Source organism: Elusimicrobiota bacterium, from assembly GCA_026388095.1.
GTDB lineage: Bacteria > Elusimicrobiota > Elusimicrobia > UBA1565 > UBA9628 > UBA9628.
In genome coordinates this window covers 1-100130 of the sequence record JAPLKL010000017.1, presented here as the reverse complement: position 1 = coordinate 100130, position 100130 = coordinate 1, and the positions used below count along the sequence as shown (strand labels likewise).

Sequence of the window (100130 nt, the reverse complement as noted above, 5' to 3'; positions counted from 1 at the left end):
TCAGCAGACCAATAATGGCAATGTAACCGTGAAGGTAAAATCGGTGCTCACCGCATGCGAATCTTCCGATAGGGTTGAGGCGTACCTCGACATGGGAAGGCAGAGAATTGCCAGATCGAGCGATGTCTCGATTTTTGTGCCCCAATCCCAGACCTCTATCAAGAAGAAATGGAATATTATGAGCTGCCAAGCAGCTTTTCCCGGTTTGGGCCATAGTTGGTGTAGAGCCGATGAGTATGAGATATCATTCGCTCCGATCGGCGGCATGGATTTGACCGGCCTCAATTTGAGTGAAGACTTGACCGTCAACAAGCCCCTTGTGTTTGGAGGGACTCTGCAGCCTCGATGCTCGCACGCGCCGAGTCCCTATGGCTATCACGTTGGCCCAAGAGTGCTTGATTCTCCCACAGGGAAATGGCCCGATGATCAGGGGTATGGCGATCCCGCCCTACAAGCAAAGTGCGGCGAGACAGAGGAACAGATTATAAATGTCGAGGCATGCAAATTCCATAGAATCTTTACGAAACGCCTCGACAGCAATGGCACAATTATTACCGAAACAACCAATCCTGCCCTCCTCCAAAAATAGCGATGCCTATGACTTGGCGACATGGAAGTGATAATACCCTTGAATCGTCAAGGCTAATTCGCAGGAGAATCTAAAGATGAACTCTATCTGGGTCGCCATGGTTTTTGTTTTTCAGCCATTGGCTTGGTCCTATACTAAGTCAGACCAAGCTGCCCTCGACAAGCGACTTCCTGAATTCGTGTTTTCTAAGGACGAAGGCGTCGAATTCGGATTCAATAAACTTTGCAGACAAGCTGACATCCCTTGTGGAATCGAATACTCTTTCGAGACGGCAGAGCACCCGGTTTCATTGAAGAAGCGAGGGCATTATGTCGGTGCTGAAGCAAAGACACTGCTTGACGCGCTGATTGCGCAAAATCCTCGGTACCGCTGGACCATTAATGCAGGCGTCATCAATCTGGTTCCGAAAGCCAGGGAGGGCGACAAAAAACGGCATGACAGTCCTCTCGACCGCGTCGTTGAGTCTATGGAATTGACTGAGGTGGCCCTTGATATTGCAGCAACCCGAATTTGTCAAAGTGCTGGTATTTTAATCCATTCTGCAGCGATAGATAGTATCGGAGGATCCCCTATCGTCTACCGCAAAGTCACGGTGGATCTCCGGAAAGTCACTCTTAGGGAAGCTCTGAATAGGCTGGTGAAAACAGATGGCCATTCCTCCTGGCTTTTTTCTCAACAGAGGAAACACATGAGCCATGAATACCCGGATAGCCTGACAATCTTGCAATGGAGTGGCATGTCCGCCGATGCCGGCAAACCCTGATGGAGTCCTCCCCATGGCTGTGATTTGGAGATGGAGGATATCCGGATGAGTTATCCCGGCATTGGATATGAGGGGGCGCAGCTTGTGAAAACTGTGCGTCCTTTTCGCTGTTACCTCGTAGCCGTTTTTTTGGTCGGCGTATTGCCTCTTTGCGCCATTGCCTCTTTGACCCCAGGATCGCGGGGAGTCATCACGGTTCCCATCGAAAACCTGGGCGCTAATGGGCAGCCGCTTGCGAATGTCAGAGTCTCGGTGACCAGCGCGCCGTCTTGGATGCATATCCTCAACAATTTCTCTCTCTTGGGGCCACAGACAATCCCCTCCGGGGGGACGTACGAATTTCAAGTAAAATATCAGGTCACCACTGGTTTCGACCCAGCCAATCCCCAGGTGGAGATGGATTTCGCGGTCTCGAGCGAGGGTGGGGGAATCGACGTCCCATCGTGCCACCTCAGTTCTCCTGATGGCATGCAAACCACAAGAATCGTCTGGAAAGACGCCGCAGGCGAGTCGGTAGAGGAAACCTACTTCCCGGACAAGACTCCGCCCGTGACAATCGAGTCCTTCTCGGGCGTCTCATACGCCGGACAAGATGGCAGACTCTACATCAGCACCAATGTGTTGGTAAGCTTGGCCGCCGATGATGTCTCCGTGGCCGGTGCCACGACAAGTGGAGTCGCCTTTACCGGACTCTCTATCGACAATCCTGTTTCAAGCACGACGCAATTGGGCGCTTATCAGGGGCCCTTCCCCTTGCCCCAAGGTGCCCATGCTATTTACTACGGAAGCATCGACAGTGCGGGCAATTCCGAAGTGCTCGTTTCGACGGCCATCTATTCTGACGGAACCCCGCCCGTCACCAGTATTACCTTCACCGGCTCGGCCAGTTCAGATACCATCGGCCACTCTCTGCTCTCTACCTCGACTCTGTTGAGTCTCGGCGGCGACGATCCCGTAGTCGCGTCAGTCGCCTCTGGAATGTCGCGAATTCTGGTCACCATTGATAATGGGGATTTCTTCCAGTACGCTCTGCCTTTCAGTCTCACCCAGGGTTACCATAGAATCGAGTTCTTGGGCGTGGACAATACCGAGAACGTGGAAACCCCGCACATCATAGACGCTTTCGTTGATGTTGCGGTTGATACCCAAGCGCCAGTGACCCAGGCTGTCATCGTCGGCACCTCAGCCCTCGTCGCCGGCAATCTTGCTGCCATCGCTGGTTCCAGCATCAGCTTCACCGCTACCGACTTCCCTGCCGATATTTCTTCCTCCAGCGTAGACAAGACCTTCTATCTCTTCGACACCTTGCCAGAGAACTGCCCTGGCGGCGCCCCGGCAAGCCTTCCCGATTCCAATTATCCGTTCGGGTCCTGTCAAAATGCCCTCTTCTGGATGCCGGTATCCCTGCCTTCGGGACATCACACCCTCTACTACTTTAGCGTGGACCGGGCTGGCAACAAGGAGTCCACCAAATCCATCCAAATCAATGTAGTCCAGAACTCGGCCATGTTACCCGGCGCTACCACCGTGGCAAGCCGCACCGACACAAGTTTCAACATCTCTTGGGACCCCCACGGGAACCCCTCCGGCACCCTCTACGAAGTCCGCCTCGGCACTGGTCCCTCTGGCACCCTGTGCGACCCCTCGCGCGATTCCTTCAGCCCCTCCAGCTTCACCACAACCAATCCAGTCCAGCTAACCGGTCTCCAGCCCAACACCAACTACGTCATCCAAGTCTGCAACCCCCTGCTGATCCTCACAACCACCTCCACCTGCAACATCCCCATCGTAGTCGCCACCAGAAACAGCGGCACAGAACCCAACCCCCAGTTCTTCACCTGCGGCGGTCCCACTCCCGGCAACCTCGCCGCCGCCCTCGACCCCTCGGGCAAACTCTGGCAGGTTTCAAACTTCTCGAATTCATTCAGCCTCACCCGCAACTCCAGCAACGGCAGCACGGATTTCTCAGTCCCCCTGGCCGGGGCCGCCATGACCACAGGCTGGAACCTCGGCTTTGACGGCTCAGGCAACGCCTACACGATTGCAACCAGTTCTTCCGGCGCGACCATCTATAAGGTCTCTCCCCAAGGCTCGCCCCTCTCGACCACAAACCACCCGCCCCTCGACGGCCAAGCCACGGCCGTAGACTCTGACGGCACGAATCTGTGGATTGCGGGCGCCTCCAACGGCTCAGCCGCCCTCTGGCAGGCGAGCCCCTCCGGCCTGCCCCGCATCGGCCTCTTCCCCGGCGCCACAGCCCAAGCCATCCTCGCCGACGGCTCAGGGCCCATATGGCTGGCCGGAGCCACAAGAGACGTTGCGCTGTGGCGCTACGACCCCTCCAACGGCAACATGGTCCGCTTCGATTGGACCAATTCCTTGGGCGGCACCGGCAGCTCAGCCCAGGCCCTGCTCGAAGATACCGCAGGCAACATCTGGCTCAGCGGCTGGGCCCACACCCAGACCGGCACCGTAGCCGCCCTTTGGCAGTGGGACGGCTCAGCCATCTCCCTGGTCGCCACCTCAACTGGCACCTATTCCGACCAAGCCCAAGGCCTCGACCTCGACTCCGCAGGCCGCTTCTGGCTCACCGGCCGCACCCAACTGGATTCTTCCGGCAATACCGGCCTGGCAGTCTGGCAGTACCCGGCAGAAGGCGGCTCGACCTTGAATTTGGTCTCTTCCTATCCTTCATATCCGTCCGCCGCGCCCACCAACACGGGCAATATCCTCACCATTTTCGGGACCAACCTCAACATCCTCGGCACAGACAGCGACGGCACCTACAAGGTCTGGAGCCAAATCCTCGCCCTGGCCGACATCTCCGGCGTCTTGAACTACGCGGACGCCTTCACCGGCGGCAGCGTATATTTCCTGGCCAGCAACACCCCCGATTTTCAGAACCCCCAAAGCCTGGGCTTCTTGCCCGCCCCCAACAGCGGCACCGTGTTCAACTACACTTTGACCGGCCTGCCCTCTCCGGCCACCTATTACATCGCCGCGGCTTACGACCGCACCGGCTACATCGCAGCCGGCGGCCAGGGCCTTGGCCCCGGCAACCCCCTGGGCGGCAACCTCTCCGCGCCCGTTTTCCTGGGAGCAACCCCCGCCACCGCTCCCGCCATCAGCTTGGCTGTAGACCAGCAAGCCCCCAGCCTCGCGATCCTTGCGCCCGTAAACGGCTCCACCATCCCCGCAGCCATGCTGGCGCTCTCCGGCACAGCCTCTGACAACATAGGCATAAGCGACCTCACCTTGGCAGTGGCCAATCTCACGGACGGAACCTGGCTCGATCCGTATTCAGGCGTATTCATCTCCACGCCAGGCGCCCTTTGGAACCACGCCGCCAGATCCGGGCCCATGAACAACATCACCTGGAGCGGGGCAACGCCGCCGGTGCTGGGCGGCGAGAAGTACGCCATCTACGCTCAGGCCATGGACCCATCCGGCAATGTCTCTACAGCGGCCGTGAGCGTGATCATCAAGAGCACCAACACCGCCGAGGCCGGCTACGCCGTGGCTCTGGGCCGAGACGGCTCGGGCAACATCTGGACCGTGACCCAGGATTACGACGGCCAGACCCCGACCACCATGAGCGTGCGCAAGCACGACTCGGCAGGCAACTACTTGGCCGGGACCGTCCTGCCTGACGCCGTGGATTCGGGGAACTTCGGCATCGGCTTCGGCCCATCGGGTAACTGGGTGGGTGGGACCAATTCTTCAGGCCTCGCGGTCTGGAAGGTCGCGGGAACGGGACAGGTCGTTCAGGCTTCAGTAGCCTACGCCGGCGCCAACGGCTTCATCTATAGCGGCGGCGTGGTTGTAGACGGCTCGGGCAACGCCTGGCTCGCGGGCGCAGAGCAGACTTCTCAGAACCCCACCTTCCGCTTCGGGCTCTGGAAATACAACGCCAACGGCTCCTTGGCGCCGGGCTTCCCCAAGAACTACCAGCGCTCCGGCGGCAGTTTCGACGGGGGCTTGGCCACGAACAAGGACTCATCGGGCAACACCTGGTCCGCCGGCATAAGCTCGGACCCGGTGACCGGACACCTGGACCTGGCCCTGTGGAAGTACGCTTCCAACGGTTCTTTGGCCGCTGGGTTCCCGGTCTTCTGGCCGCAGGCTTTCGCCAACGTCCAGGATAATCTGGTCATGGGTTTGCGCGTCTCTCAGACCGGGACCGTCTGGGTGGCGGCTTCCAAGGCCTATCCCAACTGCGCGGCCACCGACCTCGCTTTGCTGAGATTCGACTCCAACGGGGTGCTGGTGTCCACGAGCCTGTGGCATAACGCGGCCGGAACCTCGGCCGCGGCCAAGGCTTTGGCCTTGGACCCGGCCGGCAATCCTTGGGTCGTGGGCAATTCCTCGACGACCTCCGCCGTGTGGAAGTACGACTCCTCGGGCAACCTGGCTGCCGGTTATCCTAAGACCGACCCCGACGGCTTTGATAACGATCTCATCGCGGTAGACGGGGCGGGCACGCCCTGGGTGGTGGATTCCGCCGACCCCGAGGTATTCTTCGGGAACACGGCCGTGGCCGGCGCTCCCGGGCCCAATGCTTGCGCGTTGGGAGCCTCGGCCACCATCTCGGGCACCATCACCAAACCCCTGGGCTTTGCCGAGGGGGCCAATGTCATGGTGGTCTACTCGACTACAGGTTTCAATGAACAGCCGCAGATGGTCGCGCTGACAGCCACAGCCGGGACCATGCTGCCCTACAGTCTCAGCCTGCCCGCGCCTGCTTCTTACTGGATCGCGGCTTTCGAGGGAACGAGCCTGCAATTCTCCTCGGCCACGCCCATGGGCTTCTACAACCACATCGCGGGCATTCCGGTGCTGGCAGGCTCTTCGATCAGCAATGCGGACTTCTCCATAGCTCCCGACACGGTGCCGCCGTCCATCAGCATCACCTCCATAGTCAACGGCTCCACCGTCTCCGCCCTCAACACGATCCAAGGCACGGTCCAGGACGCCGTGGCGTTGAACGGCAGCGTGGATCTTGCGGTGCGGGATCTGGCTACCGGGCTTTGGTGGAGCGGCCAGGCAGGGCACTGGGCCGCAGCTTCTGCCCCGGTCTACCTGAGGTCCAATGGCGGTCCGCTAAAGAATTCCGTGAATTGGAGCGCCTACGTTGGCGCATCTCCTACGTCCGGGGATATTTTGGGCAACCTGGGCGGTTACTTGGCGCAAGGCCGCAATTACGCGGTCTATGCCCGGGGAGTCGACCTGGCTGGCAATGAGACCGTGACGCCCGTGGCCGTCACCTTTACTTGGGAGGGGCCGACCGGCAATGTTGCGCCGCTGGCGCCGGCTTGGATCACGGCCCAGGTGCTCGGGACTTCCTCCATCGTCTGGACCTGGGCCCAGGCTGACAACGCTCTCGGCTATTCGGTCTATAGATCGACGGCAGGGTCGAAGCAGGCCGATGTCATCGCCAGCTCATTCACTTTGCTGGGTCAGCCGCCCAACTCTGCCCGCTCGCGCTGCGTCACCGCGACCAATGCCTCCGGCGAAAGCCCGATAATCTGCTCGTCTCGGGTCTACACCTTGGCCGCGGTGCCGAGCCAGTTACAGGCGGTGTCCGTGAGTTCCTACAGCATCACCTGGGCCTGGGACGCTTCGAGCAACCCGGCCGGGACCGACTACGCTCTCGCGGTCTCAACGGACGGCTCCGTGGCCGACCTTATCACGCTGCAAAGCACGGGCACGACGGTCTTCGGATTGGCGCCCGGCACGTCTTACTTCGCCCGCATCAGAGCGTCCAATGGGGACATGATCGCAAGCAGCTTCTCCGAGGTCGCTTCGACCCAGACCCTGGCGGTCGTCGCGGAGTTGGCTGTAGTGCCCTCTTCCGGGCCCATCGGCATTCCTTTCACCATTGCCGGAACTGGCTTCGGCGCCTACAGCGGATCCAACACCAGGGTCAAGTTCGGCACCGCCTCGGCACCCATCTCCGTGTGGAACGATACGACGATCCAAGGCACAATCCCTGGACTCTCCCCGGGCGCCTACTCGGTCGCTGTCGAACGCCAGACCAGCTCCAGCGTGACCGCCACCTCGGCCGGGCTCTTCACCGTGAACTTGCCCTCGGCCTCGATCATGTCCCCGCTGGCCGGTCCCATCGGCGTGCCCTTCGCCATCACGGGCGAAAGCTTCGGGCCGTACAACGGCTCCAACACGCGGGTCAAGATCGGCGGCGTGGCCGCGCCCATAAGCGTGTGGAACGACCACAACATCCAGGGCACCATCCCCAACGCGCTTGCGGGCATCCGCACCGTGACCATCGAGCGCGCCACATCAGACGGCGGCCTGGCCAGCGTGGAAGCCGCGAGCTTCTTGGTCTCTGTCCCGGCGATCACGGACGTGCAGTCCTCTTCCGGCCCCATCGGCATCAGCCTCACCGTTCTGGGAACCAGCTTCGGCCCCTACAACGGCTCCAACACCCGCCTGCGCGTAGACGGCGCCGCTGCCGCGGTCAGCGTGTGGAACGACACCAGGATCGTGGCCACGGTCCCCGACGCTCCCGCCGGCTTGGCCCCTGTGGTCGTCGAGCGCGCCACCTCGGACGGCGGACTCTCCGCCTCGGACACGGCTTACTTCTTGATCACAACGGCCAGCGTCACCGTCATGACGCCCTCCGCCGGGCCCATCGGCGTGCCCTTCACCATCACAGGGACCAGCTTCGGCACTTACAGGGGCACTAGCACCCGCGTGAAGTTCGGCTCCACAGCAGCCCCCATCAGCGTCTGGAACGACTCCACCATCCAAGGCACGGTGCCCGCTTTGGATGCCGGAGCCTACGGCGTCTTAATCGAACTGCAAGCCGGAACCACGGTGGCGACGAGCGCGGCCGGGACCTTCACGGTCATGGAGCCGGCTGTGGCCACCATCAACCCCTCGACCGGGCCCATCGGCATCCCCTTCACCATCGCGGGCACAGGCTTTGGGCCTTACAACGGCTCCAACACCCGCGTGAAGTTCGGGGCAATCACCGCGCCTGTCAGCGTATGGAACGACACGTTGATCCAAGGCACCATCCCCGGGCTTGCGGCCGGCGGCTACGCGGTCACAGTGGAGCGCCAGGTCGGCACAGGCTTGGCGCAGAGCAATGCAGGCACCTTCACCGTCAGCCTGCCTCAGGTCTCCACCATGACCCCGGTGCTAGGTCCCATCGGCCTGGCCTTCACCTTGAACGGCGCGAGTTTCGGCTCCTACAACGGGGCAAACACCAAAGTTCTCGTCGGCGGCGTGTCCGCGCCCATCAGCGTATGGAACGACGCCTTGATTCAGGGCACCATCCCCGGCGCCGTGCCCTCCGGCGACCAGCCCGTCGTGGTCCAGCGCCAGACCGCGGACGGCGGCCTGGCGCAGAGCGCGACCATCTATTTCACGGTGACCGGACCGGTCATCACCGCCATAAATCCCTCGACCGGACCCATTGGCATCTCCTTCAGCATCACCGGGACCAACTTCGGGACCTACAACGGCCCCAACACCCGGGTCAGGTTCGGCAGCCTGCTTGCTCCCATAGGCGTCTGGAACAACACCTTGATCCAGGGCACCATTCCTGGCCTCTCCTCAGGCACCTACGCGGTCAGCGTGGAGCGCCAAGCCGGCCCGGACGTGGCCTTGAGCAACCCGGTCACCTTCCTGGTCGTCTTGCCGCAGATCTCCACCGTCACGCCCATGCTCGGACCCATCGGAATACCCTTCACCATCACCGGCTCGGGCTTCGGCGCCTACAACGGCGCCAACACCAAGGTGAAGTTCGGGACCATCGCCGCCCCCATCAGCGTGTGGAACGACTCCACCATCCAAGGCACCATACCAGGGCTCACCCCAGGCGATTATGCGGTCTCCGTCGAGCGCCAGGCCGGCACCGGCCTTGCGCAAGGCGACGCCGGAACCTTCTCGGTCATCCTGCCCCAAGTCTCGACCATGACGCCGGTGACAGGCCCCATCGGCGTTCCCTTCACAGTCACCGGCACCGGCTTCGGCGCCTACAACGGCTCCAACACGCGGCTCAAGTTCAACGGCATCGTGGCCCCCATCAGCGTCTGGAACAACACCACCATCCAGGGCCGCGTGCCGGGGCAGGTCTCGACCGGGACCCAGACCGTGCTCATCGAGCGGGCCACAGCCGACGGCGGCCTGGCTGACTCGGCCGCGCAGAGCTTCAACGTGGTCCTGCCGCAGATTTCGCAGGTCATTCCGGCCCAGGGCCAGCCCGGCGGGGCCTTCGAGCTCGACGGCTCAGGCTTCGGCCCCTACAACGGCTCAGCCACCAAGGTCACTTTCAGCGGCACCGCGGCCGGCATCTCCGTATGGAACGACGCCATGATCCGTGGCGTGATCCCCGCCAGCCTCAGCGTGGGCACCTACACCGTAGTCGTCGCCCTCTCGCCCTCCGGCGGCACGGCGCAGAGCAACGTGCTCATCTACGGCGTGGGCACCAGCGGAACGCATTTCGTGAGCATGAGCTTGGCCGCGGCCGCCCCAGCGCCGACCTATATCCCGACATGGTACGGCCAAGCCTCCTTGCCCCTCGATAGCGAGGAAGGCGGCACAGTGGTCACGCCCAGCCGCGTCGCTGTGGTCGTCCCGCCCGGCGCCTTGTCCCAGACCACGGACATCTCCATCGACCGCGCCGAGATTGCGGGGGCGGACAGCGAAGTCCGGCTTAGGACCTTGTCCGCGGTCTCGCTGGCCCCTGCGGGCGACGCGGTCCAGTTCGGCCCGGAAGGCACGAATTTCGCGGTGCCGGTGACCATCGAACTGCCCTATGACCCAGCCGCCATCCTGCTGGGGCAGGCCGGCAAGGTCGCGGTCCACTACTGGAACCCGGCCAGCCATGCCTGGCTCGCTTTGCCCAGCCAAGTGGACGCCTCCCGCCGCGTGGTCAGCGCTCTGACCGACCACTTCTCCCTCTACCAGGCCCTCATACCGGCCTTGGCCGCGGCGCAAGCCACTAGCACGGTGGCGGAGATGCAGATCGCCTGCAACCCCCTGCGCCAGAGCTGTAGTCCCATGCAGTTCAAGAACCTGCCGGTCAGCGCCCGGCTGCGCATCTACACGTTGAGCGGAGCCATGGTCAAGGACCTCAACGCGGACGCGCTAGGCCAAGCGACCTGGGACGGAACCAACCAGTCCGGCGCTTGGGTAGCCAGCGGGGTCTACTTCGTGTTCGCCCAAGGCAACGGTACGCAGAAGACCTTCAAGGTCGGGGTCCAGAGATGAAGACCATGCTGACCACGGCTTTGGCGCTAGGTCTTCTCAGCGGCAGCCTTCAGGCCGGCAGCTTCGGCTCCTCGGCCAAGGGCACCACCGCGGCCGAGTTCCTGCAGTTGGGCGTGGGCGGCCGGGCCATGGGCATGGGCGGGGCTTACAGCGCGGTGGCCGAGGGCGCGGAGGCCCTGTACTGGAACCCGGCCGGCCTGGTCAAGGTGGAGCATCGCGCCGCAACCTTCATGCACGCGGCTTACCTGCAATCGAGCTTCTACGACTACGCGGCCTATGCGCAGAGCCTGGGCAAGGCCGGGGCTTTCGGAGCCGGCCTGCAGTATTTCAACGCGGGCTCCATCAACGAGACGGACAGCAACTTCAACACCGTGGGCACCTTCACGCCTTATGACTTGGCGCTCTCGGCAGGCTACAGCCGCAAGGTGGAAGGCTTCTCCGTCGGAGGCGCGCTCAAGTACATCCAGGCCAAGATACTCAATACAGCGCAGACCGCGGCCGTGGACTTCGGCGTGCTGAGCCCCAGCTATCTCGACAAGCGGCTCGACCTGGCTCTGACCGTGACCAACCTGGGCGGCACGCTCAAGCACGAGCAGACGGCTGAGAACCTGCCCCTGACCTTCAAGGCCGGCGCGGCATTCAAGCTGACCCAGCACTGGCTGGCCAGCTTGGACATGGGCCTGCCCAGGGGCGACGAAGCCTACACCGCGGTCGGGACCGAGTACGTCATCCCAGTAAAGGACAACTGGGGGGTCGCGGGCAGGCTGGGCTTCGACACGCGCACCATGGGTGATGTCACCGGGGTCTCGGGCCTGTCCGTGGGAGCGGGCTTTGCCTGCAAGGCGCTGAGCGTGGACTATGCCTTCGTGCCTTACGGCGGGCTGGGCGTGACGAACCGGATCTCGGTGTCGGCGAGATTCTGATATTGACGTACCCTGCCAGGGATTCGATCACGTCATCCTGACTGACAAGACCTGCCTTAGCTTCCGCGCCGCCAGCCTGCTGGAATAAGCGGCGCTCCCTACCGCCTCCCACAAAGTGGCCTGAAGATTCCTGTACGAGCTCGGTGAGGGGGGACCTTTAAGTTGCGTGCGGCATTTTTGGGTATTTTTAAGTATGCACCATTGTACAAACGTACTTTGTCTGCTATAATTCGTGAGGCCATGTTGACTTCCTGCAAGCTGACAGGCAACCCCGCGTCAATCTCCGCCTACCACACCAAGGAGGAGAACTACTATTTCTCGCAGGGCTCTGACGTTGAGAACCTCTCGGAACCCAACCAGGCCCGCAGTCATGTCCGGGTCCACGGCAAACTCGCCGCCCAGCTCGGCCTGACCCCTGGCGGTGAGATTTCCCAGGCCGCCTTCACGAACCTGCTCTCTGGCAAGGACGCGGCGGGCAACAAGGTGAGCCGCGAGCACAAGGTCATGGGCATAGACCTCGTGTTCTCGGCGCCCAAGTCCGTGAGCGTGGCCGGCCTGGTGACCGAGCGCGACTCGCGCATCATCGAGGCCCACGACCAGGCCGTGCTCGAGACCATGCGGGAGATCGAAGTCCGACACGCCGCGGCCCAGCCCCGGCCCGGCGAATGCGTCAAGACCGGCAACATGGCTTACGTGACCGCGCGCGACGGCTACAACCGGGACCATGACCCGCACCTGCATACCCACGTGGTGGTCATGAACCTGACGTCCATGGACGGCAAGGTCCTGGCCCTGGACGGCCGCCAGATCATGGCCCAGGACTTCAACAAGATGTGGGGGGCCATGTACCGGGCCAAGCTGGCGGCCAAGCTCAAGGAACTCGGGTACTCGGTCTCTTACACCAAGAAAGGAGAACTGCGCCTGGACGCCGTGTCCCTGGCAGTCGAGCGCGAGTTCTCGCGCCGGCATGCGAAGATCGCATCAGCCAAGGCCAACGGCGCCCGGGACATGGACGCCTGGCGCAAGACGCGCAAGGACAAGGACCCTGACGTGGAGAAGTCGGCCGTCCGGTCGGACTGGGAAAGCCGGATAGCCCGGCACCGGGAGAAGACCGCTGAGGAGAACCGGCAAGACGCGGTCCGCGCTCGCGAGGAGTGGTTCAAGGAGGCTAAGTGGTCAGTCGAGGCGCGGCAGGAATTGGCGGGGGAGCGCCAACAGACCGAGATCGCCCGCTGGCAAGCTGCGGCGCGGCGGGCGACCGAGGGCACGGCCTGCGCAAGCAAGGAGGCCATGATAACCGAGTACCTGGCCGAGCTCGGCCGGGCCGAGACCTGGGAGCCGGTGACGTTCGCCCAGGCCAATCACCTGCTGTGGGACCAGGTGCGGGCAGGCAACCTCCTGGTCACGGATGATGGCCGCTACACCACCTGGGAGATGACCCGGGTGGAGCGGGAGTGCCTCCAGGCCCGCAAGGCTGCCGGAGCTCTGGCCATGGAGGGCGGGGCTGCGGAGGCCCGGGTGGCGGAACTCGCCAACGGCATCGGCCGGAGGCTCTCGGAGGCCCAGGCCAAGGCCGCGGCCGCTATCCTGACGGCCGAGCGTGGTACCGTGCTGGTCCAGGGCGACGCCGGCTCGGGCAAGACCACCATGCTCAAGGCCGTAAACAGAGCAGCCCAGGAGGCGCGCTGGGAGGTCGTGGGCGTGACAGTCCAGGGCGTGGCCGCGCGCAAGCTGGAGGATGAGTCCGGCATCATGTCTGAGACCCTGGCCTCGTACTTGGCCCAGGAGCGGCGGGAGGCCCGCGAGGCGCACCGGAAGCCCCGCGGGCCCCGGCTTGTGGTCGTTGACGAAGCGTCCATGCTGGACAGCCGGGGGCTTGCCGAACTGCTGCGCAATGCCGCGGAGCATGACGACAAGGTCGTGCTGGTGGGGGACCGCAACCAGATCCAGGCCGTGGGGGCGGGGCGTCCTTTCGAGAGGCTGGTGGAGGCCGCGGAGAAGTCAGGCGAGTTGGTGAGCCTTACCGAGAACTACCGCCAGCGCGACTCCCAGTTGCGCAAGGCCGTGGACCTGGCCCGTGAGGGCCGCATGCGGGAGAGCCTGGCCGTCCTGGACCAGGCGGGCAAGGTGGCGGAGATATCTGACGCCAGGCTGCGGCGTCTTTTCATCGCCCAGCACTACGACAAGGACGTCTTGATCCTGACCGGCAGCCGGCAGGGCCGCGAGGAACTCAATGTCATCATCCGTGAGGAGCTTGCGCGGCAGGGGAAGATCGGCGCAGCCCGCGAGTACACCCTTTCCTGGTCGGACCATGACGGCGTGAAGCAATCCGCCAAGCGCGAGCTCGCCGTGGGCGAGCGAGTGGTCTTCCTGGAAAACGAGTACGGAGCTTACGATGTCCGCAACGGCGAGATCGGCTATGTCACGCGGACCGGGAAGGATTCAATCTCAGTGCGCCTTGAGGAAGGCCGAGAGGTCTGCATCGACTTGGCGCGGTACAGCGCTTTGGATCATGGCTACGCGCTTACGACCTACAAGAGCCAGGGACAGACCTACGACAAGGTCGTAGTCGAGGCCGACACGTCGGTGCCGCAGCTGCAGGACCAGCGCAACACCTACGTCCAGATCACCCGGGCCCGCGACGACGTGAGGATATTCACGGACGATGCCGCGGAATTGCGGGGCATTGCCGCCGTTTCGAGCGTCAAGCAGGACACGCATGATATCAACGTGACGCTGGATTGCGCCGAGCGGATGGAGCGCAAGGTCAGGCTCCACGCGCTCGGCGAGCTTGCCCATGGGAAGGGGTTGGCGGATGACCCCTGCATCTACAATCGGGCTTACATGGCCGGGGCTGGGGATAGCGAGCTCCTGCAAAGGGGGCGCCTGGAGCACATGGCGGACATGGAAAAGCGCCTCAACGAGCGCAAGGACCTCAATGACGCGGAGAGGCACCGTGCGGCCGAATACCTGAGCTCTGAGCCTGGCGCTAAGGCTCTGTCCACCTATAAGGCGCTGCCTGACTACAGCATCGCCATCGGCCTTATCCGCTCCGGCACCATGGATTTCGAGACCGCGACCAACGGTATGAAGATATACGACAAACACGAAATCCAGCGGTTCCTCGAAATTGACAAGGGGCGGGAAGAGCGGGCGCGAATCCAGGAGCGGGTCGTGATGCGGCACAGCATGGACCCCGCGGTCAAAGAGCGGATCGTAAAGTTCTTCGACAGTCCTGAGGCCAAGGCTGTCCTGGCATGGAAGGGCAAGAGCGCGGAAGCCAAGCTCGCGGTCGCGGAGATCGTCACGAAGACACAGACCCCGGAGGATGCCTGCCGTCATCTCAAAGACGACGAGAAGGGCGCTGTGGCGCTCAAGGCACAGGCCGTGCTAGCCGAGCGCGAGCAGTCGAGGGACCGGGGTCGCTCCCGGGGCCGCGGTTTGGAATTCGGACGTGGTCTCGGCCTCTGACCCGGCTGCGCCTACTCCTACCACCTGATTCATAGCAGGCGGCTGCTGTGCGCCGCCCAGGCTGAAAAGGCCGGAGTCTTCCAGACGCATCATGGCTGAGGCCGCCCCCGCTGGGGGATGTGCGGAATTGCTGCCTTCAAACGCATTAAGGAGTGGAGGGCCATGGTATCTGGCAGCGAAATAGCCGGCTCGCGCGAATAATGTATGCAGGGCCACTGTGCGGATGGCCCGGCAGTCCGGTTGGAATGATCCGGGAATGTGCGAAAATGGCCGGCTCATTCGATTACTAAGTGAGGGGGCACTCTGCTAATGCCTGTAGCCATAGCGAAGGAAACCTGCCCTCTTGGGGCATCACGGGGTGTCCCGGAAATGACCGGCTCAAGCGAATAATGTCTGGAGGGTGACTCTCTATGGATGAGGAGGGGCAGTGCTTATCGAAAAGAGACTCATGAACATCCGGGAGTTGTCGCACTACATCTCGATGCCGGTGCCGACGATCTACACCTATGTCAGTCTGGGCAAGATCCCGCCGGACTGCATCGTGAGGATCGGGCGGGCGTTGAAGTTCGAAAAGGCAGCCGTGGATGGGTGGGTCAGCGGGGAAGCAAAGACAAGTGCTTCTTCAAAGCCTGAATGATCTCCGAATTCAGCGAACGGCCTTCGTCGATGGCCCGTTGCCGCAATTCCTTGTGGAGTGACTTCGGCAGCCGGAGGTCGAGCCGCACCGTGGGCTCGGTGAATTTGCTCTGCCTCATGGTGCCGGTATTTTACTGTTATGAAGAGAGCAAGGCAAGTATTGACATAACGGTATAGACCTGTTAATCTATATCATAACGTGTTACTACTGTTATAAGGCAAGTCCAACATGGCGATATTCAAAAAACGCGGCAAGTGGTGGATCGGCTACCGAGTCAACGGCCAGCGCCGTCGGGAGCCCACCGGCTCGACCAGCTACGCGCTCGCCAAAGAGATTCTGGCGAAGCGGCTGACCGAAGTCGCCGAGCAGCGCCACTTCCCGGGGCGGGTCGCCAACGTCCGGCCCTTCGCGCAAGTCGCGGACAGGTATTGGGAGCTTCACGGCCGATTCCTGCTGTCGCCCACCTGGAAATGGATGTTCCAAAGAATCAAGGCCCGTTTCGCGGGCAAGAAGGTCGGAGCCATCACCACGGCGGACGTGCAGCGCTACTACAACGAAATCGCCGGCGTCCACACGAAGGCCACGGCCAACCGATACCTTGGCCTCTTGCGGTCCATGTTCAACAAGGCCCACGATTGGGAGGACTTCCACGGAGACAACCCCTGCTCGCGGGTCGAGAAGGGCCGGGAATCGCCCCACAGGCTCCGCTACCTGTCCCATGAGGAAATGGAGCGGCTTCAAGCCGCCGCGCATCCCAGGCTGTATCCCGTGTTGCTCTGCGCCTTGCTGACGGGAATGAGGCGGGGGGAAATACTGGGCCTTACCTGGGAGAACGTGAACCTGGAACAGGGCACGATCTACCTGCTCAAGACCAAATCCGGCAAGCCCCGGGAGATTCCCATACCGACCAAGCTCCACGACGTTTTGATGAGCATGGGGCCGCAGCCCGCCGGCTCCGTGTTCAACCTGCCCCTCATTATGCTACAACGCTATTTCAAGAAGGCACTAGAGCGGGCGGGAATCTTCGGCTTTCGGTTTCATGATTTGCGCCACACCTTCGCCTCTCACTTCGTTATGCAGACCCACAACCTGCCCGCGCTGCAAAAGCTCCTAGGCCACTCCACGCCCACCATGACGCAACGCTATGCCCATTTGGGCTCCGGGCACCTAGCCTCCGAAATGGCCGCTTTCGAGTCCGCCATACCCGTCAAACCGCAGACGCCGATGCTGGAAGGGCACCACCTAGGGCACCACCCCGTTTCAAGCCATACCCCCGTTTCCTGAGTTATTGTTGTAAAATCAACGTCTTAGGGCCCGTAGTTCAACGGATAGAGCACGTGGCTTCGAACCACGGGATCCGGGTTCGATTCCTGGCGGGCCCACTTTTTCGCGCCTCCCCGACAGGGGAGGCGTCCGTTTCCCGGAAAAACCCTTGAAATATTTCCGTAAACGTCTAAGGGTATCCTGCCTGTGCATGGTTGTCCTGGCTGCACTCGCAGTCGTCGTGACCGGCGCGCACGCCGCGGCCTCCGCCTCGGCGGCCGCGCTCGACCGCCAAGCCCGCGCTTTTCTGGCCGACCGCTCCGCCGATTCCGACCCGGAAGTCCGCAGCGCCGTGGCCGCGGCTCTGGGCGATATCGGGGAATCCACACCCAAGACCCTGGAGCTGCTCAAGAAGGCCGGACGCGACCCCGACGTGAACGTGCGCTTGGAGGCCGGCTACAGCCTCTTCCGGCTCGGCGACGAGGGGGGGAGCAGGCTGCTCATGGATATCGTGCTCAGCTCGGCCGCGCCAGCCTCCCGCGGCCAGGCCATAATCCGGCTTTCGGATATGGCCACCGAAGAGGCGGCCTCCCTCATGGAGCGGACACTCGCAGACGCCTCGGCTGAGGTCCGCGACGCCACGGCCGTGGCCCTCTGCCGCCTCGACCTGGCCCAGCACCCCGCGGCCGCGGGTTTCCTGCGGCGATCCCTCGAGGCCGCCCGAGACAAGGACGCCGTGGTCCGGGCCGCGGCGGTCAAGGCCCTCGGCCAGACCAACCTCGCCTCCGTGCGCGAGGCCCTGGTCGCCGCCGCCGGCGACGACGACGCCGCGGTGCGCGCCGAGGCCGTCGCGGCCCTGGCCGCCTCCGCCGATGAGGACCTGGCCAAACTCTTCACCGAACGCCTCCATGACCCAGACCCGCGCGTGCGCGCCTTGGCCGCCGCCGGGCTGGCCGCGAGCGGGCAGTCCGTGGACCTCGGACTGGCCGAGCGGCGTCTGCGCGAGGGCGGCGCTGAGGAGCGCCTGCTGGCCCTGAAAGCGGCCGCGGCCGCGCCGGGCGAGCCCGCCCTGAAGCTCCTGGCCCGGGCCATGGCCGAAGACGCCTCCTTGAAGGTGCGGGTGGCCGCCGCCGCGATGCTGGCCAAGCGCCTGCAGCGGAGGGGGCGATGAGAGCCGCCCTCCTGGCCGCGGCTCTGGGCCTATCCGCCCCGGCTCTCGCGAGCGACAACCCCGGGACGACCGGCGCCGCCATCCTGCAGTTGCCCATGAGCGCGCGCGCCATGGGCATGGGCGGCGCCTTCACGGCCGTGGGCACCGACGTCTCCGCCCTCTACTACAACCCCGCGGGCATGAGTCGACTCAACGCCCATGAGGCCGCCTTCTCCATGGTCTCGGGCCAGTCGGATTCGGCTTTCGACCAGACCGTGGAGAACATCGCCTATGCCGGCCCCACGCCCTTCACCGGGTTCTCGGGCAACGGCTACACCAGCGTGGGAGCCAACCTGCTCTTCGCCCAGGACGGGACCATCGAGTACAACCAGCTCAAGTCCGACGGCTCCCCGGCGGGCGCCACCCAGCGCCTGAGCGCGGGCAACGACTTCGTGGGCACGCTCGGCTATTCGGAGCGGGTCGGCAGCACTCCCATCGATGTCGGGGAGGCCAGCTACGGCGTCAATCACTTCATGGGCGTCTCGGGCAAGTACATCCACTCCGCCCTGGCGGGCGGCTACTCCGCCCAGGCCGTGGCGGCCGACGTCGGCTATCTCGCCCACTCGCCCGAGGCGGGCCTGAGCGCCGGGCTCTCCATGCTCAACATGGGCACCAAGATGAAGTTCGTCAGCGAAGGCGACCCCCTGCCCCTGACCGCCCGCTGCGGACTGGCCTACCAGTTCGGCGTGCCCTCCGTGCACAACTTCATCGCGGCCGCGGACGGCGAATACCGCCTCTACGAGAAGCAGCCTCTGGCCGACATCGGCCTGGAGTATTTCTGGCAGAAGTCCTTCGGCGTGCGCATGGGCTACCAGTTCCTGCGCGACTCTTTGGGCCTGACCATGGGCTTCGGCCTGCGCTGGCGCGGCCGCGTCGTGTTCGACTACGCCTGGGGCATGGGCGGCGCGCTGAGCGACACCCAGCGCTTCACCTTCTCCTACCGCTTCGGCGGCGTCACGCCCACGGCCCGCGCCCGCCAGCGCCAGCCCGCCCAGGACACCTCGCCCCTGCAGGAGCAGCTCCGGATCAACGAGGAGACCTATCCCACCATCGAACTGCCGGCTACGCGGCCGGCCCCGCGCGAGCGGCCGCAAGGCGTGCCGGGCTGGATCTACTGACCGTCCTGGACAGCCCTGCCGCCATGTAATACAATCCCGGACACCATGGCGGCCTTGACGCCCGCGCAGCCGAGCCGCCCCCTCCGCAGTCGGCTCGCGGACTACGCCCTGTCCGCGGCCGTCTTGGCCTTCGCCGCTTTCCTGGCCCTGCGCCTGGCGCCCGACGACGTGGCGGTGCTCCCCGACACGATGCGCGAGCTCATTTCGGCGCGCGACTGCGCCGCGTCTTCAGGCTGCTCGGGCCTCGGTCCCCCCTCGTCCTACCTCCTATTCCACGGCTTCATCTGGCAGCGCTGCCTGTCCTGGTGGATGAGCCTCGGGCTGCCGCTGCGCCTGCTGCCGCGCCTGGTCGCGCTCCTCTATGCCCTGAGCTCCTGGCTGCTCTTTCGGATCAGCGCGCGGCTCGCCGGCCGCGGTGTCGCCCTGGCGGCCCTGGCCGCGTACTGGCTGCTAGCCTTCGACCGGTTCATGGCTGACCCGGTCTGGAGCCCGGGGCTCGTGGCGCCGCTCATGGGCCTCTTCGTCTGGTGCGCCGGGACGGCTTTCCTGGCCTCCGGCCGGCGCCGCACCGCTGCCGCCGTGAGCGCGGCCTTCGTCCTCTCTTTGGCGAGCCAGGCCCACACCGAGGCCTTGCTCTTCGTGCCGGGCATGGCCCTGTTCCTCCTATTGCGCGCGCGGCCCGGAAGTCGAGTTCGCGCCGGTCTGGGCCTGCTCGGCCTGGCTTTGGTGATGGCGGCCGGCTGGCAGATCTTCTCGGCCGGATCCCTGCGCATCAACCTAGGCATCGTCTTGTCCTTCCTCGGGCTGGGCCCGCGCATGGGCATGCGCATGCAGCCGCCGCCCAGCCTCTTCCAGCCGGAGGTCGCGGGGCGATTCGCCTTGGTGGCCGCGGCCCTCATGGCTCTGGTCTGGCTGCTCAGGCGCCGGCGCGACCGGGAGCCTTGCGACGGCTTTTTGGCCTGGGCCGCGGGCTCCTATCTTCTGGGGCTGTTCCCCGTGCTCTTCAGCCACGACACGTCATGGGTCTACTACACTCCGGTACTGCCCCTGCTCTGCGTCCTGGGCGCCCGGGCCCTGCAGGAGCCCCTGGGCCGCATGCCCTGGGCGGCCCCCGCTCTGGCGGCTTTCCTGTCTCTGGCCGCCGCCACGCGCGGCTCGCCCGGAGGCAACGACGCCGCCCTGCACCTGGGAGAGGTGGAGTCTTTGACGCGCGCTCTCTCGGAGGAGGGCTACGACTGCAACGCGGCGTTCCGCTATCTCTCCGGCGGGCAGAGAGCCTACGTGGACCTGCTCTACGGCATGTGGCTCTTCGCGCCGTGCCTGCGCGATGTCCCGGTGCTGGGCGCGGCCCCGGCGCGGAGCGAACGGCCCGTGCTCATCGCGGTGCAGCCGGGCCGGCCGTTTTCGCCCGCTCTGGCCCCTCTGCGGCCGGTGCGGGTCGCGGGCCGGGGCCGCGACTTCTTCCTCTTCCGCCTGCCCGCCTACGTGAGGCTCGACGAGTTCTCCGAGGTCGCCGGCAGCGAAGTCCTGCCGGCGCGGGGCTTCGGCGTGCCCAACGGCGGCTTCGGCAGGCGCTGCTGGGACAACGAGTCCCTCATGTCGGGCCTGCGCCGGAGGCTGCCTGCCGCGACCGGGACCTTGCAGTTCCCCATACGCCTGCCCCGGGGGGCCGGGCCCCGCACGCTCTTCCTTCCTGCCTTGGAGGGCCTGCCCGGCTCTGGCCGGCAGTGCGCGGGCCGCGTGGCGGCGGTGCGGGGGGTGGAGGCGGAGGTGTCCGAGGACCGCCGCGTCCTGGAGCTGCGCGGGACCAAAAAGGCCCGGCAGGGCTCGGTGACGGTCTCCTGGCCGCTCGACGACGCGCGGTGCGTCCCGAACCTGCGCGACCTCTACGCGCTGCCCATGCTGGAGCTTCCCAGCGGGCTCTTCGCCGAACTTCGCGATGCGCTGGAATGATGCGGACCAGGCAGAGCTTGCTTTCCGGGTCCGGCTTTCTTAACATAGCTTAATCGGAGGCATCCCAATGTTCGAGACTGCGGAAGTCGGCAATCGCCTGGAGAAGGCGGACTACAAGCGCCAGGAGCCCAAGCTGCGCACCGCCCTTCTGGAGGCCCAGCGGGCCCTGGCCGGATCAGATTTCTCCTTGGTCCTGCTCATCGGGGGGGTGGAAGGCGCGGGCAAGACGGAGTTCACCAACCAGCTCCTGGAATGGCTCGACGCGCGCGGGCTGGCGGTGCACGCCTGGGGCGACCCGACCGACGAGGAGCGCGAGCGGCCGTTCTTCTGGCGCTTCTGGCGCATCCTGCCGCCCAAGCGCAAGGCCGCCGTCCTGCTGAGCTCCTGGTACTCCGGGCCGATCGTGAGCCGGGTCATGAAGGAGACGGGGCAGGCCGAACTGGACCAGCGCCTCGACCAGGTCATGGAGTTCGAGCGCATGCTGGTGGCCGAAGGGGTGCTGCTGGTCAAGCTCTGGTTCCACATCTCCAAGTCCGAGCAGCGCCGGCGCTTCGAGAAGCTGGAGGCGGACCCGGACGCGCGCTGGCGGGTGACCAAGCAGGACTGGAGGTTCCACAAGCGCTACGACAGGTTCCGGGAGGTCTGCGAGCACTCTTTGATGAAGACCTCGACCGGGGAGGCTCCCTGGCACATCGTGGAGGCGACGGACCGGCGCTACCGCAACCTGACGGCGGGGCGTCTCGTGCTCGAAGCTCTGGAGCGCCGCCTGGAGGAGTCGCGCAGCGCGGTCAAGCCGGAGCATAAGCCGGACCATCCCAAGCCCAAGGCCAACAGCGTGATCCGCAAGCTGGACCTGAACCTGAAGCTCGACCCGGCCGCTTTCGACAAGAAGCTGGAACGGCTGCAGAACCGCATCGGGACGCTCACGCGCTGCCTGCGCAAGAAGGGGCGCTCCTTGACCTTGGCCTTCGAGGGGGCGGACGCGGCGGGCAAGGGGGGGGCGATCCGCAGGCTGACCCAGGCCATGGACGCGCGGCTCTTCCGAGTGGACTCGGTGGCGGCGCCCTCCGACGAGGAGAGGGCGCGGCCGTATCTGTGGCGCTTCTGGCGCGACCTGCCGCGGGTGGGGCGGGTGACGCTCTACGACCGGAGCTGGTACGGGCGGGTGCTGGTGGAGCGCGTGGAGGGCTTCGCCCTGCCGCAGGAGTGGCGGCGGGCCTTCGCGGAGATCAACGCCTTCGAGGAGCAGATGGCGGAATCCGGGATCATCGTGCGCAAGTTCTGGCTGGCGCTGACCGCCGACGAGCAGCTCAAGCGCTTCAAGGACCGGCAGGTGACTCCTTATAAGCAGTACAAGATCACGGAGGAGGACTGGCGCAACCGGGCCAAGTGGGACGCTTACGAGGCGGCGGCCTGCGAGATGATCGAGCGCACCAGCACGGAGCACGCGCCGTGGGTGCTGGTCGAGGCCAACGATAAGCGCTGGGCCCGGATCAAGATCCTGCAGGCCGTGGCCGACGCCCTGGAAAGCGAGCTCTAGACCGGCATCACCACCGGTGATAGGCCGGGTGTCCGGGCTTGACCGCCACGAATGCGCCGCGGCAGGTGGCGCAGATTTGGCCGCCGGCTTCGAGGGTGGCCTCGGTGGTGGCGCGGTCCGTTGCGGCCTCGACCACCCGAGCCGAGAGGATGATGGGCCCGCTCGTGGGGATGGGCCGCTTGAACCGGACGTGGTACTCGGCCGTGACGGTGCAGGGCGGGGCGTCGAGCTTTCCCGAGACCATGAGGTGGTGGGTGGCGGCCCAGTTGGAGTGGCAGTCGAGCAGGGCTCCGGCTATGCCGCCGTTGAGAAAGCCCGGGAAGGCTTCGTGCTCGGGCTTGGCGCGCCATTCGGCCACCACGGCGTCGCCGCTGAGGCGGCTCTGGATGCGCAGGCCGTCGGGGTTGGCGGGGCCGCAGCCGAAGCAGGTGCCGTTGGGGGCGTAGCGTTCCTGCAGGCTGGGTCCGCCGCTATCGGGGTTGCTCATGGTCAGCTCCTTCGGCTTTCTTCTGATCCTTCAAGAATGAGGCCAGCGCGATGGAGAGCGCTTTGGTGGAAGGCGGGTCGGTGCGCGAGGGCAGCAGCACCGGCACGGCGGCCCCGGCCACGAAGCCGCCTTGTTTGACGCCTTCGGCGAAGAAGTTGAGGGCCTTGTAGAGAGGGTTGCACGACTCCAGGTTGGGCAGGAGCAGGATGTCCGCCTCGCCCGGGACCTGGCCGCCCTGGACGCCCTTCTGGTCGGCGAGCTTGCGGGAAAGGGCGATGTAGAGGTCGTAGGGCCCTTCCACCACGGCGTTCCGGATGCGGCCGTCCTGGCTCATCTTGGCCAGTTCCGCGGCGTCCACGGTGCTGGGCAGGGCGGGATTGACCTTCTCCACGGGGCAGATGACGGCGACCTTGGGCTTTTCCACGCCGCAGGCGCGCATGATGTCGACGGAGTTCTGGATGATCTTGCGCTTGCGCTCGAGGTTGGGAGCGATGAGGACGGCGGAGTCGGCGATGCCGAAGAGCTTGTGGTAGCGGGCGGTCTCGAAGAGGGCGAAGTGGGAGAGGGTGGTTCCGGGCAGCATGAGCCTGGCTTCCTTGCTCATGATGGCCTTGACGTAGAGGGCCGAGTCGACGTGGCCTTTGACCAGGATGTCTCCCTTGCCCTCCCTGATGAAGCCGACGGCGGCCTTGCACATCTGGGCTTGGTCCGGGCAGTCGCAGAGCTCGAACCTGTTCAGGTCGAGCCGGGCCTCGGCGGCCAAGGCCTTGATCCGGGCGGTGTCGCCGATGAGGACGCCGCCGGAGATGAGGCCGTAGTCGTCGGCGATTTTGATGGCTTCGATGACCTCCGGGGTGCCGGCGCCGGGGGAGACGATGCGGTTGGGCCTGCCCTTGACCAGCCGGACCAGTTCGTCGAAGTTGTTGAATTTCATATCAATCCTCCCGAGAGCTTCGGGCTCGGCTCCTAATGATACATTTTCCGCAAGACCAGCCGCCCCGCGCCTCGCCGTATGTGGCATAATATGACCAAGACTCGCCGCAGGGGGGAAGAATGGGAAAAAAACTCTACGTCGGAAGCCTGCCGACCGGATTCACCGACGTCCAGCTCAACGCGCTGTTCGCGGCCTGCGGCACCGTCGCCAGCGCCGAAGTCATGAAGGAGAAAAGGACCGGCCAATCACGCGGCTTCGGCTTCGTGGAGATGTCCACGCACGAGGAAGCCCAGGAAGCCATCAAGAAGTTCCACAACTCCACCGTCGGAGACAAACAGATCGTCGTCAACGAAGCCAAGCCCATGCCGGAGAAGCCCCAGAGAGGGTTCCGCGGATTCGACGGCGGCGGCGCAAGCGGCTATGGCGGCCGCGGCGGAGGCTACGGCGGCTCCTCCGATAAGAAAGGCGGGTTCGGCGGCGGGATGCATCAGAAAGGCCACGACCGCAGAGGCGGCGGCGGCAAAGGCGGCGACTGACGGCGCAGCCGCATCCTTACAGCGAGCCCAGGATCTGCCGGTAGCTGCGCAAACGCGGCAAGCCGGCCAACGCGCACCCCGGCTCCGCGTCGTGGAGACAGCCCTCGGGACAACCTGCCGCGGCTTTGGCGAGCTCCGGGAAATGCTGGAGCAAGCCGGCCCGGTCGACGTCCACCAAAGCGAAGTTCATGATGCCGGGGGTGTCTATCCAGACCGAGCCGTCGGCGGCGGGCAGCAGCACGGCCCCGCTCGTGGTGTGGCGGCCCATGTTCGAGGTCCCGGAAAGCTCGCCGACCCGGCCGAAACCCTCGTCGCCCAGCAGCCGCCGCAGGAGCGAGGTCTTGCCCACCCCCGAATGCCCGCAGAAGGCCGCGGTCTTGCCGCGCAGGAGCGCGGCTAGTTCCTGCGCCCCCGCCCCGCTGCGCGCGCTGCACTCCACCAGGGCCACGCCCGCCGCCGGATAGTGCGACCAGGCCTTCTTGGCCCCGGGCTTGATCAGGTCCAGCTTATTGACGCAGAGCACCGGAGCGATGCCCTGCGACGAGGCCGCCACCAGGAACCGGTCCACGATCCCGGCCGAGAAGTCCGGCTCGCGCGCCGCCGCCACCACCACCAGGCAGTCGATGTTCGCCGCGATCACGTGCAGCAGAGGGTCGCGCGAATTGGGCGCCGAGCGGATGAGCCGGTTGCGCCGCACGCAGCGCCCCACGATGACGTCGCCGGCGACCCGGACCCGATCTCCCACGCAGACCGGCGAGCGCTCGCGCGTGTTCCCGCCGAAGGCCAGCGCGCTCATCCGGTAGCCGCAGAGCCGGCGCGGCGCGGCGCCGTCTCCACGGCGCGGCCCCGCACGATTCGCTTGGCGTATTTGCGCCGGACCGGGACCTTGAGGCCATCGACCCACTCCTCGTCGGAGTCCTGGGACGAGAAAGACATCTCGGACGTCGGCATGGCCGCGGCTAGTCCGCCGCTCCCTCGCGCCGCTTGTCGTCGCGCTTGCGGAAGCTGGCGTTCATGATCTTCTTGCGCAGCCGGATGCTCTGCGGCGTGGCTTCCACCAGCTCCGTATCGTCGATGAACTCCAGCGACTGCTCCAGGGTCATGATGCGCGGAGGGGTCAGGTCTATGGCCTCGTCGCTGGCCTTGGAGCGCATGTTGCTCATGGCCTTGGCCTTGCACGGGTTGACCACGAAATCGTTGTCCGTGTCCGCCAGGCCCACCACCATCCCCTCGTAGACGTCCACGCCCGGGCCCAGGAACATCTGGGCGTGCTCCTGCAGGCTGGCCAGGGCGTAGCCCGTGGTGCGGCCCGTCTCCTTGGCCACGAAGACCCCCTGCGAGCGCAGCCCCGGGTCCGGCCCCTTGGGGCCGTAGCCATGGAAGGCGTGGTGCATCAGGCCCATGCCCCGGGTGGTGGTCATCAGCTCCGACTTGAAGCCCATCAAGGCCCGGGACGCGATCTCGTACTCCAGGCGGGTGCGGGTCGTGCCTTCCGGAGCCATGTTCACCATCTTGGCGTTGCGCCGGCCCATGGACTCGATGACCGTGCCCTGATAGTCGCTCGGGATGTCGACGACCAGGTATTCCATCGGCTCCAGCAGGCCCTGGGGGGAGTCCTTGAAGATCACCTCGGGCCTGGCCACGGCCAGCTCGTAGCCCTCGCGGCGCATGGTCTCGATGAGGATGGAGAGGTGCAACTCGCCCCGGCCGGAGATCTTGAAATGCCCCTCGCCCTCCAGGGCCTCCACGCGCAGGCCCACGTTGATCTCCTTCTCGCGCAGCAGCCGGTCGCGCAGGTGCCGCCCGGTCACGAACTTGCCCTCGCGGCCCGCGAACGGGCTGTTGTTGACCATGATCTCCATGGACAGGGTCGGCTCGTCGATCTCCAGCGGCGGCAGAGCCTCGGGATGCTCGGCCGAGGTCACCGTGTCGCCCACGTGGATCTCAGGCAGGCCCGCCACGGCCACCACGTCGCCCGCGCTGGCGAAGTCCACCTCGCGCCGTTCCAGCCCGTAGAAGCGCTCCAGGCGGGCCACCTTGCCGGTGAACGACTCTCCGGTCGGCTTGATGAGGCCCACCGGCGTGCCCTTGACGATCCGGCCGTTGACCACCCGGCCGATGCCGATGCGGCCCACGTAGTTGTTGTAGTCCAGCATGGTCACCAGCATCTGCAGGGGCCGGTCCGGGTCCACGGCGGGCGCGGGGACGGCCTTGAGGATGGTGTCCAGCAGAGGAGTCACGTCCCTGCCGGGCGTGGTGGTGAGGCTGGCCCAGCCCTCGCGTCCCGAGGCGTAGACCACCGGGAAGTCCATCTGCGGGTCCGTGGCGCCCAGGTCGATGAACAGGCTGAAGACCCGGTCCAAAGCCTCGTTGGGCTTGGCGTGCTCGCGGTCCATTTTATTGATGACCACGATCGGGTGCAGGCCCAAGGCCAGGGCCTTGCGCAGCACGAAGCGCGTCTGCGGCATGGGCCCCTCGACCGCGTCGACCAGTAGGAGGGCCCCGTCGACCATCTTGAGGATGCGCTCCACCTCGGAGCCGAAATCCGCGTGGCCGGGGGTGTCCACGATGTTGATGGTCACGTCCCCGTACACCACCGAGGTGTTCTTGGCCAGGATGGTGATGCCGCGCTCGCGCTCGAGCTCGTTGGAGTCGAGCACCTGCTCCTGGGCCGCGTCGGCTTTTACCTTGAAGCCCCCGGTCTGCTTGAGCAGGGCGTCGACCAGCGTGGTCTTGCCGTGGTCCACGTGCGCGATGATCGCGATGTTGCGCAGGTCATTCCTGCGGGTCTTGGGGGAGCTCACTGGGCGGGGTCCGGCGCCTTGGAGAGGACGGTGAAGGGGGAGGCCTTGAGGACCGCGTAAGGAACCAAGGTATGACTCATGTCCGCATGCTCGAGGACGACGTAGCTCAGGTTCATATCCGCGACCGTGCCCGACACTGCGCCCACTTCGATCTGGTCGCCGATGGCGAAGGGGTGTGTGGCCAGGATCCAGAAGCCCTGGATGAGGTTGCCGATGAGGTCCGCGGAGGCCCAGCCCACCGCGATGGAGGTCGCGCCCAGGCTCTTGAGCAGGGCCGACCAAGTCATGCCGAAAAAGCGCAAGGCCACGGTTCCGCCCACCAGATAGATCCCTGTCTGGACCGCGAGCTTGAGGATCACCGCGCTCTGCGGCTGCCAGCCCTGGTCCTCGGCCGCGCGGCGGATGAAGCCCACCGCGCCCCTCTCCAGGAAGTGCGCCGCGACCATGGCGGCCGCACCCTTGGCGTAGGGCAGCCAAGCCCAGGCGGTCAGGGCCTGCACGGGCAGCAAGGCAGGGAGCAGGGGCAGGGCCACGGCCAGGCCCAGGCCCAGCGCGGTCCAAAGGGAGGCCTTCAGCAGACTGGGGCGCGGCACGCCGCGGGCCAGGCGCCCCATCGAAGTCCAGAGCGAGCCCAGGCTCGAGGCTCCCGGCTGGCCGCGCTGGGCGTACTCCCGGAAGATGGTCACGGTCTTCTCCGCGAGCTGGGCGTAGGTCATCAGCGTGACGCCGCCGTCAGGCCGGGCCAGCGAGAGGTAGCGCAGGTCCATGTCCTTGACCGTGTACTCCTGGGCGCCGATCTTGACGCGGTCTCCGACGACGAAGGGATGGTTGGCCAGCATCTTCACGCCTTCCAGGAAGTTGCCGATGAAATCCTTGGCCGCCATGCTCATGGCCACGCCGCCGATGCCGAAGGTGGCCAGCAGCGCCGCGGTGGAGACCCCGGCCGCGTGCAGGGCCACGGCCCCGCCTACCGCATAAACCGCCACGCTGGTGCCCAGGCGCGCCGCCGTCACGGTTCCGGGCTTCCAGTCCAGACGCTTGGCCAAGGACCCGACCCCGCGCTGAGCCAGCCCGTTGACCGCGTAGGCGGCCAGCAGGATGCCCGCGCCGCTCATGTAGGGCGCGGCCTTCGCCCAGAAGCCGGGCAGCCGCGAGGGCAAGGTGAAGCGCGCCGCGCCCCAGAGCGCGGCCAAAGACAACGGGGCGGCGAGCTTGCGCAGCCAGCCGCGGGTCTGGGAGCCTTCCTGAGCCGGGCCGGGCACCACGGCTTTCGACGCCGGAGCGGGCTGGGCTGCGGCCAGCGGGACGGGCTTCGAGTCCGCTCCCGGCGTCAGGGCTCCGTCAGAGGGCGCGGCTGAGAAGCGGCTGCGTGACCAGAAGGCGTCCCAGACGCCCTTGGTGTCGGCCGGGTCCTGGGTCCTGCCCTCGCCGACAGTTCCTTTATCCAGCACAGACCGGGCCGCTTCGAGCTGCGCCGTGGCGTGGGGGGCCGCAGCGGTCTGCGGCGCGGTCGTCTGAGGAGCCTCGACTACCGGCGAGACGGCAACCGGGACCAAGGCGGTGGGGACTACGAGGGCAGCCGTCTGGACCACTAGCGGGGTGGGAGAGACCAGCAAGGACGTCCCCCTCAAGCTTCCGGAGAGGGCGCCCAGCTCCAGCCCATGCGAAAGGCCGGCCTGGGCGCGCAGGCCGGCCACGCCGAACGTGCCGCCGGCCGGGACCGGCGCGGCCGCATGCGGGAGCACGGCGGCGACTTGGCCCGCGAAGACCGGGCCTGGGGCCGCCAGGAGGGCGGCGAGGCTTGCGGCCAGAGGTGCGCGCCAAGTCTTGGTCATGGAGAGATTATACTCGCGTATGTCGGCGTCTTGTTGGCCCAAGGGCCTAGAGGGGATGCCGTTTTTGGACCTAGGGCTTTTGGGACTGGGAAAAAAATGAAAGCCACCTCTTGTTGCCGTTCGTGTTGAGGGGCGGTGGCTTCCGAAGACATGGTAGCAAATGGACGGGAGGAGGCGCAACCGCGCGGATTTTCTCCGCATCCTTAATGATATAATCGGCCCATGAAACAGACCCTGCCGGGCTCTCCCTGCCGTGAACACCGCCGCGCCGTCTCCGCCAAGCTCGACGACGGCTTGATCCTGCTCTCCGGCGGCGAGATGGTGGCGCGCAACGCGGACACGGACTATGAGTTCCGCCAGAAATCCGATTTCCTCTATCTCTGCGGCGTGGACGAGCCGGGTTGCTCTTTGCTCATCGATCCCCGCCGCCGGCGGCAGACCCTCTTCATGCCGCGCATCGACAACGAGCACCGCGTCTGGCTCGGCCACGTGCCCGGACCTGCCGAGGCCAAGCGCCTCTACGGAGTGGAGAGCGTCGCCTATGCCGACACTTTGCCCAAAGAGCTGCGCCGCACGCGGCGGGGCTATCGCGCCGTCTACGCTGACAAAGGCGCCTTGAAGCTCCACCGCAAGAGCCTGAGCGGCCTGAAGGCCCGTCCCGCGCAGCTCACCGAGGCCCTCTGCGAACTGCGCGCCTGCAAGACGCCCGGGGAGGTCGCGCTCATCGAGCGCGCCAGCGCGGCGACCGCCCGCGCGCACCGCGCGGTGATGCGCGGCGCGCGCCCGGGCCAGTTCGAGTACGAGGCCCAGGCCCTCTTCGAGGCCGAATGCCGCAAGGCTGGGCTGCCCCTGCTGGCCTTCCCCACCATCGCCGCTTCCGGGACCAACGCCGCGGTCCTGCATTACCACCGCAACGACTCCCGCATGCGGGCCGGTGACCTCCTGCTGCTCGACGCAGGCGCGGAATGCCGGGGCTACGCGGCCGACATCACGCGCACCTTCCCGGTGAGCGGACGCTTCACCGGCCGGCAGAAGGATGTGTACTCCATCGTGCTGCAGGCCCAGAAGGAATGCATCGCCATGGCCCGGCCCGGACTGCCCTCCGCCGACCTGCACCGGCATTCCATGCGGGTCATAGCCGAAGGCCTCAAGTCCTTGCGCATCCTGCGGGGCGAGACCGACGGTCTGGTGGAGAACGGGGCCGTGCGGCTCTTCTACCCCCACGGGCTCTCGCACATGATGGGGCTCGACGTCCACGACGCGGCCGGCGGACGCCGGCGCAAGCTGCGCAACCCCTTCAAGTTCCTGCTGCGCTTCGTGGCCAAGCTCGAGCCCGGCTTCGTGGTCACGGTCGAGCCCGGGCTCTACTTCATCGGCGCGCTGCTGCGCGATCCGGAGAACCGCCGCAAACAGAAGGCCTCGGTGGACTTCAGCCGCGCCGAGCGCTTCCTGGATTTCGGGGGCGTGCGCATCGAGGACGACATCCTCATCATGCCGAGCGGCCCGGCGCGCAATCTGACGGACGTCCCCAAGGATATCCGCGACGTAGAAGAGGCCTGCCGCCGCTAGGCCTTTTCTACTGGCCCGGCACAGCAGGGGCTTCCGGACCGCCCTTGCCCAGGTCTTTTGGGATCATCACGAAATCCCGACGGACCGTCAGCCCTGTCTTCCCCACCCAGGGCCGGGCCCGCGCCGACATGCTCACGAGCTGGCGCCGCTCCTCCAGGGAGACCTCTTTGAAGGGCGGCTTGATCTCGTCGATGTATTTCTCCTGGTAGTCGGCGTGCTTGGCAGACATGACATAAGCCGCCTCGGACAACGGCTCCAAGGAGACTCTGTAGTCCCCGTACTCGTCGGTGGTGGTCTGGCCGAAGACCTTCCCTGAGGAGTCCTTGAAGGCCAAGATCGCCGCGTGGACCGGCCGCAGGGAAATGAGGTCGTAGACGGAGCCCTCAAAGGTCCACCGGGGGCCCTCATCCTCGTCCGGCTCCGGCCTGGGAGCGCGCTTGTGCGCGCGCGGCTTGGCCGCGGGCGGCGCGGCCTTGGCGGGGGCGGCCGGCGCAGGCGGCTTGGGCGCCGCCGCGGGAGCGGCCGGAACCGCCGGCGCCACGGCCGGAGCCGAGGTCGTCCGGACGGGCTCGACCGGGGCCGCCGCGGCGGAGGTGCTCGATGGGGCGACGCTGGGAAGCGGCGCGGCAGCGGCAGGCTCGCCGGCCTCCTTCGCGGGCGGCAACTGCAGCGGCTGGGGCCGCGAGTCCTTGGCGAAGGTCGGCATGCTGCTGCTGCTGCGGCCCACCTTCACGTCGGGTCGCATGACGATCTGCATGACGATGACGAAGAACACGCCGAGGATGACCACGCCGGCGGTCACGCGGTTGAGCAGCGGAGAGCGCCCGCGGCCGGGCTTGGGCTGCACCGTCGTCGACGATCTCTCTCCAGGCTTAGCGGCCGACGGCCGGGGCGGGGAGGCGCTGCCCCAGCCGCCGCCTGACTGCACGGCCGTCAGCGGGGGCGGCTCGGGCTTGGCGGGCCGCGCCCGGGGGACCTGAGGGAGCCCCTGCGACGGCCCGGGGGCCTTCTTCTCCGCGGGAGGAAGGATGGGCTTGGGTGCCGCTTTCGGTCCCGGGGGCGGCGCGGCGGCCGCCGCCTTCGAGGGGGCCTGGTAGTCGCTCACCGGCAGCAGCGGCGGCGGCGATGCGGAGGCGCCGATCGGGCGGCCCGGCGCGAAAGGAGGATCGCCGGGAGTCCTAGACGGGGGCACGGCCGGCAGCATGGGTATCCCGGACGGCCCCTGCGCCCGCGGCGCGGGCTCGCCGATCCTGCCCAGTTGCGGGAGGGACAGACCGCCCGATTCATCGGGCCGAGCCTGGGCGGGAGCCTGGGGCTGCGGCGCGGCCGGCAATGACGGGCCCTGCGTCTGAGCGCCGAAATTGCCGATGGGGGGCAATTGAACCGGCGGCGGCAGCGGCGCCGGCGCAGGAGCGAACGCGGACGCGGGCAACTCAGGCTCAGGCGTGAAATCGTTGGCGGCGCGGGGGGGTGGCGCCTCTTCCTTGGCGGGCGCGGCGCCCGGCGGCGGGACGCGCTTGAACTTCGCGAAGTCCCAATAGCACTTGGGGCACTGCTGGGCCTCGTCGTCGACTTGGATGCCGCAACTGGGGCAACGGGAAATCATGTCGCTATCGGGTTCCGAGACGACATTCTACCTTATTGACGGCGCCGGCGGTATCGGAGGTTCCGCCTGCGTATCGGAAGTTCCGCAGGTGCCGGCCGGACGGATTTCCTTACGGCCGGCGCTTGCGGCGGGAGAGGCCGATCAGGTAGGGAAGGTTGGAGTAGAGCAGCAGATAGCCCACCGCTCCGGCGGCCGAGAGCCTCAGCCCGATGTCCGTCAGAAGCTTGCGGCCCGACTCGTCCGGCCGCTGCGGCGAGCTCTTGGAGAATTCGTAAGAATGCTGGGCTGGAGACAGGTAGGTGTAGGTGAAATCCTCGGGGGCGGCCTTGACGGCGGCCGCCTGGGTGGCAGCTCGGATGGGCGCGGGAGTCCGTGCCGGCCGGCCGCGGGATTGATCGGGGGCGACCTCGGCGGGGTCGGCCGTCTCGGGCTTGCCGGGCGCGGCGCGCTTCGGGCTGAACTGGGGCAGGGCGGCCCACTCCGACCCGGCACCGGTGGACCCGGCGCTGACCGCGCCCAGGATCGGTGTGTCGTCCTTCTTCGCGCCCTCTCTGGGCCGCTCCACGGAGCCGTCGTATTTCTTCGCCAAAGAGACGGCTTCGGTGTGTCCGCCCTCCAAGGTGGGGGCGTCCCGGGTCGTCATCAGGGGCTTGGGTCGCACGACTATCGGGTCCGCGGCGGCCTTGGTGCTCAGTCCGGCCGGGACCGCCGCGCTCACTGCGCCGGCGTCGGCCAGGGCAGGCGTGGCGATATCGCCGCCCGATGAGGATCCACCGCCGCTTCCGCCAGCACCGCCGCCGCCACCGCCGCCGCCACCGCCGCCGCCACCACCGCCGCCACCGAACGGATTACCGGCGTTGATCTTTCCGGTCTTGACCCCGCCTTTATCCTTGTCTCCGCCTGAGTCGGCTTTGGGGGCCTTATCCGGAGAGAAGGACTGGCGCTCCTTGTCGGGGATGCCGTTGGTCCCGGTCTTGGTGTCGCGCGGGGACGGAGTATCGGTCAACTGGCCGGAAGAATCGACCGGGCCGCCGGGACCGGCGGCGTCGATCGACGGCTTGCGGCCCTGCTCCTCCTCTGGAAGAGCCGGCACGCGCTCGTCGTCGGGCTTGGGGCCGTCTTCCACCTTGCGGGGCAGGTCGCCGCCATCGACCGGCTTGGCTGAAGCACCATCGAAGTTTATCTTCGGCGGAGGGGGCGGTCCCTCATATCTGTTGTTGAGCATCGAGAACACGTTCACTCCGTTATAGACTTCCGGGGAGGCGAGCTTGGCGACCACCGATGCCATGAACCCGGGCTTGGGCAGCTGCGCGACCCGAGCCTGGTATTCGCCGACGAAGGCCTTGTTCGGGACCTTGCCTTCGCCCAACATCCCCTTCATGATGGGGTCCTTCTCGGCGAGACTGGCGATCTCCTCAGGGTTCTTGAGCGCCTGCTTCAAAGAGGAAAGCCTCTCCTGCCGGCCCAGAAGCTCGCGCACGCTCTGCATGAAAGAGGGTTTGCCTGTCGGGACCGGGGCGGGCTCGCCCGCGACCGTCGGGACCTCGCCGTCGGGGAGCGCCTTGTCCAGGGCAGCGACCTTGCTGGCCGCGCCGGCCTCCTCCGCGCCTTCGGCGAGGGCGACCGCCTTCGTGCCCGCGGGGGCCTTTCCGCCAGGGAGGGCCTTGTCCAGGGCAGCGACCTTGCTGGCCGCGCCGGCCTCCTCCGCGCCTTCGGCAAGGGCGACCGCCTTCGTGCCCGCGGGAGCCTTTCCGCCAGGAAGGGCCTTTTCGGCGCCTTCGGCCAAGACCGCCGCTTTCGCGGGAGCTCCCGCAGGCTCCGGGGCCGCGGCAGGCTCCTCGCCGCCGCCCAGCTTGGAAGCCCAGCTCGGCAGCTTCGGTGTGAATTTCCCGGCGACGGTGGCGAGCTTGGGTGAATTTCCCGGCGACGGTGGCGAGCTTGGCCTGGAAGGCCTGGACCTTCTGCATCTTCCCGATCTTGGCGCCGATGATGGCCATCACGATCATGATGGCGACGCCCGTGAAGAGCGCCGCCAATTGGCGGATGGCGACATAGCGCTCGACCGACCCTTCTTTCGCATCAAAAAAGGCCTTGAACGCCTTGACGAACGCCGGCACCAGCTTCATCAGCGCCCAGATCCCCATGCCCAGCGCGATGATGATCTTGATGATCAAGCCCACGCCGCCGGTCAGCGCTCCCATGAGCAGGCCGAGCAGCATGAAGCCGATGTTCGTCAGAATCCCTGATACTGTCCCGAACTGCTGGCGGATGGTGTCGAGCACCCCGGCCAGGATCACCGCCCCCGAGCGTCCGACGGCTCCCTTCTTGCATAAACCTGAGAGCGTCCCTGAAAGCAGCGCGCCGTTGAGCGCCTCCTGGCAATTCTGAGCGGCGATTTCGTCCTGGCTGGGAGCCGGCGCAGGCGCGGGCGCGGGAGCAGCCGCCGTCTTGGCCGCCGCGGGGAGCACGACCGCCTCGCGGGATGGCTTCGCTCCGAACTCGGCTTTGACCGCGTCGAGGTCGGCTGCGACCGAAGGATCGGAGCCCAGGCTCGCGCGCAGATTGTCGAAGACCCGGTTGAGGGCCGCAGGGTCGCGCTTGGTCGCGACGCTCTGCAGCTGGCTGATGACGGCGTCGACGGCGGCGGCCGCCGCGCGCCGGTCCTTGCCGGCCGCCGCGGCGAGGACCTTCTCGAGCCGAGGATCCAGCCGCGCCTCGCCGCGCGCCAGCGCCGCGCCGCCCGTCAGCAGCCTTTCGTCGCGCTCCAGGAGCTTCGCCAAAGCGGCGCGCTCGCCGTCGGCGAGCTCCTTCGCCGAGCCGAGGTCCTTCTTGAGGCCTTCCAGCTCCTTCTTGAGTCCGTCGAAGGTGGAGGCGGCCGCGCCGGTGAGGTGGGCGATGATCTTCTTCTCCAGCGCCAGGTGCCGGTTGTTCAAGGCGACCGCGGCAGGATGTGTGAACGGGGACGTCTGGGGAGCAGGGATGGGCTCGCCCTTGAGGTCCGACAGCTTCTTGACCAAGGCGGGGTCCGTGTAGGAGATCGGCTCCGTCTTGCCCGTCACCGCCGCGAGCACGGCATCCCGGCCGGAACCGGAGCCCATCGCCTTGAGCGCCGCCGAAAGCTTGGGATCGCCCAACTGCCGGCTCAGGTTGTCGAAGATCTGTGCCGCGTCCTCGGGCTCGGCCGCCACGCGGCGCAGGCCGGCCATGAGCAAGGCCACGGTCTCGACGCCGCCGCCGTTGGCGGTCCCGGTCACGTTCCTGACCAAAGCCTGGACCTTGGGAGTCATCGCGCCGCCCGAGGTCGCGGCCAAAGTCGCGGTATTGTTGAGCAGAGTCGAGAGCCGCTGCACCTCGACGCGGATGTCGGCCGCCTCGGACTCGAGCATCGCGCCGGTCGCAAGGCGCGCCTCGATGTCGCGCAGGCGCCGGTCCAGGTCAGGCAGGGAGGCGGGCTTCTGCCCGCTCAGATGCTGGACCAGGTCCTGGCCCAGCGCCTTGAGGTCGAAGCGGGCCTGCTGGGACACGTGGGTGGAGAGGGGATCGGCCGTGGAGAGGCTCGGCTCGGCCGCCGCGGGCGGCAGGAAAACGAACAGCGCCAAGGCCCAGGGGATGAGCCATGCCCCCACAGACGGGATTCTGGGCCCTTTGGCACTCGGCATACCTAGATTCTAGCCCCCGCAGTCCTACTTGCTCAGAGTCCTAAGACCCAAGCCAGCAATAGGTCCTTAGGCCTAGGAGGACACCTCTAGTATAGCCGGTTTCTTTGAAAACGCAAGTCAGCCGGCGGCTGGCGCGGCCAGAGCCGCGAGGCGCTCTTCGAACCTGGGGCGCGGCGCGACGCCCTCGTCGCGCAGCAGGAAGTACTTGCTGGCCTTCTGGGAGAGCACCACGAGGAACTTGGCCGGCACCCCGGCGCGGCGGTAGGCCGCCAGCTTGTGATGTCCGTCGAGGACGAAGCCCGCGAAGAAGCTATGCAGGATCTTGCTGCGTCCGCGCCGGACCACCTCGGGGATGCCGCGATGGTAGAGGCCCAGCAGCAGGATCCGCGGCCGGTCGCCGTTGGCGATCATGGACTGGTAGACCTTGACGTTCTCATCCTTGAGCATCCCGCGCGGGACCAGAGGGACGACGAAATCAAACTGGCTCTCCACGACGTTGCAGTCCGCGTGCCGGAAGATGCGGGGCCGCTGCCCCTCGTAATGCTCCCAGCCCGAGAGCAGTCCTTCCTCGCGCGGGTCCGAGATGTCCCAGAGGTCCATGAACTCGCTGTTGAAGAAATAGGAGCCCTCGTCCTCGCTGTCGTAGGGGCCGGTGACGTTGATGGACGTCTCGAACACTTCGAACTCGCCCTTCTCCTGGAGCTCGAGGATAGGGCCCAGGTCCTGGACCATGTTCTCGTCCAGCGGCCGGGGGACCTGGAAGGCCTTAGGCAGATTGACGACCTTGCGGGAGAGGCGTGGCTCATGCAGGCATTTGAACCAGAAGTGGCAGGTGTCGCAGTCGTTGCCGATCTCGAACTTGCGGGCGCCATTGATCTCCAGGAAGAAGGAGTTGGCTTCGCCGGGTTTTTTCTCCACCCCGATCTTGAAGAAGCCCCGGCCCTGGTTGAGCTTCACCTTGAACAGGCCGTCGGCCAGACGCACCACGTCGAACTTCTGCGAAGCCGCTTCTGGTTTCACGGGAGCCTCCCCATCACAGTGAGCTATTTTATGCATTTAGTCCGTTCCAAGGCAACAGGGTAATGATTCCGTAATGCCTCTCGGTTATATTCTACACGCTGGCGGCGGCCGCCGCACGGCAGCTCATGAACCAGTGGGACGAAGAGGCATTGCGCGAGATCAACAGCCTGGAGGCCGCGCGCCTGGCCATCCGAGGTGCCCTGGCCACCATCCGGGACCTGCAGGACGTCAACGCCGGCGCCAAGGCCGAAGTGCAGGACGAGGCTGCCAAGCGCAAGGCCACCGAGGCCAAGGTCGCCGAGCTGAGCGAGCAGGTCGACCGATGGCACAAGCAGGCCGAATCCTGGGACAAAGAACGCCAGGAGCGCACCCAGAGCGAGGCGCGCTGGCGCGAAGCCGTGCGTCTCGAGGTGAGGGCCGAGGAACGGGCCCGCATCGAGGAAAGCCGCGCGCTCATGGAGACCGAGTTGGCGCGCCTGCACGCCGAGCTCCAGCAGATGGCCCGCGCCTACCGGGAGAAGTGCGAGGCCCAGGCCAAGGCCCTGGAGCGGCTCAGAAAGAGCCTGGATGCCCGCGAGGTCGAGTTGCTGGCGGCGCGCCGCGCGAAGGAGGAGATCGCCCGCACCGCGCAGCACGACTGGCAGATGCTGGAGCAGCTGCGCCAGCAGCGCGACCGCGAGATCGACGCCTCCATCAAGAGGCGGGAGCTGGAGATCGCGGACAAGGACCGCGAGATCTCCGCTCTGCGCGAGCAGGTCCAGGAACTCAAGAAGGTCGCCGAGCTCTCGGCGCGAGAGGGGGAGTCGCGCCTGCTGCGCGCCGAGGAGACCCTGCGGCGCGAGTACCAGGCCCGGGAGTCACGCCTGGCCGAGCAGTCCGCCAAGCGCGAGGCCGACCTGCAAGCCCACTGGTCCGAGCTCGAGAACGGGCTCTGGGCCCGGACCAAGGCGGCGCGCGAACGGCTCGACCGGACCATCGACGGCCAGTTCGAGGAGAAGGCCCGGGCCCTGGCGGACCGCACGCAGGAGCTCGAGGCGCAGCTCGCGGCCCGGCGCCAGGAGCTCGAGGCCGAGTTCCAGCGCAAGGGCAGCGAAGCCGAGGCCCGCTACGCCGACGCCGAGAAGCGTCTCCTCCAGAGCTGGGCCGACAAGGAGGGGCGGTTCCTTAAGAAGTTCGACGAGGAGCTGTCCCGCGAGAAAGAAGCCCGGCAGCGGCAGGCTGAGTCCTTGGACCGCCTCAAGGCCGACTACGAGCGCGCCCTAGCCGAGAAGGACAGCCAACTCAGAAAAGCGGCCCCGAGCGACCCCGGCGCGCCTTCCTCTTGACAGCCTCTTGCCAACCTGTTATAACAATGACGGAATATCTGTTAAGCCGCGCGATTTCGGGGAGGAATAGGATATGTCAAGTGAGGACAGAGGCTCGAGCCTGATTTTGTTCATGGTCGGCGCCGCCATCGGCGCGGGCCTGGGCGTCCTTTTTGCGCCCAAATCCGGTAAGGACACCCGCGAGCAGATCGGCGACTGGCTCAAGGAGAAGCGCGAGGAAGGCGGAGATCTGCTGGCCAAGATCAAGGAAGACGGCCTGCACAAGAAGGAAGCCATCGCGGCCGCCCTCAAGGCCGGCAAGCAGGCTTACGCGGAGGCCGACAAGCACAGCTGAGGCCTCTTGGAATCCGCCCAGACGGGCGCGCAGCCTGTCTGGGCGGCTTGTATTCAGCGCGGGCTCAGGCGCAATGACTTGAGCAGGCGCTGGAAAGCGGGGAGATAGAATTCGTACAGCTCCCCCGGGGCGCTGTAGTTCAGGGTGAGGTAGCGTCCGCCGCCGCGGTCCACGTAAGCGCTGCGGCTGGCGCCCGGGACCGTCGCGAACTTGGTCCGCAGTCCCGCCACCCGGCCTTCGTTCTTGTCCAGCGCGGCGTTCTGCCATTCCTTCTCCATAAGGATGGCGAGATCCAGGCTCTGGTAGCCGGCCTGCCCCGGCTCCGCGGCGGTCAGCGTCATGGTCACCTGTTTGCCGCCGCCCGTGTCGTAGACCACGTAGATGGTGGGCGGCTCGTCGGTCCAAGCCTCGGTGAGATGCCAGTCCTTGGGGTAGTCGAAGGAGAGCCCGCCGGAGATGGCGTAGCGGGTGAAGGAACGCTCCGTCAACCCTCGGGGACCTGACAGGCGGCCGCCGGGAGCGCCGCCCCTCTGTGCGGACTCAGGCGGGACCGCCCAGGATCGGGTCCGGCCCGCCGTGTCCAGGTCGGGAGTCATATCAGGCTCAGCGGGGGTCCGGGAGCTCATGACGCAACGATAGGGCTGCAGCGACGTCGGGGTCATCACCGGGCGAGAGCCCGGGGGACAGCGGGGCTTGGCGGTGAACCCCGTCGGGCCCAGAGCCGGCGAAAGACCGCCTTTGCGGCGGTCGCCCTTGTTCACGCATTGGAAGGGATCGTAAGGGTTGTCCGTATGGATGCGCTCGGTGCCCTCCGGGCACTCCACCTCATCGGCCGCGAGGCCCCGGGCGAGCAGGGCCAGCAAAGACGCGGCGACGATCCAGCCAGAGGCCCAGCGCCCCATCTAGCCGCCCAGGCGCTTGGCCGCCAGCGCGTTGAGGTGCTCGCACAGCGGCGGGTTGTTCTGGAGCAGGTACTGCATGTCCTCGAAGGCCAGCCGGAAGATCTGCGCCTCGTCGCCGGCCACGGCCGTGGCCACGCGCACCCCGTCGCGCAACAGCGCGATCTCGCCCAGGATGTCGCCCGGCCCCAGGCGCGCCAAGTCCGCAGCGGCGCAGCCCAGGCTCTGGATGATTTCGACCCAGCCGTTGTAGATGACGTAGATGTCGCGGCCCCGGTCGCCCTGCTCGACGACATGGTAGCCGTCGGGGTAGGCGTAGAGGCCGCTACGCGGGAAGCACTTCTCGACGTGGCTGGCCAGGAACTCGGGGAAGAAGCTCTCCAAGCGCAGCGCTCCGGCCAGGAACTTGGCGAAGTTGTCGTCGCAGACGATGCGCACCGGCGCGTCGGCCATAACCAGCGCGGGCGCTCAGTGCCCGAGGGTCTCGGGATTGCGCATGTGCTCCATGGCCACCTCGCGTGTGATGATCTTCTTGGCGAAAAGGTTCTTGATGGAGGCATCCTTTGACATCATCCCGAGCTGGCTTCCGGATTGGATCGCGTCGTTGATCATGTCCAGCTTGTTCTCGCGGATCATCGAGCGCACGGCGTTCGTGGTGACGAGGATCTCGCAGGAGACGACCAGCCCCTTGCCGTCGGCCCGGGGCAGGAGTTCCTGGGAGATGACGGCCTCGAGCGTCATGGCCAGCTGCTCCCGGACGATGTCCTGATCGGCGGCGGAGACGCCGGTGACGATGCGCTGGGCCGTCTTGGAGGCGTCGCGGGTGTGCAGCGTGGTCAGGACCAGGTGCCCGGTCTCGGCGGCGAGCATGGCCGCGTAGATGGACTTCTGGTCGCGCATCTCGCCGATGCAGATCACGTCCGGGTCCTGCCGCAGGGAGTCGATGATGCCGGCGTCGAAGGAGGGGGTGTCCACCCCCACCTCGCGCTGGACGAAGACGGAGCGGCAGGGCTTGAAGATAGTCTCGATGGGGTCCTCGATGGTGATGATCTTGCCGGGGCGGCCGGTCTGGTTGAACCACTCCAGCATGGCGGCCATGGTCGTGCTCTTGCCGCTGCCCGTGGCGCCGGTGGTGAAGATGATGCCCGACTTCTTATGCACGAAGGTGCCCACCACGGGAGGCAGGCCCAGCGCGGAGAGGGGATAGTTCTTGGTGGGCAGGACCCGGATCGACGCTCCCCAAGTGCCCAGGGCCATGTAGACGCTGAAACGGAAGCGGCCGTCGTTGATGGTATGCGCGCAGTTGACCCGGAACTCCTTCTTGAGCAGGTCGCGCTGATAGTCGTCAAGGTAGGGCTGCAGGATCTCCTGGATTCCCTCGGAAGTCATGACCGTGTAAGGCAGGGCCCCGATGTCGCCGGAGATGCGCGCGATGGGAGGGACGCCGTGGATGAGGTGGAGGTCCGAGCCGCCCCGGGCGGACACGTCCCCCAACAAAGTGGCCAGGTCGAATTCTAATTTTGGCATGACGAAAGGATAGCCCTTAGTGCGTGAAAAATCAAGGGAATTTCCGCGCCGCCGGTGTATAATAGACTCGCATGAAGGTCCTGGTGGCGGGAGGCAGCGGCTTCATCGGCCGCGCTCTCTGCGCTCGGCTGGGCGCGCTCGGGCACGAGGCGGTCATCCTCACCCGGCGGCCAGCGGCGGCCGCCCCGGGTCAGGTGCGCTGGGACGGAGCCGGCATGGCGCCTGAATGGCTGCGGGCCGCGGGGGACTGCTCCGCCTGGATCAACCTCTGCGGCGAAGGCATCGCGGACTCGCGCTGGAGCCGAGCGCGCCGGACCGTGCTGAGGGAGAGCCGGCTGGCGCCGACCCGAGCCTTGGTGGCCGGCCTGGAGAAAGTCGGGGCGAAACCCGCGGTCCTCATCAACGCCTCTGCCGTGGGCTGCTACGGCGAGACCGGAGACCAGGCCGTAGACGAGTCGGCCCCATACGGCGAGGGCTTCCTGGCGGAGTTGTGCCGCGACTGGGAGCTCGAGGCCCTCAAAGCCGCGGCGCTGGGCGTGCGCACGGTCTGCCTGCGCCTGGGCGTGGTGCTCGGCGCAGGCGGTGGGATGCTCTCGCGCCTGGTCCCGCTGTTCCGGCTGGGGCTGGGGGGGCCTCTGGGCGACGGCCGCCAATGGCTGTCCTGGATCTCGCGCGAGGACTTCGCCGGGCTCGTCGCGCATCTGCTGGCTGCGGATGTCTCGGGCGCGGTCAACGCCGTCTCGCCCAAGCCGGTGACCAACGAGGAATTCTGCCGGACCCTGGGCCGGGTCTTGGGCCGGCCGGCGGCGCTGAGGGTCCCGAGCTTCGCCTTGCGCCTGGCCTTCGGCCAGATGGCCGACGCCCTCCTGCTGGGGCAGAGGGCCTCTCCCCGCAAGGCCCTGGACTCGGGCTACGCCTTCAGGCAGCCGGACCTGGAGGCGGTCCTGCGCGCCGAGTTGAGCTGACGGCCTTGGACGCCGGTGCGGATTTCTGCTAGAATTAACGCATCATTCCGGGCTAGCTCAATGGTGGAGCAGGCCGCTGTTAACGGCAAGGTTGTAGGTTCGAGTCCTACGCCCGGAGCATTTTGTCGGTGCTGCAAAAAGCGGCGGCTGAAGTCAGCCGCCGCTCCTTTTTTTCTCCGTCGGGGTTTCCGCACAGAGTTTAGGGGGGGGCGCCACTGAGCCCCTACTTGCGCGCAGCGCGCTCGACTAACAGCTGATCTGCGGCTGCTCCAAAAAGCTCTCCCCAGCCTTCAACGCAGACAGCCGCAGAGGCAACGTAAAGGATGATATCCTGCTCTTGGAAAGGGCCAATAAGTTTTTGTGCGGCCGCGACGATCTTTTCAACCGTGAGGGAGGAGATGTCAGGTTTCTCCGCGAGTCCATCCTTGTTGGGGATGCCGCAGAGGTCAAGGAATTCGCGCATCAACTTCGCCCGCTCATGTATATGAAACGCTCTCAAACCATCTTTCAGAATGTCGGATAGGCTCTCTAGATGTGAGAGGCCGGCCAAATGAGCGGCAAGTTCAGCGTTCGGGAGTCGGTCTACAAATATCCTGCGGAATCCTCGAGCCGCCGCTATGCGCTTGCGCACCTGATCTCGGGTATCCTTATCAGCCCGGTCAAGGACGCTGCTAAAAATGGCGGCACGCATCGGCCCATCGGCCGCGCGCTCAAGAACTCTTGCTGGTGTCCATTCGTTCATGGGCTAGAAGGTCCGCTTTTGTTTCAGTCCTGGTGCTCAAGATGAATAATCGCCTGCTAATGATATCACAACTTGAGGCCCGGCATGAGGGGGAAATACCTATGTCCGTCTCAACTCATTGGACACCGCACGGCATCAGGCGATCCACGACGGAGGTTTTTAAAAGCGCCGCCGGACATCTCGCCGGCCAGGGCGCGCGCGTTTGCCGTCCCGCTTTTTCCGGCCGCCGAAATCCTTGGGCTTGCGAACGGGTCTCGCCTGTTTATGCGTGGGCCTTGGTTTGTCTGCCGGTCCAGGCGCGTCCGCGACGGCGGGCTGCTGGCGCCGACGGTCTTTGGGGCCGGAACGCCTCTCGACGGAATCAGGCCTTATGAGCTCGCCGCCGGGTCTCGCCCCGCGCGCGACCTCAGGGCGCCGCTCCTGCGCTCGGGCCTCGCTGACGGACAGTTGACGTTCGCCCATGGCCGTGCCGTTGAGCTTGGCGACCGCGGCTTGAGCCTCGGCCTCAGTGGACATCTCGACGAAGGCGAAGCCTTTGGAACGGCCGGTGAGCCCGTCCATGATGAGCTTGACCGTGCTGACCTTGCCGCAGGCGGCGAACAATTGCATCAGCTCTTCCTGCGTGGTCTCATAAGGGAGGCCGCCGACAAACAGATTAGCGCTCATGATTTGTTATACCCGATGCGCGCTGAGGCGTCAAGCGAAAGATAACGCCGGGGGCAGGAAGGCGACAGCTTAGAATAACTTCTCGAATTCCAGGAACCGGGTCGGCCTTTGCTTTCCGGCGACGATTTAGTAGCCGCGCTCCACGCGGACGTGATACTCCAGGAGCTTGGCCCGGACCGCGTCAAGCCGGGTGGAAAGGGCCAACGTGAACTTCTGCAGAACCCGGTAGCCAAGCTCGAAGTCCTGCTCGCACTTGCGGCGCAGTTCGCCCGCGTCGAAGACGATGACATGGAGGTGCTCCACGGCCCGGGCATCGAACGTCGACTTATAGGGCGGGACGATCCACGACCAGCCCACGATCTCGCCCGGCCCCACGGTCTGGATAGGCAGGCAGCCGCCCTCCGGGATGGTCATCTCCAGTCGGACCTCGCCTTTGCGGATGATGAAGAAGCGCTCCGCGCCCTGCCCCTGGCGCAGGATCAGCTGGTCGCGGCCGTAGTGGGCATCGCTGACGCAATCCTGGAAAATCTTCAGATGGTGCGGCTTGAAATCCCGGAAGAACTCGTGCCGGGCGATCGTGTATTCCAGCGGTTCCATGGGCGCTCTCGTGCCTTAGACATAATACATCAATTGACATCCGGAAGAGCACATGTCATACTTGGCGAAATGTTCAATTTCCTCTTCAGCCTCTTCTCCAACGATATGGGCATCGACCTGGGCACGTCCAACACTTTGGTGTACGTGAAGAACCAGGGCATCGTGCTCCGGGAGCCGTCGGTGGTGGCCATCGACCGGGAGACCCGGCGCGTGCTGGCCGTGGGAGCGGAGGCCAAGCGCATGTTGGGGCGCACCCCATCATGGATCTCCGCGGTGCGGCCGCTGAAGAACGGCGTCATCGCCGACTTCGAGGTGACGCAGGAGATGATCAAGTACTTCATCCGCAAGGTCCACAACCGGCGCTCCCTGCTGCATCCGCGCATCGTCATAGGCATCCCCTCGGGCATCACCGAGGTCGAGCGTCGCGCGGTTCAGGAGTCGGCGGAGCAGGCCGGGGCCCGGGAGGTCTATCTCATCGAGGAGCCGATGGCCGCGGCCATCGGGGCGGACCTGCCGATCTCCGAGCCGCACGGCAACTTCATCGTGGACATCGGCGGGGGCACCACCGAGGCGGCGGTGATCTCGCTGGGCGGCATGGTCGTCTCGAAATCCATCGACATCGCGGGCGATGAGATGGACGAGGCCGTGATGATGCATCTGCGCAGGAAGTACAGCCTCCTGATCGGGGAAACGACCGCCGAGGACGTCAAGATTCAGATCGGCTCGGTCTTCCCGCTCAAGGAGGAGAAGACCATGGAGGTCAAGGGCCGGGACCAAGCCACCGGCCTGCCCAAGACGGTGCTGATCACGTCGGAAGAGGTGCGCCAGGCCCTGATGGAGCCGGTGCAGCTCATCCTCGACGTGCTCAAGAACACATTGGAGGAGACTCCGGCGGAATTGTCCGCGGATCTGGTGGACCGAGGCATCATGCTGGCGGGCGGCGGGTCGCTCCTGCGGGGGCTGCCCGACCTCGTCCGGCAGGAGACCGAGTTGCCGGTGCATCGCGCCGCCGACCCCTTGAGCTGCGTGGTCATGGGAGCGGGGAAGTTCCTGGAAGAACTCGACAGCATCGCGGATCGGCGCTCGGACTTCGTCGCCTCCTCGTACCGCTACCGCGGGTCATAAGCCGTCCGTAGCGCATAAATAGAACCGCCCGCACCTTCCTGGTGCGGGCGGTCTGTTAGGCCGTCGGAAGCTTAAAGCTTCTTGACGTTGCTGGCGCGAGGCCCCTTATCGGATTGCTCGGTCTCGAACTCAACGGCCTGATTCTCAGCCAAAGTCTTGAATCCGTCACCGGTGATGGACGAGTGATGGACGAAAAGGTCCTTGGCGCCGTCATCCGGCGTGATGAAGCCGAAGCCCTTCTGATCATTGAACCACTTCACTTTCCCTGTAGCCATTATGTTTGTATCCCTCTATTTTGCGTCGTCTGCAGACCTGCGTCTGTGATTAAGGAATGCGTCTTCCTTTCCTCTATTATAGCACGCGGCGGCTCATAATAGTGGAAAAAATCAGAACGGGGCTTCTTCGATGGCAGGGTCGGACTCGGCGGCCTGGCCCGGGGCGCGTTGGCCGGCCGGCCCCTTCCCATCCCCTTCCCGCTTCTCCAGGAACTGGAAGTCGTCGACGTAGACGACCATCTTCGACTGCTTCTTGCCGTCGGTCTTGCCTTCCCACTCCTCCAGGACCAGGTGTCCCTCGAAGTAGACCTGCTGGCCCTTGTGGAGATGCTGCGCGACAAGGTCGGCGAGCTTCCTGCCGGTCTCTCGGTTGAAGGCCTTGAGGTCCACCCAGACCGGGACGTCCTCCCACTGGCCGGACTGCTGGTTCTTGCGGCGGTTGTTGACGGCGAAGCCGATGTTCGCCACCTTGCCGCCGTTGCTGAACGTCTTGATCTCCGGCTCTCTGGTCAACCGGCCGATCAGCATGACTTTATTCAGATTCCCCATGTTGCCTCCGTTGCCCTGCGGCAGCGTCCGCTGGAAAGTGCTTGGGCTATGCAGTGCAGTATACTACAATCAGGCCGTAAGCGATCACATATGGATGAAGCGCCACGGCTTGCGCCGCTGACCCTCCACGGGGTCGTGTTCGACCCGCCGCTGTTCTGCGCCCCGATGGCCGCGATCACGCACAGCGCGTTCCGCCGCCTGCTCTCCGATTTCGGGGGCTACGGAGCGCTGTTCACGGAGATGCTTTCGGCCCGGATGATCCTGCGCGAGGACCGCGAGCTCTCCCCCTGCCTCAAGCGCCGCCCCCGGGAGGGGAAGGTCGTCTATCAGTTGATGGTGACCGACACCGTCCGACTGCCGGAGATCATCGACCGGCTCTCCGCCCTGCGGCCCGACGGCCTCGACCTCAACGCGGCCTGCGCCGCCCACGCCGCGGTCCGCCAAAGATGCGGCTCGGATCTTTTCGAGGACGCGCCCCGCTTGCGGGAAGTCCTGCGGGTGATGCGGCGATGCTTCTCGGGGCCGCTCTTCGCCAAGATCCGGCTGGGCCGGCAGTGCGAAGGCTGGCGCGGCCGGCTGGAAGACCGGCTGCGCCTGATGGCCGACGAAGGGGTCGACGCCTTGACGGTCCATCCGCGCTTCTTCGAGGAGAAGTTCAAGCGCAGCGCCCGCCACGCCCTCTACGGCGAGCTGGCCCGACAGGCGCGCCTGCCCATCATCGCCAGCGGGGACATCGGCGGCCCGGAAGACCTCCGCGAGCACGCCGGGCTGCTGGCGCCGGTTTCCGGGGTGATGATCGGGCGCATGGCGGCGGCCTGCCCCTGGGTCTTCGCGCGCTGGCGCGATCCCGGGCTGCGCGTGGACCACGCCGCAGTCTGGCGCAGGCTCTGCGACTATGTCGCCGAGGACTTCGCGCCGGCCCCGGCCCTGGTCCGGCTCAAGGTCATCGCGCCGTACTTCGCGCGCAATTTCTCCTTCGGGCACACCTTCTTCAAGGCGGTCCATGCCGCGCCCGATCTGGCCTCCGCCCTCCGCCGGGCCGAGGATTTCCTCTCCGCCGGGCCGGCCCTGGTCCGCCAGGTCAGCGTCGGCGGAATCTGACCCGCTCGTCCGCGGACGCGAGATGAGTTCCCTCGACACTCCCCGATAAGGCACAATAGTCTGATGAGGAGGCTCGCGACATGACGCCCCGCAGCGAGATCCGGAAAGTCGCTTTCGTGGGCGACTACCTGCCCCGGCTCTGCGGCATCGCCACCTTCACCACGGACCTGTGCTCCTCCGTGGCAGCCCAGTTCCCCCAGGTGCAGTGCTTCGCCGTGCCCGTCAACGACGTGGCGGGCGGCTACGACTATCCGCCGGAAGTCCGCTTCGAGATCGAGGAGCAGAACCTGGCCTCCTACCGCCGGGCGGCTGATTTCCTGGGCATCAGCGACGTGGACGTGGTCTGCGTCCAGCACGAGTTCGGCATCTATGGGGGGACGGCCGGAGGGCACCTCCTGGCCCTGCTGCGGGAGGTGGACATCCCCATCGTGACCACCTTGCACACCGTGCTCAAGGATCCCAACGCCGATCAGAAGCGGGTGATGCGGGAGCTGGTCCACCTCTCCACCAGGCTGGTGGTGATGTCGCAGAAAGGCGCGGGCTTCCTGAGGGACGTGTACAAGGCCCCTGCGGCCAAGATCGACATGATCCCGCACGGAATCCCGGAAACCTCCCTCGTGGACTCCGGCTCCTATAAGGGCCTTTTCGGCGTGGAGGGCAAGCCTGTGCTCTTGACCTTCGGCCTGCTCTCCCCCAACAAGGGCATCGAGAACGTGCTCAACGCCCTGCCCAAGATCGTGGCCAAGCACCCCGACGTGATCTACATCATCCTGGGGGCCACCCATCCCAACCTCCTGCGGGACCAGGGCGAGTCCTACCGCCTCGGCCTCGAGCTGCTGGCCGAGAAGAACGGCGTCCAGAAGAACGTGATCTTCTACAACCGCTTCGTCGACCTGCCCGAGCTCAAGGAGTTCATCGGCGCCGCGGACATCTACATCACTCCCTATCTCAACGAGACCCAGATCACCTCCGGGACCTTGGCGTACTGCTTCGGCGCGGGCAAGGCCGTGGTGTCCACGCCCTATTGGTATGCTCAGGAGCTGTTGGCCGACGACCGCGGGGTCCTGGTCCCATTCAACGACCCGGACGCCATCGCCCGCGCGGTGACGGGACTGTTGACGGACGATGCCCGTCGCAACGCCATGAGCCAGAGCGCCTATAAGATAGGACGGGATATGGTGTGGGCCAACGTAGCCCGTTGCTACATGCGGTCCTTTGAGAACGCGCGCACTGAGCGGGCCGGCCTGACCCGGAAACTCTTCACGGTGAAGACTCTCGACAAGCAGCTCACCGAACTTCCGGATCTGAAGTTGGAGCACCTCTACCGGATGACCGATTCCACGGGCATCTTCCAGCATGCCATCGTGGCCGTGCCGAACTTCTCCACCGGCTACTGCACGGACGACAACGCGCGGGCCCTGATCCTGACGGTGCTGCTGGAGGAACTGGGGGAAGACTCGCCCCACCTCATCAACGTTGCCACCACCTACGCCGCCTTCCTGCAATACGCCTTCGACCCAAAACTCAACCGGTTCCGGAACTTCATGGAGTTCGACCGGTCCTGGAAAGATGAGACCATATCGGAAGACTGCTGCGGCCGCGCCCTGCTGGCCCTGGGGACCTGCGTGGGCCGGTCCAAGAACCCGGGCTTCCAGACCTTGGCCGGGCAGATCTTCGCCCAAGCGTTGTCTCCGGTCACGGGCTTCAGCTCGCCCCGCGCCTGGGCCCTGGCCTTGATCGGCGCCCAGGAATACCTGCGCCGGTTCAATGGAGACCGGCAGGTGAGCCAGGTGCGGGCCACCCTGACGGACCTTTTGATGGGGCTCCACGAGCGCACCGCCACGCCGGAGTGGCCATGGTTCGAGGATGCGGTCACCTACATGAACGCTCAGCTTTCCCATGCGCTGATCCTGAGCGGCCGGTGGACCGCCCGGCCCGACGTGCTCGAACGGGGCCTGAATACCCTGCGCTGGCTGGCCAAGATCCAGACCGCCGAAGGGGGCTATTTCCGGCCCATCGGCTCCAATGGCTTCTACAAGCGCGGCGGGCAGCGCGCCCTTTTCGACCAACAGCCCATCGAAGCCCAGGCCATGGTGTCGGCCTGTCTGGAGGCCTATCGCTGCACCTCGGACGATTACTGGTTCAGCCAAGCGCGCCGCGCCTTCGACTGGTTCCTGGGGCGCAACGACCTGGGCCTGTTCCTCTATGACGCCAATACCGGCGGATGCCGGGATGGCCTGCACTTGGACCGGGTGAACCAGAACCAGGGCGCCGAGTCCACATTGGCGTTCCTCGTCTCGTTGGCGGAGATGCAGCAGATCCACAACGAGATGGCCGCCTTCAAGAGCCCGGCCTCGCTGCCATCGAGATGAAACGACGTCCCGGTGTTCCCCAGAATATCAGCGTCCGCCGCACCGAGGTCCGGCTCATGCCCGACCAGACCCGGGTGGTCCTGCGGCACCTGGGCTTCGCATCCGACGAGGAATACGTCAGGATCATCCGCCGGGTCCTGGCGCTTCCGGAGCAGGAAGTCCGGAGCGTCCTGGCCCCGGTCCTAGCGGAGTTCTCCTCCCGCCATCGCTGGCTGACCAAGCGCCTCCTGAGGAGATTCCACTACCTGGAGCATTTCCTGCCCCCGGGCCGCGAGCTCTCGCCGGAGCGCAGGCTCTTGATCGGCTCTTATTTCATGCTCGAGTATTCGCCTGAATCCGCGGCGCTCTTCAACCCCTCCATCCTGCCTCATCCGGACCAATCGCGGCTGCCCAAGGGGAGCCTGCGCTTCCTCTTGAGCCTCCGCTCGACTGGAGAGGGGCACATCTCCTCCATCTCTTTCCGCAGCGGAGTCATCGACGCCCACAACGGCATCGCCGTGGACCCGGCCTCGCGGTTCTTGACCGAACCCGAGCTGATCGAGAACTCGACCTACCACAAGGACCTCTTCGGGCGGAAGGCCGCGGAGATGGGCCTGGCCGGGGAGTGGGTGCAGCGCGTGCTGGGCCGGCTGGGGGATTTTTTCACCATCAAAGACCTCAAGAAGGGGCTCAAGGAAGTCCTTCGCGAGACGGCGCCCGGCCAAAAGATCGGAGACCACGAGACCGCCAAGGGACTTTGGCTCTTAGCGCAATCCAACTACGAGATCCGGTTCCCGCCGGAGCAGGAGCTTTCCGAGAGGATCATCTTCCCCGTAACTCCCATGCAGAGCAACGGACTGGAGGACGTGCGTCTGACGGCGCATCAAGACGATGCGGGGAAAACGGCCTATTACGCCACCTACACCGCCTACGACGGGCGCAACGTCCTGCCGCAGTTGTTCGCCACGGAGGACTTCCGGCACTTCAAGTTCTCCACCTTGAACGGCCCCGGCGTGCGCAACAAGGGGATGGCTCTCTTCCCGCGCAAGATCGGCGGACGCTTCGCCATGCTCTCCCGGCAGGACGGGGAGAACATCTATCTGATGTACTCCGACAACGTGCATTTTTGGAACGAAGCCAGCCTTCTCCTCTCTCCCCGCCATCCCTGGGAGTTCATCAAGACGGGGAACTGCGGCTGTCCCGTCGAGACGGAGGCGGGTTGGCTGGTCTTGAGCCACGGCGTGGGCCCCATGCGGAAGTATTGCCTCGGCGCGTTCCTTCTGGACCGCAAGGACCCCTCCAAGGTGATCGGCCGCCTGCGCCAACCCCTGATGCGCCCCGAAGGCATCGAGCGGGAAGGCTACGTGCCCAACGTCCTCTACACCTGCGGCGCGCTCGTGCACGGCGGCCAACTGGTCCTGCCCTATGGGATGTCGGACCGCGTCACCGGCTTCGCCCTGATCCCGCTGGCGGAGATCCTCGCCGCCCTGTCCTAGTGGCCATACTACTGAGCTGCCAGGACCTCTCCAAGAGTTTCGGCTCCCGTCCGCTCTTCACGGGCCTGTCCTTCGGCCTCATCGATGGAGAACGCACCGGCCTTATCGGCCCGAACGGCGCGGGGAAATCCACGCTGCTCAGGATCCTCGCAGGCCTGGAAAGCCCGGACCAGGGGACCCTGTCCGCCCGGCGCGGCCTGCGCTCGGGCTACCTGGACCAGCAGGACCGTTTCGCGCCGGCGCGCGCGGGCTGGAGCGTACGCGATGAGCTGGTCCAGGCCCTGCAGGGGCTCGGGCTGCAGGACTACGAGATCGACATGCGCGCAGAGGCCGGGCTCGCCGAATCGGGATTCCAGGATCCCGGCCAGCAGGTCGCGGGGCTCTCCGGCGGCTGGCGCAAGCGTCTGGCCATACTCGCCCAGGTCGTGCGCGCGCCGGACCTGATGCTCCTCGACGAGCCCACCAACCACCTCGACCTCGAAGGCGTGCTCTGGCTGGAGCGCTTCCTCTGCGGCCTGAAGTTCTCTTTTTTGGTGGTCACCCATGACCGCCGCTTCCTGGAGCGAGTCTGCAACCGCGTCATCGAGCTCGACTCGCGCTACGCGCAGGGGCATTTCAGCAGCCCGGGCAACTACAGCCGCTTCCTGGAGAACCGCGAGGCGCTTTTCAGCGCCCAGTCCGCGCGGGAGGATTCGATGCGCAACATCGTCCGCGGCGAGATCGCCTGGCTGCGCCGCGGCCCCAAGGCCCGCACCACGAAGCAGCAGGCCCGCATCGACCGGGCCGGAGAGTTGATCGACGAGCTCTCCGACCTGGAATACCGCAACGCCCAGGGCCGCGCCGCGGACATCGATTTCTCGAGCAGCGAGCGCCGGACCAAGCGCCTGGTCGAGGCCCGGGGCCTTGCGAAGGCCATGGGGGGCCGCAAGCTCTTCGGCCCGCTGGACCTCACGTTGCGGCCCGGGGACAAGCTGGGCTTGATCGGAGCCAACGGCAGCGGCAAGACCACCTTGCTCAGGCTGCTGGCCGCTCAACTGGCGCCGGACTCGGGCGCGCTCTTTCAGGCCGAAGCGCTGCAGGTCGTGACCTTCGACCAGCATCGCGATCAGCTCGACCTGAGCCTCAGCCTGCACCGGGCGCTCTGCGAGAACGGAGAGCACGTGTTGTACAAGGGCAGCCGCATCCATGTGCGGGGCTGGGCCTCCCGCTTCCTGTTCCGCCAGGAGCAGCTCGATATGCCGCTGAGCCGGCTCTCCGGCGGCGAGCAGGCGCGCGTGCTGATCGCCCGGCTCATGCTCAGGCCCGCCGACCTGCTCCTGCTCGACGAGCCCACCAATGACCTCGATCTCCGATCGCTGGAGGTCCTGGAGTCCAGCATGCAGGAATTCGCGGGGGCCCTGGTGCTGGTGACCCACGACCGCTACCTATTGGACCGGGTCAGCCGGCGCATCCTGGCGCTCGACGGCCGGGGCCAAGCCCGTTTTTTCGCCGAACTCTCGCAATGGGAGGACTGGAAGGCGGCGCAGGAAGAAGCGCCTGCGCCGCGCGGCCGGGCCGCGGCCGCCCTGACCGAGCGCCGGCCAGGACTCTCCGCGAGGGAAGCCAAAGAGCTTCGGGGCATGGAGTCCGCCATCGCCGCGGCGGAGGCGCGGACTGCGGCGGCGCGCGCGGCCCTGGACGACCCCGCCGTGGCCAGCGACGCGGCCGAGCTCATGAAGCGGCAGGAGGACCTCGAGGCGGCCAACGCCAAGGTCGACGCCCTGTTCAGGCGCTGGGAGGAGCTGGAAGCCCGGCGCGCGGGCCCCGGGCCTTAGCGGCGCGCGAGGCTTATCTGCGGCCCGCCCGTGACGGGAAAGCCAAAATGGTAGAATGGGATCGATGAGGATAAGCCTTGCGGTCCTATCCGCTCTCTGCGCCGGCCTGCTGGCGGCCTGCGCCCGCTCCGGGGAGGGTGACCGGCTCCCCGACCTCAGGCTGCCCACCTACGCGGCCCAGCAGAGCCCTTCGCTCTCGGCCTGCGGGGCCCGGAAATGCCTGACGGTCTACGTCGCGCCGTGGTGCCATTATTGCCGGGAAAGCACACCGATGCTCATCGCCCTGCGGAGCTACCTCGGGACGCGCGGCGTGGAGACTCGCTTCGTGGTGGGGAAGGACGCTCTGGCGGCCCTGCGCGATTATGCCCGGGTCTTCGGCCCGGACACTTTGCTCGACGTTCACGACGCCTTGGCGGTCGGAGGCGTCCCGCATTTCTTCGTCAGCGACGACAAGGGGCTCATCCTCAACGAGGTCTCCGGCGTCCCCGCAGGAGCGACGGAGCTCCCGCTCGCGGAGGTCGCCGCCGCCTTCGGCCTGCCCTAGCACATGCCCTCGCGCGGCGCGACCTGGCTCAGGCTCGGCGCGCTCTGGCTGCTGGCGGCGGCCCCGCGCACGGCCGCCGCCGCGCCGCGCTCCGACGGGCAGCGCCGGGTCTACGATCCGGAGATCGCCCTGCTGGTGCTCAACATCCAAAAGGAGAGCCTGCCGCTCCTGGCCAGCGAACTCAAGCGCCAATGCGAATGGCTGGGCCTGCCGGGCGTCAAGGTCCTGCTCGACCATACCGCCGACGAAGCCATCCGGGACGTGGAAGCCGACCTTAACCCGGATTCGGATATCCTGGCGGGCTTCCGCAGCGTTCTGGTGCGCTACCATCCTTCGCAGTCCCGCGAGATCGACCGGCTCATCGGCGAGGTGCGCCGATATCACAGCCTGCGCCCGGGGCCGCCGCTGGCAAAGCTGCGCGTGGGCCGGCCGGCGGCCCGCTCCGCGGGCTTCATCGCCGAGGCCGGGGTCGGCGCGGACGTGGAGGGAAACCTGCTCGGCACCCAGACCATCCGTGAGCCGCTCGCCGCCGCGCAGCGCCGATTCGGCTCCACCGGGCCGCTGCTGACCCGGCGCCGCTGGAGCATCGATTTCTACCTCGGCGATTTCCGGGACCTCCTGCCTCTCTACTGGCGGATGGGCTACCGCGTCTTCTATCGCCTGCGGGCTCCCTACATCAGCTACTCCAAGCAAGCCTATGTCCTGGCTCCGGAGGGGGAGCTTCGGCCGCGGCTGGTGTATTGCGGCTTCTTCGGCCGGGACTACTTCCGGCACCTGCGCGCTCAGTACGACCTGCTCGAGGGCGGCGCGGGACCAGGCGGCGGCTTGGTCCGCACCCTGCAGTGCGCCCAGTGCTCCTTCACTCATCCCGGGGTCGCAGCCATCCGGGAACTCCTGAGGACCATCCCCTACGCGGCCCGCAATGTGGTCATGGGCTACCCGTATCTGTTCGAGAAGCCCCTGGAGGCCCGCCTCCTGGGTCGCTACGAGAACGACTACTGGCGCCTGTCCTATTACGACCTGCCGGCCGGCGTCACCGTCGTCGTGGAATGCCGCAGCACGGGTTTCGGGGAGATCTCGGCGCTGGCGCTCGAAGAGCTGGTCCACCGGGGAGCGCAGAGCCTCTATTACGCTGGGCCGGCGTCTGTGGTGGCGGGCGGTGCCGGCGCCGACCGGCTCTTCGTCCCCCAAGAGTTCCTCGACTCCGAGGGCGGTCCCGTCCCGCTGCGCAACGCTCTGCCCCTGCGCCGCAGCCGCAGCGGCAGACACCAGAGCGTGGCCAGCCCGTTGTTCGTGACCAGCGAATGGCTGGCCTCAGCCCGCCAGCGCGGGGTCGACACAGTGGACTGCGAGGCCGGCGTCGTGGCGGAGCGCGTCGCGAAACTCAACGCGGGCCGGCCGGCGCCGGTCAGCCTGGCCTTGGCCTTGGTCGGCTCGGAGCTGCCCTGGCTCCACCCGGACGAGGACCGCGCCGTTTACACCGTGGGCTACGAGACCGGCGCGCGGCGCGAGGACGCCAAGCGAGCCTATCGCGACGCCGTGCTCAAGCTCCTGGACCGGCCCTTCGACAAGTCCGAGACCGCGCAGCCCTGAAGGCGGCTACTTGCAGTTGACGGGGGCGATGAAGAAGTCCGTCACCAGCGGGTCGGCGCCGTGCGGCTGGAGGCTGGCGGGCTGCAGGACCGCGGGGCCCAACTCCTTGCAGAGGTCCTGGCGCTGTCCGGCCGGCTTATTGCGTACCCCTTCGGTGCCGGGGTCGAGGTAGGCTTTGACGTAGCCGGAGGCGGAGATCTCAATGAGGTAGCCGCGCTCCGGCAGCGGCGGCAGGATGGCCCGGTAACGGCCGCTGGCGTCCGTCGCGGTCTCGAAATTCGCGTTGGTGTCGACGTCCGAGAGGGTGATCTTGCAGCGCGGGACCGGCTGCAGTGTGACTAGGTCGTAGACAAAGCCCCGCAGCTTCCACTCCTTGACCGGCTTGACCTTCTTCGGCGGGGGCTGGTGGGCCTCCTTGACGACCGTCACGGTCTGGACCGGCTCCTCCGCCCCCTCTTCCTTCGCGACCGCCTTGCCCGGCTTGGTGGACACGGGCGCGGCCGGCTTCGTCGTCACAGGCTCCAGCGCCGGCTCCGGCGCCGGGGCCGGCGGAGCGGGGACTGCGGCGGCCGGCGGGAGGGTCGTCGGTTCGGTGGTCTCCTCATGGTAGACTTTCACGACGAAGTACCAGCCCAGGCCGATCGCGGCCGCCACGACCCCGGTGATGACCAAGGGGAGGGGGGACCAACTCTGGGCGACCGCCGCCGGCGGGGGATTATCCGCCTCCTCTTCAGGGAACTCCCATGGGCAGTTCGGACAGACGCGCGCGTCGTCGGCGACCTCGGTGCGGCAGGAAGGGCAACGCTTGGACATGGGTCGAGGATAGGATAGCAGATTTTCGCGCGGCGGTGCGTGCCCCTCGCCGCTCAGCGCGGACGCCGGTCTTCGAGCCGCCCCAGAGCCGCCTCGGCCATGCGGCGATAGCCCGCGTCCTTGCTCGTTTCGCGGATCTCGCGGTAGAGGGCCAGGGCCTTCCGGCGCTGTCCGGCCTCGGCATAGAGATAGGCCACCAAATGTTTGATCATGACGGGGCAGTCAGCAGCGCCCAGGACCGGCTCCAGCCGGCTGATGACGCCCTTCGCGTCGCCGTGACGATGGAACCCGATGGCCGCGACGTAGGCATGGAACTGGGAGTTGCGGGGATCGCGGCTGAGGGCGTAATCCAGCACCCGCAAGGCCTCCTCCGGCCGGTGCAGGTTGAAGGCCAGGGACCCAGCGGCCAAGAGCGCGGCGTAGCTGAAGGCGGGATCCGCGTCGAGGATGCGCAGGGCCCGCGGGCCCAGTTCCGGATAGCGACCGCCGCCCAACGACAGCTCCGGATGGGCGGGACCGAGATGGGAGTGATGCTGGGCCTCGTCTTCAGGCTCCCCGTCTTCGGCCGTGCCGTAGTAGATGAGGAGCCGGACCAGCCCCAGGTCGGCCGCCAGCCGCCGCATGCCCAGGGAGACCAAGCCCGCGGTCTCCAAGGCCGAGTCCGGGCCGAGGCCCTGCCGCAGAGGCCAGGGAGCCGGGTGCAGCCGCAGAGAGGCGGCATTGAGGACCGCGCAGGCGGCGCAGACGGCCAGCAAAGAGCGCAAGGTCAGAACTCCTTGCGGCGCAGCAGCCCCCACGCTAAAGCCAGCCACACGGCGCTGTAGATGGCCGCATAGCCCAGCCACCAGGCCAGGCCCGCCTCCGGCGCGGCCAAAGAGACGGCGGCGACGCGATCGCGAAGGTTGAAGAGCTGCAGGTCGGGCACGACATAGGAGAGCGCGAAGAGAGGCGCGACCGCGGCCCGGGAGGCCCCATGGCTGACGAGGAAGCGGATCTCCGGGAGGAAATGTCCCAAGGTCCAGGCCACGCAAGAGATGACTCCCGCGGTCAAGGCCGAGGATGAGAAGAGCGCCACGAACGTGGTCAAAGCGGCCGTGACCAGCACCTTCAAGTACGCTCCCAGGAAGGCCGCGGCATAAGGCTCGGGACCGCGCCAGCCTTTCGCCCACAGGATGCAGAGGTGGAAAGCCGCCATGAGCGCCATGGACGCCAGCACCGAGAGCATGAGGCCCAGGAAGCGTCCCAGGATGTACTCGCCGCGGCCCACCGGCCGGGTCAGGACCAGATAGACGGTCTTGGTCTCCATCTCGCGCAGCACGATGGTGGTGGAGCCGTAAAGGGCGCCGGCCAAGCCCATGAGCTCGATGAAGCCCAGGCCGAAGTCGAGCAGGACCCGGTTCTCCTGCTCCACCGCCAGCACGCCCAGGATCAAGCTCATATAGAGGAACACGCCGGCGAAGGCCAAGGAGAGGAGATAGAACCGGCGGCGCAGGTTCTCCTGCCAGCCGGTCAAAGCGAGTATGGCGATGTTCCTCATATCACTGTTTCCACGAAGAGCCCTTCGAGCCCCTCGGAGGCGGCCTCCCATTCGCGGTGGGCGATGACTCGCACCAGGCGGCCTTCCTTGAGAATCCCCACCCTGTCGCAGATCTTCTCCAGCTCCGAGATGCTGTGGGAGGAGACGACCAAGGTCTTGCCCCGGCCGCGCAGCTCCGCGAGGAGCTCGCGGAACTCCTTGACGGCCAGAGGATCCAACCCGCTGACCGGCTCATCGAGGATGATGAGCTGAGGGTCGTGCAGGACGGCTTGGGCCAAGCCAACCCGCTGGACCATGCCCTTGGAAAACTCTCCCATGCGCCGGCTCCCGTGCTCGGCGAGCCCCACCAGGCGCAAGGTCCGGGAGATGCGGTCCGGCAGTTCGCCCTCGTGCAGGCCGGAGAGCCGGCCGTAGAGGCGCAGGGCCTCGCGGGGCGTCAAGAAGGGGTAGAAATAGGGCAGCTCCGGGAGGAACCCCACTGCCGCCAAAGCCACGGCGTCGGCGGGAGAGCGGCCTAGGATGCGGACCTCGCCCGAGGTCGGCCGCAGCAGGCCCAGGGCCAGCTTGAAAGTCGTCGTCTTGCCGCTGCCGTTGAGGCCCAGCAGGCCGAAGGACTCTCCCTCCGGGACGGTCCAATCCAGGTCGACGATGCCGCGGCTGCGCGTGGTGCGCCCGAGATGCGAGCGGAGGTAGGTCTTGGTGACCGAGCGGAACTCCAGGGCCGGGGCCTCGGGCATCAGGGCCTCACGACTGCGCGGGAATGGAGGCCGAGGCGTCATGATCGGCGCCGCGCACGGCACCGGGGAGCGCTCCGGCCTGCGCAGCCGGGGCCAGGGCCAGCTCCAGGACCTCGCGGAAGTGAGAGATGGGGAGCATCTTCAGCTCCGCGAGCACGTCCTCCGGGATGTCCTCGAGGTCCTTCTGGTTGCCATCGGGGTAGAGCACGGTCTTGATCCCGTCGCGGTGGGCAGCCAAGGTCTTCTCCTTGAGGCCGCCGATGGGCAGGACCCGGCCCCGCAACGTGATCTCCCCGGTCATGGCCACGCCGGGAAGCACCGGCCGGCCGGAGACCAGGCTGGCCAGGGCCGTCGCGATGGCGACTCCGGCCGAAGGGCCGTCCTTGGGGGTGGCGCCCTCGGGCACGTGCACGTGGTAGTCCGCGTCCTTGAAGGCATCCGGGGCCGCGCCCAAGGACTGGGCCAGAGACTTGACGTAGGAGAACGCGGCCTGGCCGGATTCGGACATGACCTGGCCGAGCTTGCCGGTGAGCTTGAGCTCTCCTTTGCCCGGCACGGTCACGGCTTCCACCGCCATGGTCACGCCGCCGACCTCGGTCCAGGCCAACCCCGTGGCCACGCCCAGCGCGTTGAAGGTCCTCCGGTCATGGTGGAACTTGGGCACGCCCAGGATGTCGTGGAGGTTGTCGGCTTCGACCCGGACCGGGCCGGCGTCACCCGAGGCAAAACGCTTGGCCGCCTTGCGCGCCAGGCTGGCCATCTCCCGGTCGAGGCTGCGCACGCCCGCCTCGGACGTGTAATCCTCGATGGCGCGCACGACGGCCGCGTCGCTCACAGTCAGCTGCCCGGGCTTCAAGCCGTGCTCCTTGAGCTGGCGGGGCAGCAGGAAGGTCCGCGCGATGTGGAGCTTCTCCTTGTGCGTGTAGCCGGAGAAGCGCAGGATCTCCATGCGGTCCTGCAGGGGGACCGGGATGCCCTCCAAGGTGTTGGCGGTGCAGATGAAGAGGACCTGGGAAAGGTCGAACTCGACGTCGAGATAGTGGTCCAGGAAGGTGGAGTTCTGCTCCGGGTCGAGGACCTCCAGGAGGGCCGCGGCCGGGTCGCCGCGCCAATCCATGCCCATCTTGTCCACCTCGTCGAGAAGGAAGAGGGGGTTGCGGCTGCCGGCCTTGCGCAGGCACTGGATGATGCGGCCGGGCAAGGAGCCGATGTAGGTCCGGCGGTGGCCCCGGATCTCGGCCTCGTCGCGCACGCCGCCCAAAGAGAGGCGGACGAACTTGCGGTTCATGCAGCGCGCGATGGAGCGGCCGATGGAGGTCTTGCCCGTGCCCGGCGCGCCCACGAAGCAGAGGATGGGGCCGCGCAATCCCTTGGCCAGCCGGCAGACCGCGAGATGCTCGAGGATGCGGTCCTTGATCCTCTTGAGGTCATAGTGGTCCTCGTCGAGGATGGCGGCGGCGCGCGGGATGTCGAGCGCGTCGCGGGTGCGCTTGGACCAGGGCAGGCCGGTCATCCAGTCGAGGTAGGTCCGCGCCACCGTGGACTCCGGGGAGTAGGGCATCATCTTCTCGAGGCGCGCCGCTTCCTTGAGGGAGGCCTCCAGCGCGGCCTTGGGCATGCCCGCGGCCTGTATGGCCTTGCGCAGGTCCTCGATCTCCTGGGCGAAATCGTCCTTCTGGCGGAGCTCCTTCTGGATGGCCTTCATCTGCTCCGTCAGGTAGTACTCCTTCTGACTCTTCTCGATCTGGCTCTTGACCCGGGTGTGGATCTTGCGCTCCAAAGTCAGGATCTCGATGTCGGCTTTCAGGAACTCCAGGAGCTTGAGCAGCCGCTCCGAGGGCCGCAGCACATCGAGGAGGGCTTGGCGGTCGGGGTTCTTGACCACGGCATGCGCCGCCACGGTGTCGGCGAGCTGCGAGGGGTCCGTGAGGTTCGCCAGCACGCCCAAGGCGTCGGCGCCGCCGCGTCGGCTGAGCTTGAAGTGCTGTTCCGCCGTCTCCACGACGTGGCGCATCAGGGCCTGGATCTCCGGCGTCACCGGCTCCGGGACCTCTGGATAGTCCAGCTCGGCCTCCCAGTACCCCCGCTCCGCGGCGAACTCCAGGCGGCCGGTCGTCAGCCGCGCCAGCCCCTGTAGGAACACCTTGAGCGTGCCGTCCGGCATCTTGAGGTACTGGACCACCTCGCAGAGCACCCCGGCGGCGAAGACGTCCGAGGGCTGGGGGTCTTCGACGGTCACGTCCTTCTGGGCCACCACGGCCAGGAGCTTGCCGCTGCCGCCCATGGCCGCTTCCAGGGCCTTGATGGACTTGACCCGGCCCACGGAGAGGGGCAGGACCATGTGCGGGAAGACCACCAGGTCGCGCACCGCCAACAGCGGCAGGCGCGCCGGGCGTTTGGCGGCGGGCTCCACGCTCATGGCTTGCGGGCCGGCAGGAGGTGATCCACGATGCCGTAAGCCTGGGCTTCCTCCGCCGACATGTAGTAGTTGCGCTCCATGTCCTGGGTCAGCTTGGCCAGGGGTTGGCCGGTGTGTTTGTGCAAGATGGCGGCGAGCTTGTCCTTGGTCTTCGTCATCTCCTCGGCCTCGATGATGATGTCCGAGGCCTGACCGGAGAGGCCGCCGCGGATGAGGGGCTGGTGGATCATGACCCGGGCCCGGGGCAGGATGAAGCGCTTGCCCTTGGTCCCCGCGGCCAGGAGCACGGCTCCAAAGGACATGGCCATGCCCATGCACATCGTCGAGATGGGTGCCTTGATGTACTGCATGGTGTCGTAGACGGCCAGGCCCGCGGAGACCATGCCGCCCGGGGAGTTGATGTAAAGGCTGATGTCCTTCTCCGGGTCCTCCCCGTTGAGGTAGAGCAGTTGGGAGATGAGGAGGTTGGCGGAGTCCGTGGTCACCGCGCCCTCGTCGCCTCCGGCGAAGACGATGCGGTCCTTCAGAAGGCGCGAGAAGATGTCGTAGCCGATGGCCGCGCCCTGGTTCCAGCGCTCCAGGATCGTTGGTATCAGCATTTGTCGGTCACGGCGGCCTTGGCGCGCAGGAAATCCAGGGTCTTGCGGTCTCGCAGCATGCCCAGGATCTCGTCGCGGCGCGAGCGGAAGGCCTCGCGGACGTCCGTCTTCTTCTCCTCGGTCTCCGCGGCGGCGAGGCTCTTCTCCAACTCGGCCTGCACCTCCGCTTCGGCCACCTCGAGCTTCTCACGCTGCGCGATGGCGGGCAGGAGCAGGGAGATGCGCACGCGGTCCTCGGCCTGCGGCCGGAGCTTGGTCTTGAGCTCCTCGAGCTGCTTGGCGGAGAACTCGCCGCGGCCGCCGAGGAGCTGGCGCTGCAGACGCTCGAGCATATGATCGAGCTGGGCCTCTACCAAAGACGGTGGCACCGGGATGCGGTTGGATTTCAGGAGGCCGGCCTCCAGCTGTTCGGCGAGCTCCCGCTCGGTGCGCGTGCGGCCCTCCTCGGCGATGACCTCCTTGAGCTTGGCCTTGAGTTCGTCGAGGGTCTCGAAGCCCATGTCCTTGGCGAAATCCGCGTCCAGGGGAGGCAGGATCTTGGTCTTGATCTCCTTGACGGTGACGTTGAGCACGGTATCCTGGCCGCCGAGCTTGACGGAGATCGCCTTGCCCTCGCCGCGCTTGAGGCCCAGCAGTCCTTCGCTCAGGCCGGCCACGGTCTGCTCGGAGGACATGTCGACGAGCTCGCCCGCGCCCTTGGCGTCGGGCAGCGGCTTGCCGTTGCGGGAGGCGGAGTAGTCGACGACCACGTAGTGGGCCTTGCCGACCGACTCTTCGGCCGCCGGGTCGAGACGGGCATGGGCCTCGCGCAACTCCTCCAGCCGGGCCGCGGCCAGCTCGTCCGTGGCCGGATAGGCCTGCCGGGTCAGCTTGATACCGGCATAATCCTTGGGCGCGACGCGGGGCGGGACCTCCACCCGGATCTGGAACTGCAGGGGCTTGCCGGCCTCCCGGGAGACGTCCGTGATGACCGGGGCGGCGACGGGGCTGAGCTTGAGCTCGCGCAAGGCTTCCGGCACGTGCTTGCGCGCGAAGTGATCTATGACCTCTTCCTGTAGATGGGCGCCGAACTGCTGCCGGACCATGTCCAAGGGGGCCTTGCCCGGCCGGAAGCCCGGCAGGCGCGCGCGCTGCTGGAAGCGCAGCAGGGCGTTATGGCTCTCGGCCTCCACCTGGGCGGCCGGGACCTCGACGGAGAACGTGGCCGTGCAGGCGTCCTCCTTGACCAGCTTGAACCGGACCTTGTCCGAAGTCGTGAAGAGTCCCATGAATCCTCCCTATGGAGCGGGCGGTCTGGGCGGGGGGGGACTTGAACCCCCATGCCTTGCGGCACACGGTCCTAAGCCGTGCGCGTCTGCCAGTTCCGCCACCCGCCCCGAAAAAATCCAGGACCGAAGGCCAGATCAGAGTCTGACCGATCGGTCCTGAGCCTGGCGAGCCAAAATCTGGGCTATATAGGACTCGAACCTATAACCTTGACCTTAAGAGGGTCCTGCTCTACCAATTGAGCTAATAGCCCGCAGTCAGGATTATAGCAATGGCACGGCCTGGAATGCAACTTGCGCTCCTTCCAGGGATTTAACAAATTTGTCATTGATTTTTTCCAGACCGCTGATATAATTGACGGAGCGCCGAGGACCGTTCATCCCAGCGATGGGTCAGCCAAGAGCTCAGCTATGAAATATTGGATATTCCAGAACAACGAGGTCTGCGGGCCGCTCGACGCCGACGACCTCGCGCAGCTGCCCGGATATTCCGCAGAGGCCTTGGTCTGCCCCGAGGGTCGCAAGGGCACCAGGATGGGGGATTGGCAGCGCGCCGGAATGGTGCCCGGACTCTCCATCTCATTGGTCAAGGCCTCCCAGTTGGCCACGGCGGGGAAGAGCAGCTCTCCAGCGAGCGCCGTCTACGCCGGCCTGCCGCCGGAGCCGACGCTCAAGGACCTGGCCGCGCTCGGCAGTCTTCAGGAGAAGGTCGCGCTCCTGGAAAGCACCATGGCCCAGCTACAGGAGGGGCTGCAGTCCAAAGAGACCGAACTGCTCAGCCTGCACCGGGAAATCGACGTGCGCAAAGGCATCGAAGTCGACCTGCAGGGGAAGCTCGGCGAGTTCGAGCAGAGGCTGGCCGCCGTGGCCCAACTGCGCGATGCCATCGACACCGCTGTGGCCGCGGAGAAGTCGGTCGAGACCGAGGTCAAGTCCGTGGAAAGCGACATCAAAGGCGTTGAGGACGCCGTGCACGGCGTCGAGTCCACGGTCCAGGAGGTCAAGACCTCCATCTCCGGCGTGAGCGGCTCGGTCAAGGACATCGAGTCGTCACTGGAGAAGCAGCGTCAGACCGTCGCGGACCTCATGGAGGACATCGCGCACCTCAAGTCCCAGCGGGCCGCCGCCCCCGCGCTGCCCTCGATCGCGGGGCCCGCCAAGCCGGAGCCGCTCCAGCCCATGCCTTCGCCTGCGCTCCAGGATCCCGCCGCACCGTCCATGACGCCCGGCGCATCCCCTTTCGCCCGTCAGGACGACCGCGCTGCCGAGCCGCCGCCCGTCATCGAGAGATTCCCCGCGCCGGCGCCCTTGCCTCCGTCGCCGGCGGCGCCGGGGCCTGTGCCGGTGCCGGTCAGTCTCGACGGGCCGCCGCCACTTCGGCTCGATGCGACGCCTCCGGCGCTGGCCGCGCCGCCCGCGCCGCTCTTCCCCGCACAACCAGCCGCGCCCGCCCTGGCCTCCTCTTTCGGCGGGGCCGCCTCCGGCGCCGCCCCAAAGTCGGACTTCCCTAAGGGAGGGGCGCTGTTCTCCTCGCCCGCCAAGAGCGGCGCTCCGTTGGCACCGCCCTCGCTGCTGCCGAGCCTAGCGCCCACCGCCCCGGTTCCCAGCGCTCCGGCGCCTGTCGCCCCGGCGCCCGTCAAGGCTGGCGCGGCCCCCAAGCCGGCCATCGTCGACATCGCCGCTGGCCCGGTCAAGCCGAAATCGGGGAAGAAAGGCCTGGTCATGTCCTTGGTATGCTTCGGGCTCGTCGCCGGAGGCGTGCTGGCCTTCCAGGCCGGGCTCATCCCGGGACTCAAAGCCCCGCCGCGCCGCGCCAACCCGGCCGCGAGCACCCCGCTGCCTCCGCCGGCCGAGATCACGCCCCAAGCGCCTTCTCCCGAGGCCCAACTCGACAAGCTCAAACAAGGTGCCATCGATCTGGTGAAGAGCTGGCCGAGCAGCGACAAGGCCACGCTCGTGGGCCAACGCCTGGAGGCGTCCGCCGCTCCGGGAGGCAATCCGGCGCTCTCCTGGATGGCCGAGAAGCTGGGTGAGGGGACCTTCCAGGTGAACTTCTACGGCAGCGAGCCCGGGACCGGCAAGCAGGCCGTCTACATGTTCCAAGCCGATCTCGGAGCGAAGACCGTGGCGCCATACAACGGCGACGCTGCGGCCAAAGCCCTCCTCTTCGGCGAGCCGCCGGCCCCCGCCGGCAAGAGCCAGAAGGTCCGCGTCAAACCGAAGGCGTTGGCCAGCGGCCTACCCGTCGCGGGCGCAGAAGCGGTCGGCGGGCCGCCGGCGGCCGTCGCCGGATCCGGCGCAGCCCAAGAGCCGGCCGCTGGCGGAGACGAGGCCGCCGCAGCTCCCAAGCAGACGAGCAAGGCCGGTCGCAAGGCGCCCCGGAAGCGCGCGGGAGGGGCACAGAAGCCGGCCAAGCCGGCGGACGACGCCCAGCTCCTCGACCAGCTCCTCGAGTGACCGCAGCCGCACAGGGCGCCATAGGGCAGCGGAATTTGGTATTGTGGCAAAATGGACCAGACTAGAAGGCTTCAGCAGGCCCAGCAGACGCTCGACGATTTCACCACCAAGCTCAAGGCGACGCACGCCCGCTGCGACGAGATCCAGGCCCGCGCCCAGCGCCTGGAGGCCTGGTACAAGAACCAGACCAGCCTCAAGGTCAGGCCTCCGGACCGGGACTTCCCCGACGACCTGAAGCTCCTGCGCCGGGACATCAAGACCATCATCCGGGATTTCGAATTCGTGCCCGCCTGGCTCGCCAAGGTCGAGCGCACCACCGAAGTCCAGCCGGACGCCGTAGACGCGGCCATCAAGGTCAGCCGCAGCGGCAGCCAGTTCCAGCAGGAGGTGCTGACCTTGCTCGCGCCCATCCAGATGACGTACAACCACATCAAGATCGCCGAAATCAAGATCGATGCCTGGTTCCTGGCGCAGGAGATCGAGGCCTGGGCCAAGGAGACGGTCGCGATCCCGCTGCGCGTCCACAAGATCCTGCTCAAGATCAACCCTCTCGACAAGACGCCGCCCCCGCGGGGGACCGAAGGTGTGGTGCTTCCCGAGGCGCCGGAAGGTCTGCCCGAGGATCTGGAAGGGCCGGACTCGCCTCGTAACCGCAAGAAGGACGAACCGCCCGATCCCGCTCGTTAAAGCACCGAAAAGTGTAGAATCTCACCGGTGGTCGAAGCGTGGAACTGCTCCTCAAACTCTGCACTTGGCGTAATCTGGCCCTGGCCGCGGCGGCGGTCGCCGTGATCTACTCCGCCGGTCGCCTACAGGGATACCCGCGGCGCTGGTACCGTGATTGGCGCTACCCGCCCCAAGGCCAGGCCGGCGCCGGCGGGGAGGAGATCATGCGGCTCAAGGATGAGCGCGACTCGTCCGAGTTGGTGCGCCGCCACGATCGGGTCCTGGCGCTGCTGGCCCAGGCCGAGGCCGAGGGCTTCGACGTTTCGGCCCTGCGGCGCAAGGCGGACGCGACCCTGTCCCTCAACAGCGCGCGCACCCGCCGCAAAGCGGTCCTCCTGCTCGCCGAAGTAGAACTCGCTGTCCCCCACAAGAAGGTGAAATACGCCCCGCTCTACCCCGCGACCGAGGAGGAGGAGGCGGTGCCCGAGGACGTGCCCGGCCGAGGGGAGGGCCAGCCTCACGCGCTGGTCAAGGGCCGCCGATGAGGCGCGCGGACGGCTGGGGTTTGGCGCTCGTCCTGCTCATCTGCGGCCCCGCGACGGCCGGCGCGGCCGACGTTGACCTGGCGATCCTCGCGCGCGACCGGGGGCGCCACGACGAGGCGCTCAGCGCCTGGGTCAAAGCCTCCCTGCAGCCTGACGCCCGCGGCTTCGTCTGGAACCAGCTCGGCTGGGCCTACGCCGCCTTGCGACGCCTGCCCGAGGCCCGCGACTCGTTCCTCCGGGGAACGGACCGGTCCGCCACCACCGCAGACCGCGCCGAGTCGCAACTAGGCCTGGCCGTGACGGCCCTCATGTCCGCCCAGCCCCGCCAGGCCCTGGCGCCCCTGCGGGCGCTGCTCGAGCAGAACCCCTTCGATCAGACCTCGGCCCTGAAGAGCCCATACGTCATGGCCGCGGCCAACTATGAGGCGGCCCAAGCGGCGACGAGCCTGGGCGACAAGGTCCGGGCCATGGCCTACCTGCGCCAATGCGCGAGCCTCGATGACAGGAACCTGGAATGCCTGCAGGACTTGGCCGGCCTGCAGGCCAACGACGGAAAGGACCGGGAGGCCTGGTACTCGTACAAAAATCTGCTGGACCGCGACCCGGCCGACCCCCGGGCCGCGCGGGAGAGCAAGAGGCTAAGGCCGTCGCTCAAGGGAGATTCGGAGTCGGAACTGCGGATCCGGCGCATCGAGCGCCCCATGCTGGGGCCGCAGCCGGCCGCGGATGAGGCCCTGCCGGAGCCTGGGCCGGCGCTGCGCGTGGGCCTGTTCACGGCTCCGGGCGGGCGCCCGGCCGCCGCGGCGCGCATCTATTTCACGGCCAACTCCGATTTCAAGGTGCTGGCCTTGTCGGGCGAGGTGATCCAGGACGGCGGCAAGGCCCTGCGCCGTTGGGAGGTCGATTTCCGGCCCGAGCACGACCTGGTCGAACTGCGCGACGACTCGCGCAACATCGTCCACACCACCACGCAGAGCTTCCGTATCGTCCCGGGCGGCCCGGCGGCCTCGGTCCTGCTCTCGGGCGCGCGCTTCGCGGACGGGGCTGGCTTCGACCAGGGGGATCGGGAGGTGCGCGGCGCGGTGGAGGTCAGGCCGGCGACCGGCGGCTTCCAGCTGATCAACGTGGTGGGCCTGGAGGAGTACCTCTACGGCGTGGTCTCCGCGGCCCTGCCGCTGCAGAGCGACAGCGAGGCGTACAAAGCCCAAGCCGTGGTGTCGCGCTCCCGCGCCTTGTGGTTCAAAGCCCACGCCGGCGGGAACCCGGAGCGCGCGGACATCTGCGACTCGGAAGCCTGCCAGAAGTACCTGGGCCTCAGCGCGGAGATGCGGGACGCGGCCGCTGCGGTCCGGGCCACGGCCGGCATCACCCTGACCAAGGACGGGACGGCGGCGCTGGCCCTGGAGCACGACGACTGCGGGGGGGTGACGGAGGACGGCCGGGCCGCGCAGGAGCCCGGCGCGGAAGCCATGGTCTCGGTCTCGGACGGAGAGCATCCGGCGGCCATAGGGGATTCGCCGGAGAAGCTCGAGCTCTGGACCCACGAGTATCCGGGGCCGGACCGCTACTGCGAGGCCACCGGCACGACGGCGCCGGCGGAATCGCGCTGGATGCGCATCATCCCGGCCGCGGACATCACGGAGCGCGCCAAGCGCAGCCGCGACATCGGGCCGGTGCGTCAGCTGCTCGTGCGCGCGCGCACGGCCACGGGCCGGGTGCGGGTGCTGGAGGTCGTGGGCTCGCGCGGCTCCTTGACCTTGGAGGGGGCACAGGCGATGGCGAGCGTGCTCTCGCCGGGCTCTTTGCGCTCGACGCTCTTCACGGTGCAGCCGCTCATGGCGGGCGCGCAGGCGGACCGCTTCATCATCTGGGGCGCGGGCACCGGCCACGGGGTGGGACTGTGCCGCGCGGGCATGCTGGGCCAGGCGCGGCTGGGCCGCAGGTGGCCGGACATCCTGGCGCATTACTTCCCGGCCCTGAAGCTGACCGGTCTTTCCGAGAGCGGAAAGAAGAAGCCGCAACCGTGAGTCCCGAGCGGATCAGAGTCGTCCACCTCATCACCCGCCTGGACCTGGGCGGGGCCCAGCAGAACACTTTGCACACGGTGCGCCATCTCGACCCACGCCGCTTCGATGCGTCGCTGCTCTGCGGCGCGGGGGGGGTGCTGGACTCGGAGCTGCAGTCGTGGCCGAACGACGGGCCGCGGTGGAGGTTCGTGAAGAATCTGGTCCGGGAGATAGATCCTTGGCGCGACCTCCTGGCTTTCCTGGGACTTCGCCGACTTTTCCTTAAAGAGAAGCCGGCGGTGGTTCATACGCACAGCTCGAAGGCAGGGATATTGGGTCGGCTGGCCGCCTGGGCAGCGGACGTGCCGGTGGTGGTGCATACTTTCCACGGCTTCGGCTTCCATGACGGCCAGTCCTGGCCGAAGAAGTGGCTTTACGTCTTGGTTGAGCGTCTGGCGGGCGCATTGTCCACGGCTTTGGTGTTCGTGTCCCGAGAAAACGAGTTCACCGCCAAAGGCTATGGCTTGGGCAATCCCGAGGACTACGTGCTCATCCGCTCCGGGGTGAAGCTGGGGGATTTCCCGGCGCGCTGCGATGCGGCTGAGAAGAAGAAGAGCCTGGGTCTTAAGCCGGATGCCCGCTTGGTGCTGAGCGTGGGGAATTTCAAGCCTCAGAAGAATCCAGAGGATTTCTTGACCGCGGCCCGGATCGTGGCTCAGTCACAACCCGACGCGGCCTTCGTCTTCGTTGGTGATGGACCGCTGCGCCGCGAGCTTGAGGCTGGCGTGGGGGGACTGAAGCCGCGCTTCCTGCTGCCGGGCTGGCGGCGGGACGTGGCGGAGCTTCTGGCGGCCTCGGATGTGTTCGTGCTGACTTCCTTATGGGAGGGCCTGCCGCGCGCGCTGGTGGAGGCGATGAAGTCGGGAGTGGTCCCGGTCTGCTATGCCACCGATGGGGTCAAGGACCTCATACGCAACGGAGAGAACGGAGTCCTGGTGCCGCAGAGGGATGCCGCGGCCTTGGCCCAGCGCGTCAAGGACCTGCTCATGGACGATGCCCTGCGCAAGAGGATGGGCGCCTCGGCAGCCGCTTCCATCGGCCAGGAGTTCGACATCGACGGCATGGTCCGGCAGCAGGAAGAGCTTTATCTGCGCCTGCTCGGTGCCAGGGCTTAACTTTCTTAAAGACGACGGCCCCGGTTTCCCGGGGCCTGGGGTAGTTCAACTTCGCCGCCTGTCGAAATCCAGGATAGCACCAAAACCCCCGACCGTCAAGTGCCGGGCCAATGAAAATTAAAACCATGCCGCCGCCTGTGCCGGATCCCCATGGTTTACGACGGACCTGCGGGGGTGGGACTCGAACCCGCATCCTCCGATTGACAGGCGGTCGTTCTACCAGTTGAACTACCCCGCAAGTCCTACTACATATACGAGTCCGACCGGAAAAGGTTCCATGATTTTTGATAGAATCCTCAACCGATGCCCGACCCGACAGCCAAGCCGTACCTGAGCGTCATCATCCCCGTCTACAACGAGGAAGAGAGCCTCCCCGGCCTCGGCGAGGAGCTCTCCGGCGTCTTGGGGGGCCTCCACAAGCCCTGCGAGGTCATCCTCGTAGACGACGGCTCCACCGACGCCTCCTACGCCGGCATCCAGGCCCTGGTCAAGCGCTACCCCGGCTTCAAAGGCCTGCGCCTGGGGCGCAACGTCGGACAGACCGCCGCCCTCTCCGCCGGCATCGCCCAGGCCCAGGGCGAGATCATCGCCATGCTCGACGCCGACCGCCAGAACGACCCCCGCGACATCCCCATGCTCCTGACCAAGTTCGGCGAAGGCTACGACGTGGTCAGCGGCTGGCGCAAGGACCGCCAAGACCCCGGACTGACCCGCATCCTGCCCTCGCGCATCGCCAACGGCCTCATATCCTGGATCACCGGCGTGCGCCTGCACGACTACGGCTGCACTCTCAAGCTCTACCGCAGCGTGTACCTCAAGTCCGTCCGCCTCTACGGCGAGATGCACCGCTTCATCCCCGCCTTCGCCGGCTTCCTAGGCGCCCGCATCGTCGAGGTCCCGGTCAACCATCGGCCCCGCACCCAAGGCGTCTCCAAATACGGCCTGGGCCGGACCTTCAAGGTCGTCCTCGACCTCATCACCGTCAAGTTCATGGACGCCTACATGGCCAAGCCCATCTACCTCTTCGGCGGCAGCGGCCTGGCCATGTGCGGAATCGGCATCCTCATGGCCGCCTACACCCTGTATCACAAGTTCCACGACCACGTCTTCGTCAAGGACCAACCCCTCTTCCAGGTCTCCATCTTCTTCGCCTTGGCCGGCCTCCAGCTGCTCCTCTTGGGCCTGGTGGCCGAGATCCTCATCCGGGTCTATTTCGACATCAAGGACAAGCCCCCGTACTTCATCCGGGAAACTGTCGGTTTTAATTGACTTTCCTCTCGGAAAGTAGCTAAAATGACCAACTTGCAGTTCGACTTGATCGGGTTGCGTGAACAGGCCGTAGTGGCCTTGGAGCGCCGCCTGGAAGCGGCTGAGACGCAGCCTTTGCTGGCCGATTCCGCGGTCCTCCTGACCAGCCCGCTCGATGTGCAGTTGAGCGTCGCACGGCACGGGTCCGGGGCCGCATACTCGGGCACCGTCGAGGGCGAGTGGCAACTCGCCTGCGTCCGGTGCCTGGGCCCGGCTCGTCAGCGTTTCCGCACCAATGTCGAGGGGGAGGTGCCCGCGGGGGCGACGACCCTCGACGCGACGGAAGAGGTGCGGCAGGCGCTGGTCCTGGCCCTGCCCGACCACGCCCGCTGCCGGAGCGACTGCAAGGGGCTCTGCCCGAAGTGCGGGGCCAACCGCAACGTCGAAGCCTGCGGCTGCGCAGTCTGAAGATTTCGCACCAGGAGAGATATGCCAAACCCAAAACGCAAGCACACTCGGTCCCGCCGGGACAGCCGCCGCGCCCAGAACTGGCGCCTGGACCACACGACCGCTTCCGCCTGCCCCAACTGCAAGAACCTGCGCCCCCCGCACACCGTCTGCCCCAGTTGCGGCTGGTACAACGGCCAGCTCGTCATCGCGCCCAAGAAGAAGGAGAAGGCCGCGGATGGCGAGGGCGGACAGCAGAAGCCGTAGCGGCTTGATGCGGATCGCGCTCGACGCCGCCGCCGGCGACACCGGTTTGGCGCCCAACATCGAGGGCGCCATCGCGGCGGCCAATGCCTGGGGCTTGGAATTCCTGTTGGTCGGGCCCGCAGCGGACATCCGCAACGAGCTCACCGCCCGCGGCATCCCGCACAGCGACCGGCGCTTCGAGATCGTCGACGCCCCCCAGGTCATCCCCATGGACGCGGATCCGGCCGCCGCCTGCCGGGACATGCCCGACGCTTCCATCTTGTCCTGCGCGCGGCTGGTCGCCGAGGGCCGGGCCGCCGCCATGGTCTCCGCCGGGCATTCCGGGGCGGCCGTGACCGCCGCGCTCGGGCACCTCAAGCGCCTGCCTGGAGTGCTGCGGCCCGCGTTAGCCGTGGCCGTCCCGACGCCTCGGGGCGCCACCGTGCTCCTGGACGTGGGCGCCAACACCGAATGCGAACCCTGGCATCTGCTGCAGTTCGCGGCCATGGGGACGCTCTACTGCCGCCACATGCTGCGCCAGGCCGAGCCGACCGTGGGCCTGCTCTCCGCCGGCGAAGAGGAAAGCCGGGGCAACGACTTGGTGCGCGAGGCCAGCCCGCTGCTCAAAGCCAGCGGGCTCGATTTCCGCGGCCCGGTGGAAGGTCACGACATCACGGCCGGCACCGTGGACGTGGTGGTCTGCGACGGGTTCGTGGGCAACATCGCCTTGAAGCTCATCGAGGGCGTGGCGGCCTCGGTCCTCAACTCCCTCAAGGCTGAGATCCGCCGCAACCACCTTTACAAAGCCGGTGGCCTGCTGTTGCGCAGCCCGCTCAACCGCCTCAAGAAGCGCCTCAATCCCGACGAGCACGGCGGCGCGCCCCTGCTGGGCGTGGGCGGCGCGGTCGTGGTCGCCCACGGCCGGTCCAACGCCAAGGCCATCGCCAACTCCCTGCGCGCGGCCCAGCAACTCGTGGAGCGGGGCGTCGATGCCCAGATCCAGAAGTCGGTCGCGGCCATGAAGCTCAGCCTCGAGACCGCGAGGCTCCAGATCCTTTGACCATCCCAAGCGAGGAATACCGCAATGCCTGAAGCCCCCGTCGCGACCCGCCGATTGGCGGGCAAGACCGCGATTATCACCGGTGCCGCGCAGGGCATCGGCTACAGCATGGCCGAACTCTTCGGGCGCGAAGGCGCCTCGATCGTGGTCGTCGACGTGGACGAGGCCAAGGCTGCGGAAGCCGCGGGGAAGCTCTCCGCCGCCGGGGTTCCGTGCCTGTCGGCCAAGGCCGACGTCTCGAAGTACGAGGACTGCGAAGCCGTGGTCAAGACCGCCATCGAGAAGTTCGGCAAGGTGGACATCCTGATCAACAACGCCGGCGTCACGCGGGACAACCTGCTCATGCGCATGGCCGACGCCGACTGGGACCTGGTCCTCGCCATCAACCTCAAGGGCACCTTTAATTTCACCAAGGCCGTGGCTCGACCCATGCTCAAGGCCCGCGCGGGGCGCATCATCAACATCGCCTCCATCGTTGGCCAAATGGGCAATGCCGGTCAAGCCAACTACTGCGCCTCCAAGGGCGGCGTCATCGCGCTCACCAAGTCCTGCGCCCGCGAGTTCGCCTCGCGCGGCGTCCTGGTCAACGCCATCGCGCCGGGCTTCATCCGCACGCGCATGACGGACGCCATACCGGAAGAGGCCAAGAAGAAGCTCCTGGAGGCCATCCTGCTCGGGCGCATGGGCGAGCCGGATGACATCGCGCGCGCGGCGCTCTTTTTGGCCGGCGAAGATTCGTCGTACATCACCGGGCAGGTGCTCGGGGTCAACGGCGGGATGTACATGTAGCGCAGTCCCAGTCGAAAGCATAGGAGGAGAAAGGAAATGGCGGATACCAGCGTCAGCGTCGCAGACCGCGTCAAGAAGATCATCGTCGAGCAGCTCGGGGTGGATGCCTCAGAGGTCAAGCCGGAGGCCCATTTCGTCAACGACCTGGGCGCCGACTCCCTCGACACCGTGGAGCTGGTGATGGCCCTCGAGGAAGAGTTCGACATGGAGATCCCCGATGACCAGGCCGAGAAGATCCAGACCGTCGGCCAGGCCGTCGACTACATCAACGGACACGCCAAGAAGTAGGCCCGGACGCCTGAACAGTCCAGACCGGCGGGGTTTTCCCGCCGGTCTGGGCCGTCTGAGCCCCGCGTGAGCCATCTCCCGCCTTTGGAAGACGTCATCGGCTACCACTTCCGCGACCAGCAGCTGCTCAAGGAAGCGCTGTCGCACAAGTCCTACGCCTCGGAAAGCCAGTCTGCCGTCTACAACGAGCGGCTGGAGTTCCTGGGCGACAGCATCCTCTCCGCGGTGGTCGCCCACGAACTCTACGTCCGGCATCCGGACGACGCAGAAGGAGGGCTGTCCAAGAGGAAGGCCCACCTGGTCTCGCGGCCGAGTCTGGCGCACTGGGCCACAGAGATCGGCCTCGGGGCGCACCTGCTGCTGGGCGTGGGGGAGGATTCTTCCGGCGGCCGCACCCGGGCGAGCCTCCTGTCCAACGCCTTGGAGGCGCTCATCGGGGCCATCTATATGGATGGAGGCTACGCGCCGGCCGCAGCCTTCATCCGCGGCTGCCTCGACCGCCACCGGCCGGCGGCCGAGGCCGATTACAAGAGCGTGCTGCAGGAGGTCCTGCAGAAGAAGTACAAGGCCCCGCCGAACTATGAGACCACCAGCTCCGAGGGGCCGGACCACGACAAGACCTTCAAAGTCCGGGTCCACTTCGGCAAGCGGGTCCTCGGCCACGGCGAAGGCAAGAGCAAGAAGGAGGCCGAGCAGGCGGCCGCGCGCGACGCCCTGCAGAAGCTGGACGCTCCAGAATCTTGAGAAGGGAAGGGGAACAACCATGGATTACGACCTGAACGAGCAGCAGAAGGCCATCATCGAGGTCGCTTACGAGCTGGCCCGCGAGAAGATCCGGCCGGTGCGCGAGCAGTACGACCGGACCGAGGAGTTCCCCTGGCCGGTGGTCGAGGACATCCGCAAGGCCGACCTCTTAGGGGTCTACCTGCCCGAGAAGTACGGCGGCATGGGAGGGGGGACTCTGGACCTCTGCCTGGCCGTCGAGCAGCTCTCCCGGGGCTGCGCCGGCATCGCCCTGTGCGTGGCCGGCTCGGGCTTGGGCACCATCCCGATCCTGCTCTTCGGCAGCGAGGCCCAGCGCCAGCGCTGGATCCCCAATCTGGCCTCGGGACAGAAGCTCGCCGCCTTCGCCATCACCGAAGCCGAAGCCGGTTCCGACGCCACGGCCATGAAGACCACGGCCAAACTCGACGGCGACCACTACGTGCTCAACGGCTCGAAAGTGTTCATCTCCGGGGGGGAGGTCTCCGAAGTGTACGTGGTCTTCGCCACCACCAACCCGGCCCGGGGCGCCCGCGGCATCGGCGCCTTCGTAGTCGAGAAGGGCACGCCGGGGTTCACCTTCGGCAAGAAAGAGCACAAGATGGGCATCCGCGCCAACCCCACCTACGAGTTGGTGTTCCAGAACTGCCGCATCCCCAAGGGGAACCTGCTCTACAAGGAAGGCTACGGCCTCTTCGTGGCCCAGACCACCTTCGACATGTCCCGGCCCGGCGTGGCCGCGCAAGGCCTGGGCATCGCCCAAGGAGCTCTCGACGAGACCTTGGCCTACGTGCGGGTGCGCAAGCAGTTCGGCCAAGCCGTGGTGAGCCACCAAGCCATAAGCCACATGGTCGCCGACTGCGCCACGGCCATCGAGGCCAGCCGGGCCCTGCTCTACTCCACCACCAAGGCCATGGATGCCGCGATGAAGCCGGCCATCGACACGGCCATGACCAACGGCACCGTGGTGTTCGACGAGATGAACCGGCTCAAGATCCGGCGCTACACCAAGGAATCGGCCATGTGCAAGGTGCTCTGCTCGGATACAGCCATGAAGGTGAGCACGGACTGCGTGCAGATGTGCGGCGGCATCGGCTACATGCGGGACTTCCCCGTGGAGAAGTACATGCGCGACGCCAAGATCACGCAGATCTACGAGGGGACCAACCAGATCCAGCGCAACGAAATCGCGGCCATGGTCATCAAGGAGGCGGCGACCGCCAAGCTGCTGGGCTGATTCCATGACCAGAACCAAAGTCCTGCGCAACGCAGTCCTCTGCATCCTGCTGGCCGCGGGCATCGCCGCGGCCAAGGGACCGCAGCGCAAGCAGCCGGCCCTGTATCTGTCGGAGGCTGCCCTGCAGACCCTGCAGTTGCCGCCGGCCCCGGTCCCGGGCTCCGCCCTGGACAAGGCCGACCTCATCCAACTGCACGACTGGGAGAAGCGGCGCACCAAGCAGCAGTGCGCCGCGGCGCAGGCCCAGGAGCACGCATACTTCGACGAGTTCTTCGGCGACATCAGCCCCTTCGTCAAGCCGCTGCCCCAGGAGGCGGCCGATTTCCTGCGCCAGGTCCAAGACGACGTGGACGTGGCCGTGGGCCGGCTCAAGGACCAGAACCAGCGGCCGCGCCCGTACCGGCATGACTCCAGCCTCCACCCCTGCCTGGGCCGTATCGGAGGGCTCTCCTATCCCAGCGGCCACGCCGCCCTCTCAAGCGTCTACGCCCTGATGCTCAGCGAGCTGGTCCCGGCCCGCACCCCGGAATTCCTCACTGCGGCAGGCAAAGCCGCCCTGAACCGGGTCATCGGGGGCGTGCACCATCCCTCGGACATAGAGGCTGGCAAGCTTCTGGGCGACATGCTTTACGCTCGATTCAGCAAGGACCCCGCCTTCCAGGCGCAGATAGAGAGCCTGAGAGCTTCCCTAGCGAAATAAAGGAGAGCCATGATGAAGAATGCGCTGATGCTGGCGATGATCATCGGGACCGCCACCTTGGTCGGGGCCTGCTCGGGCGGCAACAGCACCCCCCCCGCCGAACCGCTCAACTGCCCGAAGGGCTCTCATCAGGAAGGCACCAAGTGCGTTATCAACGGGCCGCTGCCCGCGCCCGAGCCCGCCGCCGCGCCCGCCGCGAAGTAGGCCGGGGTCAACGCTGGCGGCGCCAGAGCCAGAAGAGAACGGCCACCAGGGCTGCTGCCGGCCAGAGGACTCGCCCTCTGCGGGCCGCTGGCGGTCCCTGACGCTGCTGGGCCCGGATTGCGGCCAGGTCCGCGCGCAAGCCCGGGAAGGGGAGCCTGGCCAGGTCATCGGTCGGCATAGCGCCGAGCACACGGTCCAGGTCCGGGAGCCCCCGGCGGTCGCTGGGCAGCGCCCTAGCCAGACGTCCCACCTCCTCGTCCTTGGGAAAAAGCTCAGGGTCGCGCGTCAGCGGATAGAGGGTGGCGCGGCCGTGCAGTCGCAGCTCTATCATGGCGCTGACATCGTTGCATACCCCCAGGGCATAGTAGCCGCCGAAGGGCAGAGCCGGATGCTCGCGCTGGATGGAGGCGTAGGTCCTGCGGATGGCGGCGGCCAGGCGCACGGCCTCCAGAGCCTTCTCGCCCCTGTAGATCCATGCGTTGCGGCCCAGGATCCAGGCCTGGTCCTTGACCGCAAAAGCCCGGAAAGCGGCCTCCCCGTCGATGCCGAAATAGAAGAAGACGTCCGCGTTGACCTGGGAGCCTCGGATGCGAAGCTCGTGCTGGGAGTGGGTGGCCGGGATGATGAGGGTCTCTCGGCGGTTGGGCAGGGGCAGCCGGGTGTCTATCCAGAACGGAGTGATCACGTCACGTCTGCGGTAGCGCAGATTGCCGAAGTTGGCGAAGTAGCGCGCATCGCGCACGCTGACCTCATGGCCCCGGGCCGCCAGCATGCCGACGAGCCCCTCGGCGGTCTGAGTCCGCCGCTCGCCCAGGCGCACCTGCAGGCGCGGGCCGGGCTGGCCCGGAGGAGGGTTGAGGGCCAAGCGGTTGAGGAGCTCGGCCAGCCGCCGGCTGTCCGGATAGAACTTGGCCGCTTCCACGTCGTAGACAGCGCCGGATTCGACGCCGTGCCCGAGCCCGCGGATGAGGTCCTTGGCCCGCGGCGGCGGCTCGCCGGTCGGGATGCCCAGGTCCTCGACGGCGTCTGCGAGTCCGGCCCGGGCGGCTTCCGCAGGCGCCGTCGACCGGTGCCGCCGGGCCACGGGCTTGGCCACGATCATGGCGCGGCCGATTCCGGCCACGGTCATGACCGGGAAACGGTCCAGAGAATCCCAATCGCGCTTGCGGATCAGCGCCCGCAGGCGCTCCCGGTCCGCCGGGCCTAGCATGGCCGAAGCGGCGGGGCCGCGGCCGAGATGCCGGATCACGGTCTCCACGAATACGGGGTCCCGAGAGAGCTGCCGCATCATCTCCGAGAACCGCAGCCAAGGGGTGTCCTGCTCCACGGCGTGGGCGGAGGGGCTGAGAAGGATCGCCAGAAGCAAGCTCAGGCGCCGGATGCTCGGACGGGCCACGCCTAATTCTACATTCCTGACGGCAGCCGCGCCTAGGTCCAAAGGCCTACCTGGATCCAGGGCTCGTGGCCCAGGACATAGGACCTTCGGGCCGGTACCCTGTAGGCATGAAGGGCAAGCTCGGTTGGGCAACGGTCGCTGTGGGGCTGGCGCTCTGCGCGTCCCCCTCGTTCTCGGCGACCACTGCTTTGGTCAAGATATCCGTCCGCATCCCTGAAGGGACCGTGGTGGGCGACAAGCTCGGCCCCACCGAGGAGTTCGCGCGCGTCCTGCTCGGCTCCCGCGTCCAAGGGGCCCTCATCCCGTCGACCTCGGACCAGAGCGCGACTTTGCGCTACGAAGCGGCCCAATGGAATCAGACCGCGCCCGCAGCCAAGCGTGAGGAAGCCCGCGCCGGACTCCTCAAGCTCTGGGGAAACGCCCTGACCATCGAGAGCCCGGACAGCCAGGCCCGGCCTGACCCTTTCCAGACCGTACCAGGCTATCTCCAGCCCAAGAAGGCCGAGACCTGGAAGCCCGCCTTCAAGGCCATGGGCCTAGTCGACACGCCGGCTTTCCGGTCCGCCAGCTTCACCCAGGCCTACGACAACGGCCGCGGCTCAGCAGCTTCCCCTTTAGGCGCCCCGGTCGTGCTGGCGGCCGCCAATCTCCCCAATCTCCCTGCTCAGACCGCAGCCCCCGTGGCCAGACCCTTTGTCCCGGCCCGTTTGCAGCCGGCGCCAAAGGCCCCTGAAACGGCACCCGTCCCGGTCGCGCCTCAGGCCGAGGTGCGCGACATGTCCCCGGATCCGGCCCAGCAGCCCGGTGGACTCTATGAGGGCGTCATCGTCCCGATCGCGGATGAATACGGAGTCTCCCCGGACGTAGTCCGGGCCCTCATCGCGGCCAAGGCCAACTGCGGCTCCGCCGACGCCTGCGACCGCAACCTCATGGGCCTCTCCGCCGGGGTGGTCAGGGCCTACGGCTATAAGACCAAGGACATCTCGGACGCGGCCGTGAACATCCGCGTCGGGACGCGCCTGCTGGCGCAACTCTTGAAGCAGTTCGACGGGGACATCCACCGCGCCCTGGCGGCCTATCAGGTCGGCCCGGCCGCGGTCATCAAGAGCCGCGGCATCCCCAACGACCCGGGGGTCAAGAATCTCCTGGCGGCTTTCGAGAAAGCCTTCCGCGGCACCCTTCCCAAACGCTCGGTCCAGGCCGTGGCGGCCCCGGCGCAGTCTTTGGCCAAGGAAGTCGCGGCCGAGATCCAGGAGGGCGCTCTTGGCTTGGCCGACCTGGCCCGCGGCAATCCCAAGGTCGCGCGCTACCGGCCCCTCATTCAGAAGATGGCGGGGCTGACCGGGATCGACGCCGACCTCATGGAAGCCATGGTCATGCAGGAGAATCCATGGGGCGACCCGCGGAAGACCTCCTCGGAGGGCGCCGTCGGCCTGGGCCAGCTCATGCCGCAGACCGCGGCCATGCTGGGAGTCAAGGATTCCACCGACCCGGCCCAGAACCTCAAGGGCATGGCCAAGCACCTCAAGTACCTGCTGGACAAATACGGCGGCAACAAGGTGCTGGCTGTGGCCGCCTACAACGCGGGCGAAGGGCGGGTGGACCGCGTCGGCCGCGTCCCCAACATCAAGGAGACCAAGACCTACGTGCAGCGGGTCATGGGCTTCTATGCCGATTTGACCGGCGCGGAAGTGGATCTCTCGCCCTACATGCCGAGCCGCTCCCGCTAGAACCGCCAACCCACGCCCAAGCGGAAGGTCTGACCCAGCACCCCCATGGGCTGGAAGGCCGTGTCAAAGGAGAACCGTTGCACGCGCAGTCCCACCCCCGCCGCGAATCCTGAGACGAGGCCCAGGTCCGGGACCGTGCGGCTGGAGTAGCCCAGACGCAGCGCGGCCTCGACCCCCGAGGTGATGCGGTGCTCGGCCTCGAAGCCGGCCTTGGCGTAGACATTGCCGGCATAGGGGACATCCACCTCCAGGGCGGGCAGGAGGCGCCAACGGTCCTGCAGGCGCACTTCGTAGGCCAAAGAGCCCGCGAACTCCGCGGGCAGGGGCTCGGAATCGGAGATGAAGTGGATGTTGCCGCCGACATGGCGGACGGCCGCCGCCAGGATGAACTCGTGCCAATCCACCGGACGGAACAGGCCGCCCCCGTCGACGGCCCAAGTGGCGGCTTGGCGGGTGCCTAGGTCTTCGCTAATGAGTTTCACCGACAGGCCGGCGGAGATCTCTCCGGTCCACGGCTCCTGCTCATAGCCTAGGGGGCGCTCCACGTGGGGGACGTTCCACTTGTCACCGAAATAATCGCGCGCCTCATCCGTCGGATCGCCGCCCGAGAACTTATGGCCGTAGGCCAAGGCGTAGACCTCGGAATGGGGGGCGAAGCTGCCGAGGGTCCGGTTCGAGGCGTCGACCAGATCGAGGCTATCCTGGGACAGTCTCGTGACGGCGAAAGCCACGGTGCCGCGCAGCAGGCGGACGGGCGCGGCCACGGCGCCGAAATCCGCATGGAGCCCCGCCGGCATCTCCGAACGGGTGTAGGAGACCTCGGGCCTGGACATGCGCGCCAGGCCCGCGGGGTTCCAATACACGGCGTCCGGGCCCTCCGCGACCGCGCTGTAGGCCTCGCCCATGCCCAGAGCCCGCGCGCCCGCGCCCAGACGCAGGAATTCCGCGGCCGCCCCGCCCACGTTCTTCTGCAGGGCGCCGGCCTCAGGGGCCAGGGCCAGCAGGACTGCGCAAAGGCCGGAGATCATCGGATGAGCACCACCCGCCGGACCTCTTTCTGGCCGCCCGATTCGATGGACACGAGGTACGTGCCGGACGCCGCCTTGTGGCCGTAGCGATTGTTGCCGTCCCAAGAAAGCGCGCCGCCGGCGGCCGTGCCCTCGTCCACCAGTTCCCCGGTCACGGTGAAGATTCTCACTCGCGCGTCGGCGGGCAGGTTGGAGAACTGCAGGGCGCTCGCCCAGTAAGGGCTGGCCGCGTCGCCGATCTCCCAAGGCTGCGGGAAGACGTGCACGGAGGAGAGGTCGCTGGCCGCGGTGATGAAGAACGGCGCGAAGAGCGAGAAATGGGAGACGCAGGCCATGAGCGTGCGGCCCGCGACATCGACCTTGGAGGACGATTCCAAGGTCCATTGCCCAGCAACCGTATCGTAGCGGAACAGGCGCATGGCCCTCTGGTCCTGGCCGAGCGGCACCTGGTCCGAATCGTAGCCCATGACCAAGGCTACGCACCAGGGAGGGTTGGGCTGCAGTCCGCCGGCCGAGAGCTCGATGCCCACGCCGGCTCCGAACGGCGTCAGGCCCGCGACCTCGTTGGAGCGCGCCTGATAAAGGTCCGTGCTCAGCTCAGCCCAGGCGCTGATTTTGGTACCCACGGGGAAGGCCGCGGCCGGGATGGACACCCGGACGGCGGTCAGTCCCGGGAAGACGGCGGTGGACAGGACCAGCGTCAAAGCCCCCGTGCCGGTCACGGTCCCGGAGGAGACCGGCGGCAAGGCCGTGGTCGTCGAGCCGAAGGACAGCCAACTGGGCTGGCCTTCCGGGCTCAGCGACGCCACGCGCGCGTAATAGGCCGTGGCAAAGGCGAGGCCGTCCACCGCGGCCGTGGAGACACCGTTGGCGACCGTGCTGGAGTAGACGACCCCGGTGAAGCCCGGCGAGGTCGAGACCTCCAGGCGGTAGCCTTCGCAGGTGGTGCTGGAGGGGGCTATGGGCAGAGGCTTCCAGACCGCGGTCGCGCTGGTGTAGTAGACCCACTGGAAAGCGGCCGCGGCCGGCGGGGTCGGCAGCGTGGCGGCCAAGGTCCCCAAGCCCAGGGGCAGGCCATCCGGGTCCGAGCTGGCGCTCCGGGCCCGCACCTGGGCGTAATAGCTGGTGTTGGGCTGCAGCCCAGAGGCGAGAGTCCAGGTGTTCAATGTCGACGAGCTGACGACGCCGAACCTGAAGGTCGACGAAAAGCTGGAGACTTCCGCCAGGTACGTGGTGCCGGGGGCGAGGGTCCCGGAACCCCAAGCGAAGCCCAACGTCGTGCTGCTGCGAACGGTGACCGGGCTGGTCAGCGGCAAGGGTGTGGCGACCTGCGTGGCCGTGGCCTTGGCGACAGTGAAGGGAGTGGGGGAGCCGGCTTGGTTGAGGGCCGCGACCGCAGCGTAGTAGGTCGCGTTGGAAAGCAGCCCCGAGAACGAGGCGGAGGCGTTGGCGGTGTTGGAAGAAGCGGCCACCGTCACGGCTCCCGTGGCCGTCGTGACCTGCACTATGTACCGGGTGCCCGAGGGGTTGTTGCCGGTGAATGAGAAGGTGAAGCCGTCGAAGCCCAGGCTGGAGAAGGGCTCGAGCCCAAGCACCGGCTGGTCGACCAAGGTGTAGGTCGAGCCGATGGCGTACGGCCCCACCTTCGTGCCGTCCGTCCGATTCAGGGCCCAGACCCGCGCCGAGTAGAGCGTGTTCTTGTCCAGTCCCGTCAGCGTCGCGGTCCGGTTGCGGGTGACCGACGAGGTCACGACGGTCGAACCCGAGTCCAAGGCCTCGGCTTTGTAGAGGGTGTCCAGCGCGTTGCCGTTGTCCGACCAAGCCACGGTCATGGAGGTCTTGTAGACGGCGGCGAATGGGACGGCCGCGGCTGCCGGCGCCGCGGCCAAGGTCGCGGGCGGGGCGGCCGGGTCGGTGTTCAGATAGGCCCCGCCACCCACGGCCCGCACCCGGAAGTAATAGCTGGTGTTGGGGATGAGGTTCGAGAAGGTCGCGCTGTAGAGCTCGCTGCCGGACTGGCTGGTAGAAGGAACATAGGTGGCCATGCTGGAGCAGTCGGCCTGGTAGGTCGCGGGATAGGGATTACCGTTGCGGGTCCAATTGAAGACTATGGCCGAGGCCGTGATTCCCGAGAACTCCGGCGAACCGGGGCCGGGGGCGACCAGGTCCGTGAGGGTCGTGGTAGTCTGAGGCAAGGTGTAGTAGTTCGCGCCGCGGGACCAGTTGAGGGTCCCCACACGGAGGTAGTATTTGGTCAGCTTGCTGAGCCCCGAGACTTGGAGCCGGCCGAGGGCATAGTTGGGAGTGACGCTGGAGAAGACCGGCGCCGAGAAGTCGGCGTTTGGGGAAGCCTGCAGGACATAGCCAGCGCAGGCATTGGCCGCGCACGTGTTCCAGGACACGGTGATGCTCGAGATATGCGCGAAGGTGCTGTTGGTGGAGGTCAGGGCCAGCGCGAAGGTGGCGGTGCTCGGTGAAGTCCCGCCGGGCCCTTCGCCCGCGGCGTTGGCGGCCTTGACCATGACGCCCGAGACGGTGTTGGGGGGGAAATCCAAGGTGGCGCGGGTGGCACCGACATTGGCGGCGAGTTGGGCGGTATTGCTGGAGTAGTAGACATGGTAGGATGAGGCCCCCGCCACGCTGTCCCAGGTCCAGGTGATGGAACTGGTCCCGAGCGTGGTCGCCGTGAAGTTCTGCGGCGCCGACGCCGGCGCGGAGAGCGCGTAGATCGCGTTGATCAGGGCGTCCCCCTTGAACGAACCCCAGCCCGTGACGTTGTCGTAGCCGGTCCCGGCCTGATAGACTCCCGATAGGCCGTTGCCGCCGCTGGTGATGTCGTTGAAAGTGCTGCCGTAGGAGCCTCCCGCCACCTGGTAGAGGGAGGGATTGGCGAATCCCACGACCCCGAATCCACTGGCCACTAGCTTCTGGTTGGCCAAAGCGGTCAGAGCCGCCCAGAGGGGGGTCGCTGCGCTGGTGCCGCCGATGAGGGTCGTGTAGTAGGAGGTGTCGTTGCAGGTCCCTCCGACGCAGATGCTGTAAGGGGCGGAGTCGGGGTCCGCGTTGAGCGCCACGTCCGGGACGTTGCGATACACCGTGGAATACTTCCCGGCGACCCCGCTCTGGTAGCCTGGGATGGGCCAATAGGTCGTCGCACCCTCGACGTAATTGGCTATGCCCCCGCCTCCGGCTCCGCGTCCAGCAGAAAGCCTGTTCCATGTCGTTTCAGTCACCGAGAGGGGTGAAAGCGTCCCTGACAGGCTGGTTCCTCCTACCCCGGTGACGTACGCCTGGGAGGCGGGGTCATCGACTCGATACCCATTGTTTGTGATGCAACCACCGGATCCATTAGGCTGATCATAGGAGCCGCAGTCTCCCGAGGCGGCTAAGACCGACTGCCCCTGGGTCGCCAACTGCGCGAAGATCTGGGACTCTGCGGTCAGGGCAGCCCCTCCCACAGAATCGATATCCGCGCCCCAGGAGACGCTGATGACCTTGGCCGTGTTGTCCGTGGCCATCTTGTTGTAGGCATGCAGCAAGCCCGCCGTCGTATTGGGGGGCGTGTAGACCAGGATCCCAGAGACGCCGGGCGCCAGCGCGATCAGCAGTTCGATATCAAGCGCCACCTCGATCATGCCCCCGTCGCTGGCCGGCGACACGGAATTGCAGTTCGTGTCCTGATTCGGGCCGCAGAGATTCTGCTGGCCGTCGACCGACACGAAGGTCACCGGCGGGCTGGCCAGGCTGAATTGCGACTCATAGAGGGGGATATCCCCGGGTCTGTACCCGTCGAACTCAATGACGGCCACGGTCTGGCCGGAACCGGTCAACGCCCCGCTCAAGCCGTAGATCGTCTTGATGTTGGCAGGGGCCAGGCCGCCGCTGGGGCCGGTCCCAGTCAGCGTGGAGGGGCGAGCGGCGCGGGGCGACGATATCCCCGTCTCCCCGGAGGGCTGCGAGGCGGGCTGGTGGCGGCGCAGGTGAGGCCTCATGACGCCTCGGAGGTTGGAGAGTCCAGACACGGCGCGCAGATGCGCAGCCAAAGAGGCGGGGACCAGCGGTTCCGTCTCGTGCGCGCGGAACAGCCGCCCGTCGGCGCCCCGGAAGCGCTGCAGTTGGACGCCGAAGGCTTTCTCCACGAGGCCGGCGGTGCCCGAAACCTTGACGATTTGGCTTTCCGGCCGATCCTCGGCCGCATCGACGACGAGTCCGGCTGCTTGAGCGAAATCCTTGAGCTTCTGCCTCTTGGCGGCCAGGTCGAACTTCCGGGCGAATTCAGCGGGACTGAGGAAGCGCTTCTGCGCCGGGGCGTTCGGTCCGTACAACTGCGCCAGCGTCTGGTTCAGCAGGTCCTCGTCGAGACGCACCACCAAGCCCAGATCCACATTTTCGTCGGTGGGAAGCCTGCCGAGCCTGGTCGCCATGCGCGCCAGCGGCAAGACATGGCCCCGCAAGGCGACCCGGCTCTCCGCGGCCCATACAGGGCCCGGCCGGAGCCAGGTCAGGCAGCACAGCGACATCGCGCCGCCGCCGATGAGACGGCGAATCTTGGACATAGGAACAGGGACGGTCAGGCTATCCTGAGAAGTTTAGGCTGGGAGGGGGGGAAAGTCAATGACCGCGGTATTAAGAAAAAGATATTCCAAAAGTACGCGTTTCAGCGCCGGTCGGAAGGAGAACGGCCGTCGGCTAGTCGTTCTTCTCGGGCGAGATGAGGCCCAGGTCGATGCCCTTGACCACGGCCTCGGTGCGGTTGCTCACGCTGAGCTTCTGGAAGACGCTGTTGAGGTGGTTCTTGACCGTCTTGACGCTGCACTCGAGGTGGGCCGCGATCTCCTTGTTGGAATGGCCGCGGCCCAGCAGGGCCAGCACCTTGATCTCGGTCTTGGTCAGGGCCACCAAGGAGGCCTCGGCCGAGGCGCCGCCCATCGAGCGCAGACCCTCGATGAGCTTGGTCATCACCGGCTGAGGGATCATCACACCCTCGTTGGCGAAGGCCTTCAGCGCGTTGACCAACTCCACGGCCGGCAGCATCTTGGAGAGGTAGCCGTTGGCGCCAGCCTGGATGGCCTCCATCACGTGGGACTCGTCCTCATAGGAGGACAGGATGAGGACGTTGGTGTCCGGGCAGTCGCGATGGATCTGGCGCGTGGCCTCGATGCCGTCCATGTGGGGCAGCTTGATGTCGAGCAGGATCACGTTGGGCTTGAGCTTCTTGACCATGCGCAGGGCCTCGACCCCGTCGGCCGCCTCGCCCACCACCTGCAGCGCCTTCTCGCCATCGAGCAGGTCCTTTATGCCCTCTCGGAAAAGGGTCTGGTCGTCAGCGATCAGGACGGTGATTTTTTTCTTGGCTGCCATGGGTCGGATTCTCCTTTGATGGACTGGACATAATGATATCAAATTATCTGTAAATGCAAACAATAAACGGTTTTTGATATAATGGCCGCCGCTAGGCGCGGTAGCTCAGGGGTTAGAGCGGTCGTTTCATAAGCGATAGGTCGGTGGTTCGATTCCACCCCGCGCCACGATTTTGATTCTTCGATCCATCGCAGTCCTGTCAGCCGCCCTGTCCCTCGCCGCCGCTCCGGCCCGTTGCGAGGACGAGGCCAGCCGCGGCGTGGCCCTCTTGACCCAGGGCCGCTACCAGGAGGCCGCCGCGGCCTTCGACGCGGCCCTCAAGCGCCGTCCCGAAGACGCCAGTGCCCTGGCCAACCGCTGCACCTCCCGATACAAGCTGGGCGACCACGAGGGAGCCATCGCGGACTTCGAGGCCGCGGTCCGGCTCAAGCCCGGGCTCAGGCCGGCGCTGGCGCCGTCCATGAGCGACGCCTACTACCGGCGGGCCCTCCGCCTAGCCGACGCGGGCGCCGACGATGCGGCGGCCGACGCGCTCTACGCCTCGGTGCGCCTCGACCGGAAGAACGCGCTCCCCTACAACGAGCTCGGCTTCCTCGCGGTGCGCAACCGGCAGAGCGAGACCGCCTTGGATTATTTGGGCCGCGCGCTCAAGCTCGCCCCGGACCTCGCCCCAGCCTACGCCAACCGCGCCGCGGCCCTGCTGGCCCTGCACCGCGCGGCCGAGGCCTTCGCGGACATGGACCGGGCCATCCTGCTGAATCCCAAGAACGGCGCCTTCTTCGCCTTGCGCGCCCGCGTCAGCCTCGCGCTGCGCCGGCGCCGGCAGGCCGGCCAGGACGCGACGCGGGCCGTGGAGCTGGAACCGGCCCAGGCTGCGGGCTTGAAGGACCTTCTTCCAGCCGACAAATAACCCGAGCGCCTCGCCTTCGGCGAGGCGCAACCGGCGCCCCCTATAAGGGGGCGCCGGTTCCGTTGGGGTGGCCATCCGTTTTAGCACGAAATTTGACACTTCCTTCCGTATTTCATTATATATATCGCCTTTCTTGAACAACGCCGAAATTTTCCAGGAGGATACATGTCCGAGGTTCTCGTCGTGGTCAGCAAGGTCAAGAAGATGGTCAAGGACGCCGGGTTCAGGACCGGCGGCGACTACGTGGAAGCCCTTTCCACCAAGATCAACGCCATGATCGGCGCCTCCATCGAGCGCGTGAAGGCCGATGGAAAGAAGAAGACCCTCGGCGCCGAAGACCTGCAGTAGCATCCCACCGTTCAGAGACGGACAGCAAAGAGTCTCGCGGCCGGGCTCAGGTCCGGCCGCCGGGATGTAATGGGAACCCTGGAGCGCGCCAAGACCGCAAGCCACCCTTGCCCGCCGCCGTCGGCGGAAGGCAAGGGTCTGCGCACATTCCGGGATTTCTGCGAGACGGCCCTGTACCATCCAGAACGGGGATTCTACTCCCGGCGCCGTCCGGCCGAGCACTTCTACACGGCGCCGGAGCTGCATCCCGCCTTCGGTTGGGCGCTGTCCCGGGCCCTGGCGCGCTGGCTCGACGGACTGCGCTCCCGCAGCGTCCCACCGCCCTACACCGTCGTGGAGATGGGCTCCGGCGCGGGACTTCTGGCACACCAGTTGCGCGAAGGCCTGCGGCGGGAGCGCCCGGACCTGGAGGCCGAGCTCTGCTGGGTCCTGGTGGAGCGCAGCCGCGCCCGCCTGCTGGAGAGCCTGGCCGGATTCGAGGACATGCCCGGGCGCGTCCTGGGCTGCGAGCGTCTCAACGAAGCGCCGGTCTTCCGGGGGGTCTTCCTCTCCAACGAGCTGGTCGACGCCCTGCCCTTTCATGTCCTGGAGAAGCGCCGCGGCCGCGTCCAGGAGCTCTACACCGACGGCTCCGGAGCCGCGGTCCTGGGCGCCCTGTCGACCCGGGCTCTGGAACCCCATGCCCAGGCCCTGGCCGCCTCTCTTGAGGAAGGGCAAAGGCACGCCGTCTGCCTGGAAGCCCGGCCGTGGCTGGGCCAGGTCGCTCAGCGCATGGAGTGCGGGTATCTGGCGACCATCGACTACGGCAAGCGCTTCGGGCCCGGAGACGTCAACGCCCCGCGCAGCTACCGGCGCCATACCATAGATGACCGCATCCTCGCCGACCCCGGGACGCGCGACCTCACCGCGCCGGTCGACTTCTCCGCCCTCATCACGGAGGGGGAAAAGCTGGGATTGGCCTGCGCGTCCTTCACCTCCATGGCCCGGTTCCTCCTTGACTGCGGCCTCCTGGACTGGCTGCCGGCCGGGTCGGATGCGGCGACCGTGACCGAGCGGGCCAGGCTCAAGACCCTCGTCCATCCGGAAGGCATGGGCGAAGCCTTCAAGGTCCTCGTGCAGACCAAGAGGGTGTGTTCGTGCTGAGCCCCTACGTCGTCATATTCCTTTTCGTTGCTGCCGGCGTCGCCTTCGGCGCCGGCGCCCTGATCGCGGCCAAGCTCCTGCGCCCCAGCCTGCCCTACGCCCGCAAGCTCACCACCTATGAATGCGGCATCAAGCCCACGGGTTCCAGCGAAGTCAAGCTCAACATCCGCTTCTACGTCTTCGCCCTGCTCTTCGTGGTCTTCGACGTGGAGATCCTCTACGTCTATCCCTGGGCGGTGACGGTCAAAGAGGTCGGGCCGCTGGCCCTGGCGGAGATGGCGGTCTTCCTGGCCATCCTCTTCATCGGCTTGATCTTCGCCTGGCGCAAGGGGGCCCTGGTTTGGGAATAGTCCTCGACAAGTTCCCGCTGGTCGCCAAGGCCGTCCCGGGCGGCCAGGTGGTGCTCACCAGCACCGACTACATCATAGACCTGGGCCGCAAGTACTCGCTCTGGCCGCTGACCTTCGGCCTGGCCTGCTGCGCCATCGAGATGATGGTGGCCTACGCCGGCCGCTTCGATTTCGACCGCTTCGGCGTGATCCCCCGGCCGAGCCCCCGGCAGGCGGACCTCCTCCTGATCGCGGGCACGGTCACCAAAAAGATGGCCGCGCCCATCGTCGAGATCTACCATCAGATGCCGGAGCCTCGCTTCGTCATGGCCATGGGCAGCTGCGCCAACTGCGGAGGGCCCTACTACGACTCCTATGCCGTGGTCAAGGGAGTGGACCGGATCGTGCCCGTGGACGTGTACATCCCGGGCTGCCCGCCCCGTCCCGAGGCCCTCATGTACGGGGTCATGGAGCTGCAGAAGAAGATCATGCGCATGAAGCTGGAGCGCGGCGGCGGCGCGACCTTGCAGGCGGAGAAAGGCAGCCGCACCCCGGCTGGAGAAGAGGCATGAGCGCCGGCTCAGACGTCGTCGCGAGGCTCCTGAAGGCGCTGCCCAAGGCCGCGGCCGCTACCCCGGTCAAGGACTACCCCACCGTGCGGCTGGCGGCCCCGACCGACCTTCTGCTGGCCGCGCGCCTGCTCAAGGACGAGTTGGGCTTCACCTACCTCGAGATGGTCACCGCCGTGGATTGGCTGGGGCCCACGAGCATGAGCGGCTTCGTGTGCAGAAGCAACCCGAACCCCTTGTCGCGCAAGCCCGCCGCTCCGCCCCTGGCCCCCGTCCCCGGTCCAGGGGTCAACTATCGCCCGGTCCTGGACCTGCTCTGGTCGTTCGGGAACCTCGGGGAGAACGGGAAGGTCTTCCTGCGCCTGGAGGTGCCCCGCGACCGCGCCGAGGTGCCCAGCCTCACGGGCCTTTTCGCGGCAGCGGATTGGCAGGAGCGCGAAGCCTTCGACCTCTTCGGCGTGCGCTTCGCCGGCCACCCCAACCTGATCAAGATCCTGACCCCGGATTTCCTTAAGGGCCACCCCCTGCGCAAGGACTACGTCCACGCGAAGGACCAGTACGATGAAGAGTAAAGAGTTGATCGTGGGTGGCCCCGGCCTCGAGATGGACACCATGTTTGTCAACCTGGGGCCCCAGCACCCCTCCACGCACGGGGTGCTGCGCATGGGCCTGACCTTGGCTGGCGAGGTCATCACCAAGGCCGTCCCGGACATCGGCTACCTCCACCGCGGCACCGAAAAGCTCATGGAGGCGCGCAGCTACGCCCAGTGCGTGGTCCTGACCGACCGCTGGGACTACTGCTCGGCCATGCCCAACAACCTGGCCTTCTGCCTGAGCGCCGAGAAGCTTCTCGGCACGCAGGTCCCGCCCCGGGCCCAGACCCTGCGCGTGGTCATGTGCGAGCTCAACCGCATCGCCAGCCACCTGATCTTCCTGGGGACCTACGGCATCGACATCGGCGCTTTCACGCCGTTCCTCTACGTCTTCCGGGAGCGGGAGATGATCCTCGACCTCTACGAGGCCCTTTGCGGAGCGCGCCTCACCTACAATTACATCCGCCTGGGCGGCGTGGCTTCGGACGTGGACGCGGACTGGATATCCAAGTGCCGCGAGTTCCTGGAGTTCTTCAAGCCGCGCGTCGACGAGTACGACACCTTGCTCTCCTTCAACCCCATCTTCCTCGCCCGGACCAAGGAGGTCGGCCTCATCTCCCAGTCCGCGGCGGTGTCCTGGGGGCTCTCCGGCCCGAACCTGCGCGGCTCGGGGGTGAGCTACGACGTGCGCAAGTCCGAGCCCTACTGCGGCTACGAGGCCTACGATTTCGATGTGCCGGTGGGAGAGCACGGCTCCTGCTGGGACCGCTACTTCTGCCGCGTCCAGGAGATGCGCCAGTCCGTGCGCATCGTCGAGCAGGCTCTGGCCAAGCTCCCTGAAGGGGAGCTCAGCGCCAAGGTGCCCAAGATCCCGAAGCCGCCGCCGGGAGAGGCCTATGCCCACGTGGAGGCCTCCCGCGGTGACCTGGGCATCTTCCTGGTCTCGGACGGGGGGGCGGCCCCTTACCGCATCCACGTGCGCGCGCCCTGCTTCATAAACCTGGCCATCCTGCAGGATATCCTGGTGGGCAAGAAGGTGGCGGACGTGATCGCGGTGCTCGGCTCTTTCGACATCGTGCTGGGGGAAGTGGACCGGTGACGCCCGCTGAGAAGCCGGTCTACCCCGAGCCCGTCCTCAACCGGCGCTCAGGCAAGCTCCTGACCGGGACCCGGTACTGGCCCACGGAACTCTGGCGCAACCCCTGGTCTTTGCCGCGCTACCGGGCCGGCGCGTTGTGGCTGGCGGGCATCGTCCTGGGCATCGCTGCGGTGGGCGCTGGCGTGGGCGAACTGGCGGCCTGGGGGGAGAAGCTCCTGGCCCTGCTGGGGCGCTCGGGCCTGCCCGCGGCCGTGGTGGCCTGGGTCTGGGTCCTGGTCAAGCTCACCTGCGTGATCGGCGTCATCGTGGCCAACGGCCTCTGGGCGGTCTGGTGGGAGCGCAAGATCTCGGCCCACATCCAGTCGCGCATGGGGCCCATGTACGCGGGCGGCTTCCACGGCTGGGCCCAGACCATCCTCGACACGATCAAGCTCCTGCTCAAGGAAGACGTCACTCCCGCGGCCGCGGACCAGGTCATGCACCTACTGGCTCCCATCGTGGCCATCGCGCCTTGCGTCATGGCCTTCGCCCCGGTCCTATTCGGCGACGAGCTGGCTGCGGCCCGCATCGACGTGGGCGTGCTCTACGTCTTCGCCTTCGCCAGCATCTCGGTCATCGGCGTGGTCATGGCGGGCTGGGCCTCGGGGAACAAGTACTCGCTGCTGGGCGGCCTGCGCGCGGCCGCGCAGATCGTCAGCTACGAGTTGCCCCGCGGCTTCTCCGTGGTGCCGGTGCTCATGTTCGCCAGCTCGCTGGACCTCGCGGCCATCGACCGGGCGCAGGCCGGCTACTGGCTGGGCTTCTTCCCGCGCTGGTTCATCTTCTACCCGGTGGCCGGCCAACTGGCCTTCATCTTCTTCCTCATCGCCTCGGTGGCCGAGACCAACCGCACCCCCTTCGACATACCCGAGGCCGAGTCCGAGCTGGTGGCGGGCTTCCACACCGAGTTCTCCGGCATGAAATGGTCCCTGTTCTTCCTCATGGAGTACGGCTACGTGCTGCTCGCCTCCTTCCTGCTGGCCGTCTTCTTCCTGGGCGGCGGCGCCGCGCCCCTGCCCCATCCGACCTTCATCCCGGCCTGGCTTTCCATCCCCAGTTGGATCTGGATGACCAGCAAGGCCATGCTCATGATGTTCGTCTTCCTCTGGTTCCGCTGGACCTTCCCGCGCCTGCGCGTGGACCAGCTCATGGATTTCAACTGGAAGTTCCTGCTGCCCTGGTCGTTCGCCAACATCGGCTTCGCCGGGGTCCTGGTCTACCTGCACATGCGCGGCTGGGGGCCGGGATGATCGCCTACTTCCGCCTGGTCTTCCGCTCGACCTGGGCCTTCGTGGAGGGGCTCTGGATCACTTTGCGCTATCTCTTCAAGCCCTCGGTGACGGTGCAGTACCCGACCGAGAAGCTCGTCCCTTACGACGCCTTCCGCGGGGCCCTGCTCTTCGACCCGGCCACGTGCATCGCCTGCAGCCTCTGCGCCAAGGCCTGTCCGTCGGCGTGCATAGCCCTCGAGAGCCAGGTCCATCCGGAGACCAAGAAGCGGGTGCCCAAGGTCGAGTGGTACACCTTGGACCTGGGCAAGTGCAACTTCTGCGGGCTCTGCCAGGAAGCCTGCCCCACCAAGCCCAAATCCGTCTGGCACGGCCTCGACTACGAGTTTGCCTTCTCCAACCGCGACGAGATGGTGCGCTGCTGGAAACCGGGTTTCCCGCTGGCTGGCCGCGTCTGGGACCCCAAGAAGAAGGCCTTCCGCGACCTGGAGAGCCATATCCCGGTCAGAGACGTGGAGGCCAGAAGATGATAGAGGCGATCGCTTTCTACGGCATGGCCGCCGTGGCGCTGACCGGCGCCGTGCTGGTCGTGAGCCTGCGCAACACGGTGCACTCGGCCCTGGCCCTGGGCTTGAGCCTATCGGGGGTCGCGGGCCTCTTCGCCTGCCTCGGCGCGGACTTCCTCTTCGCCGGACAGCTGCTCATCTACGTCGGCGGCATCGCCATCCTCATCGTCTTCGTGGTCATGCTGCTGGGCCGCACCTCGGACCTGCATCTGCGCCAGGTCAACCAGCAGTGGGCTGCGGCGCTGCTGGTCTGCGCCATCACGGGCGCGGGCCTCTGGCGCCTCGGCGGCCTCTACCGTCATGCCTCCGCCTTGGTCCCCGCGGCGGCCACTACGCGCGCCATCGGCCTGCTGATGCTGGGCGATTACGCCGTGCCCTTCGAGGTGATCTCCTTGGTGCTGCTCGCGGCGTTGTTGGGGGCGGTCTTCTTCTCGCGCAAGGATATCTCATGAGCCTGAGCCTCGGCCACTACCTCGTCCTGGGCGCTGCGCTGTTCCTGATCGGCCTCTTCGGCGCGCTGACCCGCCGCAACGTCATCGGCATCCTCATGTCCATCGAGCTGATGTTCAACGCCGCCAACATCAACTTGGCGGCCTTCAACCACTATCTGCACCCGGCCGGGGTCGGCGGGATGACCGTAGCTCTCTTCATCATCACCGTGGCCGCGGCCGAAGTGGTGGTCGGCCTGGCTCTGGTCCTGGCCATCTATCGCAACTCCGCGACCGCGTACGTCGAGGACTTCCACCTGCTGAAGGGATAAGAATGCTCGAACACGTCTACCTCATCCCGTTGATCCCGCTGGTGACCTCGTTCATCATCCTCCTGGCCGCGCCGGAGGACCCGCACTCGCCCATGCCTTATGTCGGCATCGCCGCCATCGGCTGGTGCCTGATCCAGTCCGCGGCGATCTTCTATGGCGCGGTGGCCGGCTCCGTCCATCTCCCCTATCAGATGGATTGGAACTGGTTCTCCTTTGGGGCCACCGTGGCCGGCAGGCCCTTCCTTTATGACATGCCCATCGGCGTGCTCATCGATGGGCCGGCCGCGGCCATGCTCATGGTGGTGTGCATGGTGAGCTTCCTGGTGCAGGTCTATTCGCTGGCCTACATGCACGGCGACGCGCGCTTCAAGCGCTACTACGCCTACCTCTCCTTCTTCACGGCCGCCATGCTCGGACTCGTGGTCTCCAGCAACCTCCTGGTCACCTTCTGCTGCTGGGAGCTCGTTGGATTCTCCTCCTATATCCTCATCGGCTTCTGGTTCGAGCGCCCGGAGCCGGCCTACGCGGCCAAGAAGGCCTTCATCACCACGAAGCTGGGCGACCTCGGGCTCTTCGTGGCGCTGCTGCTCATCTTCTCCCTGGTGGGCAGCTTCCAAATCCCGCAGATCGCGCAGTTCGTCGAGCGCGGCTACATGCCGGCCGGAGCCGCCACGGCCATCGGCCTGGGCATCCTCTGCGGCGCGGCGGGCAAGTCCGCGCAGTTCCCGCTCTTCATCTGGCTGCCCGACGCCATGGAAGGCCCGACCCCGGTCTCGGCCCTCATCCATGCCGCCACAATGGTCGCCGCCGGCATCTACCTGGTGGCACGATGCTATTTCATCTATGCCGCCAGCCCCACCGCCATGTTCACCGTGGCCTGGGTCGGCGCGCTCACGGCCTTTCTGGCCGCCACCATGGCCGTAGTCTCCTACGACATAAAGCGGGTCCTGGCTTTTTCCACGGTCTCGCAGTTGGGCTTCATGATGTGCGCCCTGGGCTGCTGGGGCTTCACCGCGGGGCTGTTCCATCTGTCCACCCACGCCGCCTTCAAGGCGCTTTTGTTCCTCTGCGCGGGCTCGGTCATCCACGCCGTGCATACCAACGACATGCGCCTGATGGGGAATCTCTCCAAGAAGATGCCGTTCACTTTCGCCGCCACATTCGTCGGGACGCTCGCCATCGCGGGCTTCCCGTTCTTCTCCGGCTGGTACTCCAAGGACATGATCCTGGAAAGGGTCTACGAGTTCGATCCTCAGCTCTTCGCGATCCTGGCCCTGAGCGCGGCCTTGACCGCCTTCTACATGTTCCGAATGGTCTTCATGACCTTCACGGGGACGGAGCGCGACCTCGAGCGCTACCGCCATGCCCATGAGTCGCCGTTGACCATGACCGTGCCCCTGGGTATACTGGCCATCCTCTCCGTCTTCAGCGGCGCCATCATGGAGCACGACCACATCTTCGAGCGTCTGGTGCACTTCGAGGCGCCCGCGGGCTTGGCCCCACATCTGCACGAGGCGCCGCCGGGGCTGGGCTGGATGGTGACGGCCGCCGCGTTCTGTTCCTTCCTGCTGTCCTATTGGCTCTACGGCGGGCCGAACTTCCGCGTGGCGGAAGACCTCAAGCGGCGCTTGGCGCCCCTGCGCAACCTCCTGGACCGCCGTTACTACCTCGACGACATCTTCCTGGCCCTGGTGGACCTGGGCGACCGCGTCGCGCGCCTGGCCTTCTGGATCGATGCGCAGGTCATCGACCGGATCTTCGTCGACGGCTGGGGTCTGCTCACGCTGGCGGCCGCGCAGCTCGGGCAACTCTTCGACTCGCTCTTCATCGACCGGATGGTGGACGAGACCGGAGGCCTGAGCGTGTCCCTGGGCGGCTCTTTGCGCTGGCTCATCCGGCGGGGGATGGTCCAGGAGTACCTGCTCTGGACGGCGGCCGTCTTGAGCACGCTCGCTTTCATGATCGCCTGGCGTTAAGGAGAATGGCATGAACATCCTCAGCCTCATCACCTTCCTGCCCCTGGCCGGGGCCCTGCTGGTGCTCGCCCTGCCCAAGGAGAAAGAGCGCGCGGTGCAGATTGTCTCGCTGCTGTTCTCCGGCCTCGCCTTGGTGCTGAGCGCGGCGCTGTTCTTCTACTTCGACCGGCAGACCTCGGATATGCAGTTCGTCGAGCGCCTGCCCTGGATCCCATCCGTCGGGGTGCAGTACTTCTTGGGCGTCGACGGCCTGTCCTTCCCCCTGCTCCTGCTGACGACTCTGATGACCTTCGTATCGCTGATCGCCTCCTTGAACATCAAGAACCGCATCAAGGAGTATTTCTTCTGGTTCCTGATCCTTGAAGTCGGGATGCTCGGGGTGTTCGCCGCCTTGGACCTGGTGCTCTTCTACGTCTTCTGGGAGATCACCTTGGTGCCCATGTACTTCCTTATCGGGATCTGGGGCGGCCCGAAGAAGGAGTACGCGGCCATCAAGTTCTTCCTCTACACTTTGACCGGTTCGGTCTTCATGCTGCTGGGCATATTGGCCGTGTACTTCAAGTCCAGCCCGCACACCTTCGACCTGCTGGTCCTGCTGCAGGCCCACCCCACCTGGGACAGGACCTTCCAGATCATCGTCTTCCTGGCCTTCTACCTGGGTTTCGCGGTCAAGGTCCCCGCCTTCCCGTTCCACACCTGGCTGCCCCTGGCCCACGTCGAGGCCCCGACAGCGGTGAGCGTGGTGCTGGCCGCGGTGCTGCTGAAGATGGGCGTCTACGGCATCATGCGCGTCTCCTACGGCATGCTGCCCCTGGGATTCCAGTGGTTCCTGCCCTTCTTGGTCGTCATCGCGGTCATCGGCATCGTCTACGGGTCGCTCTGCGCCATGGCCCAGAGCGACATGAAGAAGATGGTGGCCTACTCATCCATCAACCACATGGGCTACTGCCTGCTGGGCATCGCGGGCCTCAGCGTCACGGGATTCGCGGGCTCGGTCCTGGAGATGGTCAACCACGGCATCATCACCGGCGCGCTCTTCCTTCTCGTGGGCGTCATCTACGACCGGGCGCACACCCGCGACATCACGGCCTTCGGCGGCCTGGCCGCGAAGGTCCCGGTCTACGCGGGGATCATGTCTTTGGCCTGCTTCGCCTCCCTCGGGCTGCCGGGCCTGTCCGGCTTCTGGGGGGAGCTGCTCTGCTTCGTGGGCGCCTTCCCGCGCTGGAAGATCTACACCGCGGTCTCGGTCATCGGCTTGCTCGTGACCACGGCCTTCTTCCTGCGCATGCTCGAGAAGGTCTTCCTGGGGCCGTTCAACGAGAAGTGGAAGGACCTGACCGACTTGGACGCCCGGGAGTTGTGCGCCTTGCTGCCCTTGGTGGCGCTCACCATCTACCTGGGCATCTACCCGAAGCCCGCCCTGGACCTCATCAACGCCACGGTCGGCCACATGGCGGGACTCATCAAGTGACCCCATGCAGAACCTAGGCCTGCTGGCGCCCGAGATCGCGCTCTCCCTGCTCGGCCTGGGGCTGATGCTGGCCGACCTCCTGGTTCCGGCGAAGGCCTCCAAACTCCTCTATCACTTCGCCTGGGTCGCCGCGGCCGTGGCCCTGGTCCTCATCGCCCGCGGGCTCTCCGTCCCCGGCGGACTGCCCGCCGGCGGCGGCCTCTGGGTGGTCGATGCGATGAGCCAGTTCTTCAAGCTCGCGGTGCTCCTGTCCGTCATCATGACGGTCATGCTCTGCCTCGAGTACGGACAGCTGCCCCCGGCCCAGGCCGGGACGTTCTGCGCGCTGCTGATTTTCTCCGCCGTCGGCATGATGCTGCTGGTTTCGGCCACCGACCTGCTCCTGGTCTTCGTAGCCCTGGAGCTCATCTCAGTCTCCTCATTCGTCCTGGCGGGCTTCGAGCGCAGCAACCGCAAGTCCAACGAAGGCGCGATCAAGTACTTCCTCTTCGGCGCCTTCTCATCGGCGATCATGGTCTACGGGATATCGCTCTACTACGGCGCCACGGGGACCACCCGGCTGGTCGACCCGGCGAGCGCCGGCCTCTGGCTGCCGGCCTTGCAGTCCCAGGGCCCGGTGTTCAGCTTGGCCATGCTGCTCATCCTGCTCGGCTTCGGCTTCAAGGCCGCCATGGCGCCCATGCACTTCTGGGTCCCGGACGCCTACGAGGGCGCTCCGCTGCCCGTGACGGCCTTCCTCTCCGTGGCCCCGAAGATCGCGACTTTGGGCGCCCTGGCGCGCGTCTACATGATCCTGGTCCCAGCCGCGGGCCTGGAGTTCACCACGCTGCTGGCGCTGCTGGCCATGCTCACCATGACCGTGGGCAACACCGTCGCGATCTTCCAGGACAACGTCAAGCGGCTGCTGGCCTACTCCTCCGTGGCCCAAGCCGGCTACATCCTCATCGGCATCGTTTCCGCCAACGCGCTGGGCCTGGAGGGGGTCCTTATCTACAGCCTGGTCTACGTGGCCATGAACCTGGGTGCCTTCGCCGTGGTGCAAGCCGTGGGCGACGATGGATCACGCGGAGGCTTGGGGTCTTATGAGCTCGCGGCCTTCGACGGCCTCGCCCAGCGCTCCTTGTCCTTGGCCCTGCTCATGACTTTGTTCCTGCTTTCGCTGGCCGGTCTGCCGCCGCTGGCCGGCTTCATCGGGAAGTTCTACCTGTTCGCGGCGGCTCTGGACGCCGGCCGCAGCGCCTCCGGCGGGGCCAGCCCTGCGGTGTTCTACAGCCTGGCCGTAGTCGCGGTGCTCAACAGCGTGGTCTCCGTCTACTACTACATGAAGATCGCCTATCACATGTTCTTCGTGCCGGCCCCTTCCGGGACGCAGGCCCCGGCCCTGCACGCGGGCCCATACCTCTACGCCTGCCTGGCCGTGGCCGCGGCCGGAGTCCTGTACTTCGGGATATATCCCGACCCCCTCATCGCCAACGTCAAGCTCTCGGTCCCGCAGCTGCCCTGAGGCGCCCTAGCGGTTCCAGTTGAGGATGGCGGGACCCTGGCCGGAGCGCGCCGAGCGCGAGCGCCTGCGCCATAGGAAGAGCCCGGCCAGGAACAGGGCCAGAAGGCCTCCCCAGCGCCAGAGTCCTCCGGAAGCGACGAATCGCCGCCCCTGCTGCGCCGCGGCCCCCCGCACCCCCTGCAGCCAGTCCGCCTCCGGCGGCAGCTGCAGCGAGAAGGCGGCCAGGAGCAGCAGCGCCCCGGCCCCCACCATCAGGCCCGCCGCGGCCCGACGGTCCACGGTCCACACTCCCAGGTAGAAAGCCGCGGCAGCCGCCACCAGGCCGGGCGCGGCGAGCCCGAAGAAATCGAGGTCCGGGGTCTGCGCCGGCCAGGCGAAGGCGCCCGCGCCGAAGCGATAGAAGGCGGCCGCCATGCCCACGCCGGCCAAGCCCGAGGCCAGGCCCCGCAGCCAGGGGCGCCAGCCGGCCTGCGCGAGGCAGAAAGCGGCGGCCGCTGCGGCGAAGACGCCGGCCGCGGCCCAGTCCGGGCGGTCCGTGCCGTGCCACAAGCGCGCCATCACGGCCAAGCCCACCACGCCCGCCGCGACCTTGACGACCTGCCGCCGGTGCGCGGGCGCCGTCGGCAGGGGCGGCAGCGGTGAGGACGCCACGACGTGCGGCGCGGCCGGAGCCGGGGACGCCGCCGGAGCCGGCTCGGGGGCGGGTTCCGGTTCCTCGGGCGCAGCGGGGGCCATGGGTGCGAAGCCTGCGCCTGAATCGAAGCCTTCCTCTTCCTTCTCCGGGGGCGGCGGCAGGAGCTTGAAGGGCGAGCCGCTGGCTTCGACGTCGAGGAGCATGCGGGGGGATTCGAGCTCGCGCAGGACATGGCCCGCGCCGGCCGGACGCGCCGCGGGGTTCTTGGCCATGAGCCGTTTGATGAGGCCGGCCACGGCGGCGGTCACCTCGGGGCGCAACTCCCGCACGTCCGGCAGGGGGGCTTCGCGGTGCCGGAGCAGCAGGTCTCCCGCGTTCTTGGCCTCGTACGGAGGCCGGGCGGTCAAAGTGTAGAAGTAGGTGGCGCCCAAGGAGTAGAGGTCCATGCGGGGGTCGGGCGGTCCGCCGAAGGCCTGCTCCGGGGCCATAAAGTCGAAGGAGCCCATGGTGGAGATTCCTTCCGGCTGCGCTTCGGAGCGGCCGGTCATGACGGAGATGCCGAAGTCCATGAGGCGCACGGAGCCGTCGGGGCCGAGCATGATGTTGGCGGGCTTGACGTCGCGGTGCACCACGCCTTGGCGGTGAGCCGCGGCCAGGGCCAAGGCCGCCTCCTTGATGACGCGCAGGGCCTCTGCCGGCGGCAGGGGGCCGTCGCGGCCGACCTTGGCTTCGAGGTTCTCGCCAGGGAGGAACTGCATCACGATGTAGGTCTGCTCCCCGTAGACGCCGACATCGTAGACCTGGACGATGCGGGGGTCTTCGAGGCGCGCGGCGATGCGGGCTTCGGCCACGAAGGCTGCCGCGGCCGCGGGGCTGCCCAGCCACTCGGGGGAGACGACTTTGAGCGCGACGGGGCGGTCGAGGGGGATGTGATGGGCGCGGTACACGGCGCCCATGCCGCCGCGGCCGAGGAGGGCCTCGACGCGGCAGGGTCCGACCTGGCGGCCGAGCAGGGTGTCGTCCGGGGAGCCGGGCTGGGCTTCCGGAGCCTGGTACTGCTGCGGGGGCTCTTCGGCTACGGTATGCTCGACGGAGACTGGCTCGGCTGGCGGCGCGGCGACGAGGTCCTCGGTGGGGCTGGGCCGGGACGCGGGCGGAGAGGATGGGGGCTCTTCGGCTACGGCATGC

At 66.7% G+C, this 100130-nt stretch carries 83 protein-coding genes and 6 tRNA genes; 56 read left to right on the top strand and 33 right to left on the bottom strand.

Annotated features, from left to right (window positions below):
* The 12 genes from NTY77_04720 to pap all read left to right on the top strand — a co-directional run.
* On the top strand, positions 1 to 589 hold a 589-nt coding region (locus NTY77_04720), incomplete at its 5' end, for a hypothetical protein (protein MCX5794778.1).
* Positions 590 to 665: 76 nt separating this feature from the next.
* On the top strand, positions 666 to 1352 hold the full coding sequence (locus NTY77_04715) for a hypothetical protein (GenBank protein ID MCX5794777.1): 687 nt from the start codon (positions 666 to 668) through the stop codon (positions 1350 to 1352).
* A gap of 1506 nt (positions 1353 to 2858) precedes the next feature.
* The gene (locus tag NTY77_04710) at positions 2859 to 10589 is read left to right on the top strand and encodes an IPT/TIG domain-containing protein (protein MCX5794776.1); all 7731 of its coding nucleotides are present in this window, start codon (positions 2859 to 2861) and stop codon (positions 10587 to 10589) included.
* Positions 10586 to 11512 (top strand): PorV/PorQ family protein, encoded by a 927-nt coding sequence (locus NTY77_04705; protein ID MCX5794775.1) that lies wholly within the window; start codon positions 10586 to 10588, stop codon positions 11510 to 11512. Before NTY77_04710 ends, NTY77_04705 begins: the two co-directional genes overlap by 4 nt.
* Positions 11513 to 11752: 240 nt before the next feature.
* Entirely contained in the window at positions 11753 to 14983 is a 3231-nt protein-coding gene (locus tag NTY77_04700) for a relaxase domain-containing protein (protein MCX5794774.1), read from the top strand.
* 448 nt (positions 14984 to 15431) lie between these two features.
* Positions 15432 to 15620, top strand: a complete 189-nt coding sequence (locus tag NTY77_04695) for a helix-turn-helix domain-containing protein (protein MCX5794773.1) — start codon at positions 15432 to 15434, stop codon at positions 15618 to 15620.
* A 228-nt stretch (positions 15621 to 15848) separates the two neighbouring features.
* Positions 15849 to 16904: a site-specific integrase gene (locus NTY77_04690; protein MCX5794772.1), complete on the top strand. Its 1056-nt coding sequence runs from the start codon at positions 15849 to 15851 to the stop codon at positions 16902 to 16904.
* A 26-nt stretch (positions 16905 to 16930) separates the two neighbouring features.
* Positions 16931 to 17002, top strand: a tRNA-Arg gene (locus NTY77_04685).
* A gap of 92 nt (positions 17003 to 17094) precedes the next feature.
* Positions 17095 to 18054 (top strand): HEAT repeat domain-containing protein, encoded by a 960-nt coding sequence (locus NTY77_04680; protein MCX5794771.1) that lies wholly within the window; start codon positions 17095 to 17097, stop codon positions 18052 to 18054.
* On the top strand, positions 18051 to 19211 hold the full coding sequence (locus tag NTY77_04675) for a PorV/PorQ family protein (protein ID MCX5794770.1): 1161 nt from the start codon (positions 18051 to 18053) through the stop codon (positions 19209 to 19211). The genes NTY77_04680 and NTY77_04675 overlap by 4 nt, the downstream gene beginning before the upstream one ends.
* 45 nt (positions 19212 to 19256) lie before the next feature.
* The gene (locus tag NTY77_04670; protein ID MCX5794769.1) at positions 19257 to 21164 is read left to right on the top strand and encodes a hypothetical protein; all 1908 of its coding nucleotides are present in this window, start codon (positions 19257 to 19259) and stop codon (positions 21162 to 21164) included.
* A gap of 67 nt (positions 21165 to 21231) precedes the next feature.
* Complete coding sequence (gene pap / locus NTY77_04665) at positions 21232 to 22704, top strand: polyphosphate:AMP phosphotransferase (protein ID MCX5794768.1); 1473 nt, start codon at positions 21232 to 21234, stop codon at positions 22702 to 22704.
* A 7-nt stretch (positions 22705 to 22711) separates the two neighbouring features.
* On the opposite strand, the gene NTY77_04660 is transcribed toward pap, so the two are convergent.
* The gene (locus NTY77_04660) at positions 22712 to 23191 is read right to left on the bottom strand and encodes a PaaI family thioesterase (GenBank protein MCX5794767.1); all 480 of its coding nucleotides are present in this window, start codon (positions 23189 to 23191) and stop codon (positions 22712 to 22714) included.
* Positions 23175 to 24125, bottom strand: coding sequence for a phosphate acyltransferase (locus NTY77_04655; GenBank protein MCX5794766.1), 951 nt, complete (start codon positions 24123 to 24125; stop codon positions 23175 to 23177). The genes NTY77_04660 and NTY77_04655 overlap by 17 nt, the downstream gene beginning before the upstream one ends.
* 119 nt (positions 24126 to 24244) lie before the next feature.
* Between NTY77_04655 and NTY77_04650 the strand changes: the two genes are divergently transcribed.
* Positions 24245 to 24661 carry an RNA-binding protein gene (locus NTY77_04650; protein ID MCX5794765.1) on the top strand — a complete coding sequence of 139 codons (417 nt, stop codon included), beginning with the start codon at positions 24245 to 24247 and terminating at the stop codon, positions 24659 to 24661.
* A 16-nt stretch (positions 24662 to 24677) separates the two neighbouring features.
* On the opposite strand, the gene rsgA is transcribed toward NTY77_04650, so the two are convergent.
* Genes rsgA through NTY77_04630 form a run of 4 tightly spaced genes read right to left on the bottom strand, consistent with a single transcriptional unit; the run spans position 24678 to position 29300 of the window.
* A complete protein-coding gene (rsgA, locus tag NTY77_04645) occupies positions 24678 to 25457 on the bottom strand; it encodes a ribosome small subunit-dependent GTPase A (protein MCX5794764.1) in 780 nt (259 codons plus the stop codon).
* Positions 25454 to 25612, bottom strand: coding sequence for a hypothetical protein (locus NTY77_04640; GenBank protein MCX5794763.1), 159 nt, complete (start codon positions 25610 to 25612; stop codon positions 25454 to 25456). The genes rsgA and NTY77_04640 overlap by 4 nt, the downstream gene beginning before the upstream one ends.
* An 8-nt stretch (positions 25613 to 25620) precedes the next feature.
* Positions 25621 to 27465, bottom strand: coding sequence for a translational GTPase TypA (gene typA / locus NTY77_04635; GenBank protein MCX5794762.1), 1845 nt, complete (start codon positions 27463 to 27465; stop codon positions 25621 to 25623).
* The gene (locus NTY77_04630) at positions 27462 to 29300 is read right to left on the bottom strand and encodes a mechanosensitive ion channel (GenBank protein MCX5794761.1); all 1839 of its coding nucleotides are present in this window, start codon (positions 29298 to 29300) and stop codon (positions 27462 to 27464) included. Before NTY77_04630 ends, typA begins: the two co-directional genes overlap by 4 nt.
* A 222-nt stretch (positions 29301 to 29522) precedes the next feature.
* On the opposite strand from NTY77_04630, the gene NTY77_04625 reads away from it, so the two are divergent.
* Positions 29523 to 30869: an aminopeptidase P family protein gene (locus NTY77_04625; protein ID MCX5794760.1), complete on the top strand. Its 1347-nt coding sequence runs from the start codon at positions 29523 to 29525 to the stop codon at positions 30867 to 30869.
* A gap of 7 nt (positions 30870 to 30876) precedes the next feature.
* On the opposite strand, the gene NTY77_04620 is transcribed toward NTY77_04625, so the two are convergent.
* From NTY77_04620 to NTY77_04605, 4 genes are all read right to left on the bottom strand, one after another.
* On the bottom strand, positions 30877 to 32475 hold the full coding sequence (locus NTY77_04620) for a hypothetical protein (protein ID MCX5794759.1): 1599 nt from the start codon (positions 32473 to 32475) through the stop codon (positions 30877 to 30879).
* Between the two features lie 109 nt (positions 32476 to 32584).
* On the bottom strand, positions 32585 to 33964 hold the full coding sequence (locus tag NTY77_04615; GenBank protein MCX5794758.1) for a hypothetical protein: 1380 nt from the start codon (positions 33962 to 33964) through the stop codon (positions 32585 to 32587).
* Positions 33891 to 36101 carry a hypothetical protein gene (locus NTY77_04610; GenBank protein MCX5794757.1) on the bottom strand — a complete coding sequence of 737 codons (2211 nt, stop codon included), beginning with the start codon at positions 36099 to 36101 and terminating at the stop codon, positions 33891 to 33893. The genes NTY77_04615 and NTY77_04610 overlap by 74 nt, the downstream gene beginning before the upstream one ends.
* 150 nt (positions 36102 to 36251) lie before the next feature.
* Complete coding sequence (locus NTY77_04605; protein ID MCX5794756.1) at positions 36252 to 37154, bottom strand: hypothetical protein; 903 nt, start codon at positions 37152 to 37154, stop codon at positions 36252 to 36254.
* Between the two features lie 125 nt (positions 37155 to 37279).
* Between NTY77_04605 and NTY77_04600 the strand changes: the two genes are divergently transcribed.
* Both NTY77_04600 and NTY77_04595 read left to right on the top strand, forming a co-directional pair.
* Positions 37280 to 38479 (top strand): hypothetical protein, encoded by a 1200-nt coding sequence (locus NTY77_04600; protein ID MCX5794755.1) that lies wholly within the window; start codon positions 37280 to 37282, stop codon positions 38477 to 38479.
* 73 nt (positions 38480 to 38552) lie between these two features.
* A complete protein-coding gene (locus NTY77_04595) occupies positions 38553 to 38813 on the top strand; it encodes a YtxH domain-containing protein (GenBank protein MCX5794754.1) in 261 nt (86 codons plus the stop codon).
* A gap of 53 nt (positions 38814 to 38866) precedes the next feature.
* On the opposite strand, the gene NTY77_04590 is transcribed toward NTY77_04595, so the two are convergent.
* The 3 genes from NTY77_04590 to NTY77_04580 are packed head-to-tail and all read right to left on the bottom strand — an operon-like array spanning position 38867 to position 41239.
* Positions 38867 to 39715 (bottom strand): hypothetical protein, encoded by an 849-nt coding sequence (locus NTY77_04590; GenBank protein ID MCX5794753.1) that lies wholly within the window; start codon positions 39713 to 39715, stop codon positions 38867 to 38869.
* Positions 39716 to 40165: a cyclic nucleotide-binding domain-containing protein gene (locus NTY77_04585; protein ID MCX5794752.1), complete on the bottom strand. Its 450-nt coding sequence runs from the start codon at positions 40163 to 40165 to the stop codon at positions 39716 to 39718. It lies immediately after the preceding gene.
* Positions 40166 to 40180: 15 nt separating this feature from the next.
* Complete coding sequence (locus tag NTY77_04580) at positions 40181 to 41239, bottom strand: PilT/PilU family type 4a pilus ATPase (GenBank protein MCX5794751.1); 1059 nt, start codon at positions 41237 to 41239, stop codon at positions 40181 to 40183.
* Between the two features lie 71 nt (positions 41240 to 41310).
* Between NTY77_04580 and NTY77_04575 the strand changes: the two genes are divergently transcribed.
* On the top strand, positions 41311 to 42204 hold the full coding sequence (locus NTY77_04575) for a TIGR01777 family oxidoreductase (protein ID MCX5794750.1): 894 nt from the start codon (positions 41311 to 41313) through the stop codon (positions 42202 to 42204).
* Positions 42205 to 42250: 46 nt separating this feature from the next.
* A tRNA-Asn gene (locus NTY77_04570) sits at positions 42251 to 42322 on the top strand.
* Between the two features lie 105 nt (positions 42323 to 42427).
* Here NTY77_04570 and NTY77_04565 read toward each other — a convergent pair.
* The 3 genes from NTY77_04565 to NTY77_04555 all read right to left on the bottom strand — a co-directional run bounded on the left by NTY77_04565 (position 42428) and on the right by NTY77_04555 (position 44209).
* The gene (locus tag NTY77_04565; GenBank protein ID MCX5794749.1) at positions 42428 to 42946 is read right to left on the bottom strand and encodes a hypothetical protein; all 519 of its coding nucleotides are present in this window, start codon (positions 42944 to 42946) and stop codon (positions 42428 to 42430) included.
* Positions 42947 to 43105: 159 nt separating this feature from the next.
* Entirely contained in the window at positions 43106 to 43612 is a 507-nt protein-coding gene (locus tag NTY77_04560; GenBank protein MCX5794748.1) for a hypothetical protein, read from the bottom strand.
* A gap of 126 nt (positions 43613 to 43738) precedes the next feature.
* On the bottom strand, positions 43739 to 44209 hold the full coding sequence (locus tag NTY77_04555; protein ID MCX5794747.1) for a cyclic nucleotide-binding domain-containing protein: 471 nt from the start codon (positions 44207 to 44209) through the stop codon (positions 43739 to 43741).
* A 69-nt stretch (positions 44210 to 44278) separates the two neighbouring features.
* On the opposite strand from NTY77_04555, the gene NTY77_04550 reads away from it, so the two are divergent.
* Positions 44279 to 45334 carry a rod shape-determining protein gene (locus NTY77_04550; protein MCX5794746.1) on the top strand — a complete coding sequence of 352 codons (1056 nt, stop codon included), beginning with the start codon at positions 44279 to 44281 and terminating at the stop codon, positions 45332 to 45334.
* A 71-nt stretch (positions 45335 to 45405) separates the two neighbouring features.
* On the opposite strand, the gene NTY77_04545 is transcribed toward NTY77_04550, so the two are convergent.
* Both NTY77_04545 and ssb read right to left on the bottom strand, forming a co-directional pair.
* Entirely contained in the window at positions 45406 to 45609 is a 204-nt protein-coding gene (locus tag NTY77_04545; protein MCX5794745.1) for a cold-shock protein, read from the bottom strand.
* Positions 45610 to 45720: 111 nt separating this feature from the next.
* Entirely contained in the window at positions 45721 to 46158 is a 438-nt protein-coding gene (ssb, locus tag NTY77_04540) for a single-stranded DNA-binding protein (GenBank protein MCX5794744.1), read from the bottom strand.
* A 90-nt stretch (positions 46159 to 46248) separates the two neighbouring features.
* Between ssb and NTY77_04535 the strand changes: the two genes are divergently transcribed.
* From NTY77_04535 to NTY77_04510, 6 genes are all read left to right on the top strand, one after another.
* Complete coding sequence (locus tag NTY77_04535; GenBank protein MCX5794743.1) at positions 46249 to 47259, top strand: tRNA-dihydrouridine synthase family protein; 1011 nt, start codon at positions 46249 to 46251, stop codon at positions 47257 to 47259.
* An 80-nt stretch (positions 47260 to 47339) separates the two neighbouring features.
* A complete protein-coding gene (locus NTY77_04530) occupies positions 47340 to 49631 on the top strand; it encodes a glycosyltransferase family 4 protein (GenBank protein MCX5794742.1) in 2292 nt (763 codons plus the stop codon).
* Positions 49628 to 51106 (top strand): glycoside hydrolase family 130 protein, encoded by a 1479-nt coding sequence (locus NTY77_04525; GenBank protein ID MCX5794741.1) that lies wholly within the window; start codon positions 49628 to 49630, stop codon positions 51104 to 51106. The genes NTY77_04530 and NTY77_04525 overlap by 4 nt, the downstream gene beginning before the upstream one ends.
* Complete coding sequence (locus NTY77_04520) at positions 51106 to 52920, top strand: ABC-F family ATP-binding cassette domain-containing protein (protein MCX5794740.1); 1815 nt, start codon at positions 51106 to 51108, stop codon at positions 52918 to 52920. The genes NTY77_04525 and NTY77_04520 overlap by 1 nt, the downstream gene beginning before the upstream one ends.
* A 64-nt stretch (positions 52921 to 52984) precedes the next feature.
* Positions 52985 to 53464, top strand: coding sequence for a hypothetical protein (locus NTY77_04515; GenBank protein MCX5794739.1), 480 nt, complete (start codon positions 52985 to 52987; stop codon positions 53462 to 53464).
* Between the two features lie 3 nt (positions 53465 to 53467).
* Positions 53468 to 55057 carry a hypothetical protein gene (locus tag NTY77_04510; GenBank protein MCX5794738.1) on the top strand — a complete coding sequence of 530 codons (1590 nt, stop codon included), beginning with the start codon at positions 53468 to 53470 and terminating at the stop codon, positions 55055 to 55057.
* Positions 55058 to 55063: 6 nt separating this feature from the next.
* Here NTY77_04510 and NTY77_04505 read toward each other — a convergent pair whose 3' ends face one another.
* The 9 genes from NTY77_04505 to NTY77_04465 form a co-directional block, all read right to left on the bottom strand.
* Complete coding sequence (locus tag NTY77_04505) at positions 55064 to 55870, bottom strand: carboxypeptidase regulatory-like domain-containing protein (GenBank protein ID MCX5794737.1); 807 nt, start codon at positions 55868 to 55870, stop codon at positions 55064 to 55066.
* Between the two features lie 53 nt (positions 55871 to 55923).
* On the bottom strand, positions 55924 to 56634 hold the full coding sequence (locus NTY77_04500; GenBank protein ID MCX5794736.1) for a hypothetical protein: 711 nt from the start codon (positions 56632 to 56634) through the stop codon (positions 55924 to 55926).
* 2 nt (positions 56635 to 56636) lie between these two features.
* A complete protein-coding gene (locus NTY77_04495; protein MCX5794735.1) occupies positions 56637 to 57407 on the bottom strand; it encodes an ABC transporter permease in 771 nt (256 codons plus the stop codon).
* A complete protein-coding gene (locus NTY77_04490) occupies positions 57404 to 58144 on the bottom strand; it encodes an ABC transporter ATP-binding protein (GenBank protein ID MCX5794734.1) in 741 nt (246 codons plus the stop codon). The genes NTY77_04495 and NTY77_04490 overlap by 4 nt, the downstream gene beginning before the upstream one ends.
* A gap of 7 nt (positions 58145 to 58151) precedes the next feature.
* The gene (lon, locus tag NTY77_04485) at positions 58152 to 60563 is read right to left on the bottom strand and encodes an endopeptidase La (GenBank protein MCX5794733.1); all 2412 of its coding nucleotides are present in this window, start codon (positions 60561 to 60563) and stop codon (positions 58152 to 58154) included.
* Complete coding sequence (locus NTY77_04480) at positions 60560 to 61162, bottom strand: ATP-dependent Clp protease proteolytic subunit (GenBank protein MCX5794732.1); 603 nt, start codon at positions 61160 to 61162, stop codon at positions 60560 to 60562. The genes lon and NTY77_04480 overlap by 4 nt, the downstream gene beginning before the upstream one ends.
* Complete coding sequence (gene tig, locus NTY77_04475; protein MCX5794731.1) at positions 61156 to 62430, bottom strand: trigger factor; 1275 nt, start codon at positions 62428 to 62430, stop codon at positions 61156 to 61158. The genes NTY77_04480 and tig overlap by 7 nt, the downstream gene beginning before the upstream one ends.
* Positions 62431 to 62456: 26 nt before the next feature.
* Positions 62457 to 62538 (bottom strand) — tRNA-Leu (locus NTY77_04470).
* 70 nt (positions 62539 to 62608) lie between these two features.
* Positions 62609 to 62681: transfer RNA gene (locus NTY77_04465), tRNA-Lys, on the bottom strand.
* 157 nt (positions 62682 to 62838) lie between these two features.
* Between NTY77_04465 and NTY77_04460 the strand changes: the two genes are divergently transcribed.
* The 5 genes from NTY77_04460 to NTY77_04440 are packed head-to-tail and all read left to right on the top strand — an operon-like array spanning position 62839 to position 69276.
* Entirely contained in the window at positions 62839 to 64884 is a 2046-nt protein-coding gene (locus NTY77_04460; protein MCX5794730.1) for a hypothetical protein, read from the top strand.
* Between the two features lie 51 nt (positions 64885 to 64935).
* Positions 64936 to 65571, top strand: coding sequence for a hypothetical protein (locus NTY77_04455; GenBank protein MCX5794729.1), 636 nt, complete (start codon positions 64936 to 64938; stop codon positions 65569 to 65571).
* Between the two features lie 38 nt (positions 65572 to 65609).
* Positions 65610 to 66095 (top strand): hypothetical protein, encoded by a 486-nt coding sequence (locus tag NTY77_04450; GenBank protein ID MCX5794728.1) that lies wholly within the window; start codon positions 65610 to 65612, stop codon positions 66093 to 66095.
* Entirely contained in the window at positions 66092 to 68122 is a 2031-nt protein-coding gene (locus NTY77_04445; protein ID MCX5794727.1) for a SpoIID/LytB domain-containing protein, read from the top strand. Before NTY77_04450 ends, NTY77_04445 begins: the two co-directional genes overlap by 4 nt.
* On the top strand, positions 68119 to 69276 hold the full coding sequence (locus NTY77_04440) for a glycosyltransferase family 4 protein (protein MCX5794726.1): 1158 nt from the start codon (positions 68119 to 68121) through the stop codon (positions 69274 to 69276). Before NTY77_04445 ends, NTY77_04440 begins: the two co-directional genes overlap by 4 nt.
* A gap of 166 nt (positions 69277 to 69442) precedes the next feature.
* Here NTY77_04440 and NTY77_04435 read toward each other — a convergent pair.
* Positions 69443 to 69514, bottom strand: a tRNA-Asp gene (locus tag NTY77_04435).
* 65 nt (positions 69515 to 69579) lie between these two features.
* On the opposite strand from NTY77_04435, the gene NTY77_04430 reads away from it, so the two are divergent.
* The 10 genes from NTY77_04430 (at position 69580) to NTY77_04385 (ending at position 76257) form a co-directional block, all read left to right on the top strand.
* Entirely contained in the window at positions 69580 to 70545 is a 966-nt protein-coding gene (locus NTY77_04430) for a glycosyltransferase family 2 protein (GenBank protein MCX5794725.1), read from the top strand.
* Positions 70546 to 70569: 24 nt separating this feature from the next.
* Positions 70570 to 70992, top strand: a complete 423-nt coding sequence (locus NTY77_04425; protein MCX5794724.1) for a DUF177 domain-containing protein — start codon at positions 70570 to 70572, stop codon at positions 70990 to 70992.
* 21 nt (positions 70993 to 71013) lie between these two features.
* The gene (rpmF, locus tag NTY77_04420) at positions 71014 to 71238 is read left to right on the top strand and encodes a 50S ribosomal protein L32 (GenBank protein ID MCX5794723.1); all 225 of its coding nucleotides are present in this window, start codon (positions 71014 to 71016) and stop codon (positions 71236 to 71238) included.
* Positions 71239 to 71245: 7 nt separating this feature from the next.
* Positions 71246 to 72277: a phosphate acyltransferase PlsX gene (gene plsX / locus NTY77_04415; GenBank protein ID MCX5794722.1), complete on the top strand. Its 1032-nt coding sequence runs from the start codon at positions 71246 to 71248 to the stop codon at positions 72275 to 72277.
* 24 nt (positions 72278 to 72301) lie between these two features.
* The gene (gene fabG, locus NTY77_04410) at positions 72302 to 73066 is read left to right on the top strand and encodes a 3-oxoacyl-[acyl-carrier-protein] reductase (GenBank protein MCX5794721.1); all 765 of its coding nucleotides are present in this window, start codon (positions 72302 to 72304) and stop codon (positions 73064 to 73066) included.
* Positions 73067 to 73102: 36 nt separating this feature from the next.
* Positions 73103 to 73354, top strand: a complete 252-nt coding sequence (acpP, locus tag NTY77_04405) for an acyl carrier protein (protein ID MCX5794720.1) — start codon at positions 73103 to 73105, stop codon at positions 73352 to 73354.
* 66 nt (positions 73355 to 73420) lie between these two features.
* Positions 73421 to 74098, top strand: coding sequence for a ribonuclease III (gene rnc / locus NTY77_04400; protein ID MCX5794719.1), 678 nt, complete (start codon positions 73421 to 73423; stop codon positions 74096 to 74098).
* 19 nt (positions 74099 to 74117) lie between these two features.
* On the top strand, positions 74118 to 75353 hold the full coding sequence (locus NTY77_04395; protein ID MCX5794718.1) for an acyl-CoA dehydrogenase family protein: 1236 nt from the start codon (positions 74118 to 74120) through the stop codon (positions 75351 to 75353).
* A gap of 4 nt (positions 75354 to 75357) precedes the next feature.
* Entirely contained in the window at positions 75358 to 76053 is a 696-nt protein-coding gene (locus NTY77_04390) for a phosphatase PAP2 family protein (GenBank protein ID MCX5794717.1), read from the top strand.
* Positions 76054 to 76062: 9 nt separating this feature from the next.
* On the top strand, positions 76063 to 76257 hold the full coding sequence (locus tag NTY77_04385; GenBank protein ID MCX5794716.1) for a hypothetical protein: 195 nt from the start codon (positions 76063 to 76065) through the stop codon (positions 76255 to 76257).
* Between the two features lie 7 nt (positions 76258 to 76264).
* On the opposite strand, the gene NTY77_04380 is transcribed toward NTY77_04385, so the two are convergent.
* Positions 76265 to 77653, bottom strand: coding sequence for a hypothetical protein (locus tag NTY77_04380; GenBank protein MCX5794715.1), 1389 nt, complete (start codon positions 77651 to 77653; stop codon positions 76265 to 76267).
* Positions 77654 to 77760: 107 nt separating this feature from the next.
* Here NTY77_04380 and NTY77_04375 point away from each other — a divergent pair, with 107 nt between their 5' ends.
* Positions 77761 to 79383, top strand: a complete 1623-nt coding sequence (locus NTY77_04375; GenBank protein ID MCX5794714.1) for a transglycosylase SLT domain-containing protein — start codon at positions 77761 to 77763, stop codon at positions 79381 to 79383.
* On the opposite strand, the gene NTY77_04370 is transcribed toward NTY77_04375, so the two are convergent.
* The 3 genes from NTY77_04370 to NTY77_04360 form a co-directional block, all read right to left on the bottom strand.
* Positions 79380 to 80411, bottom strand: coding sequence for a hypothetical protein (locus NTY77_04370; GenBank protein MCX5794713.1), 1032 nt, complete (start codon positions 80409 to 80411; stop codon positions 79380 to 79382). The genes NTY77_04375 and NTY77_04370 overlap by 4 nt on opposite strands.
* Positions 80408 to 84967, bottom strand: a complete 4560-nt coding sequence (locus tag NTY77_04365) for a fibronectin type III domain-containing protein (protein ID MCX5794712.1) — start codon at positions 84965 to 84967, stop codon at positions 80408 to 80410. Before NTY77_04365 ends, NTY77_04370 begins: the two co-directional genes overlap by 4 nt.
* A gap of 133 nt (positions 84968 to 85100) precedes the next feature.
* Positions 85101 to 85772 carry a response regulator transcription factor gene (locus NTY77_04360; protein MCX5794711.1) on the bottom strand — a complete coding sequence of 224 codons (672 nt, stop codon included), beginning with the start codon at positions 85770 to 85772 and terminating at the stop codon, positions 85101 to 85103.
* Positions 85773 to 85866: 94 nt separating this feature from the next.
* Between NTY77_04360 and NTY77_04355 the strand changes: the two genes are divergently transcribed.
* The 15 genes from NTY77_04355 (at position 85867) to NTY77_04285 (ending at position 98308) form a co-directional block, all read left to right on the top strand.
* Positions 85867 to 85939, top strand: a tRNA-Met gene (locus NTY77_04355).
* A 5-nt stretch (positions 85940 to 85944) separates the two neighbouring features.
* The gene (locus NTY77_04350; protein MCX5794710.1) at positions 85945 to 86682 is read left to right on the top strand and encodes a tetratricopeptide repeat protein; all 738 of its coding nucleotides are present in this window, start codon (positions 85945 to 85947) and stop codon (positions 86680 to 86682) included.
* 165 nt (positions 86683 to 86847) lie between these two features.
* Entirely contained in the window at positions 86848 to 87030 is a 183-nt protein-coding gene (locus NTY77_04345) for a hypothetical protein (GenBank protein MCX5794709.1), read from the top strand.
* 69 nt (positions 87031 to 87099) lie between these two features.
* Entirely contained in the window at positions 87100 to 88173 is a 1074-nt protein-coding gene (locus tag NTY77_04340; GenBank protein MCX5794708.1) for an SAM-dependent methyltransferase, read from the top strand.
* Positions 88167 to 88523, top strand: coding sequence for an NADH-quinone oxidoreductase subunit A (locus tag NTY77_04335; GenBank protein ID MCX5794707.1), 357 nt, complete (start codon positions 88167 to 88169; stop codon positions 88521 to 88523). Before NTY77_04340 ends, NTY77_04335 begins: the two co-directional genes overlap by 7 nt.
* A 47-nt stretch (positions 88524 to 88570) precedes the next feature.
* A complete protein-coding gene (locus NTY77_04330; GenBank protein MCX5794706.1) occupies positions 88571 to 89074 on the top strand; it encodes an NADH-quinone oxidoreductase subunit B in 504 nt (167 codons plus the stop codon).
* Entirely contained in the window at positions 89071 to 89643 is a 573-nt protein-coding gene (locus tag NTY77_04325; GenBank protein ID MCX5794705.1) for an NADH-quinone oxidoreductase subunit C, read from the top strand. The genes NTY77_04330 and NTY77_04325 overlap by 4 nt, the downstream gene beginning before the upstream one ends.
* A 31-nt stretch (positions 89644 to 89674) precedes the next feature.
* Positions 89675 to 90763: an NADH-quinone oxidoreductase subunit D gene (locus NTY77_04320; GenBank protein MCX5794704.1), complete on the top strand. Its 1089-nt coding sequence runs from the start codon at positions 89675 to 89677 to the stop codon at positions 90761 to 90763.
* Positions 90760 to 92052: an NADH-quinone oxidoreductase subunit NuoH gene (gene nuoH, locus NTY77_04315; GenBank protein ID MCX5794703.1), complete on the top strand. Its 1293-nt coding sequence runs from the start codon at positions 90760 to 90762 to the stop codon at positions 92050 to 92052. Before NTY77_04320 ends, nuoH begins: the two co-directional genes overlap by 4 nt.
* Positions 92049 to 92561, top strand: a complete 513-nt coding sequence (locus tag NTY77_04310) for an NADH-quinone oxidoreductase subunit I (protein MCX5794702.1) — start codon at positions 92049 to 92051, stop codon at positions 92559 to 92561. The genes nuoH and NTY77_04310 overlap by 4 nt, the downstream gene beginning before the upstream one ends.
* Positions 92558 to 93049 carry an NADH-quinone oxidoreductase subunit J gene (locus NTY77_04305; GenBank protein ID MCX5794701.1) on the top strand — a complete coding sequence of 164 codons (492 nt, stop codon included), beginning with the start codon at positions 92558 to 92560 and terminating at the stop codon, positions 93047 to 93049. Before NTY77_04310 ends, NTY77_04305 begins: the two co-directional genes overlap by 4 nt.
* 2 nt (positions 93050 to 93051) lie before the next feature.
* Positions 93052 to 93357, top strand: a complete 306-nt coding sequence (nuoK, locus tag NTY77_04300) for an NADH-quinone oxidoreductase subunit NuoK (GenBank protein ID MCX5794700.1) — start codon at positions 93052 to 93054, stop codon at positions 93355 to 93357.
* 2 nt (positions 93358 to 93359) lie between these two features.
* Positions 93360 to 95333 carry an NADH-quinone oxidoreductase subunit L gene (gene nuoL / locus NTY77_04295; GenBank protein ID MCX5794699.1) on the top strand — a complete coding sequence of 658 codons (1974 nt, stop codon included), beginning with the start codon at positions 93360 to 93362 and terminating at the stop codon, positions 95331 to 95333.
* Between the two features lie 10 nt (positions 95334 to 95343).
* The gene (locus tag NTY77_04290) at positions 95344 to 96804 is read left to right on the top strand and encodes an NADH-quinone oxidoreductase subunit M (protein MCX5794698.1); all 1461 of its coding nucleotides are present in this window, start codon (positions 95344 to 95346) and stop codon (positions 96802 to 96804) included.
* Positions 96805 to 96808: 4 nt separating this feature from the next.
* Positions 96809 to 98308, top strand: coding sequence for an NADH-quinone oxidoreductase subunit N (locus NTY77_04285; GenBank protein MCX5794697.1), 1500 nt, complete (start codon positions 96809 to 96811; stop codon positions 98306 to 98308).
* Positions 98309 to 98314: 6 nt separating this feature from the next.
* Here NTY77_04285 and NTY77_04280 read toward each other — a convergent pair.
* On the bottom strand, positions 98315 to 100130 hold a 1816-nt coding region (locus NTY77_04280; GenBank protein ID MCX5794696.1), incomplete at its 5' end, for a serine/threonine-protein kinase.

Excerpts from the sequence above, each read along its gene's own strand:
- NTY77_04715 (MCX5794777.1), top strand. The coding sequence starts at position 666 with ATGAACTCTATCTGGGTCGCCATGGTTTTTGTTTTTCAGCCATTGGCT.
- NTY77_04710 (MCX5794776.1), top strand. The coding sequence starts at position 2,859 with ATGTTACCCGGCGCTACCACCGTGGCAAGCCGCACCGACACAAGTTTC.
- NTY77_04705 (MCX5794775.1), top strand. The coding sequence starts at position 10,586 with ATGAAGACCATGCTGACCACGGCTTTGGCGCTAGGTCTTCTCAGCGGC.
- NTY77_04700 (MCX5794774.1), top strand. The coding sequence starts at position 11,753 with ATGTTGACTTCCTGCAAGCTGACAGGCAACCCCGCGTCAATCTCCGCC.
- NTY77_04695 (MCX5794773.1), top strand. The coding sequence starts at position 15,432 with ATGAACATCCGGGAGTTGTCGCACTACATCTCGATGCCGGTGCCGACG.
- NTY77_04690 (MCX5794772.1), top strand. The coding sequence starts at position 15,849 with ATGGCGATATTCAAAAAACGCGGCAAGTGGTGGATCGGCTACCGAGTC.
- NTY77_04680 (MCX5794771.1), top strand. The coding sequence starts at position 17,095 with ATGGTTGTCCTGGCTGCACTCGCAGTCGTCGTGACCGGCGCGCACGCC.
- NTY77_04675 (MCX5794770.1), top strand. The coding sequence starts at position 18,051 with ATGAGAGCCGCCCTCCTGGCCGCGGCTCTGGGCCTATCCGCCCCGGCT.
- NTY77_04670 (MCX5794769.1), top strand. The coding sequence starts at position 19,257 with ATGGCGGCCTTGACGCCCGCGCAGCCGAGCCGCCCCCTCCGCAGTCGG.
- pap (MCX5794768.1), top strand. The coding sequence starts at position 21,232 with ATGTTCGAGACTGCGGAAGTCGGCAATCGCCTGGAGAAGGCGGACTAC.
- NTY77_04660 (MCX5794767.1), bottom strand. The coding sequence starts at position 23,191 with ATGAGCAACCCCGATAGCGGCGGACCCAGCCTGCAGGAACGCTACGCC.
- NTY77_04655 (MCX5794766.1), bottom strand. The coding sequence starts at position 24,125 with ATGAAATTCAACAACTTCGACGAACTGGTCCGGCTGGTCAAGGGCAGG.
- NTY77_04650 (MCX5794765.1), top strand. The coding sequence starts at position 24,245 with ATGGGAAAAAAACTCTACGTCGGAAGCCTGCCGACCGGATTCACCGAC.
- rsgA (MCX5794764.1), bottom strand. The coding sequence starts at position 25,457 with ATGAGCGCGCTGGCCTTCGGCGGGAACACGCGCGAGCGCTCGCCGGTC.
- NTY77_04640 (MCX5794763.1), bottom strand. The coding sequence starts at position 25,612 with ATGCCGACGTCCGAGATGTCTTTCTCGTCCCAGGACTCCGACGAGGAG.
- NTY77_04630 (MCX5794761.1), bottom strand. The coding sequence starts at position 29,300 with ATGACCAAGACTTGGCGCGCACCTCTGGCCGCAAGCCTCGCCGCCCTC.
- NTY77_04625 (MCX5794760.1), top strand. The coding sequence starts at position 29,523 with ATGAAACAGACCCTGCCGGGCTCTCCCTGCCGTGAACACCGCCGCGCC.
- NTY77_04620 (MCX5794759.1), bottom strand. The coding sequence starts at position 32,475 with ATGATTTCCCGTTGCCCCAGTTGCGGCATCCAAGTCGACGACGAGGCC.
- NTY77_04615 (MCX5794758.1), bottom strand. The coding sequence starts at position 33,964 with ATGCAGAGCGTGCGCGAGCTTCTGGGCCGGCAGGAGAGGCTTTCCTCT.
- NTY77_04600 (MCX5794755.1), top strand. The coding sequence starts at position 37,280 with ATGAACCAGTGGGACGAAGAGGCATTGCGCGAGATCAACAGCCTGGAG.
- NTY77_04595 (MCX5794754.1), top strand. The coding sequence starts at position 38,553 with ATGTCAAGTGAGGACAGAGGCTCGAGCCTGATTTTGTTCATGGTCGGC.
- NTY77_04590 (MCX5794753.1), bottom strand. The coding sequence starts at position 39,715 with ATGGGGCGCTGGGCCTCTGGCTGGATCGTCGCCGCGTCTTTGCTGGCC.
- NTY77_04585 (MCX5794752.1), bottom strand. The coding sequence starts at position 40,165 with ATGGCCGACGCGCCGGTGCGCATCGTCTGCGACGACAACTTCGCCAAG.
- NTY77_04580 (MCX5794751.1), bottom strand. The coding sequence starts at position 41,239 with ATGCCAAAATTAGAATTCGACCTGGCCACTTTGTTGGGGGACGTGTCC.
- NTY77_04575 (MCX5794750.1), top strand. The coding sequence starts at position 41,311 with ATGAAGGTCCTGGTGGCGGGAGGCAGCGGCTTCATCGGCCGCGCTCTC.
- NTY77_04565 (MCX5794749.1), bottom strand. The coding sequence starts at position 42,946 with ATGAACGAATGGACACCAGCAAGAGTTCTTGAGCGCGCGGCCGATGGG.
- NTY77_04560 (MCX5794748.1), bottom strand. The coding sequence starts at position 43,612 with ATGAGCGCTAATCTGTTTGTCGGCGGCCTCCCTTATGAGACCACGCAG.
- NTY77_04555 (MCX5794747.1), bottom strand. The coding sequence starts at position 44,209 with ATGGAACCGCTGGAATACACGATCGCCCGGCACGAGTTCTTCCGGGAT.
- NTY77_04550 (MCX5794746.1), top strand. The coding sequence starts at position 44,279 with ATGTTCAATTTCCTCTTCAGCCTCTTCTCCAACGATATGGGCATCGAC.
- NTY77_04545 (MCX5794745.1), bottom strand. The coding sequence starts at position 45,609 with ATGGCTACAGGGAAAGTGAAGTGGTTCAATGATCAGAAGGGCTTCGGC.
- ssb (MCX5794744.1), bottom strand. The coding sequence starts at position 46,158 with ATGGGGAATCTGAATAAAGTCATGCTGATCGGCCGGTTGACCAGAGAG.
- NTY77_04535 (MCX5794743.1), top strand. The coding sequence starts at position 46,249 with ATGGATGAAGCGCCACGGCTTGCGCCGCTGACCCTCCACGGGGTCGTG.
- NTY77_04530 (MCX5794742.1), top strand. The coding sequence starts at position 47,340 with ATGACGCCCCGCAGCGAGATCCGGAAAGTCGCTTTCGTGGGCGACTAC.
- NTY77_04525 (MCX5794741.1), top strand. The coding sequence starts at position 49,628 with ATGAAACGACGTCCCGGTGTTCCCCAGAATATCAGCGTCCGCCGCACC.
- NTY77_04515 (MCX5794739.1), top strand. The coding sequence starts at position 52,985 with ATGAGGATAAGCCTTGCGGTCCTATCCGCTCTCTGCGCCGGCCTGCTG.
- NTY77_04510 (MCX5794738.1), top strand. The coding sequence starts at position 53,468 with ATGCCCTCGCGCGGCGCGACCTGGCTCAGGCTCGGCGCGCTCTGGCTG.
- NTY77_04505 (MCX5794737.1), bottom strand. The coding sequence starts at position 55,870 with ATGTCCAAGCGTTGCCCTTCCTGCCGCACCGAGGTCGCCGACGACGCG.
- NTY77_04495 (MCX5794735.1), bottom strand. The coding sequence starts at position 57,407 with ATGAGGAACATCGCCATACTCGCTTTGACCGGCTGGCAGGAGAACCTG.
- NTY77_04490 (MCX5794734.1), bottom strand. The coding sequence starts at position 58,144 with ATGCCCGAGGCCCCGGCCCTGGAGTTCCGCTCGGTCACCAAGACCTAC.
- lon (MCX5794733.1), bottom strand. The coding sequence starts at position 60,563 with ATGAGCGTGGAGCCCGCCGCCAAACGCCCGGCGCGCCTGCCGCTGTTG.
- NTY77_04480 (MCX5794732.1), bottom strand. The coding sequence starts at position 61,162 with ATGCTGATACCAACGATCCTGGAGCGCTGGAACCAGGGCGCGGCCATC.
- tig (MCX5794731.1), bottom strand. The coding sequence starts at position 62,430 with ATGGGACTCTTCACGACTTCGGACAAGGTCCGGTTCAAGCTGGTCAAG.
- NTY77_04460 (MCX5794730.1), top strand. The coding sequence starts at position 62,839 with ATGAAATATTGGATATTCCAGAACAACGAGGTCTGCGGGCCGCTCGAC.
- NTY77_04455 (MCX5794729.1), top strand. The coding sequence starts at position 64,936 with ATGGACCAGACTAGAAGGCTTCAGCAGGCCCAGCAGACGCTCGACGAT.
- NTY77_04445 (MCX5794727.1), top strand. The coding sequence starts at position 66,092 with ATGAGGCGCGCGGACGGCTGGGGTTTGGCGCTCGTCCTGCTCATCTGC.
- NTY77_04430 (MCX5794725.1), top strand. The coding sequence starts at position 69,580 with ATGCCCGACCCGACAGCCAAGCCGTACCTGAGCGTCATCATCCCCGTC.
- NTY77_04425 (MCX5794724.1), top strand. The coding sequence starts at position 70,570 with ATGACCAACTTGCAGTTCGACTTGATCGGGTTGCGTGAACAGGCCGTA.
- rpmF (MCX5794723.1), top strand. The coding sequence starts at position 71,014 with ATGCCAAACCCAAAACGCAAGCACACTCGGTCCCGCCGGGACAGCCGC.
- plsX (MCX5794722.1), top strand. The coding sequence starts at position 71,246 with ATGCGGATCGCGCTCGACGCCGCCGCCGGCGACACCGGTTTGGCGCCC.
- fabG (MCX5794721.1), top strand. The coding sequence starts at position 72,302 with ATGCCTGAAGCCCCCGTCGCGACCCGCCGATTGGCGGGCAAGACCGCG.
- acpP (MCX5794720.1), top strand. The coding sequence starts at position 73,103 with ATGGCGGATACCAGCGTCAGCGTCGCAGACCGCGTCAAGAAGATCATC.
- NTY77_04395 (MCX5794718.1), top strand. The coding sequence starts at position 74,118 with ATGGATTACGACCTGAACGAGCAGCAGAAGGCCATCATCGAGGTCGCT.
- NTY77_04390 (MCX5794717.1), top strand. The coding sequence starts at position 75,358 with ATGACCAGAACCAAAGTCCTGCGCAACGCAGTCCTCTGCATCCTGCTG.
- NTY77_04385 (MCX5794716.1), top strand. The coding sequence starts at position 76,063 with ATGATGAAGAATGCGCTGATGCTGGCGATGATCATCGGGACCGCCACC.
- NTY77_04375 (MCX5794714.1), top strand. The coding sequence starts at position 77,761 with ATGAAGGGCAAGCTCGGTTGGGCAACGGTCGCTGTGGGGCTGGCGCTC.
- NTY77_04370 (MCX5794713.1), bottom strand. The coding sequence starts at position 80,411 with ATGATCTCCGGCCTTTGCGCAGTCCTGCTGGCCCTGGCCCCTGAGGCC.
- NTY77_04365 (MCX5794712.1), bottom strand. The coding sequence starts at position 84,967 with ATGTCCAAGATTCGCCGTCTCATCGGCGGCGGCGCGATGTCGCTGTGC.
- NTY77_04360 (MCX5794711.1), bottom strand. The coding sequence starts at position 85,772 with ATGGCAGCCAAGAAAAAAATCACCGTCCTGATCGCTGACGACCAGACC.
- NTY77_04345 (MCX5794709.1), top strand. The coding sequence starts at position 86,848 with ATGTCCGAGGTTCTCGTCGTGGTCAGCAAGGTCAAGAAGATGGTCAAG.
- NTY77_04340 (MCX5794708.1), top strand. The coding sequence starts at position 87,100 with ATGGGAACCCTGGAGCGCGCCAAGACCGCAAGCCACCCTTGCCCGCCG.
- NTY77_04325 (MCX5794705.1), top strand. The coding sequence starts at position 89,071 with ATGAGCGCCGGCTCAGACGTCGTCGCGAGGCTCCTGAAGGCGCTGCCC.
- NTY77_04320 (MCX5794704.1), top strand. The coding sequence starts at position 89,675 with ATGGACACCATGTTTGTCAACCTGGGGCCCCAGCACCCCTCCACGCAC.
- NTY77_04310 (MCX5794702.1), top strand. The coding sequence starts at position 92,049 with ATGATCGCCTACTTCCGCCTGGTCTTCCGCTCGACCTGGGCCTTCGTG.
- NTY77_04305 (MCX5794701.1), top strand. The coding sequence starts at position 92,558 with ATGATAGAGGCGATCGCTTTCTACGGCATGGCCGCCGTGGCGCTGACC.
- nuoL (MCX5794699.1), top strand. The coding sequence starts at position 93,360 with ATGCTCGAACACGTCTACCTCATCCCGTTGATCCCGCTGGTGACCTCG.
- NTY77_04290 (MCX5794698.1), top strand. The coding sequence starts at position 95,344 with ATGAACATCCTCAGCCTCATCACCTTCCTGCCCCTGGCCGGGGCCCTG.
- NTY77_04285 (MCX5794697.1), top strand. The coding sequence starts at position 96,809 with ATGCAGAACCTAGGCCTGCTGGCGCCCGAGATCGCGCTCTCCCTGCTC.